The sequence below is a fragment of the Faecalibacterium sp. An77 genome (assembly GCF_002161315.1).
Classification (GTDB): Bacteria; Bacillota; Clostridia; order Oscillospirales; family Ruminococcaceae; genus Faecalibacterium.
The window spans coordinates 1-92,354 of sequence record NZ_NFHK01000006.1; the positions used below are offsets into that span (position 1 = coordinate 1).

Below are 92,354 nucleotides of genomic sequence, written 5' to 3' on the forward strand. Positions count from 1 at the left end.
TCCAGACAAAGACTGGCCTGGCTCCGCTCTCGCTTCGCCAGGCCAGTCTTTGATTCGTTTACTTCTACCCCTTGCAGGCCTCTTTTTTGTACTGTCCGCACAATATGGGGCGGTTCAATCCGGGAAGATCGGGGGCGCTTTTCGTTTGCTGTGGTTTTATTTGTGGTACTTCATGCCGGCGTTGATGGTGCAGGCCCGGTAGAGCTGTTCGGTCACCACCAGGCGGGCCAGCTGATGGGGCAGGGTGATCCGCCCCAGGCTGATGCGGGCTGAGGCGGCCCGCTTGACCTCATCGGAGAGGCCGTGGGAGGAGCCAATCACAAAGGCCACATCCCCGGCGCCGCTGCCGGCCTTCCGGGCCAGCAGGTCCGCCAGGTCCTCGCTGGAAACAATCTTCCCTTCCACGCAGAGAGCCACCAGGCTCTCCCCCTTGCGCAGGCTGGACAGGATGGCCTTGCCCTCCTTTTCCAGGGCCCGGGCCACCAGGGCGGGGGAAGCGTTCTTTTCCTCGATTTTCTCCTCCGGCAGCTCGATGATCCGGAAGTTGGCAAAGGCGGACAGCCGCTTGGCGTATTCCGCCACGCCCTCGGCGCAGTATTTGGCGTTCAGCTTGCCCAGACAGATCAGGTCAATGTTCTGCATTGGTTCTTCCTTTCCGGCCGGCCTTACAGCAGGCTGGTCTGTTCTGCAATGTCCTCGCCCCGCAGCAGAGCGCCCGCCGCCGGCAGGGTGCGGACCCGGTACCGGTGGGGGTCGGCCAGGTCCAGCCCGGCCGCCGGGCGCACCGAGGTGATGGACTGGTTCCGCTTGAGGGTCACCACCGCCACGCCCTGGCTGTCACGGGTGGCCTTTTCGGGGATCTGGGCCGAGCCCACCAGAAGCAGCCGGCCCGCACTGGTGCGGATGGCGATTTCGGCCTCCTCCGGCAGGAACAGCATGGTGGACAGGGGGTCCTTGTCGCTGTAAGCCCGCAGCAGCTTGCGGCGGTTCTGTTTGGTGGCGTAGGCCGACAGGGGAATCTTGGCGCACTTGCCGCTGGCAAAGAAGAACAGCATCCAGCCGCTGTAATCCCCCGTCAGCACCATCGAGACGATGTTCTCCCCTTCGTCCATGCCCAGGCGGGTGGGCAGATAAATGCCCATCTGGCCCACCTTCCCGTCCTCAAACTCGGCCAGACGGGTCTTGTAGACCTGATGCTGGTCGGTGAAGAACAGAGCCTCCAGATTGTTCCGGGCCTCGGCCTGGACCACAATCTCGTCCCCTTCCTTGAGCTTGTGGGCGCCGGCCGTCCGCAGGCTCTGGGGCGGGATCTTCTTGAGATAGCCCTCCCGTGTGAAAAAGACGGTGACCGGATAGTCGGGCACTGCCTCCTCTGCGGCGGCGGATTCTTCCTCGGGCAGGTCGTAGAGGATCTCACTGCGGCGGGGCTGGCCGTACTTTTTGGCCACGGCGGTGAGCTCCTGAATGATGATTTTCCGGATGCGGGCGGGCTTGGCCAGGATGTCGTTCAGGTCGTCGATCTCCTTTTTCAGGGCGTCGATCTCGCCGGTCCGCTTGAGGATATATTCCCGGTTCAGGTGGCGCAGCTTGATTTCAGCCACATAGTCGGCCTGCTGCTCGTCGATGCCGAAACCGATCATCAGGTTGGGGACCACTTCGTCCTCTTCCTCGGTCTCCCGGATGATGCGGATGGCCTTGTCGATGTCCAGCAGGATGGCCGCCAGGCCTTCCAGCAGGTGGAGGCGTTTTTCCTTGCCGTGGAGATCATAGTAGGTGCGGCGACGGACGCACTCGGTGCGGAAGGCCGTCCACTCCTGCAGAATCTCCCGGACGCCCATCACCCGGGGCTGGCCCGACACCAGAATATTGAAGTTGCAGCTGAAGCTGTCCTCCAGGGGGGTCAGTTTGAACAGCCGGGTCATCAGCTTGGCGGGGTCCACACCCCGCTTCAGGTCCAGGGTCAGCTTGAGGCCGTTCAGGTCGGTCTCGTCCCGCATGTCGCTGAGTTCTTTCAGCTTGCCGGCCTTGACCAGCTCGGCGATTTTATCCATGATGGCCTCCACCGTGGTGGTGGGAGGGATCTGGGTGATCTCGATCATGTTCTGGCCGGGAACCGCCTGCCAGCGGGCCCGGACCCGGACGCTGCCCCGGCCGGTCTCAAAGATTTCCCGCATCTGGGCGGCGTCGTAGAGAATCTGGCCGCCCCCCACAAAATCGGGGGCCGGCATGGTGGTCCCGATGTCGTGCTGGGGGTCCTTGATGAGGGCGATGGTGGTGGTGCACAGCTCAGCCAGGTTGAAGGAACAGATGTTGCAGGCCATGCCCACCGCGATGCCCAGGGTGTTGTTGGCCAGGATGGTGGGGAAGGTCACCGGCAGAAGGGTGGGCTCGGTGGTGGTGCCGTCGTAGTTGGGGACAAAGTCCACCGTCTCCTTGTCGATGTCCCGGAACAGCTCCTCGCACACCGGCTCCAGCCGGGCCTCGGTGTAACGGGCGGCGGCGTAGGACATATCCCGGCTGTAGGCCTTGCCGAAGTTGCCCTTGCTGTCCACATAGGGCACCAGCAGGCTCTCGTTGCCCCGGCCCATGCGGACCATGGTGTCGTAAATGGCGGCGTCGCCGTGGGGGTTCAGGTGCATGGTGGCGCCCACGATGTTGGCGGACTTGGTCCGCACCCCCTTCAGCAGGTTCATGTCGTACATGGTGTACAGCAGCTTGCGGTGGGCGGGCTTGAAGCCGTCGATCTCGGGCAGGGCCCGGCTGACGATGACGCTCATCGCGTAGGGCATATAGTTGGTTTCCAGGGTGCGGGTGATGGGGTCCTCCAGGACGCTGCCCGCGTTCAGGATTTCCACCCCTTCTCCCAGCTGGGGCCGCACCGGTTTGGTTTGCTTTTTGGTTGCTTTTTTCGCCATAGTTTTATCGTTTCATCTCCCGGTTGTGCGCGGTCTGTCAGGACAGATCCAGTTCGTCCAGATACTCCGCCCCGTGGGCGGCAATGTGGTCCTTGCGGCCGGCCAGGTTGTCGCCCAGCAGGATATCGAACACCTGGGCCGTCTGGGCCGCGTCGGTGGGCATCACCTTGATCAGGCGGCGGCTCTCCGGGTTCATGGTGGTCAGCCACATCATCTCGGGGTCGTTTTCACCCAGACCTTTGGAGCGCTGGATGGTGTACTTTTTGTCCCCGATCTTCTTCAGGAAGGCGGCCTTTTCCGCCTCGGTGTAGGCAAAGCAGGTCTGATCCTTGGTATTGATTTCATACAGCGGGGACTCGGCAATATAGACATAGCCCTTTTCAATCAGGGTGGGGGTCAGGCGGTAGAGCATGGTCAGCACCAGGGTGCGGATCTGATAGCCGTCCACGTCGGCATCGGTACAGATGACGATTTTATTAAACCGCAGATTGTCCAGGTTGAAGGTGGCCAGCTCTTTATTGTACTTGCCGCCCAGCTCGATGCCGCAGCCCATCACCTTGATGAGGTCCACAATGATGTCCGACTTGAAAATCCGGGCATAATCGGCCTTCAGGCAGTTGAGGATTTTGCCGCGGATGGGCATGATGGCCTGAAACTCACTGTCCCGGCTGGTTTTGACGGCGCCCATGGCCGAATCGCCCTCCACGATATACAGTTCCCGGCGGGCGGGGTCTTTGGTGCGGCAGTCCACAAACTTCTGGACCCGGTTGGCCAGGTCGATCTGGGTGGCCAGGGTCTTTTTGATGCTCTGGCGGGTCTTTTCGGCGTGTTCCCGGCTCTGCTTGTTCACCAGGACCTGCTGACAGATCTTCTGGGCCTCCTCCGGCTTTTCCAGGAAGTACACTTCCAGATAGTGCTTGAGGAAGTCGGTCATGGCCTGGGAGATAAACTTGTTGGTGATGGCCTTTTTGGTCTGGTTCTCATAGCTGGTGCGGGTGGAGAAGCTGGAGGACACATACACCAGGCAGTCCTGGATGTCCTGGAAGCTAACGCTGCTCTCCCCCTTCTTGTACATCCCCTTTTCCTTCAGATACTTGTTGATCTGGTAGACAAAGGCGGTGCGGACGGCATGCTCGGGGCTGCCGCCGTGTTCCAGCCAGGAAGAGTTGTGGTAAAACTCCAGCATCTGCACCTTATTGGAGAAGCAGAAGGCCGCGCTCATCCGTACCTTATAATCGGGCTGGTCCTCCCGGTCCCGACCGGTGGCCTCCGACTCGCAGGTGAACACCGGAGTCAGGGACTCCTCCCCCGCCACCTCCTGGACATAGTCGGCGATGCCGTTCTGGTAGCAGTAGCTCTCCTGCCAGGGCTTGCCGGTGGCGGGGTCCTTCTCCTTTTCATCGGTAAAGGTGAGGGTCAGGCCGGCGTTGACCACCGCCTGACGGCGCAGCACATCCTTAAAGTAGCTGGCCGGCACGTCGATGTCGGTGAAGACCTCCTCGTCCGGCTTCCAGTGGATGACGCTGCCGGTGCGGCGGCCCTTATAAGGTTCTTTCTGCAGGCCGCCCACGTTTTCGCCCTTGGCGAAATCCAGATGATAGTGGAGGCCGTCCCGGTAGATGTCGGCGGTCATCCAGGCCGAGGCGTACTGGGTGGCGCACAGGCCCAGGCCGTTGAGGCCCAGGCTGAACTCGTAGTTGTCGTCCCCTTCGCCGTACTTGCCGCCGGCGTACATCTCACAGAACAGCAGCTCCCAGTTGTAGCGGTTCTCGCCGCTGTTCCAGTCCACCGGGATGCCCCGGGCGAAGTCCTCCACCCGGATGCTGCCATCCTTGCAGCGGGTGACGTTGATCACCTTGCCGTAGCCGTCCCGGGCCTCGTCGATGGAGTTGGAAATGATCTCAAAGATGGAGTGGGCGCAGCCCTCCACCCCGTCGGAGCCGAAAATAACCGCCGGACGCTTGCGGACCCGGTCGGCCCCTTTTAAAGAAGTAATGCTTTCATTGCCGTATTCCTGTTTTTTTGCCATGTTGTTCCTCCGGCAAATTTGCTGATGGATTCTTTTCAAATGTTCATTTAACCATATTCACCGGCCAAAAGTCAAATATACGCCCCTCTCAGAGCAAAAGAAGCAGCGGCGGAACGTCCTTTTTCAACTTTTTTGAAAAAATTTGCATTTTCCTCTTTACAAATTTGGATTTTGCGGTATAATAATCAACGTCCGGTGCGCCTCTGTAGCTCAGTTGGTAGAGCAGGGGACTGAAAATCCCCGTGTCATTGGTTCGATTCCGATCGGAGGCACCATATGCGGCCGTAGCTCATCTGGTAGAGCGCCACCTTGCCAAGGTGGAGGTAGCGAGTTCGAGCCTCGTCGGCCGCTCCATGGGAGTGACAAGTTTCACTCCTTTCTTTTGGCCCGGTAGCTCAGTTGGTTAGAGCACCAGCCTGTCACGCTGGGGGTCGTCGGTTCGAGCCCGATCCGGGTCGCCAACAAATCCTACTCCAATAACATGGAGCGCCCTTCGCCGGGCGGACGCAGGGAAAAATGCGTCGAATATGCGGCCGTAGCTCATCTGGTAGAGCGCCACCTTGCCAAGGTGGAGGTAGCGAGTTCGAGCCTCGTCGGCCGCTCCATAACGGAGCAGATTTTCTGCTCTCTATGGTGGCGTGGCCAAGTGGTAAGGCAAAGGTCTGCAAAACCTTCATTCACCAGTTCAAATCTGGTCGCCACCTCCAGAAACCGCTGTTTCCTTTGGGAGACAGCGGTTTTTTTGTATCCCCTGCCCGGGCTGTGGGCTGGAAGGCAGGTTCCAGCTTTGGTTCCTTGCGCCGGCCCCGGTTCGGTGCTACAATAAGCATATTCCATGAAAGGAGGCCCTGCCCATGTGCCCGGCGTCTTTGCCCGAAAACCGCACCACCCTGACCCCTGACACCCCGGTGCAGTACCTCAAGGGGGTGGGCCCCAAGCTGGCCCAGCGCTTTGAAAAGCTGGGCATCCGCACCCTGGCCGACCTGCTGGAGCATTATCCCCGCCGGTATCTGGACTTTACCCATCCCTATCCCCCCTCCGAGGCCCCGGTCGGAGTGGAGTGCGTGGTCCGGGCCGAGCTGCTGTCCAAGCAGGGCGGCCGGTACGTCACCGGGGGCCGCCGGGTGGAGAAAGCCACCGCCGGGGACGATGTGGCCACTTTGGAGCTGACCTGGTTCAACAATCCCTACACCATCCAGAAGCTGGAGGTGGGCCAGGAGTATTTCTTTGAGGGAGAGGTCACCGGCGGGCTGCTGCGCCGCCAGATGGTGAACCCGCAGGTGCGCACCGCCGCCCAGGTGCAGGCCGCGCCCCTGGCGGCCATCTATCCCCAGACCGAAGGCCTCACCAGCAGCGCCATCAGCCGCTGTGTGGCCCAGCTTCTCCCCCATGCCGAACTGCTGGGGGACCCGCTCCCCCCTGCCCTGCTCCAAAAATACCGGATGCCCGGCAAGGCCCAGGCGGTGCGGGACATCCATGCGCCCTCCTCGCCGGAGGCCGCCCAGGAGGCCCGCCGCCGTCTGATCTTTGAGGAGCTGCTGGTGCTCCAGCTGGGGATGGGCCAGATGAAAAACCGCGGCTCCGCCTCCACCGGCGCCCCCATGCGCCGGATTGACCCCGCCCCCTTCTGGGCCAGCCTTCCCTTCTCCCCCACCGGCGCCCAGCGCCGGGCGGTGGACGAGATTCTGGAGGACATGGCCGGGACCGAGTCCATGAACCGTCTGCTTCAGGGCGACGTGGGCAGCGGCAAAACCCTGGTGGCCGCGGCGGCCCTCTGGGCAGCCATCGGCGCAGGGTATCAGGGGGCACTGCTGGCCCCCACCGAACTGCTGGCCGAGCAGCACGCCGAAAACCTGAACCGGATGCTGGCCAAATTCGGCATCCGGGTGGCTCTCCTGACCGGCGGCCTGAAAGCCGCCGCCCGCCGCACCACCCTGGCGGCCATCCGTTCCGGGGAGGCGGATCTGGTGGTGGGCACCCACGCCATCCTGTCGGAAGGGGTGGAGTTTGCCCGGCTGGGTCTGGCAGTCATCGACGAGCAGCACCGCTTTGGCGTCCGCCAGCGGGGCGCCCTGGCCGAAAAGGGCTGCGCGCCCCACCTGCTGGTGATGAGCGCCACCCCCATCCCCCGGACGCTGGGCCTGCTGATTTACGGCGACCTGGACATCTCCATTCTGGACGAGCTGCCCCCCGGCCGCCGCCCGGTGAAAACCCGGGTGATGACGGGCGCCCGCCGGAAGGATCTCTACGGCTTTCTGGACCGGGAAATCGGCGCGGGGCGTCAGGTCTATATTGTATGCCCCGCCATCGAGGAGGGCCCCGACGCCAGCCTCACTCCCGTCAAAACCTATTACGAGCAGACCGCCAAGGCCCTGCTGCCCAACCGCCGGGTGGGCCTGATGCACGGCAAGCTGAAACCCAAGGAGAAAGCCGCCGTCATGGAGGATTTCCGCACCGGGCAGCTGGACGCTTTGGTGTCCACCACCGTCATCGAGGTGGGGGTGGACGTGCCCAATGCCACCGTAATGGTCATCGAGAACGCCGAGCGGTACGGCCTGAGCGCCCTGCATCAGCTGCGGGGCCGGGTGGGCCGGGGCGCCGCCGAGAGCTGGTGCTTTCTGGTGAGCGACAACGAGGCCGAGAGTGTCCGCAGCCGGCTGAAATTCCTCTGCTCCACCACCGACGGCTTTGCGGTGGCCCAGTACGACCTGGAAACCCGGGGCCCCGGCGACTTCTTCGGCAGCCGCCAGCACGGCCTGCCGGCCCTTCAGATCGCCGATCTGGCCAACGACACCGCCACCCTTCACGCCGCCCAGAGCGAGGCCGCTGCCCTGCTGGACAAAGACCCTCTGCTCACCGCGCCGGAACACGCCCTGCTGGCCCAGCAGGTCAACCGGATGTTTGAACGCACCGGACCCATGAACTAACATATCGGGAGGTTTGCAACGCCATGATATTCACCCTTCCTGTCCACACCCGGGTGGAGGACTTCGATCAGCGGGGCCTGCTGGCCCCGCCTGCCCTCCTGTCCATCTTCGAAAACACCGCCTCCCGCCACGCCGAACTGGTGGGGTATTCCGTCATGAAAGAGAGCCTCTGCTGCGGGATGGCCTGGGTGGTCACCAACTGGCGGATTCAGGTGCTGCGGGCTCCCTCCTATGAGGAGAACTTCTCGGCCAGCACCTGGCTGCGGAACGGTCCCCGCCAGGCCACCCGTGAAATGCTGCTGAAAAGCGAATCGGGGGAGCTGCTGGCCCGGGGCCAGGCCAAGCTGTGCATGGTGGACCGCAGCACCAGCACCCCCCAGCTGCCTTCCCCTGAGCGGATGGCCGCCTACCAGCCCGAGGACGCCGCTGCCTTCCCCGACCGGCTGCCCCGGCTGCGGCCTCCCACATCCTACACCGACGAACAGCCGGTTCTGCTGCGCCGCAGCGACATGGACTACAACGACCACCTGCACAACACCGCCTATCTGAATCTGGCTCTGGACGCCGCGCCCCAGGAGATCCTCTCTCAGGGAGTGCGCTCCATCCGCATCTCCTACCGCAGCCCTCTGCGGCGGGGTGACCCTCTGGTGCTCAAGAGCACCCGTCAGGACGGTGGCTGGCTGGTCTCCTTTGTGCGGGAGAACGAGGTCTGCGCGGTGGTGGCCCTCAACGAACAGCTGAAACCCCTGTAACCATACATAAAACAAAAGGCCCGGGCCCTGCGGCACACCGCAAGGTCCGGGTCTTTTTGTATACCATCAGGCAAAAACCGTGTCGGTTTTGCCTTTTGTCATGATTTTATAGGGATGGATCAGAAATCAATTTCCTCCAGCCGCAGCAGGGCCAGAATATAAATCTTGACCGACTGGAGCAGAGCGTCCACCGGGGCCGACTCGTTGGCGCCGTGCATGGGGCCGCCGAAGGAGGGCAGCACCAGGTCGTGGGACTCGGGGCCAAAGCTGACGGCATAGGGGAAGTGACGGGCATAGGTGCCGCCGCCCATGGTGAAGGGCTTCTCGTTCTTGCCGGTGACCTGGTTGTAGGTGTCGATGCAGGCCAGGATGGCGGGGGTGTCTGCCTCAATATAGAAGGGATCGGCAGCGTCCACATCCTCCAGGGCGGCGCCGTCGCCGATGGCATTGCGGATGGCCTGGGCGATGACCTCGCCGTTGGTAGAGGTGGGATAGCGGCTGTCCATGGTCTGGACCATCCGGCCGTCCTCCATATAGATCCGGCCGCCGATGATGGTCAGGGGGCCGAAGGGACCGTCCGAAGTGGCGATGCCCAGGCCCTCGCCGGCGGTGGAGCTGTGCAGCTTGTGGAGGGCCTCCAGATACTTCCGCTCCTCCTCGGTGCACAGGTCATTGGCCAGCAGGTAGTCCACCACCAGGCCGATGGCGTTGACGGTGCCTTCGGGGCTGGCTGCGTGGCCCGACTTGCCCCAACCGCGGACCCGGACCCCGCCGTTCTCGGGCTCCAGGGTGATGTTGGGGGCGTTCTTCAGGCCCACGATGTCGGCGTCCACCAGGGCGCTGGCGCGGTCCGGCACAGCGTTGTTGGCCACGCCGCCGGTGAAGGAAAGAATCTTGCCCTTGCACACCGGGCTGACCAGCTTGCCGTGGAAGTGGCCCTTCTCGCCGTTGCAGACCGGGAACTCAGCGTCCGGGGTGAAGCAGAAGGCCGGGGCCTTGTTGTGGGCCAGATAATACTCCACGTCCTTCATGCCGGTCTCCTCGTTGGTGCCGGCCAGGGCGCGGATGGGGTAGCGCAGCTGCACACCCATCTCCTTGAGGAACTTGAGGGCGTAGAGGGTCACCACCATGGGGCCCTTGTCGTCCATGACGCCGCGGCCCAGAATCCAGCCGTCCTGACGGCGCATGGTGAAGGGATCGGCCTCCCAGCCTTCTCCGGCGGGCACCACGTCCACATGGCAGATGGTGGCCAGGTACTTGTCCGGGTCGGCGCCGGGCAGCTCGGCATAGCCGATGTAGCCCTCACAGTTGTGGGTGGCAAGGCCCATCTTGCCGGCCAGCTCCAGAGCCTTGTCCAGAGCGGCCCGGGCCCCCTCGCCGAAGGGTGCGCCCTCCGCCGGGGCGGTCTCGACGCTGTTGATGGCCACCAGAGCGGCGATGTCGTCGAGCAGCTGCTCGCGGTTGGCCGCAATGAAGGCGTCAATCTTTTGATTCAGTTCCTGATCCATAGATATCCATTCCTTTCTATTCTAAAGCCGCCCGCCGGGGCGGGAGCTTTGAGAAACAACAACGGGTTTACACCGCAAAGAAGACGCTGAACACGCCCAGCAGTCCGGCGCTGGCCAGGCCGATGATGATGCCGGCCATCAGGACGCCGCCCATGCAGGCGATCAGCACATCCTTGAACTTCATGTCCAGGATGGACCCCGCCAGGGTGCCGGTCCATGCGCCGGTGCCCGGCAGGGGCACGCCCACAAAGATCAGCAGGGCAATCACCAGGCCGCGGCCGGCCTTGGCCTCCAGAGCGCGGCCGGCCTTTTCGCCCTTGACCACAAAGAACTTGCAGATGCCGCCGATCAGGGGCTTGTTGTAGCCCCAGATCAGGAACTTGCGGGCGAACAGATAGATGAAGGGCACCGGCAGCATGTTGCCCACCACCGCCACCAGATAGGTGGGCAGGGTGTCCAGACCCAGGCCAAAGCCGATGGGGATGGCGCCGCGCAGCTCAATGACGGGAACCATGGAGACAAAAAACACAAACAGATACTTTTCCAGCATGGGGCCTCCTTTGATCAGTTGGTAGCTTTGGGAGCGGGATTGAGCTTCTTCCACTCAATCACAAAGAACAGGATGGTGCAGGTGGACGCCGAGATGAAGTCGCTGACCGGCTCTGCCACGTACAGGCCCAGCAGCTGGCTGATGCCCAGCAGGCCAAAGACCCGGGGAATCACCAGGGACAGAGGCAGCAGCAGGATCACCTTGCGCAGCAGGGCGATGAACATACTCAGCTTGGCCTCGCCCAGACCCAGGAAGGTCTGCTGGCAGGCGTTCTGGGCGCCCATGAAGAAGTGGCCCAGCATATAAATCCGCAGCGGTGCGGAGCCTATGGCCACAATGGCCGCGTCGCTGGAGAACAGGCCCAGGAACATCTGGGGTGCAATCTCCACCGCCGCCACCACCAGGGTGGTGACGCTCATGGACACCGTCAGCATGACCTGGAAGGTCTTGCGGACGCGTTCCAGCTTCTGCGCGCCGAAGTTATAGCCGATGAGGGGCTGTGCGCCCTGGCAGAAGCCCTGAACCGGCAGGTTGGCGATCTGGGACACCGAGAACAGGATGCTCATGATGGCCACGGCACTGTCGCCGCCGTAGGTGGCGGCGCCGGTGTTGAAGGACAGCTGAATCAGGCACTCGGTGGCGGTCATCAGGAAGGGCGAGACGCCCAGCGACAGCACCAGCACCAGAATGGCCTTGTCGGGGATGAGGTTTTCCTTGCGGATGCGCAGGACGCTGCGCTTGCCCAGGAAGAAGCAAAGCACCCAGATCATGCTCAGGGCCTGGCTCAGGATGGTGGCCACCGCAGCGCCCACCACGCCCATGTTGAACCCGTAGATAAAGATGGGGTCCAGGATGATGTTGCTGATGGCGCCGATGCAGGTGGTGGCCATGCTGGTCTTGGCAAAGCCCTGGTTGGTGATGAAGGGGGTCATGCCCAGGGTGAACTGGACAAAGATGGTGCCCAGCAGGTAAATCCGCAGATAGGCCATGGCGTAGGGCAGGGTGTTTTCGCTGGCGCCGAAAGCCAGCAGCACCGGCTCGCCGTAGATGGTGAACACCACGCTCAGGACCACCGACAGCACCACCAGAATGGTGATGCAGTTGCCCAGGATCTTCTCGGCGGTCTTGTAGTCGCCGCGGCCCATGGCCACCGAGGCCCGGGGCGCGCCGCCCATGCCCACCAGGTTGGAGAAGGCGGTGATCAGGACGATGATGGGATAGGTCACGCCCAGGCCGGCCAGCGCCAGGCTGCCGGTGCCGGGGATGTGGCCCACGTAAATCCGGTCCACAATGTTGTACAGCATGTTGACCAGCTGGGCCAGGGCCGTGGGCAGGGCCAGGCTGAAAATCAGGGGCAGCAGGGGCGCTGTGCCCAGGCGTTGGTCGGCGGTCCCGACGGACGCGGTCTCAGACCGTTTTTCTTCCATAATACCTATATGCTCCTTTCGGTTCAAAGATCAATGACCAATTCCACCGGGCAGTGGTCCGAGCCCATGATCTCGTTATGAATTTCAGCGGCCTGCACCTTGTCGGCGATCCGCCGGGAAACCAGGAAATAGTCGATCCGCCAGCCGGCGTTCCGCTCCCGGGCGCGGAAACGGTAGCTCCACCAGCTGTACTTCACCTCGTCGGGGTGCAGCAGCCGGAAGCTGTCGGCAAAGCCGGCCTCCAGCAGCTGGGTCATGGCGTTCCGCTCCTCGTCGGTGAAGCCGGCGCTGCGGCGGTTGGAGGCGGGGTTCTTGATGTCGATCTCCTGATGGGCCACGTTCAGGTCGCCGCAGAGGATCACCGGCTTTTTGGCGTCCAGATCCAGCAGGTAGCGGCGGAACATGGCCTCCCACTCCATCCGGTAGTCCAGGCGCTTGAGCCCGTCCTGACTGTTGGGGGTGTAGCAGTTCACCAGGTAAAAACCGGGGTATTCCAGGGTGACGACGCGGCCCTCCTGGTCGTGCTCCTCCATCCCCACCCCCATGGTCACCGCCAGAGGCTGGGTGCGGCAGTAGCAGGCTGTGCCCGAATATCCCTTGCGCTGGGCCGAGCAGAAATACTCCTGATAGCCCTCGGGGTGGAAATCAGCCTGACCCGGCTGCATTTTGGTCTCCTGCAGGCAAAAGACGTCTGCGTCCAGGGCGGCAAAGCTCTCGGCAAAGCCATGGGACAGGCAGGCCCGCAGGCCGTTGACATTCCAGCTGACTAGCTTCATACAGTGTTCCCTTCTTTTGCTTTAAAGCATGGGGCATGGCCGCCGCCCGCACCGAGCCGGCGTCACGCCAGGTATTTGGTTTTCCAAACGCCGCTGCGGAACCGCCCCACAAAGCAGGCCGAACGGCAAATCCAGTCGATGACCATGGCAATCCAGACGCCCACGGCGCCGTAGCCCATCTGGACCCCCAGCAGATAGCTGAAGCCCAGACGCCAGACCGCCATGCTCAGCACCGAGACGGTCATGGTGAACCGCACATCGTTGGCCGCCCGCAGGGCGTTGGGCAGGACAAAGGCCACCGGCCACAGCAGCAGGCCGCAGCCGCAGTGAATCCGCACCAGCAGGATGGCCAGCTCCATGGCCTCCCCCGACAGGGCATAGATGCCCACCAGCGGTTTGACAAACAGCAGGATGGCCCCGTTGAACAGGCCCATGGTCAGATAGGTCCATTTGAGCAGGCGGCGGGCATAGGCGGCCGCCTGTTCGTTGTCCTGGGCGCCCACGCACCGGCCCACCACCGTAATCATAGCCAGACTGATGGCCTGGCCGGGGATGCAGCCCATGCCGTCCAGGTTGTTGGCCACCGCGTTGGCGGCGATCTGAACGGTGCCGAACAGGGAGATCATGCTCACCACCACAATCCGGCCCGCCTGAAACAGGCTGTTCTCAAAGGCGGACGGGATGCCGATGCCCAGAATCCGCCGGGCCAGGCCTCCGTCCACCCGAAGGGTCATCCGGGCCTGGACGGTGTTGGACTTGCGGCCGCAGGCGGCCAGAATCAGGGCGGCGGCCAGAGCGCGGCTGATGACGGTGGGCCAGGCCACGCCCTCTACGTACATATTCAATCCGAAGATGCAGACGGCGTTGCCCACAATGTTGATGACGTTCATCAGCAGGCTGATCTGCATGGAAATCTTGGAGTTGCCCATACTGCGGAAGATGGCCGCTCCCGCATTGTACAGCGCCAGAAAGGGATAGCTCAGGGCCGTCACCTGCAGATAGCGGACACCGGCGTCCAGCACGTCCGCCTCGATGCTGCCGTAAAACAGCCGCAGCATGGGCCGGGCCAGCGCCCAGCTGAACAGGCCCAGTCCCAACCCCAGCAGCAGGCTCAGCAGAACCAGCTGGCCGGCGCTGTCGTCGGTCTCCTTTTTGCGGCCGGCGCCCAGATACTGGCTCACCACCACCGCGCCGCCGGTGGCCAGGGCCGCCAGCAGGTTGATAATCAGGTTGTTGATCATGTCCACCAGGCTGACGCCCGAGATGGCCGCCTCGCCGCAGCGGGATACCATCATGGTGTCCGCCATGCCCACCGTGGTGGCCAGCAGCTGCTCGATCAGCAGCGGCACAATCAGCCGCAGCAGGTCATTGGTGGTAAAAATCGGGCCCCCTGGCCCGTTCTTCAAAATTTTGGGTGTATATACCTCTGACTCTTGTTCCATTCGCTTTTCTTTCGTCCCGACCCGCCCGTCCGGGCGGGCAAATTTTCCCACAGATCATAGAAACGTACTTGATTATCATAACATAGCCCCGCCGGAATGTAAAGCCCGCTCCCCGGCCCTGCCGGCGGGCTGTCCGTCCCGGAACGACAGACGCCCCTGCGCAAGTTCGGCATTTGTTGCAGCAAAGCTCCCCTATATTTGTGCGCTTTCACGAAAATACGTTTTTACGCTGTTTCAAAGGCTTTTTTGTTCAAAAAAGTCTTGCATTTCCGCGTGAAAAGTGGTATGTTGTATCCCAACGGAGCGCCTTGGATACAAGAATGGTATCCCCACTGCTTCCCAGGCCCTTTGGCCCCTGCGCTCCGTCCTGAATGTTGCTATTTTCTTCATTTACCTTCTTATCATTTACCCTGCCTGCCCGCGAGGGCAAAGCGGCGGCCCAACCTGCACGGGCCGCCGTTTTTCTTTTGCCGGGCGGCGGATTCTGGGCATCTTGCACGAAAAGACGGTCGTTCCATTGGGAAAGATGTTCTTCCAGCGCCTTGCACCCCGGCTGCAAAGCGTGTATAATACAGACAGTGCAGGCCATCCGCCTGCCGCCGTCCGCCCCGGCAGGGCGGATGCCGGCCGCCCGGCCGGAAGGGGCCATCCCGGCCCCCTGATTGCCAAAAGATCAACAGAGTAAGGCTGTGCGCGTTAAGTGCCGCATCAACGGGGAGTTGTGCTGCGGACGAAGGCGAAGTTTTCCCGCGGTGCACAGCCTGCATCCCGCTGCTGCATGGACCTGGGCGCGGGCCGCGGTATGCCCGTGGCCCGGTGTGAACGCTGCCGGATTTCACGGCCCTCCTTTGTGCGGTTTTGTCGCATGGGGAGGGCCGTTTCTTTGTCCTCCTCTGGCTGGATTCAGAAAAGGAGGCATTGCCATGAATCCGAATCGTCCCAAATCCCTTCGCAGTCTGACCTTCTGTGCCCTGCTCATCGCCATGAGCATCGTGTTCAGCCGGGTGTTCAGCATTTCCACCGGTTTTCTGCGGTTCAACCTGGGCAGCCTGCCGGTGGTGCTGGCGGCGGTCCTGTTTGGACCGGCAGCCGGCTTCGCCGTGGGCGCCATCGCCGACATCATCGGCGGCGTCCTGGCCGGCTACGCCATCAATCCCCTGATCACCCTGGGGGCCGGCGCCGTGGGCCTGTTTGCCGGTCTGGGCTGGCGCTACCTGCCCGCCCGCCGGGACGGCGTCCGACTGGCCGGCGGCATCCTGCTGGGCCATGTCATCGGTTCCATGATTTTGAATTCGCTGGCCCTGTGGCTGTTCTATGGCTATCCCTGGAGCGTGCTGGCCGCCCGCATCCCCAACGCCCTGATCCTGTCGGTGGCGGAATGGTTCCTGATGCGGGCCCTGCTGGCCAATCACAGCCTGATGGCCGCAGCCCGGGGCAGCCTGAACGGGAGGCGTTCGGAATGACTTACGAACAGGCATTGGATTATATTCATGCCATCCACTGGCAGGGCCACAAGCCCGGTCTGGAGCGAACTCAGACCCTGCTGGAAGCCCTGGGCCGGCCCCAGGACAAGCTGCGGTTTGTCCACATAGCGGGCACCAACGGCAAGGGCAGCACCGCCGCCATGCTGGACAGCTGTCTGCGGCAGGCCGGCTACAAGACGGGACTGTTTACTTCCCCTTTCATCAATCGTTTCAATGAGCGCATCCAGATCGACGGCCAGCCCATCCCGGACCAGGACCTGGTCCGGCTGGTGGAGCGGGTGCAGCCGGTGGCCCAGGCCATGACCGACCTGCCCACCGAGTTTGAGCTCATCACCGCCCTGGGAATGCTCTATTTTGCCCAGCAGCACTGTGACATCGTGGTGTTGGAGGTAGGCCTGGGAGGCGCGCTGGATTCCACCAACGTCATCGCCGCCCCTGAATGCGCCGTCATCACCGCCCTGGGGATGGACCACGTCAAAGAGCTGGGCCCCACCCTGGCGGACATTGCCGCCGCCAAGGCCGGCATCATCAAGCCCGGTTGTCCGGTGGTCAGCTACGGCGGAGAGCCCGAGGCCGACAAGGTCATTGCCGACGTCGCCCAGGCCCGGCACGCTCCTCTGTCGGTGGTGGATTTCGGCCGTCTGCACCGGACCAGTTCCAGCCTGGACGGCCTGGTCTTTGATTTCGACGGGATGGAAGGGCTGACCCTTCCCCTGCTGGCCAGCTATCAGCCCCGCAACGCCGCCGTGGCCATCACGGCCCTGCGGGTTCTCCGGAACCGGGGCTGGAACATTCCGGACGAGGCCATCCGCCGGGGTCTGGCCCAGGTGAGCTGGCCGGGCCGGTTTGAGCTGCTTCGCCGGGACCCGCCCTTCCTGCTGGACGGCAGCCACAACGCCCACGGCATGCGGGCCACGGTGGCCAGCCTGCGGGAGCGGTTCCCGGGCGAGAAGTTTGTTTTCCTCATCAGCATCATGGCGGACAAGGATTCCGACGACATGCTCAAGCTGCTTCTGCCTCTGGCCAAGTGTTTTGTGACCGTCACAGCCCCCAGTCCCCGGGCCATTCCGGCGGCTAACCTGGCGGCCAAGATCACGGCCCTGGGCGGCGTAGCGGAGGCGGCGGACACCATTCCGGCCGGTGTGCACCGGGCCGACGCCCTGGCCGACGGCGGGCCCGTCGCCGCCCTCGGCACCCTCTACTTCTCCGGTCCCGTCCGCCTTACTTTTTCAGAGAAAAAGTAAGCAAAGGCAGCCATAGCGACCGCGTCCTGTGGACGAAACAGGGAGCTATGGCTGGCGCAGCGCTCCGATTTTTGCAAGCGACCACCGCGGCGCGCCGCAAAAATCGGCTAAGCGCAAGAGGTTTCAATGTGTACCATACAGTTTGCGGGTCTCCGAAGGTTCCGCGGAGCCGTTTCGCTCCGGCTCGTTCGCTGCGTCTGTGCCTGCGGCACGGTACGATGCAAACTGCTATGAAATACCATTTTCCGCAGGTCAATGCATTCTATCTAAGAGTTAATTTCCTTTAGGTCTATACCAATCGTAAATATTCATACCACACAAAATCCTCGCTCCTTCTCCGGGGCGGGGATTTTTTCTTGCCGTTTTATTCCTCTCTCCTTGCCGTTCACAGCACTGGCACGCCGCACCGGTTCTTCCGAAAAAGAGGCTTTTCCTTATATAAAAGAGCGGATTTTACATGGCTGGGCTGGGGTTCTGTCTTTGGTTGAGACAAGGTGTTTTTCCTGCCCACCGGGTACGGCGTTTCCACCGGGAACAGGCACACCGGCCATATTTCACGGCAGGGATACAGCCCCAAGCCAGGGCGTCAGGGTGCCGGTTCAGGCGCCTTCACCGCTGCACTGGATTAAAGCCAAAAAGTGAGTATTCATGCCGACTTGCACCGGCTGAAAGGATTTCACTTTTACTTTTTTGTGCCCGGCTTTTCTTTTGCATTCGGTTGTGGTATCCTAATGGCAGGATAAAGCCCCCCACGGGGCCACAAGGAAGGAGAATGAACGCTCATGAAATTCAGTGAAATGCCTTATGCACGCCCCGATATTGACGCCATTCTGGCGCGGTGCGCCCAGTTTGCCGCCGACGCAGCCGCGGCCGACTCCGACGAGGCTCTGGTGAAACTCTACTACGACCAGAGTGCCGCCATGGCCGACTACACCACCGCCGCCAACCTGGCCAACATCCACTATACCTGCGACACCCGCGATCCCTATTGGCAGGCTGAGCAGGACTTCTTCGACGCCAACGGCCCTGCCGTTTCCAACGCCGTCACCGAGATCTACCGCGCCATCCTGGCCAATCCCCATCTGGACGCCCTCACCGCTGCCTACGGCTCCACCTGCGTGCCCGGCATGCGCAATGCAGTCCTGTCGGTGGACAGCCGGGTCACCGCCCTTCAGCAGGAGGCCAACACCATCTCCAGCCTGTACCAGCGTCTGTACGGCGGCGCTCTGGTGGAACTGGACGGCCAGCAGCTCACCATCCCCCAGCTGGGCCCCTACAAGCAGAGCCTGGACCCCGCCGTCCGCCGCGCTGCCTTTGAGGCCGAGGCCAGCTACTTTGACGCCCACCGCGGCGAGTTCGACGAGCTGTACGAGCGCACCGTCCACAACCTGAACCAGCAGGCCGCCATCCTGGGCTACAAGGACTACAGTGAGCTGTCCTATGCCCGGATGAACCGCATCGGCTACGGCCCCGAGGAAATCCGCATCTTCCGGGACCAGGTGGCCCGGGACGTGGTGCCTCTGCTGGCCGAAGTGGTGGCCCGCCGCGCCCGGCGCGCCGGCATCGAGCACCCCACCTTTGCCGACCTGAACGTAGCTTTCCCCGACGGCAACCCCGTCCCGGTCAAGGGCTATCAGGTGCGCATGGACGCTGCCCGCACCATGTACCACGAGCTCAGCAGCGAGACGGCCGAGTTCATCGACTTCATGCAGGACAACGAGCTGTTTGACGTCCTCAGCCGTCCCGGCAAGGCCAACGGCGGCTATATGACCATCCTGCCCACCTACAAGGCCCCCTTTATCTTTGCCAACTGGAACGACACCGCCGCCGACGTGGACGTCCTGACCCATGAGGCCGGCCACGCCTTCGAGGGCTATCTGGCCGCCCTGGACGAGGCCATGCCCGAGGACCTGAAGTGCCCCAGCATGGAGAGCGCCGAGATCCACTCCATGGCCATGGAGTTCCTCACCGCCCCCTGGCATCATCTGCTGTTCGGCGCAGATACCCCCAAGTACGCCCTCACCCACACCGAGGAGAGCCTGATTTTCCTGGCCTACGGTTGTGAAGTGGATGAGTTCCAGCATATCATGTACCAGCACCCCAACCTGACCCCCGACCAGCGCAACGACGTCTGGCTCAAGCTGGAGAAGAAGTACCGTCCCTGGATCGACTTTGACGGTCTGCCCTTCTACGGCCGGGGCGCAGGCTGGCAGCGTCAGCTCCACATCTACGAGTGCCCCTTCTATTATATTGACTACTGCCTGTCCACCATGGCGGCTCTCCAGTTCTTCCTGCTGAACGAGGCCGACCACGCCGACGCATGGCAGCGGTATCTCCGGCTCTGCCGCCGCGGCGGCACCGCCAGCTACACCGAGCTGTGCGAGACCGCCGGCCTCCGCACCCCCTTTGAGGAGGGCAGCGTCAAGGCCATCGCCCAGCCGGTGGCAAACTGGATTGCGGAGCACCAGATCTAATCCCTCAGGAGGAATCATTACCCTATGACCCAAGGCATCCAGCGTTTTTTCAAGGAATTCCGGGCTTTCGCCATGCGCGGCAACGTGCTGGACATGGCTGTGGGCATCGTGGTTGGCGCCGCCTTCAAGAGCATTGTGGATTCCCTGGTCAACGACATCATTTCCCCTGTCATCGGCCTGTTTTTCAACATGGACTTCTCCCATGTGGTGATTCAGGTGGGGCAGGTATCCATCGGCATCGGGTCTTTTCTCAATGCCGTCATCAATTTCCTGATTGTCGCCCTGTCCCTGTTTGTGGTGATCAAAGCGGCCAACAAGGCCGCCTCCTTCCGCAAGAAAAAGGAGACCCCCGCCGCTCCCACCACCCGCATCTGCCCCTATTGCCAGAGCGAGATCTCCATCAAGGCCACCCGCTGCCCCCACTGCACCTCGATGATTGATCCCCCTGCCCCGTAACACTTTTTGATTTTTTAAACCGAAAAGCCCCCGCCTGCACCGTGTCGCGCGGTGTTGGGCGGGGGCTTTAGCATGTATGCCTGGTGTATGTTAAGAAGAAGATTAAGGAAGAAGGAGTCTCGTGTTTTGTTTTGGGAGAGCCGGGACGCGGTTTACTTCACGTCGGTCAGCTCAGCCAGCTTGTGGAAGATCTCGGTGTTGTCGAAAGCACCGGTGAACTTGTCGGAGCCTGCGCCCACAGCGTAGATGTTGACGGGGGCGCCGGTGTGGCTCCAGGTGGTGTGGTCCATGCCGGACTTGTGGTTCAGCACATGGCACAGCTCGACCGAGAAGGGCTGATAGGTGCCGTACAGCTCGTAATCGCGCTGGGTCATGTCGCCCTGGCCGGCGGCGCCGACGGTCATGCTGCGCTCGTAAGCAGTGCGCAGGCCCTCGAGCTCGTAGTCGGTGAGGATCAGGTTCTCGTACTCGGGGTTGGCGGCGTCGGCATCATTCGCGGTGATGAGGCCGAACGCCTTCTTGGCCTCGGCCATGGCAGCCTCGAAGGAAGCGCCCTGGGCGCGCAGGGTGTCGATGATGCTGTCGAACTTGACAAAGGACATGGTCTGCTTGGTCAGGTTGGTCAGATAGGTGTCGTAGTTGGTGGTGGTGAAGCCGATGGTCATGCCGCCGGTCTCGTGGTCGGCGGTGACCAGGATCAGGGTGTCGTTGGGGTGCTGGTTGTAGAAGTCGACGGCCACCTGGACGGCGTTGCTCATCTCCAGCACATCGTGGATGGAGGCGGCGGTGTCGTTGGCGTGGCAGGCCCAGTCGATCTTGCCCGACTCGGCCATCATGAAGAAGCCGTTGGGGTTATCCAGCACTTCGATGCCCTTGCGGACGTAGTCGGACAGCTGCCACTCGCCGGCGGCGGCGTCGATGGAGTAGTTCATGGCGGCGGCGTCGGCGCGCTGCTCAGCGATGACCAGGGCCTTGTCGCCGGCCTTCAGGGCAGCGGCGCCGGCCTGGGTGGTCACCAGCTTGTAGCCCTTGGCGATGGCCATGTCGTAGTTGGAGACGGCGCCGCCGCGGGGATCCTGGAAGTCGCCGCCGGCAAAGTACTCAAAGCCGCTGTTGGCCAGCTCCTCGCCGATCTCGTAGTAGTTCTTGCGGCTGGCCTGATGGGCGTAGAAGGCGGCGGGGGTGGCGTGGTCGATGTTGACGGTGCTCAGGATGCCGACCTTGTAGCCCTTCTGGCTGTGCAGCTTCTCGGCGATGGTCTCGAAGGGGACGTCACGGGTCCAGGGGGTCATGTTGATGACGCCGGACTCGGTCTTCTCGCCCGAAGCGATGGAGGTGGCGGTGGAAGCAGAGTCGGGGCAGAAGGAGGTGGAGTCATAGGTGGTGACGCTGCCGACGAAGGGGAACTTCATGAAGCTCAGCTCGGCGGGGATCACAGCGCCGTTGTTCTCGACGGTGCCCTTGTAGAAGGAGGCGGACTGGATCTGGGCCACGCCCATGCCGTCGCCGATGAACAGGAAGATGTACTTGGGGGTCTTGCCGCCGAACATACCGTCAAACAGGCCGTTCTCCTGGGCGGCAGCCTTGGGCTCGGCGGCCGAGGCGACGGCGGCATTGGCAGCCACCAGGCTGGCCACCGAGGCGGCAGCGCCGGCCTTCAGGAAGCTGCGGCGGGAAAATTTCACGTTCTTCATACCAATTTCCTTTCTCTCGTACCCAATATGCGGCGGGCCTCGCAGCCCTGCCCCGGCCCATCTGTTCGGGCCCTCATGTCTTGTTCCCCGGGTGATCCCGGGTCCTCTTTGGGACGGCTTTATTGTATCCTAAGCCGCTTTTTGGTGAAACCATGTCTGCGCAAAACTTTGGTAAAAAGTAACAGCCTGTTTTGCCGTCCAATGTAAAAAGGCGGTTTTCTGTGTAAAATTCACATACATACGCGGGGAGGCTCTTTGCATCCAGCCCAAAAAGATTGCTTTATTCGTATGAATTCTAAGCAAAGCGACAAAATCCAGCCCGTTATCCCTCAAAACATTGAAATGTTCATAATGGGGTGTTATTCTGTATGATATCGAACGATATACCCCGACGGGTCCGTTCGAGACGCCAGACAACCTTTTTGGATTTATAAATATGGGTATACAATGAAAGAGATCATGAAACGTTTAAGTCTCGGCCTGGACATTGGCTCCACCACCGTCAAGGCCGTCCTCACCGACCGGCAGACCGGGCAGATTCTGTTCCGCCGCTACCAGCGCCACCACGCCGAGCAGCGGCGCACCCTCTGCGAGCTGCTGAGCGCCGTGTGTGAAAAGTTTGCCGGGCTGCCCATGCGGATTGCGGTGTGCGGCTCGGGCGGCCGGCCCCTGGCCGACCAGATGGGCGCCTGCTACGTCCAGGAAGTGGTGGCCAACGGTGCCGCCGTCCGCGCCCTCTACCCTGCCGCCCGCACCGCCGTGGAGCTGGGCGGTCAGGACGCCAAAGTCATCTTTTTCCGCCAGGAGGAGGACGGCACCCTGACCACCTCCGACATGCGGATGAACGGCAGCTGCGCCGGCGGCACCGGCGCTTTTATCGATGAGATCGCCGCCCTGCTGCGGGTTCCCTCCGAGCAGTTCGACGCCCTGGCCGCCCAGGGCAAGCAGGTCTACAGCATTTCGGGCCGGTGCGGCGTCTTTGCCAAGACCGACATTCAGACCCTGCTGAACCAGGGCGCCAGCCGGGCCGACATTGCCCTGTCCGCCTTCCACGCCATCGCCAAGCAGACCATCGGCGGCCTGGCCCAGGGCCTGGAAATGACCCCGCCGGTCATCTTTGAGGGCGGCCCCCTGACCTACAACCCCACCCTGATCCGGGTGTTTGCCGAGCGTCTGGGCCTGACCCCGGAACAGGTCATCCGCCCCGACAACGCCGACACCATTGTGGCCCTGGGCGCCGCCCTGGCCATGGATGAGCTGTATCCCCTGCCCACCGGCCGGGCCGCTCCCATGCCCCCCGAGACCGCGCTGGAACGGCTGTCCGCCGCCCCCGAGGTCACCGAACAGCACACCGCCCAGCGGTATTTTGCTTCCGACGCCGAGCGGGACGCCTGGAAGGCCAGCCACACCCTGCCCCAGCTGGCAGAGCCGGAAACCCAGCCCGGGGACACCCTGCGGGTGTACATCGGCGTGGACGCCGGCAGCACCACCAGCAAGCTGGTTCTGATGGACGAGAACGAGCAGGTGCTGGACCGCTTCTACGCCAGCAACCGGGGCGATCCCATCGAGGTGATCCGCCGCGGCCTGCAGGAGATGTACAAAAAGTATACTGCCAAGGGCGTAAAACTCGATGTTTTGGGTCTGGGCACCACCGGCTACGGCGAAGTGATGCTGAGCAAGGCCTTCGGCGGGGATTATCACACGGTGGAGACGGTGGCCCACGCCTCGGCGGCCTGCCACTATCTGCCGGACGTGACCTTCCTGCTGGACATCGGCGGCCAGGACATGAAAGCCATCTGGATCAAGGACGGCGTGGTCACCAATATGCTGCTGAACGAGGCCTGTTCCTCGGGCTGCGGCTCCTTCCTGGCGGAATTTGCCGCCGGGCTGGGGATTCCGGTGGAGGACATCGCCGACGCGGCCTTCCGGGCCGAGAACCCGGCCGAGCTGGGCAGCCGCTGCACCGTCTTTATGAACAGCAGCATCATCACTGAACAGAAAAACGGCCGCACCCCCGACGACATCATGGCGGGCCTGTGCCGTTCCATTATTAAGAATGTCTTTACCAAGGTGGTCCGCATCCCCAACACCGATGTGCTGGGCAGCCGGATTGTGGTGCAGGGCGGCACCTTCAAAAACGACGCCGTCCTGCGGGCGCTGGAACAGTATCTGGGCTGCACCGTCACCCGCGCCCCCTACCCCGGCGAGATGGGCGCCATCGGCGCGGCCCTCCTGACCAAGCGCCAGGCCGAGGCCAACGGCAACCCCGCCAGCCATTTCATCGGCTTTGAGGCCCTGGACACCTTTACATACACCCAGAGCCAGAATGAGCCCTGCCCCTTCTGTCAGAACCACTGCACCCGCACCGTCATCCGGTTCCCCAGCGGGGAAAGCTTTGTCACCGGCAACCGGTGCGAGCGGGGCGAGATTCTGGGCGATCCCAGAGACAGCGCCGTCCAGGCCCGGGTCCGCCAGACCAATCAGAACATCCAGAGCATTCCCAACCTGTTCGCCCTGCGGGAAAAACTCCTGTTCGCCGACTACGACGCTCCCGCCCTGGCCCCCGACCGCGGGGTGACCATCGGCATTCCCCGGGTGCTCTCCTTCTGGGAGACCATGCCCTTCTGGAATGCCTTCTGGCGCAGTCTGGGCTTCAAGATTCAGCTGTCGGGCAAGAGCACCCGTCCCCTCTACGAGGAGGGCCTGTCGGCGGTGACCTCCGACACCGTCTGTTTCCCGGCCAAGCTGGTTCACGGCCATCTGCGGGACCTGGCCAAGCGGAAGGTGGACCGGATTTTCATGCCCTCCATCACCACCGTCCAGCCCGAGGGCACCGCTTCCACCAGCGAGTCCATGTGCGCGGTGGTGAAGGGCTATCCCATCGTCATCCGCAATTCGGACGATCCCCAGAAGCGCTGGGGCATCCCCTTTGACGCCCCCCTGTTCCACTGGCACCGCCGGGCCGACCGGGACCGCCAGCTGGCCGACTACATGGCCGCCGCCTTCGGCATCGACAAAGAGCTGACCCGCCGGGCCATTGCCCTGGGCGACGCCGCCCAGACCAGCTTTTCGGACCAGCTCAAGGCCGCCGGCCAGGCGGTACTGGACCGCTGCCACGCCGAGAACCGCTATGCGGTGGTTCTGGCCAGCCGTCCCTACCAGAACGACGAACTGGTCAACCACGCTCTGCCCGATCTGTTCGTCAGTCTGGGGATTCCGGTGCTGACCAACGACGCCCTGCCCGACGTGAACAAGGTGGACCTGTCCCGCAGCCGTCTGGACATCGTCAACAACTACCACGCCCGGATGCTGGCCTCCGCCGTTCTGGCCGCCCGGGATGACTGTCTGGAGTACGTCCAGATCGTCAGCTTTGGCTGCGGCCACGACGCCTATCTGTCGGACGAAATCACCCGCATGATGCACGAGATCTCGGGCAAGAGCCCTTTGATCCTCAAGCTGGACGAGAGCGACGCCCAGGGTTCCTTGCGGATCCGGGTTCGGTCCTTTGTGGAGACGGCGGCCCTGCGCCGGGCCCAGGGCGCCCGGGCCGAGGTGCATCCCCTGCCCGATCCCTATCCCGTCAAGTTCACCAAGGCCGACATCCAGGAGCGGGTGGTCCTGGTGCCCAACACCTCCCACGCCTTCTGCCGGGTGATGTCGGCGGCCTTTGCCGCCCAGCACGTCCGGGCCGTTCCGCTGGAAGTGGGCCGGGAGGAGGCCATCCGTCTGGGCAAGCAGTATGTGCACAACGACATCTGTTTCCCCGCCCAGATTGTCATCGGCGAAATCCTGGCGGCCCTCCGCAGCGGCAAGTACGATCTGGACCACACTGGCGTGGCCATGGCCAAGTACATTGGCGACTGCCGTCTGACCCACTACAGCGCCCTGCTGCGGAAAGCCCTGGACGACGCCGGTTTCGCCCAGATTCCCATCCTGACCAACGACGACAAGGACAGCCACAACATGCACCCCGGCTTCAAGATGAATCTGGCCTCCTCCTTCAATCTGGTGTTCTCCCTGCCCATGATCGACGTCATGGAGGAGCTGCTGCGGAAAATCCGCCCCTATGAGAAGGTGCCCGGCGCAGCTGAACAGGCCTTTGAGGCCGGCATGGACGACATTGTGGACGGCATGACCCGCCACGGCATTCCCGGCCTGAAAAAGGGTTTTGAGAAGGCCATCGACCGGATGAAGGCGGTGGAGTACGACCGCTCCAACCCCCGCCCCACCGTCCTGATCGTGGGCGAGTACCTGCTGAACTTCCACCCCGGCGCCAACCACGACATCGAGAAATATCTGGAAACCAACGGCTTCGAGATCATCGAGGCCCGGATGACCGACGTCATCCGCAAGACCTACTTCTATATGGACGCCCAGATCAAGGAGTACCACATCTCCAAGCCTCTGGGTGAAAAGATCTGGTACCGCACCGCCGACGAGGTGTTCAACGCGGCCCACGCCATGACCGATTCCATCGCCAAGCGGCATCCCCTGTACCACCGGGCCGCCCGGATGCAGGACATTGTCCGGGCCAGCGACCCCATCATCCACCACACCTTTGACGCCGGCGAGGGCGTTTTGATCCCCGCCGAAATCCTCCACCACGCCAAGGAGGGCTGCCGCAGCTTCATCATCCTGCAGCCCTTCGGCTGCCTGCCCAACCATGTGGTGGGCCGCGGCGTGGCCAAGCGGCTGAAGGAAATCTATCCCGACGCCCAGATCCTGCCCCTGGACTACGACCCCGACGTCAGTTTCGCCAACCTGGAGAACCGTCTCCAGATGCTGATTATGACCGAAAAGGCCCGCCGTCCGGCATCGGCTCCCGCACAAGAGTCCGCCGGACAGACCCCGCCGGCGCCCCCGGCCGCCGCCTCCGGCGCCCAGCCCAGAAAGCGGGCTGCCAACGCCCGCCGCGGCAGCCGCACCGCCGCCGTTGTCCCGGTACAATCCTGATTTTTCACCCCCAAGCCCCTGCCCGCCCGGCAGGGGCTTTTGTTGCATACGGACCCTCCGCCAGGCCCAAAACCTCCGCTTTGGCGCTTTTATTCCTGTTATTCCCGTTTGTTTAGCGGGTTTTTGCGGTATTGTGAAAACAGGCATAAAAAGTCCATATATATCAAACAAAGTCACATATTCGTATAACAACGGAAATCAAATAAAATTTTGTTTTCGGGGCGGTTTTCAGGCCGGCTCCGGCGGCCCGTCTGGGATACATAATCCGCACTTTTTGTACATATGATGCGTTGAAATGCAGTTTTGTGCCACATGCCGCAAAATCCACAGACCAATTTGCTTTTTGTTGTCAAAATCTCCTAAAACTTTTTCTTCAAGCTTGTTTGTTTTTACTATTGCACATAGTTTCACGGCGAGGGTATAATAGGAGACAGAGAGGACATGCCCCTTAGCGTGTGGGGGGCCTGCCCGCACCCGATTTTGTTTTTTGATGAAGGAGAATGCTATTATGAAAATGATTTCTCGCCGTGACTTTCTGAAGGCATCTGCCGTTGTCGGCACGACTGCTGCCCTGACTGCCTGCGGCGGCGGCGATTCCAGCTCTGCTGCTTCGACCGCATCTTCTGCTGCTTCCACTGCTACTTCCGCAGCTTCTGCTGCTGCCGGCAGCGCCAACATCGGCGTCTGCATCTATCAGTTTGCTGATAACTTCATGACCCTGTACCGCGCCGACCTGGAGGAGTACCTCACCGAGCTGGGCTATGGCGTCACCATCATGGACGGCAAGAACGACCAGAACACCCAGACCGAGCAGATCAACACCTTCCTGCAGCAGGGTGTGGACGTCCTGATCATCAACCCGGTCCAGACCACTTCGGCCCAGACCATCGTGGACACCATTTCTCCCTCCGGCATCCCCATCGTCTTCATCAACCGTGAGCCCGACAAGGCTGTTCTGGACAGCTATCCCGACAAGTGCTGCTACGTCGGCGCTGACGCACGTCAGTCCGGTACTTACCAGGGCGAGCTGATCCTGGCCACCGACACCGAGGGCGACATCAACGGCGACGGCGTCATCACTTACATCATGTGCAAGGGCGACCCCGAGAACATTGACGCCCAGTACCGCACCGAGTACTCCATCAAGGCTCTGGAAGACGCCGGCAAGACCGTCAACTGCCTGTATGAGTACCTGGACAACTGGGACCAGACTCTGGCTCAGCAGGACGTGGCCAACGCTCTGGCACAGTTCGGCGATCAGATCGAGGTTGTCTTCTGCAACAACGACGCCATGGCTCTGGGCGCTCTGCAGTCCATCGAGCAGGCTGGCCGCACCGTGGGCACCGACATCTACCTGGTGGGTGTTGACGCTCTGGCTGAGGCTGTCCAGGCTGTTGTCGATGGCCGCATGACCGGCACCGTTCTGAACGATGACGTGGGCCAGGCCACCGCTGCCACCGAAGCCACCAAGATGTACGTCGAGGGCGAGGCTGTGGAGCAGTACTACTGGGTCGACTACGTCAAGGTTACTCCGGAGAACGCTGCAGATTACCTCTGATCCTCCGGCTGCCTGAGCGGAACGAATTGTAAGGAATGAGAGGTGCGTGCGCGGGAGCGGCTTCTTCTCCCCGTACGCACCTTTTCTTGCGGGAATCAAGTGAACAAAAGGAGGCTCTACGGAATGGCAGAGTACCGTCTGGTAATGAAAGACGTCGTCAAGGTCTTCCCCGGCGTCAAAGCTCTGGATCATGCCCGGCTTGAGCTGCGCCCCGGCACGGTTATGGCCCTGATGGGCGAGAACGGCGCCGGCAAATCCACCCTGATGAAATGCATGTTCGGCATTTACAAGATGGACGAGGGCGAGATCGAGTACGATGGACAGAAGGTAACCATCCCCACCCCGCTGGACGCGCTGGAAAAAGGCATCGCCATGGTGCACCAGGAGCTCCAGCCCATCCCGGCCCGGACCGTCGCCGAGAACATCTGGCTGGGCCGCTACCCCACCAAGCGTTTTGGCCCCATCGTCACGGTGGACCACGCCAAAATGTACAAGGACACCAAAGAACTGCTGAATCACCTGAAACTGGATATCAACCCCTACGCCAAGCTGGGCTCCCTGAGCATCGCTCAGATGCAGATGGTGGAAATCGCCAAGGCCGTCTCGGCCAACTGCAAAGTCCTGATTCTGGACGAGCCCACCTCCTCCCTGACCGCCAACGAAGTCGAGTCCCTGTTCCGCATCATGCGCGAGCTGAAGGAGCAGGGCGTCGCCCTGGTCTACATCAGCCACAAGATGGACGAGATCAAGGTCATCGCCGACGAAGTCACCATCATGCGCGACGGTCAGTACATCGGCAAGTGGGACGTGGCCAGCATCACCAAGGAAGAGATCATCGCCAAGATGGTGGGCCGCGAACTGTCCAACCAGTATCCCCCGCTGGAGAACCACCCCTCCGACGAGATCATGCTCAAGGTGGAGGACTTCACCTCCATTCACCCCCGCAGCTTCCGCCACTGCAACTTTGAGCTGCGCAAGGGCGAGATCCTGGGCGTGGCCGGCCTGGTGGGCGCACAGCGCACCGAGCTGATGGAAGGCATCTTCGGCCTGCGCGCCCACACCACCGGCAGAGTGTGGATCAAGGGCCAGGAGGTCCAGATCAAGCAGCCCCGGGACGCCATCTCCAAGAGCCTGGCCCTGCTGACCGAGGACCGCCGGGCCACCGGCATCATGGGCGTGCTGAGCGTCGCCGACAACATCTCCATCGCCTCCCTCGACGACCTGCGCAAGGGCCCCATCATGCTGGACAACAAGAAGATCCTGGATCTGGTCCAGTCCAACAAAGAGAAAATGGCCATCAAGGTGCCCAGCCCCCGGACCCAGATCAAGAGCCTGTCGGGCGGCAACCAGCAGAAGGTTCTGATCGCCCGCTGGCTGGCCAACAACCCCGACATTCTGATCCTGGACGAGCCCACCCGCGGCATTGACGTCGGCGCCAAGTACGAGATCTACTGCATCATCGCCGAGCTCGCCAAGCAGGGCAAGAGCATCATCATGATCTCCTCCGAAATGAGCGAGATCATCGGTATGTCCAACCGGGTCATGGTCATGTGTGACGGCCGCATCACCGGCTTCATCGACGGCAAGGACGCCACTCAGGAAAACATCATGGCGCTCGCCACCCAGTTTGAGACCGCACCCGACAAGGCCGCGGCCAACCAGTAAATAAGGAGGCAGTCTAATCGTGGAAGCTACCAAGAAATCAACCGGCCGTCTGATTAAGACCTGGCTGGGCAACAATGCCATCATCGTCCTGATGGTCCTCGTTTCTCTCATCGTTGGCATCATCCACCCCAACTTCTTCGGCGCCGCCAACATCATCAACCTGCTGAAGAACGTGTCCATCCGCTACATCATCGCGCTGGGCATTTCGGGCTGTCTGATCACCACCGGCAACGACCTGTCGGCTGGCCGTCTGGCCGGCTTCGCAGCCTGCCTGGCCTGCATCTTCGCCCAGACTTCCGGCGCCGCCGGCAAGTTCTATCCCAACCTGCCCACCCTGCCCACCCCCGTGGTCTTCATCCTGGTGGTTGCCATCTGCGCCGTCGTGGGTCTGTGCAACGGCCTGGTGGTCTCCTACCTGCGGGTTCAGCCCTTCATCGCTACCCTGGGCATGCAGCAGGTGGTCTACGGTATCTGCCTGGTCTACACCGGCGGTACCCCCATCGGCTCTCTGAACAGCGACTTCACCTCTCTGGCATCCAACACCATCATCGGCATCCCCGTCCTGATCTGGATCGCTGTCATCGTGGCTGCCTGCTTCTGGTTCCTTTACAACAAGACCCGTCACGGCAAGTACATGTATGCCATCGGCGGCAACGAGGCCGCTGCTGAGGTGGCCGGCGTCAACGTCGCTGCCACCAAGATCCGCATCTACATCCTGGCCTCCTGCATGTTCGGTCTGGCCGGCTGCCTGCTGGCTGCCAAGTCCGGCGGCGCATCCGTCAACACCGCTATGAGCTATGAGCTGGACGCCATCGCTGCCTGTACCATCGGCGGTGTTTCCACCACCGGCGGCGTCGGCACCGTCCCCGGCATCCTGGTGGGCGTTCTGGTCTTTGAGCTGATGAAGGTCGCTCTGCAGTTCATGAACGTCAACTCTTCCTACACCTACATTGTCCAGGGCCTGGTCATCATCCTGGCTGTCGCCATCGATATCCGCAAGTACCTGGCCAAGAAGTAAGCACCTTTCCCAAGGGACCTTTTGATGATACAGGGGGCTGTCGGAACACCCGGCAGCCCCCTGCTGTATTTTCACTTGCATTTCCGGCCGTCTGCGCTTATACTACGGATAGCAAAAGGAAGGAGGAAACTTCCATGCCCGATCATTCCAATGACCCGTCCCTGTCCGACCGCGAGGCCCAGCTGGCGGCCCGGGAGGCCGCCCTTGCCGCCCGGGAGGCGGAGCTGGAAGCCCGGGAAGCCGAAGCTGCCCGGGCCGCCCAGAGCGGCCCCGCCGAAAAGCAGGGCCTGCTGAACAACGGCGATCCCGGGTTCAAGAACTCCAAGGAAAAGATCTACGATCACTTCCCCCTCAGCGTCCACCAGATGGATATTCTCATCGCCGTCCTGGTGGCCCTCATCGCCATCTTTGTCTTTTTGGGGGTCAACCACATCAGCTTTTTCGGACTGTTCTGACGGGCCTGTTCACCCGGAGAAAAACGGAGCCGCACCCCTTGCCGGGTGCGGCTCCGTTTTGTTGTTTCAGGTTTTGGCGTGCGGCAGGTTATCAGACCAGGCCCTGAATCAGGATCACCAGAATCAGCACCGGCAGCACGAACTGGAGGTACCGCTTCAGCAGGATCGAGTCAGGCAGCTTGATGCCCTCGCCGCTGTTGGCCTCGGCGCGGTACTTGTCGTAGCCCCAGCCCCACTTGGACACGCAGAACAGCAGGTAGACCAGAGAGCCCAGAGGCAGCAGCAGGTTGGAAACCAGGAAGTCCTCGATATCGAGGATCTGGCCGCCTGCAGGAGCATTGGGCAGAGGCAGGGAGAAGTACCAGACATTGTAGCCCAGCACGCAGGGCATGCTGGCAATCAGGATGAAGATGCAGCAGATGATGGTGGTTTTCTTCCGGCTCCAGCCGAAGGTATCAATGCTGCTGGAGATAATGTTCTCAAAGACGGCCAGAACAGTGGTAAAGCTGGCAAACGTCATGAAGAGGAAGAAGAGCGCACCCCAGATCCGGCCGCCCACCATGTTGACGAACACCCGGGGCAGGGTCTGGAAGATCAGGGACGGGCCTGCATCCGGCTGCACGCCGAAGGCAAAGCAGGCCGGGAAAATAATCAGGCCGCTCATCAGGGCCACAAAGGTGTCCAGGGCGCAGATGCGGATGGCCTCGCCGGGCAGGGTATTGTTCCGGCTCATGTAGCTGCCGAAAATCTCCATGGCGGCAATGCCAAGGCTCAGGGTGAAGAAGGACTGGTTCATGGCCGCAGTAATCACATTGCCCAGACCCACCTCGGCAGCCCGCTCCAGGTCGGGCAGCAGATAGAACTTGAGGCCCTCCGAACCGCCTTCCAGCAGGATGCTGTTGACGGCCAGAATGACGATCAGGGTCAGCAGAGCCAGCATCATCCACTTCGAGATCCGTTCCAGACCCTTCTGCAAGCCGAAGGAGCAAACCAGGAAGCCCGCCAGAACGATGATGACCATAAAGATGCTCATTTCCACGGGGTCGCCCAGCATCGAGCTGAACACATCGTTGATCGCATCATTGGGAACCCCGACAAAAGCGCCTGTTGCGAATTTATAGAAGTAATCCAGCATCCAACCGGACACGGTGGTGTAGTACATCATCAGCAGGCAGCAGCCAATGATGCAGAACCAGCCGTGAATGTGCCACTTGCTCTTTTTGGGCTCGAGGGCCTTGTAGGCCAGCACAGCGCTCTTGCGGCTGGCACGGCCCACCGCCAGCTCCATGGTTAGGACGGGCACGCCCATAATCACCAGGAACAGCAGGTAGAACAGCACGAACACGCCGCCGCCGTTGGCGCCGGCCATCCACGGAAACTTCCAGACGTTTCCTATTCCGATCGCACAGCCCGCACTGACCAGGATGAATCCCAGCCGCGAGCCGAATGTTTCACGTTTCATGTTTTTCCTCCTCTTTATCACGCAGAAATACCTATGCCGACAGGCGGCATGTTCCTATTGTATCCGCCCACCGGCCCAGATGCAAGCCTTGTTCTCAATTTTTTTGAAGCTATCTACAAATTTTTTTAATAGTAAAATCAGGGAACCATCGGTTCCTCTGATAAAGCTCCCCTGCCCTGCCTGCATGACCGTCCCCCGGACGGGGCAACCTAGGATGTATCTGAAAACATCTCCCATTTTGCTCCAAAGCGCAGCTACCCCTTTGGGGCGAAGGGTTCAGCATGTTTGCATTCTCAGATACACCCCAGCAGAAAAAGGAGGGCTGTTTCAACCTATGGAGAAGAAAAAGAAAAAGCACGCCGCCGAAGCTCCGGCGGACGAGGCACCTGCACCCGGCAGCGGCGAGGACACCGAACGCCGGGCCTTTGAGCAAAGTCAGATTCAGGAGATGGGCACCGTCAACCTGACCAAAGGTCCCCACGCCATCCACTGCCTGACCGTGATCGGGCAGATCGAGGGCCATGTGGAGGCCCCCCAGGGCCAGAAAACCACCAAATACGAACACGTCATCCCCCAGCTGGTGGCCGTCCAGGAGGACCCTGCCATTGAGGGCCTTTTGGTTTTGCTCAACACGGTGGGCGGGGACGTGGAGGCCGGGCTGGCCCTGGCCGAGCTGATCGCCAGCCTGTCCAAGCCCACCGCCACCCTGGTGCTGGGGGGCGGGCATTCCATCGGCATTCCCCTGGCGGTGAGCGCCCAGCGCAGTTTCATCGTTCCCACCGCCACCATGACCGTCCACCCGGTCCGCCACTCCGGGATGATTCTGGGGGTGCCCCAGACCATGCGCTGGTTTGAGCAGATGCAGGAGCGGATCACCGGCTTTGTCACCCGCCACAGCCGGATGACCGCCGACCGCTTCAACGAGCTGATGCTCCACACCGGGGAACTGGTGCTGGACATGGGCACCGTGCTGGACGGCCGCCGCGCCGTGGAGGAGGGGCTCATCGACGAGCTGGGCGGTCTGTCCGACGCCATGCGCTGGCTCTACCGTCAGATCGAATCCTGACCGGGTTTTGGCCTCTGCCGCAGCGCAGAGGCTTTTTCTCTGCTTTCTTTTGGGAAGCAATTTGTCTTCTTTGGGTTAAAACCCATTGATTTTGTCTGTATAAGACAGAGGAATCCCACCAAAATTTAAAATTTCGTCAAAAACATTGACAAGGGTTTGACATTCTCAGCAAATGTCGTATACTTATAGAGAGAAATGTTTCCTTTTTCCTGCCAAGTTATCCAAAATTTCAGGTAAATGCAAGAGGAGGTCCTGCCATGAATCCGTCCGTCAAGGCTTCGGTACCGGTCATCCGGCGCCTGCCCAAATATTACCGCTATCTCCGAGCCCTGAAGGATGCCAACATCACCAGCATCTCTTCCCGAGAGCTGGCCGCCCAGATGGGCACCACCGCCTCCCAGGTCCGTCAGGACTTCAACTGCATCGGCGACGTCAACGGCCGCCAGGGCATCGGCTACTCGGTGGACAACCTGCTGGCCATTCTGGAAGGACTTCTGTTCGGCAACGGCGAGCGTCTGCCCGCCATCCTGTTTGGCTGTGGCCGTCTGGGCACCGCCGTCAGCAGCTTCATTGCCAACAACAACAACGGTTTCAGCCTGATTGCCGCCTTTGACGTCAAGCCCGAACTGATGGGCCAGACCATCAGCGGCATCCCCATCCGCCACCTGGACGATCTGGACGCCTTCTGCGCCGAGCATCATCCCCAGGTCGCAGTCCTCTGCCTGCCCCGCAGCGGCGCCGAGGAAATCAGCGGCCGGCTGGTCCAGCTGGGCATCCGGGGTTACTGGAACTTCTCCCACTACGACCTGTCGGTTCCCTTCCCGGACGCGGTGGTGGAGAACGTCCACCTGGGCGACAGCCTCATGAGTTTGGGCTACCGTCTGCGCAACGGGGACTGACCGCCCTTACTTTTTAAAGTCTCAAGTCAAAAGCCTTCGATTTTCTGCATCCAAGATTCTGCCCTGTCCGCCTGCGGCGGGCGGGGCGGCTTTGTGCATACAACGATTCTATAAAAAGGAATTCTATGGCTAAGTTATATTTCCGCTACGGCGCCATGAACAGCGGCAAGAGCACCGCCCTGATGCAGGTGGCCCACAACTACGAAGAACAGGGGATGCGGGTGCTGATCCTCAAACCCCAGGTGGACTCCAAGGGCGGCAGCGACCTGGTCAGCCGACTGGGCGTTCGCCGGGCCGCCGACCTGCTGATCCGCCCCGGCGACGACGTGTTTGCTGCGGTGGAGGCCGACCGCGCCGCCCACGACGCGCCCCTGGCCTGCGTCCTGTGCGACGAGAGCCAGTTTTTCACCCCGGCCCAGGCGGAGCAGCTGTTTATGGTGACGGTGGACCTGGGGGTCCCCGTCATCTGCTACGGCCTGCGGAGTGATTTCTCCCTCAAGGGCTTCCCCGGCTCCACCCGTTTGATGGAGCTGGCCCACACCATCGAGGAGATGAAAACCATCTGCTCCTGCGGCCGCAAGGCCATCTGCAACGCCCGCAAGGTGGGCGGAAAGTTCGTCTTTGAGGGCGAACAGGTGGCCATCGACATGGAAAACGACGTCCAGTACGTCAGCATGTGCCCTCAGTGCTACTTCCGGGAGCGGCGGGCCTTTTATGCCGCCCGGCGGTGAAATCTTTCCCTTTGCGCCGTTCCAAAGCGAATTTTATTTGTCATCTTTTTCACAAGAATGGTTCTCTTTTCCGACCCCTTCTTTTCTGCCGTCCGGGCTGCCCCGGCGGCAAAGCGGAAGGGGCCCATCCTTTTCCAGGGCTGCCGGGAGGGCGAAAACCCGCTTTCCCGCACAAATTTTGCCCCCGGTTTACACTGCGCCGCAGCACGTTCCTGCGGCGTTTTATTTTGCTTTTTTCAACTGAAATACCAGTTGTATCCCGGGAAAGTCGCTAATATATCAGTATTTTCAAAAGTTCAGACCCCTTATTTCTGTCAAATTTGTACAAAGCCGTGTTGTGTACAAGTTGCACAACTTTTTGTGGCAAGTTTGGATATTTCGGCAAAGGGTCACAAACAGCCTTCCACAGCACAGCAAGATATGCGCGTTTTTGGCCGTAAATCCACAATTTGCGTCTTTCTTTTCGCGCAGTTTTTTGCTATCATAATTGTATACAAGGGGGTCCGGTAAAGCCCCTCTAGGAGTTTTGTGTTTTTCAATTTAGGAGGAGAAAAAATGAGCAACGCAATTTCTCGTCGTGACTTCCTGAAGGTCACGGGCGCTGTTGGCGCAGCCGGCCTGCTGGCAGCCTGCGGCGGCAACGGTTCTTCGACTGCCGCTTCCACCGCCACTTCTGTGGCCGCTCCCGCTGAGGGCGACGTCTCCCTGACCATCAGCTGGTGGGGCGGCGACACCCGTCACACCGCTTATCAGGAAGCCATCGCCGCTTTCTCGGAGGAGCACACCAACATCACCGTCAGCCCCACCTTCGCTGCATGGTCCGGCTGGGAGGACACCATGTCCACCAAGTTCGCCGGCGGCGTGGCTGAGGATGTCTGCCAGGTCAACTGGAACTGGCTGTACAACTACTCCAGCAACGGCCAGACCTTCATTGATCTGAACACCGTTTCCGATTACATCGACCTGACCCAGTGGGATGAGGCCCCCCTGAACGCCTGCGTCGTCGCTGGCATGCAGCAGGCTGTCCCCGTCTCCATGACCGGCCGTATCTTCTTCTGGAACATGACCACCTTCAACAAGGCTGGCATCACCGAAGTTCCCAAGACTCTGGACGACCTGTACGCTGCAGGCGAAGCTTTCCAGACCAAGCTGGGCGAGGATTACTACCCCCTGCACCTGGGCGGCTACGACCGTATGATCCTGACCGTCTTCTATCTGGAGTCCATCTACGGCAAGGATTGGGCTGATCCCTCCACCTCCACCCTGAACTACACCGCCGACGAGATCGCCGAGGGCCTGGACTTCATCAAGAGCCTGGTGGACAAGCACGTCATCATGCCCCTGCCCACCTACTACGGCAACAACGGTTCCACCGCTGCCAACCAGTCCAACGAGTGGATCACCGGCAAGCTGGCCGGCATCTTCGAGTGGGATTCCGCTGCTTCCAAGTACCGTGACGCTCTGGACACCGACAACCGCGACGGCTTCACCGTGGGCGAGGAGATCCAGTTCGGCGACTACAAGGGCGGCTTCACCAAGGTTTCCATGGGCCTGGCCATCACCAAGACCTGCCAGCACCCCGCCGAGGCTGCCATGCTGATCAACTTCCTGCTGAACGAAGAGGCTGGCGCTTCCATCATGGGTTCCGAGTGCGGCATTCCCGCTTCCAAGTCCGGCCTGGCTGCTGCTGAGGCTGCCGGCGCTGTGGACACCCTGGTCGAGGAGGCCAACAGCAAGGTTCTGGCCTTCTGCTCCTTCCAGCTGGATCCCCTGTTCGAGCACAACAACCTGAAGGCTGACGGCACTGGCATCTACCAGGAAGTCTTCGACACCATCGACTACGACGGTGCTTCGGGCGCAGACGTTGTGGACATCCTGCTGGACGGCATGGAGAGCGTCGGCTACACCATCAACGCCTAAAATTTACGCACAAAGGCTCCTTTTCTAAAAAAGCAGCCCTGCTGTGACAATGCCAAGCGGGGGTACCTGTTTCCCTCATCCGAAGCGGGTATCCCCTTTTTCAGGCCAAGGTCCAAGCTTTTTGCCTGATAGTTTTTCGGTTTGTTGGCATTTTTGCGGCAGGTTGCTGCATGATAACGTAAAATCCTGCCAAAAAGGAGGAATCCCTTGATGAAAGCCAACAATGCGCCTGCGGTCGGGCGCACACCCTTTCAGAAATGGTGCGACAAATACCAGGGCCTGTTCTATCTGATTCCGTGGATCATCGGCTTCGTGGTATTCAAGGCCATTCCCTTCGGTCAGTCGCTGTTCTACAGCTTCACCGACATGAACTTCTTCTCGGGCATCAGCCAGTACGGCGTGATGAACTACGTGGATGCCTTCACCAACACCCGTATCACCAAGGCCCTGATCACCACCTTCCAGTACTCCTTCATCACGGTGCCCCTGAAGCTGATCTTCGCCCTGTTCATCGCTTACATCCTGAACTTCAACATCAAGTTCGTCAACGCCTTCCGTACCGCCTACTACATCCCCTCGATTCTGGGCGGCTCGGTGGCCATCGCCGTGCTGTGGCGCGCCGTCTTCCGTGACGACGGTCTGATCAACACCCTGATCAAGATGGTCACCTTCGGCGCTTTCGACGGCCCGTCCTGGCTGTCTGACCCCAGCTATGCCCTGTGGGTTATCTGCCTGCTGCGTATCTGGCAGTTCGGTTCGGCCATGGTGCTGTTCCTGGCCGCCCTGAAGGGCGTGCCCGCTGACCTGTACGAAGCCGCCACCATCGACGGCGCAGGCAAGTGGCGCCAGTTCTTCTCCATCACCGTCCCCATGATTACCCCCATCATCTTCTACAACCTGGTCACCCAGATCTGCCAGGCTTTCCAGGAGTTCAACGGACCCTACATCATCACGGGCGGCGGCCCCCGCAATTCCACTACCCTGATCTCCCTGCTGGTTTACCAGTACGCCTTCAAACAGAACGAAATGGGCATGGCCTCCGCTCTGGCCTGGATCATGTTCCTCATCGTCTGCGTGCTGACCATCATCGCCTTCACCAGCCAGAAGAAGTGGGTCTACTACTCGGACGAAAGGTAAGGTGAATGAGTATGGGAATGAAAGCTGCACATCGCATCGCTACCTTCTTCAAGTACTTCGTCCTGATTCTGGTGGGTCTGATTATGATCTATCCCCTGCTGTGGATGGTCAGCGCCACCTTCAAGGACAACAGTGAGATCTTTGCGGGCATCAGCCTGTGGGTCAAGAACCCCACGCTGGATGGTTACCGCAACGCTCTGAACGACTTCGGCGGCTCCATCAACATCCTGCAGGCCATGGTCAACACCTACAGCTACGTCCTGCCCAAGGTCATCTGCACGGTGGTCTCCTCCTGCATCGCCGCCTACGGCTTTGGCCGTTTCGACTTCCCCGGCCGGAAACTGATGTTCAGCGTCATGCTGGCCACCCTGTTCCTGCCCCAGGTGGTTCTGAACGTGCCCCAGTTCCTGCTGTACAACAGCTTCGGCTGGATCAACAGCCCCTTCTATCTGGCAATCTGGGTCCACACCGCTTTCGCGACTGAGACCTACTTTGTCTACCAGCTGATTCAGTTCATGCGCAACGTTCCCCGTGACCTGGACGAGGCTGCCGCCATCGACGGCTGCTCCTCCTTCCAGACCCTGTACCGGGTTATCGTCCCCATGCTGCTGCCCGCGCTGGTTTCCTGCGCGCTGTTCCAGTTCATGTGGAGCTGCAACGACTTCATGGGCCCGCTGCTCTACGTTTCCACCCCCGCCAAGTACCCCATGTCCCTCTTCGTCAAGCTGTCGATGGACGGTGATACCGGCTTCCAGTGGAACCGTATCCTGGCTCTGTCCCTGATCTCCATCCTGCCGCAGCTGATCGTCTTCTTCTGTGCACAGGACCAGTTCGTCGAGGGCATTTCCGCCGGCGCAGTCAAGGGCTAATCCCCCCGCGCCCGGTCACCTGACGACCCACTGAACAAAATCCCCTGTGCCGTGGTCATGGCACAGGGGACTTTTTGTTGGAACCCAAACGTTTTCACTTTTCGCCGCCCCGGTGCACCTTGCGGTACTGCACCGGACTGACCCCCACCTGTTCCCGGAACACCCGCCGGAAATGGGCGGTGGTGGAGAAGCCGGTCTGTTCGGCCACATGGTTGATCCGCAGGTCGGTATTCTCCAGCAGGCGGCGGGCCTCCTCGATGCGGCGCACGTTGATGAAGTCCACGATGGACTGGCCCGTCACCCGGCGGAACAGCCGGCTCAGGTAGTAGGGCGACAGGTAAAACTGTGCCGCCACCCCGCTGAGGTTGAGTTTCTGGCTGTAGTTGGCGTTGAGGTAGGCGCAGATCTTCTCGATGGTCTCGTTGCGCTGCTGGGACGCGCTGCCGCTCTCGTCGGCGGCCTCTTTGCCCACATAGTGGAGCAAAAGGGCCAGGTACAGCCGCCCGGGACAGTCCGGCTCCTGCCAGGCGCCGGCGGCCAGCTCCAGCAGGGTGCGCATCCGGCCCGACCACACCGGGTCTCCCAGCAGGACCACCGGCGCTTTGCTGTTGTCCAGCAGCTGGGCCTTTTGCACCTCACTCATCATCTCCAGGGGAAACCGGCAGACCAGCAGTTCCGCAGGCCAGCCCCCCGCCGGCTCAAAGTCATAGTCCCGGCGGCCCAGCAGCAGGACGCTGTCCGGCCCGGCGCCCACGCCGTTGCCCGGGATCTGGTTCCAGTACAGCATTCCGCTGCCGCTCAGCACCATGACCAGACAGCCCTCGTTGCTGCTGGCGCTGGCCAGCCGGGCTGTCTGGGTGACCTGAATGGTCCGGACTTCCAGTTTGCCGTCCTGGCTGTTCTTTTTGCCGCCCGGGTCGTTTTTCATCTTGGGTTCCCCTTTCCTGTGTTGTTTTTTCTCATCATAACACACTTTGCCCACACGAAACAATAGTACAAGGATGATTTTCTATGAAACTGACATTGATTCGTTCCATGACCCGCAGCGCCGTCTTTGAGCTGGAGAACGGCCTGTGCTTCCGTCCGGCCGAGCCCTTCGCCGTTCTGCTGGACGGTCAGGAGGTCTACGATGCCTGCAACACCAACGTGTTCTCGGTCTACTCCCTTCTGCCCGGCCATCATTACACCCTCACCGTCCGGGCCAGCGGCGAGGAACTGACCCTGGACTTTGACACCCGGGCCGAGACCTTCTTTGTGGATGCGTCCCGGTACGGCCTGGCGGGCGACGGCGTCACCGACGACACCGCCAAACTGCAGGCCGCCCTGTCCACCTGCCCGGCCGGGGGCACCGTCTATCTGCCGGCGGGCCGCTACCGCTGCGCCAGCCTGTTCCTCAAGAGCCACACCACCCTCTATCTGGAAAAGGGCGCTGTGATTCTGGGCGACAACGACCGCACCCACTACCCCATTCTGCCGGGTGTCCTGCCCAGTGAGAACGAGGTGGACGAATACTATCTGACCGGCTGGGAGGGCAACCCCCTGGACAGCATGGCCAGCCTCATCAACGTCACCCAGGCGGAGGACGTCACCATCACCGGCCAGGGTGAGCTGGACGCCGACGCCCAGAACGGCGACTGGTGGCAGGACGCCAAAAAGAAAAAGATTGCCTGGCGTCCCCGGGTGGTCTCCATCACCGACAGCAAGTATGTGGTGCTCCACGGCGTGACGGTGAAGAACAGCTACTCCTGGACCATCCATCCCATGTTCTCCACCGGTCTGGACCTGCTGGACTTCAAGATCCGCAACCCCTATGACGCCCCCAACACCGACGGCATCGACCCCGAGAGCTGCGTCAACACCCGGATCATCGGCGTGGACATCCATGTGGGCGACGACTGCATCGCCATGAAGGCCAGCAAGGTCTTTCTGGGAATGAAGCTCCAGAAGAGCTGCAAGCAGACCGTCATCCGCAACTGCCTGCTGGACAAGGGCCACGGCGGCATTGTCATCGGCAGCGAGATGTCGGGCGGCGTCAAGGACATGGTGGTGACCCAGTGCCTGATGGACCACACCGACCGGGGCCTGCGGGTCAAGACCCGCCGGGGCCGCGGCAAAACCGCCGTCATCGACGGGCTGGTGTTCCGCAACGTGGAGATGAAGGGCGTCAAGGCTCCCTTTGTCATCAATATGTTCTACTTCTGTGACCCCGACGGCCACAGCGATTACGTCCAGTGCCGCCAGGCCATGAAGGTGGACGACTACACCCCGCGGCTGGGCAGCCTGACCATGGAGAACATTGTGGCCACCGACGCCCAGTACGCCGGCTGCTACTTTGACGGCCTGCCCGAAATGCCCATCGGGGAAGTCATCATGAAGGACGTGAAGATCACCTTTGATCCCAACGCCGAAGCCGGCCAGGCCGCCATGGCGGACAACCGGCCCCTGGTCAAGAAACTGGCCATTTACGCCGAGAACGTGGAGAAGATCGAGCTGCACAACGTCCAGATCGAAGGATACGAGGGCGAGCGGCTCCAGTTTGCCAATGTAGGCAGCTTTGAGGAGGACTGACAACCATGACGCACCAGGAAATTCTGACCATGCTGGGGGAGTACGTTGACTATCTCATCGCCAACTCCAGCGCCGAGGCCCCCATGTGGAACATTGAAAAGGTCCGCAGCGGCCAGCCCAACAAGTGGAACTACATCGACGGCTGCATGATTACCGCCTGCCTGAGCCTGTACAACACCACCGGGGACAAAAAGTATCTGGACTTCTCCAAGGAGTTCATCGACTGGTTCGTCCAGCCCGACGGCTCCATCCTCACCTATGACCCCAAGGAGTACAACCTGGACAACGTGAATCAGGGCAAAAACCTGTTCATCCTCTACGACATCTTCGGCGAGGAGAAGTACCGCAAGGCCATCGACGTCATCGACAGCCAGCTGCAGACCCAGCCCCGCACCAAGGAGGGGAACTTCTGGCACAAGAACATCTACCCCTGGCAGGTGTGGCTGGACGGCGCCTACATGGCCCAGCCCTTCTACATGGAGTATGAGACCCGCTTCAACAAGATGAGCGGCTGCATCGACAGCTACCATCAGTTCATGAACATTCAGAAGTACATGCGGGACCCCAAGACCGGCCTGTACTACCATGGCTACGACGAGAGCCGCCAGATGTACTGGGCCAACCCGGTGACCGGCTGCAGCCCCAACTTCTGGCTGCGGGCCATGGGCTGGTTCATGGTGGCCATGGTGGATGTGCTGGAGCGGATGGATGAGCAGCTCTACAACGAGTACCGCGGCATCCAGGCCATGCTCAAGCAGACCATCGAGGACATCCACAAGTACCAGGACGAGGAGACCGGCATGTTCTGGCAGGTGATCGACCACGGCGGCGAGGAGGGCAACTATCTGGAAACCAGCGGCACCGCCCTGTTTGCCTATGCGGTCCTCAAGGGCGTCCGGCTGGGCCTGCTGCCCAAGCGGATGACCGCCTGGGCCGAGAAAGCCTTCTACGGCACCTGCGACAAGTACCTGTCCAAGAACCCGGACGGCAGCCTCCAGCTGGACGGCATCTGCCTGGTGGCCGGTCTGGGCGGCGCCCAGCACCGGGACGGCAGCCTGGCCTACTATTACAGTGAGCCGGTGGTCTGCAACGACGCCAAGGGCGTGGGCCCCCTGATCCTGGCCTACACCGAAATGATCGCCGAAAAGAACTAACCTATCCCATCTCCTAAAACAAAACACAAAACAAGGCCCCCGGCCCCGATGGTTTTCCGTCGGGGCCGGGGGTCTGCTCTATCTCATTGCAAGGGGTTGTTTCAAGCTTGTGCGCTCAGGAGACCGCTTCCGCCATCGCCTCGTCGGGGTAACGGGTGTTTTCCCCTGCCGGGACCGCCTGGTCCGAGGGCTGCACGGTGCTGTCCGATGCAGAAACGCGGTCCGCCAGGGCGGCGCTGGCGGCAGAGTCTGTGCTGTTCTCCTGGTCCAGATTCTGGTCGTCGGTGGCCGGGTAGGCCTCCGCGGCCCAGACCTCGGTCCGCTGGGCCATCTGGTCGGTGGACCAGGCCATCTTGGCGGGGGTGTCCAGGTTCAGTTCCAGACTGGACTGACGGTCGGGGCTCACCCACTCGATGTTCACCCGGTCGGGCAGCACGCCCTGGGCCCGGACGGCCTCCATCACACGGGCACAGTCGGCGGCAAAGGCCTCGGTGCCCTCATAGGGTCCATAGAGGTCGATATCCAGCCAGAACCGCACCCCGGCGCCGTCGATCTCCTCCAGAGTCCGGGGCGCATCCACCCCGAAACGGGTTTCCAGATAGGCGTCCACCCCGTTCAGCTCCACCTGATCCTCCAGAGCCTGGTAGAGGCTGCTCTCGTATGCCTCCCCCAGATCGTCCAGCTGGATGCGCTTGGTGGGGTTGGCCGTCTGCCAGAACAGGGGCAGCAGGGTCAGACAGAAGGCGCCGCCCATCAGCACCAGGCAGCCCAGCACCGCCAGGAAGTCGTATTTCCACCGGCCGGGATGGGAGGCGCACCACAGCACCTCGGCGCCCAGGGCGATAAGGGCCACCGGCGCGCCGATTTTGACCACCAGCAGCCAGTTGAACACCGGCAGGAAGTAATAGCACAAAAAGCAGATGCCCACAGCAATCAGGCACAGACCCAGGGTGACGCTGCCCACCCGGCGGATGCTGCGGCCGTCCTGGGGCCCAGGGGCGGAAGCTCTGGGCGGGGTATTGGGAGCCGGCCCGGCGGTGCCGGGGGCAGCCTCAGTTTTCTTCTCCGTCATGGCTTTCCTCCTCCTTGACGCCGTACTCGCAGAACTCCTCCAGCTGATCGAAGGGGTCGGCCTGAGACGGCTTGTTCCGGGGACCGCGCACCAGCCAGATGCCCAGGGCAATCACGGCCAGGCAGATCACCACGGTGGGGACCTCGTTCATAATGTTGTAGATCACACGGATGATCCAGCTGCTGTTGGTGTTCCAGTACAGTTCCCGCAGAAAGTCCATCACCAGCTCATCGTAGAGGGTGTAGACGCCCACCGCCACCAGGCACCAGCCGAACAGCTTGTGCCGGCGATGCAGCAGCTGATCCAGGGTCACATCGTGGCCCAGGTGGATCAGATAGTCGTCCTCGGGGGGCATATTGGCGCTGAGCATGGCCCGGAGATTGAAGGTGTCGAAAAAGCTGTACATCCACGCCACGCAGCAGATGCACATGGCCGCCGCCACCAGCGGCTGAAACAGCGAACCGATCATCACGGCCACGCAGCAAATCCCGATCAGGGACAGGCCCCGTTTCATGTAACCCTGGTACATCTGCCCTGCGCCCGGGACAAAGGCAAAGCAGAAGGTAAAGAAACCGTTCTTTTTCATCGTTATCTCTCCCATCAGTTGGTAGTGTTCGCCTCATCGGCGGCGCCGGTCAGAGCATCCCAAAGGCTGCTGACCGCTTCATGGGCTCTGCGAGCCACAGAGGTTTTATCTTCCGGCCGGGGCGGCTCGGTGTAATTGCTCTTGGGGGGCAGCTTGGACGCCGCCGGGGGATCAATCTGCTCCGGCACATAGGCTTCCAGCGAGGAAGCGTTCCGGGCCAGAATCAGCCCCAGGCTGCCGCCCCGCCAGAGGGTCAGCGCCAGCACCGCCGCCACGCCGGCCACTGCCATGCGGCCATAGACGTTTTGCATCAGGCGGATCAGGATGGTGCGGCCCACCGGCCGGGACAAATCCCGCGCCGGCTGCTCCAGCGCGCTGCCGGTCAGCAGCGCCGTATAGCGGTCCAGGCACCGGTCGCAAAAGGACAGGTGTTCGGCGGCTTCCAGCCGTCCCAGTTCATCCAGCGTCCCGTCCAGCAGGGCCTGCAGCCCCTCGTCGGTCAGACATCCATCATCTCGAAACAGTTCCATCCTCGGTCCTCCTTTCCTGTTCGATCTCTTGCCGCAGGATTTTCTTCGCCCGCCAAAGCTGGGCGCTCAGCGTTGCTTCCGGCCGGCGGCAGATCTTGGCCGCCTCGGCCGGGGTATATCCCTCCAGCAAACAAAGCCGGCAGGGGGTTTTATAGGGTTCCCGCAGATTCAAAATCTTTCGCTCCAGTTCGTCCATGCCTACGCCGGCCAGGGCTTTCGCCTCGGGGCCCTGGTCGGGCGGCGCGCCCGCCAGTGCCATCACTTCGTCGCCGGGGGTGCTCATCTTCCGCACCCAGCCGCTGCGCAGGTGGTCTTTCGCTTTGTTTGCAGCGATACGGGCCAGCCATTGTTTTTCGTAGCCTGCCGGGCACCGGTCTATGGCGCGCCAGGCGGCGAGGAAGGTGTCCTGTGCCAGGTCCTGGGCTGTATCTGCATCCTGGACCAGCTGGAAGCACACGGTATACACAAGCCCCTGATAGGTCTTTACCATGGATGTAAATTCCTGTGCTGTCATATCACTTCTTCCCCGCCTCCTTTCCTTTGGATCTGATGAACGGCCCGTTCTGTCTACTAATACGAGGGATGCCTCTGGTTTTTTTCAGATATCTCAAAAAATTTTTGCAGGCCCCCGGCCCGGCCGGGGCGTTCCGGCCGGCGACGCCCTCCATTTTAAATGATCTTTCGTGTTTTTCCAATGGGATGCGTTCTAAAAATCTGGAAAACATTTCTTTTTCCCGCTACAGAAAAACCCCGAGGGCGGGACGCCTTCGGGGCTTTGGTGTTGATATGTATGCTTATTCCTGATAGGGCAGCGCGGGGCCGATGTCGGCGGTGCCGATGACCTTGACACCTTCCCGCTCCATGACGGCGCGGATGGCGTCGGTCAGGCCGGCGCGCCCCAGCTTATCCTGGATGCAGCAGATCAGCTGCCCGTGAAGGCTGGCGATCTCAAAGCCCACCGACGCGCCGTCGGGGGGAACCCAGACTTCAAAATCCCGGATATAGTCGTTGAGGGCGGGGGGATAATCCCGGTCGGGGCCCAGCGGGTCTCCCAGATAGCTGATCCAGAAATCCGCCGGGAAGTTGCCCATGGTCTCGCCCATGCGGAACACCCGCTGCTTGATCCGCAGGGGCGCCTTGAGGGCGTCCACCCGGCAGACCCAGCCCATCATCTTGGCCATCTGGGTCAACTGGGCCTCAGGCTGGAGGCTGGCGCGCAGGTTGGCGTCGATGTCGGCGGCGATGTCCGCCAGCCGCACCTCCGGGCCGGCGTCCACACCGTGGCGGAAGGAGGCCACACAGTTATAGAAGGCCTCGGGCACACCCAGAGTGCGGCGGGTATCGGTGGAATAGCAGTACTCCACCTTTTCCCGCTCCACAAAGGGCTGGATGGAGAGGCTGAGCAGACCCAGCAGGGCGCTGACCGGCTTGACGCCGCAGTTCAGGGCGGCATCCACCAGGCTCTGCTTGTCCAGCCGGATCATGGTCCGGCGCAGCTGGCTCTCCTGAACCGGCACCGGCTCGATCTCGGGCATTCCCTCCTCCCCCAAGGTGGGGTCATAGGCCAGCAGGGCCTGCATATCGTAGGCCGGAGCCGAACCCAGAGGCGGGCATGCAAAGCCGGTCTGATAGCGCCGGTTGCAGTACTCCATCAGGATGCGGGTCAGGAACCGGGTCACCCCGTGGCCGTCCGCCACAAAGTGATACCAGTCAAAAAAGATGGTGTCCCCTTCATAGGAGACGTTGAACAGATAGCCGCCGGTCTCCTCGGGCATGGCCCGCAGCTCATTGCCGGGGCAGATGGTGAAGGGCTGGTCGTTTTCTTCCAGCCGGACCTCCCGTTTGTCCCGGACCAGCTTCATCTTGAAGTAGTCCGCCTGTTCCAGGGCGGCGTCCACCGCTTCCTGAAGCAGCACAGGGTCCACGGCATCCCGCAGGGCGTACTGATACCGGCAGTAGATGGTCTTGGGGCGGTAAAAGTACATGGCTCCCTGCAGGAGATACTGGGATACGCGGGTGATGGTTTCCGTCATAAATCAGCCCACCCGTGTGCTCAGATAGTCAATCAGGTCGTTGATGGTGACAAAGCTGCGCAGCTCCTTCTCGGGGATGCGGATGCCGAAGGTCTCCTCCAGGTCGGCCACGATGGTCAGAATCTCCATCGAGGAGAGGTCCAGGTCGTCCATCAGGACGCTGTCCTCGTTGACCTCATCGGGGCTGATCTCGGCCACATCCTCCAGGATACCCACAATCTGTGCCATAATTTCGGTACGGTTCATAGTGATAACTTCCTTTCCATGTTTTCCTTTGATTGATTCCAAACGGCAGGCCCTGATAGTATTTCATCCAGGCCTGGACAGTATGCATGTCAGGTGCGCTGCAGCTTTCCCACAGCGTTGCGGGGCAGGGGCCCCTCGCTGAACTCCACCGCCGTGATCCGCATATACAGCGGCAGGGTGCGGTTCAGCCGGGTGATGTACTCCCGGACTTCCTCCTGGGCCTCCGGCGGGCAGAAGACCAGGGCACAGATCTTTTTGCCCTTCTCCTTGACCACGCATTCCCGGATGGCCTCGCATCCCGCCAGCATGCCTTCCAGCTCCTCGGGGCTGACGTTTTCGCCGCTGTCCAGGATGATGAGATTTTTCTTGCGGCCGGTGAGGAACACATAGCCCCGCTCATCGATGCGGGCCAGGTCGCCGGTGTGGAGCCAGCCGTCGGCGTCCAGCACCTCGGCGGTGCCCTCGGGGTCCTTATAGTAGCCCATCATGACCGAGTCGCCCCGGATGCACAGTTCGCCGTCCTCCAGCTTGTACTCCCGCTTGGGGTCGCACAGGCCCACCGAATGGATATCGGCGGGGTCCTGGGAGTTGTTCCAGGTGCCGTCGCCCACCGTCTCGGTGAGGCCGTACATCTGGCAGATAAAGAAGCCCGCCTTCACCAGGTCGGACATGGTCTCGGCGTCCATGGAGGCAGCGCCGCAGGTCAGAGCCTTCAGGCTGCCCAGACGGTCCCGGCGGCCCCGCTTCACATCTCGATAGATGCTCTGCAGCAGGACCGGCACCACCGCCATCACCTCGCTGTCCATGGCGGCCAGGTCGCGGTAGAAGTGTTTCAGGTCGTTGCACAGGTTGACGGTGTTGCCCATGATGGCCCAGGAGATGGAACTGGTGAGGGCCGCCACGTGGAACATGGGCAGGACCGAGAAGGAGCGGAACTTGCTGGTGTCCCAGCCGGTCTGCTTCTGGATGTCCTCAAAGGGCAGGCAGAAGAAGTCCATGGGGGCAAAGAGGTTCCGGTGGCTGATCATGACGCCCTTGCTGCGGCCGGTGGTGCCCGAGGTGAACAGAATCACCGACAAAGCGTCCACATCCTCGCACTCGCTGCACCGCTCGCTCCACTGGGAGGTCTTGTAGCCGTCCATGGGCAGCAGCTTGTCGCCGTAGGCGGCGGTCAGAGCGGGTTCCCGCTCGGCAAACTCCCCGTCGTGCAGGATGTACACCGGCTCCACCAGGTCGATCTCATACTGGATCTCGTCCCAGTTTTTCTGGAGGTTCAGGGGCACCAGCACCCCGCCGGCCAGCAGAACCGAAAGAAGATTGACCAGATAGTCGTAGCCGTTGCGGGCCAGCAGGCAGACTTTCTGTCCCTTGATGTCGGGTTTGCGGTGGAGCAGCAGGCCCGCTGCCCGGCGGATATCCTGGGCATACTGCCCATAGCAGATGCTCACCACGCCGCCCTTCGCTTCGTCGTAATACTGGATGGCCGTTTTCTCGGCCTGGTCGTCCTCCATATGGTTGACCAGCTGATAGACTGTCGAGATCATTGTCTCTCCTCCTGTCTGTGTGCCCGCCGCCCGGCCCGGGCCTTGGGCAAGATTGTACTTATTATATAGAATCCTCCACCCCATTGCAACCGGAATCCGACATTCTCCGCAGCGGGTCTCGACTTGTAATACAGGTATACCGAAAGGATACCACGTTCCCGCCCTGGTGTCAATGGCGGCCCGGGCCATGGTTTTCTCCGTTCTCTCTATTTTTTGAAACATTTTTTATGTAAAATGGACAGCGGCCCCGCCCCGGCGCCCGGGTGTTCCGCCGGGGGCCCAAGGCAGGCCGCGCCTTGAGAAAGCCGCCTGCCGCCGTCCTTTTGACCCCGGCTGGAACCCCTTCCCTTTTGTAAATCTTTCCTTTCGCTTGGTCAGGACGAAATTTATGTTATAGTGGATTCCAGGCCGCCCGGCCACCCGGCTGCGAATCGCCTCAAAAAACCGATTCAAATTGACAGCCGGAAGAAAAAGCATTATACTAGATTTGAACAATCTTTGTCTGAAAATCCGGGTATGATGTGTAGAACCTGCCAATCCTTCCTTTTTTCGCCGGGCCTGCTGGAAGGAATTTTATTTCTGCGAGGAGGACCCCTTTGATGAAAGGAACCAAAACGCACACCGTCAACTCCCTCGGGATGTTTGACTTGTTCAAAGGCATAGGCATGGCAACCGTCATCTTTGTCCACACAGCGGAGGCGTATTCGCTGAATCTGGGCAGCGGGCTGTCGGTTTCCAGTTTTCTGCTCTTCATCTACCGCGAAGCCCTGATGTCGGCTTTCTACATCGCCAGCGGCTTCGGCTTCCGCAAGAGGTCGGTGGGCAAATGTGTCCAGCAGCAGCTGCGGGGCATCCTGCCGCCCTTTCTCTACACGGCGCTGGCCACAGCAGGCTTTCATTTGATCCTGCACCACTACTGTTTCGGCTCCTGGCCGGCGGCCATCTCGGAAAGCCAAAAGGTGCTGGCGGGCTTTTTGCTGGGCCTGCCCCACACCTCCACCTATTTCGGTTTCAGCATCTTCTCCTGCGGGCCCATGTGGTACCTGCTGACCATGGCGGTGGGCTGGATCATTCTGGATATCCTGTTCAACGCCTTCCCCGAGCGGTACATACCCTGCGCCGTGGCGGTCACCGCCATTCTGGGCTGGGGTACCTGTCTGGTATGGGAGCTGCCCTTCTGCCTGTCCCAGGGCATGGCTGTGGTCCCCTACCTGTACATCGGCCACATCGCAAAGAAGCGCCGCTGGTTTGACCAGCCCCGTCTGACCTGGCTGTTCCCCTCCGCCATGGTGTGCATGGTGATCTCGGCCGTGGGCGCCCTGGTGTCCGGCACCACCGACAACATGTCCATGGGTGAATGGACCCTGGGCCCGGTGGGCATCTTCATCAACGGCATCATCGGCCTGTGGATCGTCAACCTGTTTGTCCGTCTCAGCGCACGGAGCGAGAACTTCCTGACCCACTTCCTGGAAGCGGTGGGCCGCCGTTCTCTGAACATTTTCTGTCTCCACACGGTGGAGCTGACCGCGGTGCCCTGGTATCTGTACGCCGCCCAGTTTGCTTCCAGCCCCATTGTGGGCCTGCTGTCCCAGTACGCCATCCGGTGCAGTTTCATTGCCCTGAGCTGCGTGCTGCTGGAGCTGCGCAAGCGGATCGTCCCGCCCCGGACCAAAAAGGCCCGGATGGAGCGCAGCCGGGCCCGTTTCCAGCGCTATGTGGCCCGCCACTGAGGCCGGCCCTTGCAGCGCCAAATCCACCTGAAATCGAACATCCGTCGTTCCTGACTGTTTCTGCGGCAGGGCCTGCCCCTGGCCGCAGAATTTTTGCATGTCTCCAGACGGCCGGGCAGGGGTCCGGCTTTTCCTTCTGCGGCTTTTTATTCAGCAAAGTGATTCCCGGGCCGCCGGCCCGGACAGACTATGGATATGAGGTGAAGATTCATGCCCCCTGCAACCAAACAGACTCCGGAGGAGCAGATCGCTGAACTGAAAGAACAGCTCTCCCTCTCGGATCAAGGCGTGTCCAAGCTGGCACAGCGGTGCCTGGCGCTGGAGCAGCAGCTTGCCCAGCTGGAAAAGCACGAGTCCTACGACAACATGTCCCTGTTCCGCCTGACCCTTTACTACGACTGTGGCCTGGGCTTTTCGGAGCAAGACACCATTCCCGCGCCGGTGTCGGCCTACTCCGCCGCCAACCACACGGTATCGGCGGTCTTTGAGCTGCCGCGGGAGGCCAAGGCCATCCGTCTGGACCCCGGCGAGCTGCCCTGCTATGTGGTCGGAATGACGATTTCGGATGAGCGGATTCATGCCGCCCCCGTCACCGCCCTCTCCCTCGACGAGGAGAAAACCCTGTTTTTGAATGTGGACCCCCAGTTTTACGCGGAATGCCCGGAGCGTCTGCCTGCCGGAACCAAATTCTCGGTGTCCTACACCTACTACCCCCTTCAGCTGGGGGCCGACGACACCGTCTTTTTTGCCATGCGCCGGGGCATTGAGCAGGTCCAGGACCGGGCCACTGCAGCCGCAGCCGCGGCCGACGAGCAGCGGGCCCTGGCTGAGAATTTTGGCGAACAGCTGGCCGGCCAGGAGCGCCGGGCCGCCCATCTGGAAGAACAGCTGGCGGCTGCCATCGCGGAAAAAGAACACTTCCGGGTCAGCTATGAAGCAGTGCTGTCCAGCGCCTGCTGGAAACTGACCGCCCCGCTCCGTGCCTTTCTGGGCCGCAAAAAATAAAGGGACGTCCAACGAGGTACCTTATGTTTTCCAGTTACAGTCAATTCCAGCAGTTCCAGCTGGCAAACCAGCCCTACCAGGACACCCAGCGCACCTGGTTGGCGGTCTATGCGCCGGGGCGCTGTGCGGCGCTGACCTGCAGCATGGAGCTGCAGCTCCACCGGAAATTCCGGCTGATCCAGAGCCTGGACGCCCTGCCCCAGGGTCTGGACGGCGTGGTGCTGGCGGCCGAAGATGTGGAATGCCTGAGCACCACCCTGACCTATTTTGCAGCCGCCCTGCAGGACGGCGCTGACCTGGCCTTCTGTGATGCAGTGTTCGGCTTTGAAGGGGACACCCTGGTCTACCGCGCCGCCCACCAGCCCTCCGGCGCCAAGTGCGCCGTGGTCTCCCGGGATCTGCTGCTGCGCTGCCGGGCCCAGGCCCGGGACCCCGACGATCCCGCCGCTTTGCTGCGGCTGGCCTTCCGCCTGGCGGACAAGCCGGCCCACATTCCCCAGGCCCTGCTGCGCTACCGCCGGGAGCCCGACGCCTCCGACCTCTTTTCTGCCGAGGGCAAGCGGGCCCTGCTGCTGAGCCATGTGCTGGACATGACCGGCGCCCCCATCGTTCTGGTGAGCGCGGTGCCGGTTCTCCGCCAGATGGGCTATGAAGTGGTGGTGCTGGGCCCCGGAGACGGCGGTTCCCTGCCCCTGTTTGTGGAGGCGGGCGCCACCGTCATCACCCACCCCGACTGCGTCAGCTCCCCCATGCTGTGGGGGCTGGCCACCTCCGCCGACCTGGTGGTGGCCAACACCATTGTGGAAGTCAAGGCCATCCGCGCCCTAAACGGCGCGCCGGTGCCCATCCTCTGGTGGCTGCACGACGCCTTTGTGGGATACGGGTATCTGTCCCACCTGATTCCCCGGACCCTGTCCTCCAACATTCGGGTCTGCGCGGTGGGCAGCCATGCCACCGCCGCCATGCACGAACACCGCCCCGACTTTGAAATCGGCCAGCTGATCTACGGCCTGCCCGACTATGCACAGGACGACTTCGAGCACTACGACATCAGCTTTGCGGGCGGTCTGCCCCTGCTGGTCAGCGTGGGCGCCTTTGAGATCCGGAAAGGTCAGGACCTGCTGGTCCAGGCCATCCGGATGCTGCCCGACGAAACCCGGGCCAAAGCGGCCTTCCTCTTTGTGGGCAAAGGGGCCGACAAGCGGCTGCTGGCCGACGTCAAGCAGCTGGCGGCCGACTACCCTTCCAACGTCTTTTATGTCAACCGCCTCACCCGCGGGGAGATCAAGTCCCTGATGGATCAGTGCGCCTGCACCGTGTGCAGCTCCCGGGATGACCCCATGCCCACCTTTGTGACCGAGGGTTTGATCTTCGGCAAGCCGGGCATTGTCTCCGAACATACCGGCACCGCCGGCCTCATCACCGAGGGGGTGGACGGCTTCGTCTACCGCAACGACAGCCCCGCCGAGCTGGCCGAGGCCATGACCAAGATGATCGAGAACCCCGGCCTCCCGGCCCGGATGGCTCCCGCCTGCCGCGCCCTCTACCAGCGGTATTACTCCAAGGAGGCTTTTGCCAACACCCTGCGGCAGCAGGTGGAAACCCTTTTGGCCCAGAGTCATCCCGCCGATTTGTAATATTTCGTCTGAATATTACAAAAATCACCCACACACGTTTTTACAGCCCGGAAGAAGTTCACGCTTCTCTCCGGGCTGTATTTTTTCTTTCTTCGCGCCGGAGCGGTCTTTTTCCACAAAAATTCCATTCTGTTTATAAACTTTCCCGACCATGCGTGGTATACTTATCCTGTATTCATCCCGTCCGGATGTCCCATTTTGGAAAGGAGCCTGTCCTCTATGTCATCTCCTCATCCCGCCCAGCCCGACAGCAAACTCTCTCTTCGGCGGGGCCTGTTCTCGGTTTTGACCCTTGTGGCCCTGACCGGCCTGATGTTTTACATCTTCAAGGACCATCTGTCCGAGATCTCTGCCGCCCTCCACAGCCTGACCATCGGCCAGACTGCCCTTTTGCTTCTGCTGGGCCTCACCTATCCCCTCATGGAGGGAATCATCAACCAGCGGGTTCTTTCCAGCCGGGTGCCCGACTATCCTTTCCTCCGGGGGCTAGATTTGTCCTTTCTGGGGGCTTTCGGCAATGTGGTGACCTTCGGCGCGGGCACCATGCCCATGCAGGGCTATGACATCAGCCTGAACGGCCTGGACGTGGGCCCCGGCATCGGCCTGATGACGTTGGAATATGTCTTTCACAAGGGCGCCGTCCTGCTGTATGCGGCGGTGCTGCTGTTGTTCTATGGCCGCTGGCTGCTGGACGCCGATTCGGCCGGGCTGATGCGCTATCTGCTGCCCGCCTGTCTGGTGGTGGCCGTCATCATTCTGGCGCTGGTGCTGGTCTGCACCAGCCGCACCATCCAGAAACTGGCCTATCGCCTGCTGGGTCTGCTGCCCCGGACCGACAAGTGGCAGGCCCGGCGTCAGAGCTGGACCGCCCAGCTGGACGGCCTGTGCACCGAGAGCCGCCGTCTGCTCCAGAACCGGTTCCTCTGCCTGCAGGTCTTTGCTCTGCAGGTGTGCAAGCTGGCCCTGATGTACACCATCCCCTGGTTCAGCATCCGGTTCATGGGTCTGGCGCCCCTCACCTTCGGACAGGTCCAGACCCTGGCGGCCCTGATGATGCTGCTGTCCAACGCCCTGCCCAACCTGGGCGGCATGGGCTCCATTGAGACGGCCTTCTATCTGATTTTCACCGGCTTTCTGGGGGAAAGCGCCGCCATGTCCGCCCTGGTGGTCTACCGGGCCGCCACCTATTATCTCCCCTTTGTGGTGAGCTGTGTAGGATTTTTCTTCATCCAGCGGCGCTGGACCCGCGCCCGCCCCAAAAAATCCGGCTGAACCAAACAAAAAGGCGGGCCTCCGGCTGGTCAGACCGGACGACCCGCTTTTTTGTTTTGCCGTGTGGGGCGCGGCTGCGGTGCAAACCAAAAAACCGTCCGCTGCCCCCAGATATAAAGAGAGAATGGAATGGAGGAGTTCTCGTATCAGCAGGAATCCTCGCGCTGTTCCTGCTGAGGCTTCATCGGTTAGTGTTTTCTAACCTCTGTGCCAAAAGGATACCATACCTGTGGGTATCTGTCAATACCCCAGAACAAATTTTCCAAAATTTCTGTCTGGATGTTCCGCACAATCCTTGCCGCGCCGCTCCCCCGGCTTTGTGCAAAGCACCAACTTTTGTGACCGGGCGACAAATCCTAGTGGTTTCCTCTTGATTTTTCGACGTTTCATGCTATGATAAATAAGGCAGGGACAAACCCACCAACCACAAGATGGTGTGGTCGACCCGTGCCGGGCGGCGCATATGTCGTCAGAAGGGGCTGCCCGTTGGTCAGTGCCCTTTCTATTATTCCGATAAGTTAGTTTATTCTAACTTTCATCTACCCAAATCCTAGAGGAGGCAACCAATGAAGGATTATATGCAGTGGGAAGGCTTTGAGGGCCGCATCTGGAAGGAAGAGGTCAACGTCCGGGACTTTATCCAGAAGAACTACACCCCCTATCACGGGGATGAGAGCTTCCTGGCCGGCCCCACCGAGGCCACCAATCAGCTCTGGGGCGCTCTGCAGAAGCTGCAGAAAGAGGAGCGCGCCAAGGGCGGCGTTCTGGACATGGAGACTGAAGTGGTCAGCAGCCTGACCTCCTACGGCCCCGGCTACATTGACGAGAGCCTGAAGGATCTGGAGCAGATCGTGGGCCTGCAGACCGACAAGCCCCTGAAGCGTGCTTTCATGCCCTACGGCGGCATCAAGATGGCGGAGCAGGCCTGCACCACCTACGGCTACCAGCCCAGCGCCGAGCTGCACAAGATCTTCACCGAGTACGCCCGCACCCACAACCAGGCGGTCTTTGACGCCTACACCCCCGAGATGAAGAAGGCCCGTCACAGCCACATCATCACCGGCCTGCCCGACACCTACGGCCGCGGCCGCATCGTGGGCGACTACCGCCGTGTGGCCCTGTACGGCATTGATTACCTGATCGAGTCCAAGCAGAACGACCTGGCCAACTGCGGCGACGGCACCATGACCGACGATGTCATCCGCCTGCGCGAGGAGCTGGCCCGCCAGATCAGCGCCCTCAAGGGGATGAAGAAGATGGCCGAGATCTACGGCTACGACATCTCCCAGCCCGCCAAGAACGCCAAGGAGGCCTGCCAGTGGCTCTACTTCGGCTACCTGGCCGCCATCAAGACCCAGAACGGCGCTGCCATGAGCGTGGGCCGCATCTCCACCTTCCTGGACATCTACATCCAGCGGGATCTGGACAACGGCACCCTCACCGAGACCCAGGCCCAGGAGCTGATTGACCACATGGTCATGAAGTTCCGCATGGTCAAGTTTGCCCGCATCCCCAGCTACAACCAGCTGTTCTCGGGCGACCCCGTCTGGGCCACCCTGGAGGTGGGCGGCATCGGCATGGACGGCCGCAGCATGGTCACCAAGACCTGCTACCGCTTCCTCCACACCCTGGAGAACATGGGCCCCGCCCCCGAGCCCAACCTGACCGTTCTCTACTCCTCGGCCCTGCCCGAGAACTTCAAGAAGTACGCCGCTAAGGTGTCCATCGACACCAGCTCGGTTCAGTACGAGAACGACGACGTCATGAAGCCGGTCTGGGGCGATGACTATTCCATCTGCTGCTGCGTCTCGGCCACCCAGACCGGCAAGGAAATGCAGTTCTTCGGCGCCCGCGCCAACCTGGCCAAGTGCCTGCTGTATGCCATCAACGGCGGCGTGGACGAGAAGAACGGCGAGCAGGTGGGCCCCGAATACGCCCCCGTCACCGGCGAGTACCTGAACTACGACGAGGTCCTGCCCAAGTTTGTCCGGATGCTGGACTGGCTGGCCGGCCTGTACGTCAACGTGCTGAACCTGATTCAGTACATGCACGACAAGTACTACTATGAGGAAGCCGAGATGGCCCTCATCGACACCGACGTCCGCCGCACCTTTGCCACCGGCATTGCAGGCTTCTCCCACGTCATTGACTCTCTGAGCGCCATCAAGTACGCCAAGGTCAAGACCGTCCGGGACGAGAAGGGCCTGGTGGTGGACTTTGTCACCGAGGGTGACTTCCCCAAGTATGGCAACGACGACGACCGCGCCGACGAGATCGGCGTCTGGCTGCTGCGCACCTTCCTGGAGATGATCAAGAAGCGCCACACCTACCGCAATTCCGAGGCTACCACCTCCATCCTGACCATCACCTCCAACGTGGTCTACGGCAAGTACACCGGCGCCCTGCCCGATGGGCGGAAGGCTTACACTCCCTTCGCCCCCGGCGCCAACCCCAGCTATGGCGCAGAGCAGAACGGCCTGCTGGCCTCTCTGAACTCGGTGGCCAAGCTGCCCTACCACTGGGCACTGGACGGCATTTCCAACACCCAGACCATCAACCCCGACGCCCTGGGCCACAGCGAGGGCGAGCGTGTGGAGAACCTGGTCCAGGTCATGGACGGCTACTTCGACCAGGGTGCACACCACCTGAACGTCAACGTCTTCGGCAAGGAGAAGCTGCTGGACGCCATGGAGCATCCTGAGAAGGAAGAGTACGCCAACTTCACCATCCGCGTCTCGGGCTACGCGGTCAAGTTCATCGACCTGACCCGCGAGCAGCAGCTGGATGTCATCAGCCGCACCTGCCATGCCCGGATGTAATACACAGGGGCTGGTCCACTCCCTGGAGAGCTTCGGCTCGGTGGACGGGCCGGGGGTCCGGTTTGTGGTCTTTCTCCAGGGCTGCAACCTCCGCTGCCGCTACTGCCACAATCCCGAGACTTGGGCCTGCGGCTGCGGCCAGCCCTGGACCGCCGGCGACCTGTTCCAGCATGTCTGGCGCTACCGGAACTACTGGGGCAAAAAGGGCGGCATCACCGTCAGCGGCGGAGAGCCGCTGCTCCAGATGGATTTTGTCACCGAGCTGTTCCGGCTGGCCCGGGCCAAAAAGGTACATACCGCCATCGACACCGCCGGCGAGCCCTTCCGGCCCGACGACCCCGCCTATCTGGCGGCCTTTGACGCCCTGATGGAGGTCACCAGCCTGGTGATCCTGGATCTGAAGGAGATCGACCCCGAAAAGCACCGCCGTCTGACCGGCAAGTCCAACGAGAACATTCTGGCCATGGCCCGGCATATTGCCGGCCTGGGGGTTCCCCTCTGGATCCGCCATGTGCTGGTTCCCGGCCTCACCGACGATGAGGAAGGTCTCCGCCAGACCGGCGCCTTCATCGCCAGCCTGCCCACCGTCCAGCGGGTGGAGGTTCTTCCCTACCACACCCTGGGCCTGTTCAAGTGGCAGAAGCTGGGCATCCCCTATTCCCTCGCCGACGCCCAGCTCCCCACCGACGAACAAGTTCGCCGCGCGGAGGAGCTGCTGATGGTGGACCGCTACCCCGGCTGATTTTCAACCATCCCGCCCGGAGCCTGTGCAAAACAGGTTCCGGGCTTTTTTGTGCTCTCCCGCCCCTTTTGCCTTGCCCCGGGGCTCCTTCCATGCTATGATAGGAACAGAACCAACCGGAAAGGAGTCCCCTGCCATGACAAACGAAAAAGTCTACGCCATGCCCTTCGCCAAAGTCTATCCCCTGCTGGTGAACAAGGCGGTCAAAAAAGGCCGCACCGCCGACGAGGTGGACCAGGTCACCAGCTGGCTCACCGGCTACACCCCGGCCCAGATCGCCCAGGCGGTGGAAACCGGAGTCACCTACGGGGACTTCTTCCGCCAGGCCCCCGCCCCCAACCCCAACCGGGAACTGGTCCAGGGTGTGGTCTGCGGGGTGCGGGTGGAGACCATCGAAGACCCTCTCATGCAGGAGATCCGCCGTCTGGACAAACTGGTGGACGAGCTGGCCAAGGGCCGCCCCATGGAGAAGATTCTCCGTCAGGGGTGAGAGGAGGGCTGGACCATGGATTGGGATACCCTGCACTTTTTTGAACTGCAAAAGGAAGCCCTGCCCCTCTACGAGGCCCTGGAGGCCCGCATCCTGGACGAAATCCCCGACGTCCGCATCAAGGTGCAGAAAAGCCAGATTTCCTTTTATAACCGCCATCTGTTCGGCTGCGTTTCCTTCCTGCAGGTAAAAAAGAAGAAAGAGATGCCGCCCTGTTATATTGTTGTAACCGTCGGCCTGGCCCGGAAACTGGAATCTCCCCGGGTGGCGGTGGCCACAGAGCCCTATCCCGGCCGGTGGACCCATCATATCGTGGTGTCGGCCCCCGACCAGATCGACGACCAGCTGATGGACTGGCTGAAAGAAGCCGCCGCCTTCTCGGCCCAGAAGTAAACAAAAGGAAAAGGCGCGCCGGAATGGCGCGCCTTTTGCGTTTCTGCCCGGCGTCAGCCGAACAGTTTTTTCTTGTTGTGCATGTGGACCGACAAAACCAGTCCCACACAGATATACAGCATGGTCACCGAGCTGCCGCCGGCGGAGTAGAAGGGCAGGGTCACGCCGATGACCGGCAGCACCCGCAGGTTCATCCCCACATTGACGGCGATCTGGGCCAGGAAGGCCCCGCCCACGCCGGCACAGATGAAACTGCCCAGCATATCCTCGCTGCGGGCTCCGATGGCAAAGGTGCGGATCACCAGGGCGATCAGCACCCCCAGCACCACCAGACACCCCACAAAGCCCAGGGCGTTGCCCACCCAGCTGAAAATAAAGTCGTTGTGGGCGTTGGGGACGCTGTAATAGTCCCCGCTGAACAATCCGTTTCCGAACACCCCGCCGGAGCCCAGAGCCACCTCGCCCCGGTCCTGCTGGTAGACGATGTTCTTCCAGACATCCTCGCTGGGGGCCCAGTTGGTCTCGTTTTCGGGGTCGATGACCGCCAGAATCCGGTACCACTGATAGCTCTTGCCGATGCTGTCGCTGAGGAACATGAAGGCCGCCGAAATGGCCGCCGTCGCCCCCGCCAGGGCCGCCACAATGTATTTCCAGCTCAGTCCGGCGGAAAACATCATGCAGCAGCCGATGATGCCGTAGATGATGGCGGTGCCGTCGTCGCCCTGAATGTGAATCAGGAGAATCGGCGCCGCCAGATGGACCAGAAGCTTTGCCAGCTCCTTGGGCTCATTGATCCGGCTGCGGACGTTGTTCAGGTGCATGGCAAAGGTCAGAATGAAGCTGATCTTGGCCAGCTCGGTGGGCTGGAAGGTAAAACCCGCCAGCTTATACCAGGAATAGTTGTCGGTGTCGCCTGCATTGTATCCAATGGTCAGAGGACCCAGACTCAGATTGTGGATGAACAGGGTGGGCAGCACCAGGCCCCAGGTGAACACCACATGAAAGGGCCACACCTTCACCAGGCTCCGGTAATCCACCGTAGACAAAATCAGGGCAATGACAATGCCCAGCCCGGCCGACGCGGCCTGAACCATGGCCCGGCGAAAATCGCCGATGCCGGTGATCTGGCCTGTGATCTCATCCACCGCAAACCCGCCGCCCTGTTCCGCCGCCCAGGAGGCCAGCATCAGCACCGCCATGGCGCTGCTGAACAGGCAGAAAAACCAAAAGACCTTGTCGGTCCGCTTGGCATAAAGTCGAACGCTTTCCAGCAAAAAAGCACCACCTCTCACAGCAAATCCAACGATTTCAGGCGGCGCTCCTCCGGTCCTGCGGCGTTCCTGCCCGCCAGGGCGCACTGCGCCGCGCGGCCCTGCGCAGCGGCACAGGGCGAAAAAAGTTGATTCTTTATCAGTATACCGCATTTTTCGCTCCCATTCAAGCCGGGCCCCCAGCCAAACTGTGACAGCTTTGCAAAAACAACCCAAAAGCAAAGTTCGATTCTTGACAAAGACTCTGGATGAATCTACAATGGAACCAAGATATTTGGAAATGATTCCTGAATATCCCGAAGGGCCGGATTGACCGGCCCGCCTGATTTGGGAGGACAGAACATGAATTTGAATCGTTCGCACCTCGGACAGCGTGTTTTGTGCGCCGTGTGTGCTCTTACCTTGCTGGTCACCGTGGCCAGCCCGGCCGCCTTTGCGGCCGACCAAGCGGCTGCTTCCGGCACCGCTGAAACCCTGACCCAGGCCGACGCCGCCCAGATGGCGGAGGCGGACGCCGCCGTGGAAGCCCTGGTCCAAAGCGATGCCTACGCCGAAATGGAGCTGGACCAGCGCCAGGAGGCCGCCCAGACCCAGCTGGACGCTCTGGCGGAGGAAGGCCTGATCCAGGCCGACTCCATCTATTACGATGAAGAAAACGGGATGTACTCCTTCACCTACGACTGCGGTGTTCTGGGCGGCATCCTGCTGACCGACTGGGAGGAAGAGGACGAAACCCTGGTCCAGCTGCCGCTGGATATGCCCGAGGAGCTGGCCGTCAGCCCTCTGGACGAGCAGAACGACACCCTTCCTCTGGGCAACGCCATCATTTACTATGCGTTTGACAACACCGTCAATTCCAGCCGCTACCCCAACTACACTGTGATGCAGGAAAACTGGACCAAGTGGGGCCTGAGCACCACCCTAGACACCGAGGTCACCGTCAACGACCTCAGGCACATGGACGACTACGACCTGTGCATCCTCAGCACCCACGGCGCCTACTACACCTACAATTCCGGCTGGCTGTTCCCGCGCCTGTCCACTGCCCCCGTCCTGATCCTGCGGGAGGAGTCCTCTTTCTGGAACGACCTGCGGTATGGCTTTGACCTGCTGACCCATCGGGTCATCAAGGTGAACGGCGTCTACTGCATCACCCCCTCCTTCTTCTCCTCCACCTACCGGGGCGGCCAGCTGAACGGCACCATGGTGTTCTCCGAGGCCTGTGAGTTCTTCGGCGGCAGCAACCAGGTGGATCTGGCCATGTCCAAGGCGCTGCTGGAGGGCGGCGCCAGCGCGGTGGTGGGCTTTGTGAACAACGTCTACACCATCTATTCCCGCAACATCCTCTGGGGCACCGTCAACCAGCTGATTATGGGCAAGAACATTCTGCAGGCTGTGGACTCCGCCGCTGCCACCTACGGCCCCGACGACGTCTATTGGTACCTGTCCCAGGGCGGCACCTCGCCCCACCGCTATGCGGCCTTTGTCCTGGTCCACGGCAACGACCAGGCCACCCTCTACACGCTGGATGAGGGCAGCGCAGCCGCCTAACCCCCCGCCATCCGGGCGGGACGGCCCTTCCGCCGCCCAGCACCGGATTGCACTTTTTGCCGATTTATACTATACTGGATGCAGCGGCTGTGCCTGGCCGCTGCATCTTTGTTTTTGAGGTGACAACATGGCTGAATTCATCACCCGCTCCCCCGAGGAGACCGCCGCGCTGGGCCGCCGCCTGGCCGGTGTCCTCCCCGACGGGGCGATCATCGCCTTTACCGGCGGGCTGGGCGCAGGCAAAACCGCCTTCTGCCGCGGCCTGGCCGAAGGCCTGGGCTGCACCGACCCGGTCAGCAGCCCCACCTTTGCGATTGTCAACTATTACCGGGGCCCCCGCCCCATGGCCCATTTCGACCTCTACCGCATCCACACCGAAAACGACCTGGCCGCCGCCGGCTTCTACGATTATCTGGACCAGGGCGCCATTGTGGCGGCGGAGTGGAGCGAAAACCTGGCCCCTCTGCTGGACCAGGAAAATCCCGTCCGGGTGGACATCCAGCCGCTGGACCCCACCACCCGCCGGATCACCATTGAGGGGGTGCAGCTATGAATATCCTTGCCGTAGACACCGCGGGCAAGACCGCCAGCGTCTCCCTGATGAAGGACGGCCGCCTGCTGTACGAAGCCTTTCTGGACGGCGGCCTGACCCACAGCGAGACCCTGCTGCCCATGATCGACACCTGTCTGAAAACCTGCGGGATGAGCTGCGCCGACATTGACCTGTACGGCGTCAACGCCGGACCGGGCAGCTTTACCGGCCTGCGGATCGGCCTGGCCGCCGTCAAGGGCCTGGCCCTGCCCCGCCAGACCCCCTGCGCCCCGGTCTCCACCCTGGAAGCCCTGGCCGCCTGCCATGCCGGCGTGGGAACGGTTCTCTGTGCCCTGGACGCCCGGCGCGGGCAGGTCTATTGCGCCGCCTTTGACCTGGAAACCCACGCCCGCCTGATGGAGGACGACGCCCGGGCCGCCGCCAGCCTTGAGGATTTTGTAAAAAGCTGCAAAAAGCCCCTATTTTTTGTTGGTGACGGGGCCCATCTGTGTTATAATATTTACAGTGAGGCGGAAGGCGTCCTGCCTGTTCCCCCTGCCCTGCGGGGCGGGCACGGAGCAGGGGTGGCCCTGACCGCCCAGCGGATGGCCGAGGCCGGCCTTACCGTCCCGCCGGCGGCCCTGCTGCCCGACTATCATCGGCTCAGCCAGGCCGAGCGGGAACGCGCCGAACGCCTGGCCGCTGCCCAAACTGAACAAGAGTGAGTGAGGTATTTTTCATGGCAAAACCCATCGCGCTCGCTGCCGATCACGGCGGCTTTGAGCTGAAAGAAGCGGTCCGCGCCCATCTGGACGAGGCCGGCATCCCCTACATTGATTTCGGCACCCACAGCACCGACAGCGTGGACTATCCCGATATGGCCGTCCCCGCCTGCGACGCCGTGGTCTCGGGCCAGTGCGACAAGGCGCTGCTGTTCTGCGGCACCGGCGTGGGCATCAGCATGGCCGCCAACAAGGTCAAGGGCATCCGTGCCTGCTGCTGCTCGGACAGCTTCAGCTGCGAGTATACCCGCCGCCACAACGACGCCAACGCCCTGTGCATGGGCGGCCGTGTGGTGGGCCCCGGCCTGGCCTGCCAGCTGGTGGATCTGTTCCTGTCCACCCCCTTTGAGGGCGGCCGGCACAACCGCCGCATCGAAAAGCTGATGGCGCTGGAGCAGCGCTGAGCGGACCCAACATCCTCTGTACCAAACCTTTTAAAGGAGAGTGTATTTATGAACCCGATGATCGTTGAGCATCCCCTGCTGCAGCACAAGATCAGCCTGCTGCGCAACAAGCAGACCGGCACCAAGGAATTCCGCGACCTGGTGGGCGAAATCGCCACCCTGCTGTGCTATGAGGCCACCCGCGACCTGCCGCTGGAAGAAGTCCAGATCGAGACCCCCATCACCATGGCCAAGACCAAGGTCCTGGCAGGCCGCAAGCTGGCTCTGGTCCCCATCCTGCGGGCCGGCATGGGCATGCTGGACGGCATGCTGACCCTGATCCCCGCCGCCAAGGTGGGCTTCATCGGCCTGTACCGCAATGAGGAGACCCTCCAGCCTGTGGAATACTTCTGCAAGCTGCCCACCGATATCAGCGAGCGCGACGTCCTGGTTCTGGACCCCATGCTGGCCACCGGCGGCAGCGCTGTGGACGCTATCACCATGATTAAGAAGCGCGGCGCCAAGCACATCAAGTTCATCGGCCTGATCGGCGCTCCCGAAGGCGTGGAGGCTCTGCGCACCGCTCACCCCGACGTCCAGATCTACCTGGGCGCCCTGGATGAGTACCTGGATCAGAAGGGCTATATCGTCCCCGGCCTGGGCGACGCCGGCGACCGTATCTACGGCACCAAGTAAACCCCTTCCCCCAAAGACCACAAAACCCCGCTCTGCAGTTGTGCAGAACGGGGTTTTTCTTTTTGCTTTTGTGCCGATCCAGGCGCCCTTTTCTCCGCCAGCAGCCAGACTTCTCATTGAAGCAGGCCGCAGGCCGGGAACCTTGTAAAGCGGCTGGAACCTGATTGTCAGCAGGGCCCGGTGAGGATTACAGTAGTTGTCGGTACCAGGTGAGACCTCTTGCACTTAGCCAAATTTTCTGCGCCGGACACAATCCGCTTAAAAATTCAGACCTATGCTCGGCCAGAGTATACCGTACCCTGTAAGAAGGATAAACCGGGCTATGAGGGAGTTTGCATTGTACCGGGCCGCAGGCCCAAACGCCGGGAGCGAGCCGAAGCGTAAAGGCCCCGTGGAGCCTTCGGAGACCCGGAAACTGCATGGTACACAGTGAAAAGTCTTTTGCTTACTTTTCTTCTAGAAAAGTAAGTCAGCGGCCACGGCCACCGCCGCCGCCATGGCTGGAACCGCCGCCCATGCCGCCGAAGCCGCCGCCTCCAAAACCACCGCCGCCGAATCCTCCCCCGAATCCGCCGCCATAGGGCGGACGGGGCCCGCGGGGTCCGCGAGGACCACGGGGCGGAGGAGGCGGGGGCATGTGATGATGGTAGTGGTGGTAATAGCGGGGCCCGCGGAACGCGCTGCCCAGACCAAAACCAAAGCAGAAGGGGAACATGCTGTTCAGCAGGGGTCCAAAGACCAGAATCACCATGACCACCAGCAGGGCCAGGGCGATGACGATGGCGCCCACGTTGACGAAACCGCCCGACTGGGGCACGGCTTCCCCGCTGTTCAGATCCACGCCGTAGATGTCGGCGATGGTGTTGGCGACGGCAGAGGCACAGGTCTCGATGGCCGCATCGTAGTCTTTGGCCACGAAATCATATTCCATGGTCTGGGCCAGGGTGCTGGCCTGACGGTCCAGGGTGCTGTTGCGGAACCCGTCGCCGTAGGTCACATAGTAGTCGCCGTCGGCATAGAGGGGCGACTCCATCACCAGCAGGATCAAAACGCCGTTGTTTTCGCTCTTGTCGCCGATGCCCCAGGTGTTGAAGGCCTCCAGCGCATATTCCTCGGTGGAGGCGCTGCCGGTGTACTGGACGGTCAGGACGCCGATCTGTGCGCCATCGCAGTTGGCCTCCAGCTTGCCGTTCAGCTCGTTCATATAGGCGGTGGTGGACTCCGACAGGACGCCGGCGTCATCCACCACGCACTGATCAGCCGGCAGGCTGGGCAGGGTGACGGCGGCCGAAGCCGGAACCGCCACCACCGCCACGGCCACCGCAAGGGCGGCTGTGCCGGCGGCAATCTTTTTCCAAAGATGGATCATCCAAACACCTCCAGTTCTTTCACACCGAACAGCCCCTTGAGCAGGCTTGCCGGGAAACCGTCGGTGTCGTTTTGGTACGCGGTGATTGCTTCGTTGTAGTGCAGGCTGCCCAGGACGGTGCCGGCGCTGTTGAAGCGGCCGTATTGGGTCTGGACGGCGCCCATGTTCAGGGGATCATCCGCCAGGGCCTGCATTTCGCCATACAGCAGGTTGATGGCCGAGTCCAGCGCCTCGTCGGCGTCGTACATCTCCCCCATCCCTGCGGTTCCCTGGGCCACCCGTTCCTGACAGTCCTCAAAGGCATCCAGAGCCTGCTGAGCCGCCGTCACAGCGGCGCTGTCGGCTCCCAGGCCCGGGGTGTTGAGGGCGGTGGTGATGACATTGGCTGCGGTATAGGCCCGCTCGTTCAGCTCATCGCTGAGGGTGTAGCCGTTGTCGGCGGCCACGCCGACGGTATACCAGCTCCTGGCCTCGTTGTAGCGGCTGCGCAGCTTGAAGCCGCCCACGCCGACGGCAGACCCCGCCACAATCACCAACGCCAGCAGCAGAGCCGCCGCCCGGGTGCGCAGAACACCCGGCAGGGCCTTTTCCAGGCCGGCCAGCTTTTTCTGAAAGGGCGTCAGGCTGCGGGACGGCGCGTCCTGTTCCACTGTGCGGTAGCTGGACGCGTCAAAGCCTCCGGACGCCGCCTTTTTCGGTTCAAAATCTGCGTTTGCCATATCAGCTGCGGATCTCCATCATCTTCTGTTTCAGCTCGTCCTCGATGCGGGTCAGCTCCTGCTCGGCGGCCTGACGCTTGCTGCGGCCCTCGGTCTGGATCTTGTTCAGTTCGTCCAGGGTCTCGATCAGGCTCTTGTTGGTCTGCTGCAGGGTCTCGATATCCACCACGCCCCGCTGGCTCTCTTTGGCCGTCTCGATGGTGCCCAGCTTGAGGGCCTCGGCATTCTTCTTGAGCAGGTCGTTGGTCATATTGGTGACAGCCCGCTCAGCCTCCATGGCCTGCTGGCTGTGGGCCAGACCCAGAGCCAGCACCATCTGGTTCTTCCACAGGGGAATGGTGTTCACGATGGTGGACTGAATCTTCTCGGCCATCATGGTATTGTTGTTCTGCAGCAGGCGAATCTGGGGGCCCATCTGCAGGCTGATGTTCCGGGTCAGCTCCAGGTCATAGAGCTTTTTCTCAAACCGCTCACACTGGTCGGCCAGGTCACGGGCCGACTGGGCGTCTTCGGGCAGGCCGCTGCGCTTGGCCTTGTCCATGGCTGCCTGCAGTTCACCGGTCCGCACATCCGCCAGCTTCTTTTTGCCGGCCAGGATATACATGGACAGTTCCTTGAAGTAGGCCATGTTCAGCTCATACATCTTATCCAGCATGGCGATGTCCTTGAGCAGCTGAACCTGATGGTTTTCCAGCATGGACTGAATGCTCTCCACGTTGGTCTCCACCTTGTTGTACTTGGTTTTCATCTGTTCCAGCTGGTTCTGCTTTTTCTTGAAGAAGCCGAAAATCCCCTTTTCCTCCTCGGCGGCGTCAAAGCTCTTGAGTTCACTGATGAGGTCGGTGATCATGCCGCCCACTTCGCCCAGGTCCTTGGTGGAAACCTTGGCCAGGGCCGCCTCGGAGAAGTCGCCGATCTTTTTCTGGCTGGCGGCGCCATACTGGAGGACCTGCTGGCTGTTGGTGATGTCGATTTTCGCCGCGAAGTCATCCACCATCTTCTGTTCCTCAGGGGACAGGCGGACTTCCTTCTGTTCCGGTTCCGGCTTTTTTTCTTCCTCCGGCGCGGGGGCGCTCAGGTCCCCGGTGGGGTCCAGGGTCAGGCTGGGGGCGGCGGGCATGTCGAAGTCAAAGTTCAGAGAGTTGTTGTCAGCCATAGCAAGATTCATCCTTTCTCAAAATCATACCGCAATCGTATGGTTCTCAGCTGTTGCAGCGGACATACATTCGATGTTTATGGACCCACGGGGCAAACACAGGCGGGGGCTTTGTGCACGGTCCGCTCCCCCAGCGGGGGAGCTGTCGCCGCAGGCGACAGAGGGGGGACTCCTCTAAACCATGCGGTACCTCCGCATCCCCTTTTTCAGAGCACGCCGCCCATGGTACCGGCCCCCGACCGGGGGCAGCGGCACAGCCGCGGGGGATACCGCTGAGGGCGGGTTGGCGGGTTTTACAATCCCTGGTTTTTCATCAGCGTCTCCAGGACTGCCAGGTCGGCCGACAGGTCCATGCTCTCGGAGGCATACAGGGCGTCCAGCTGATGCTCAAACGCCGTGGCAATGACCCCCACGTTCCGCTCCACTTCGGTGCGGACCGACGCTGCGTTTTCACCCCGCACCCCCTGCCGGGCCATGGCGGCATACTGTTCCAGCACATGGACCGCGTCGGGCAGATAGTAGTTGGCAAAGCGGCGGATCTGCTTCGCCTTGGCGGGGTTCGATTCCACCACCTCGATGATGGAGCGGCCGGCCCGTTCCATCCGGTCCATGGCCGCCGACATCTGGGGATCGGGCAGAGCGTCGTTCAGGGCGTGGAGGGTATCCAGCTTTTGCTGGATGTCGGTGAGCATCTGGTCCACGTCTCCGCTGCCGGTGTGGAAGGGCACTTCCCGCTCGATCACCTGCGGCGGGCAGACCCGGCTGGCTGCGGCAAAAGCCGCCGCAGCCCCCACCAGCATCACCGCCAGCGCCCAGAGTTTATACACCGGCAGGACAATGCACAGCACAAGCCCTGCTGCCGCTGCCGCATAAAAGGGCAGGACGCTGGGCTTTTCGGTGCGGATGATTTTACTCATGGTCGTATCTCCTTCGGGCTAAAAAACGCTGTTCATACCCTAATAATAAAGCCTTTTAACAAAAACGCAAGGGTTTGGGTCAAGAATTTACAGCTTGGAAATGATTTTATCTTTCTTTTTTCACCGCAGGTAGGGCCCCAGCGCCTTGCCCCAGGCCTCCCGCAGACGGTCCATCTGCCAGGCGGCATTGGCGGGGCTGGTGCTGGGCAGCCGGACGGCCGGAATCCCGCTGACCGGCTGCATGTATTGGGTGTAGAGTTTATGAGCGGCGGCGCCGTTGCAGAACACCGCCTCGATGGGGGCTTTGGCCAGAAGGGCGGTGATGTCCTCCGGCACGGCGTCCCGGATGGAGGCATCCGACGCCCCCTCGATGGTGCAGCTGGCCAGCACGTCCCAAAGGGCCAGGTTATGCCGCAGAATCAGCCCCCGCTTGGCCTCGATGTCCTCCCGGGCCGGGACGGCCTCACCGGTGAGACTGGCCAGCAGCGGCCAGAACCGGTTGTTGGGGTGGCCATAGTAAAAGCCCATAGCCCAGCTCTTGGGGCTGGGCCAGCTGCCCAGGATCAGGGCCCTGCTATGGGGGCCGTAAACCGGAGGAAAGCTCATCCCTTGAACGCGCCTCCCCAGGCCGAGCCCAGGTCCCGGCCGGAGGGCTCTGCCCGGGGCCCGTCGAACCACAGCTCCTCGATGAGGTCGGCCAGGCCGTCCTCCCGCACGTCGCCGATGATCCGGTCGGCGGCTGCCTTGGCGTCGGGGCTGCCGTTGTCCATGCAGCAGCCCAGGCCGGCGGCCCGCAGCATCCCGATATCATTGGCCGAGTCGCCGGCGGCCACCGTCTCCTCCAGGGTGATGCCCATAGCCTCGCACAGACCTGCCAGGCCGGTGCCCTTGTCCACCCCTTCCCGGACGATGTCGTAGCAGCACCAGCCCATTTCATCCCGGCCGCCTACCCGCATGAAATGCAGGTTCAGGTGGCCGTACTTCTTCTGGAAGGCCTCCACGGCCTCCTCGGGAGCCACCATAAAGGCAGCGTGGGGCATATCGATCAGGTGGCGGTCCTGGTCCTCGCCGTCCACACAGGCAAGGCCGGGGCTTCCCATCCGCTCATACCGGCTGCGCAGGCCCTCATAGCCGCAGTAGGCATAATAGGCATCCCGGAAGTTGAACTGCAGCAGATAGTCGTAGTCCTCGCAGAAGTCCACCAGGGCATACATTTCCTCGGGGATGAGGGGCCGCTCGTAGACCGAAGCGCCATTGCGGTCCACCACATAGGCGCCGTTGCAGGTGATGGCATAGTCAAAGCGGATGGCCCCCAGCTGGCCGGGGGTCTTGATGGCGGGCCAGGCCCGGCCGGTGCTCAGAACGAATTTTCCGCCGGCAGCCTGCATCTTCTGGACGGCGGCCTCCACCGCAGGGCGGGGCCGCTTTTCCCCAAAGGGAACCAGGGTGTTGTCGTAATCGCTGGATAACAGTTTGTACTTCATGTCTTCCTCCCTTATTGGGCTTCCTCACCCGTTGCGGCAGCCGGTCAGGTCGCAGATGACCTCGCCGGCCAGAATCAGCCCCGCCGCCGACGGCACAAAGGCCAGGGAACCCGGGGCCCGCTTTTTGGGCGCGCCGGGCCGGGCGGTGGGCTCTGCGGTGGTTTCCGGCTCCATTTCCTCCATCCGCGGGGCAAGGGCCGGCTCTTTGGAATAGACTACTTTGAGGTGTTTGACTCCCCGTTTGCGGCATTCATTCCGCATCACCCGGGCCAGCGGGCAGACCGAGGTGTCGTAGATGTCCGCCACCTCAAAGCGGGAGGGGTCCAGCTTGTTGCCCGCCCCCATGGAGCAGATGATGGGGACGCCGGCGGCCTGGGCCTGCATCACCAGGGCCAGCTTGCCGGTCACCGTGTCGATGGCGTCCACCACATAGCTGTACTGGGTGAAATCGAACTGATCCGCCGTCTCGGGGGTGTAAAAGGTCTTGTAGGTGCGCACCTGGATATCGGGGTCAATGTCCCGGATGCGGGCCGCCGCGGCGTCCACCTTATACTGACCCAGGGTGGAGCGGGTGGCAATGATCTGTCGGTTCAGGTTGCTCAGGCAGACCTTGTCGTCGTCGATCAGGTCCAGAGCTCCCACGCCGCTGCGGGCCAGGGCTTCCACCACATAGCCGCCCACGCCGCCCACGCCAAAGACGGCCACACGGGCTCGGCGAAGCTGATCCAATCCCGCCTGACCCAGCAGCAGCCGGGTGCGGGAGTACTGTTCTCTTGTCGTATCTGTCATAAACTATGGTTCTCCTTGAGCCAGCCCAGCAGGGCGGCGCGATGATTGGGTATGGTTTCTTCGATCACCTGGTCCAGGGCCTCGGCCAGCAGGCGGCCCACCATGGGCCCCGGCTTCACCCCCAGGTCCAGCAGATCCCGGCCGGTGACGGCCAGCTGACTCACCCGGCAGCAGGCCCCTTCTTCCAGCAGGGTCTCGGCGGCCCGGGCGGTCTCTCCAAAGGCCGCCTGCCCGGTCTGGGCCTGCCGCAGTGCCAGCAATCGCCGGACAGTGTCCGGCTCCAGCCGGGCCAGCAGACGCCGGGCCTGAAGCCGGGGGCTGTCCCCGCTGAGGGTCAAACCGCTCTCCTGCACCAGGGTGCAGACTTCCTTTGCCTGCGCTCCGGAACACCGCAGCCGGGCCACCGCGTCGCAGGCTGTCCCGGCTCCTGCCGGGGCCAGCAGAGCCGCCAGCCGGGCCAGCGGGTCAGGCATCAGGGCATCCACCACCCGGAGGCTTTCGGCGTACCGCTCCGGCTGCCGGGCGCAGTCCAGCCCGGGCAGAATCTGTTCCAGAATTTCGGGCGGCATCCACCGGGCGGGTTTGGGGGCCGAGAGCAGTTTGTACAGCTCCTGTCCTATGCGCTCGGCCGAGACGCAGTCCAGCCGGGTCCGCTCCTGCAGGGCGGCCCGGGCGGTGGCCGGGTCCAGGTCCAGAGCCTCTTTGGCCCCAAACCGGTATAGCCGTAGAATTCGCAGACCGTCCTCCTCAAACCGGCGGGCCGGGTCCCCCACCGCCCGCACCACATGGCGGACCAGCAGGTCCTCCCGGCCGCCGAAGGGGTCCACCAGACCCTCGGCGTCGTTGTAGGCCATGGCGTTGATGGTGAAATCCCGCCGGGCCAGGTCCTCCCGCACATCCGCCACAAAGTTCACCCGGTCGGGGTGGCGGCCATCCGAATAGCCCTCCTCCACCCGGAAAGTGGTGACCTCATAAAAGCCGCCGCCCTGTTTGACGGTGACGGTGCCGTGCTGCAGGCCGGTAGGGATGCACTGTTCCTCCCCAAAGAGTTCCAGCACCTGCTGCGGCCTGGCGCTGGTGCAGATGTCCCAGTCATGGGGCGTCCGCCCCGCCAGACTGTCCCGGACGCAGCCCCCCACCAGATAGCCCTGATACCCCGCCCTGTGCAGTGCTGCCAGAACGGCAGCCGCACCGGGGTCCATTGCAATGGTCATTTCACGCCTCCTCAAAGTGCAGGTTGACGGCCTTGCCGTCAAAGCCGCATTCCGCCGCCGGGCAGATAGCCCGCGCCAGGGGCAGGAATTCCTCCGGCTCCTTGATGCGGGGGGAGTAATGGGCCAGCCACAGCCGCCGGGCCCCGGCCCGGGCCGCCAGGCCCGCGCTCTGGGAAAAGGTGCTGTGACCATACTTGGCGGCCTCGCCGGCCTGTTCTTCCTCGGCGTAGGTGGCGTCGCAGACCAGCAGGTCCGCATCCCGGGCCGCCGCTTCCAGCGCGGGACAGGGCGCGGTATCCCCCGAGAACACCACCCGGATTCCCCGCCGGGCGGGGCCACAAACTTCCTGGGGCTGGACGGTGCGGCCCAGAGCCTCCACCGCCTCCCCTTTCTGCAGCCGCTTCCATTCCTGCATGGGAACCCCCAGGGCCCGGGCCTTTTCGGGGTCAAACCGGCCGGCCCGGGGCAGATAAAAGGCATAGCCCTGGCTGGGCACCCGGTGCCGGGTGGGAATGGCGGACAATTCCGCCCCGCCCTCAAACCAGAGGGGCTGTTCGCCCGCGTCGGCCAGCACCACCGGATAGGGCAGCGGCCCCGCCAGCACCCGCATCACGCTCCAGAAGGATTCCAGGCCCTTGGGCCCCGTCAGAAGCAGGGGCGCGGTGCGGCCCTGGCATCCGATGGTCTGCATCAGGCCCGGCAGACCGAACACATGATCTCCATGGTAATGGGTCAGACAAATGGCCTCCAGTTTGGAAAGGCTCACCCCGGCTTTCACGGCGGCGGCCTGGGTGCCCTCGCCGCAGTCCAGCAGCAGACTGTGGCCGCCCCAGGACAAAAGGGCCGCGGTCAGGGCCCGGTCGGGCAGCGGCATGGTGGCCGCGGTGCCCAGCAAGGTGACTGTAACCATATCCTGCCTCCTCTCTGCTCGAAAATACGCTTGTCAGCCCTGGGCGGGCTGTTCCCAATTTTTACAGACGTCCACCCAGGCCGTATATCCCGAGTGCTTTTCCAGCTCGGGGATGGTCAGCTCAATGGCGGAATTGCTGCTGCCGCAGGCGGGGAACACCGTCTCAAACCGTTTGAGGGAGGCGTCCAGATACACCGTCACCCCCGGGTTCACCGCAAAGGGGCAGACTCCGCCCACCGCGTGGCCGATGAGCCGGGCGGCCTCGTCGGCGGTCAGCATTTTGGCCTTGGTGCCAAACTGCTGTTTGTACTTGTGGTTGTCGATCTTGGCGTCTCCCGCGGCCACAATCAGCACCGGCCCCTCGTTCACCATAAAGGACAGGGTCTTGGCGATCCGGCCCGGCTCACAGCCCACCGCCTGGGCGGCCAGTTCCACCGTGGCGCTGGACACCGGAAACTCCAGCACCCGGTCCTCCATGCCGCAGGTTTTAAAATAGGCTTTGACTTTTTCAATGGACATTTTTCTTCCCCCTCCATCGGTTTGCGCGCCCCGCGGGCGTATCTCTTATACTATAACACACACCGTCCCAAAACGCCATATTGACGCCCCTTTGCAGGGGGGCTTGACTTTTTTATTAGATCCGTTATAATGAGGGCGTTCCCGCCCGGAGAACAAAAACAGAATACCGTCTCATCGGAGGATCGTGTATCGCAATACACCAAAGAGATGCTGTATCTCTGATCGGATAAGATGTCGAGTGCGCTCGGTTGTTGTTACGTTGTTGCAATGGCCGGGCGCCTTTTTTGGTTTATGGAAAACCGCCGCCCCGGACCGGCGCACCGGGGTTTGTCCTCCGCTTTTCTCTCGCCATGACAGAAAGGAGATGTTTCATCTTTATGGAATCCACCGCACTTTTTGCCAAGACACCCCCTGTAAAGCTGTTCTTTATTGCCTCCATTCCCGGGGCCGTCAGCATGCTGGCCTCCTCGCTGTACCAGTTTCTGGACGGCATCTTTGTGGGGAACTTTCTCAACTCCACCGCCTTTGCGGCCCTCAATCTGGCCCTGCCCTTTGTCATCATCAACTTTTCCCTGGCCGACCTGATCGGCGTGGGATCTTCGGTGCCCATTTCCATCGCCCTGGGCCGGGAAAACCGCCGTGAGGCCAACAACATTTTCACCTGTGCCTGCATCCTGATTGTGGCCACCGGCGCCCTGATGGGGGCCATCATGTTCGCGGCGGCGCCCTTCCTCATCGGCATGATGGGCGCCAAGGGCGATTTCGCCGTCCAGGCGGTCCAGTATCTGCGGACCTATGCCCTCTGTTCCCCCTTCACCACCATCCTGTTCGCGGTGGACAACTACCTGCGGATCTCGGGCTACATCCGGGGCAGCATGTACCTGAACATCCTGATGTCGGTCCTCTGCGTCGCCTTCGACGTGCTGTTTCTGGGCGTGTTCGGATGGGGCATCTGGGCGGCGGCCTTCGCCGCCTCGCTGGGCATGTTCCTGTGCGTCCTGCTGGCTTTCATCCCCTTTGTCCGGGGCAAAGCCCTGCTCCACTTCTGCCGGCCCCGGTTTGAGGCCCGGCAGCTGCGCCAAATCTTTGTCTGCGGCTGCCCCAGCTTTTTGAACAACATCGCCGGCCGCATCACCTCCATCCTGATGAACCTGTTCCTGGTGCGGCTGGGCGGCGAGCTGGCCGTCTCGGTCTACGGCGTCCTGATGTATGTGGACGGCTTCATCCAGCCCCTCATGTACGGCATGTGCGATTCTCTCCAGCCGGCGGTGGGCTACAACTGGGGCGCCCGGAAATTCTCCCGGGTGCGGGCCATCGAAAAATGCTGCTTCATCGCGGCGGCGGTCATCTCGCTGGTGTCGGTGGTGGTCATCGGCCTGGCCCCGGCCTGGATTACCCGGCTGTTCATCGCCGGCGCCGCCGGGGATGCCCTGGCCATGTCGGTGGGCGCGCTGCAGCTGTTCAGCCTGACCTATCTGACCCGCTGGCTCTCCTTTGCCACCCAGAGCTATATGCTGGCCATCGAAAAGCCTCTGGCCGCCTCCATTATCTCGGTGTCCACCGCCCTGCTGTTCCCGGTGGCGCTTTTGCTGGTGCTGTGGCCTCTGGGTCTGCAGGGTCTGTGGATCAACTTCCCCGCCACCTCGGCTCTGGCGGCTGTCCTTGCGGCGGTGATCCTCCGCCGCAAGTGGCCGGAGCTCCACCAGCCCGACGCAGCCTGACCCGGGTCATGCCGCGGCCATATGCCCGGTTATTCCCACAAGGCATTTGTGCTTTTCCTTCTCTTGTGCTATAGTAGGATATGGAATCCTCCGTCCGGCTGCTGCGGCATCCGGCGGCACAAAACACAGGTATAAGGAGAACCATCACGTGAACAAACAGCTGAAAACTCTGACTTTGTCCGCCATGTTCCTTGCTCTGGGCCTGGTACTGCCCTTCTTCACCGGGCAGATCCCCCAGATTGGCAGCATGCTGCTGCCCATGCACCTTCCCGTGTTCCTCTGCGGTCTGATCTGCGGCTGGCAGTACGGCGCAGCCGTGGGTTTCATTGTGCCCCTGCTGCGGTCGGTCCTGTTCGGGATGCCGCCCCTGTTCCCCACCGCCACCTCCATGGCCTTTGAGCTGATGACCTACGGCCTGGTGGTGGGCCTGCTGTACAGCCGGTCCCGCTGGCAGTGCATCCGGGCTTTGTACCGCTGCCTGCTGCTGGCCATGCTGGCCGGCCGCGCCGTCTGGGGCGTGGTGCAGGCGGTGCTGCTGGGCCTGACCGGCAGCGCCCTGACCCTGCAGGTCTTTATGGCCAGCGCCTTCCTCAACGCCATCCCCGGCATCATCATCCAGCTGATCCTGATTCCGGCGGTGATGGTGGCCCTCAACCGCACCGGGCTGGTGCCTTTCCGTCAGGCCAAAAAGCCCGCCGGCGAAACCCGCTGATCCCACAAACCAAAAACTGGAGCCTTCCAAAAGGCTCCGGTTTTTTCATATCCGCCGATCCTGCTCAATCTTCTCCCGCAGGCGGGACAGAAACAGTTCCGCCGCCGGTGAAAACACCTGATACTTTTTCCACACAATATCCAGGCCCGACTCCAGCCTTGGCCACAGGGGCCGGAAACACAGTTTGCTGCTCTCCGAGGTGTTGGCCAGGCCGTCCAGGGTGATGGCGTACCCCACCCCTGCCTCCACCAGCAGGGCCGCATTGTACACCAGGTTGTAGTTGACTGCAATGTCCAGCTTGCCGAAGTCCTCCCCAAACCAGTCCGCAAAGGCGTTTTCTCCCGGGTGAGGGGTGATGACCTGGCGGGAGCAGATCAGAGGCAGCTCCATCAGGTCGGCCTTTTCGATGTACTCCTTCTGGGCCAGGGGGCTGTCCCGGCGCATCAGCACCCCCCAGACGTCCTTGGCCGGCAGGCTGAGGGTGTCGTATTTGGCGATGTCCGCCGGCTGGATCAGGATGCCGAAATCCAGCAGGCCCTTGTCCAGCCGGTCGGTCACATCCTGGGCGTTGCCGCTGTGCAGGTGATACCGGATGCCGGGGCACTCCGCCCGCAGCTGCCGGATCAGGTCCGCAATGGGGCACAGGCCCCGGGTCTCGCCGCTGCCGATGTAGATATCTCCGCTGATGGTGTCCTCCAGGGCGATGAACTCGGCCTCGGTCTTGTCCACCATGGCCACAATCTCCTCGGCCCGCTTGCGCAGCAGCACCCCCTCGGGGGTCAGGTCCACCCGGTGGCTTTTGCGGATCAGAAGCTGACGGCCCAGCTCCTGCTCCAGGTCCTGCATCTGCCGGGACAGGGTGGGCTGGGTCAGGTGCAGAAAATTGGCGGCCCGGGTGATGCTGCCCTCCCGGGCTACCGCCAGAAAATAGCGCAGTGTCCGTATCTCCATCCCTATGCGGCAGGGCGCGGCCTTCCGGGCCCCTGCCGTCCTCCTTTCCGCTTTTTGCCTTTTCAGTATACACCCTTTTTGGTATGCCTGCCAAGCATTTCTCCCAATAAAAACGAAGTATTTGCTATTTGACCGGCGCTGTCCTACAATACAACCAGAAACAAACCCCAGCGGGCCAAGGAGGTGTGCCGGATGGAAACCCTTTCAGAAGAGCAGGTGTTCCGCCTGCGGCGGAACCTGTCGGACGCCGGATGCGACGACGACCTCATCGCCCGCTTTCTGGAGCTGGAGCAGGCCCACCGCCGCTGCGAACAATACCGCATGCTGGCCCGCCAAAAAGCAGCTCTGCTCCAGACGCTCCACTGTGTGGAATATAAGATTGACTGTCTCGATCACCTGCTCTACCTGATGCACAAGCAGGACGCAGATCCCAAAGGAGGTTTTTGGCTATGACCCAAGAAGCACTGCACCTGACCCAGGAATGGGACAAGACCTTTGCCCCCAGCAGCCAGGTCACCCACCGCAAAGTGACCTTCCACAACCGGTACGGCATCACCCTGGCGGCTGACCTCTATCAGCCGGCGGACGCCGCCGGGCCCCTGCCCGCCCTTACGGTCTGCGGCCCCTTCGGCGCCGTCAAGGAACAGGCCTCGGGCCTGTACGCCCAGACCATGGCCGAAAAGGGCTTTCTGACCCTGGCCTTTGACCCCTCCTTCACCGGCGAGAGCGGAGGCCAGCCCCGGTACATGGCCTCCCCCAACATCAACACCGAGGACTTCCAGGCCGCGGTGGATTTCCTGTCGGTGCAGGACAACGTGAACCCCGACAAAATCGGCATCATCGGCATCTGCGGCTGGGGCGGTCTGGCCCTGAACACTGCCGCCCTGGACACTCGGGTCCGGGCCACCGTCACCTCCACCATGTACGACATGAGCCGGATCAACGCCAAGGGCTACTTTGACGCCGAGGACAGCGAAGAAGCCCGCCACGCCAAGCGGGTTGCCCTGAACGCCCAGCGCACCGCCGACTACCGCAGCGGCAGCTATGTGCTGGGAGGCGGCGTGGTGGACCCCCTGCCGGAGGACGCCCCCTTCTTTGTGAAGGACTACTACGACTACTACAAGACGCCCCGGGGCTATCATCCCCGGTCCCTCAACTCCAACGGCGGCTGGAACGTCACCGGCTGCATTTCCTTCCTCAACCAGCCCATCCTGACCTACACCAATGAAATCCGCAGCGCCGTGCTGGTGATCCACGGCGAAAAGGCCCACTCCTGCTACATGAGCCGGGACGCCTTTGCGGCCATGATGGAGGGCAATCCCTGCCCCGAAAACAAAGAGCTGCTCATCATCCCCGGGGCGGTCCACACCGATCTCTACGACCGGACCGACGTCATCCCCTTCGACACCATGGCAGCGTTTTTCCACAAGTACCTGGGTTAAAGTTGAAAAGAGCGGACCTTTGCGGGTCCGCTCTTTTTGATTGTCAGTCTTCCGGATCGGATTGGGATTTGGAGAAGACGTTGCGGCGGCAGATCTGCCAGCTGACCACCGAGGCCACCACTTCGGTAACCCAGAAGGCGTGCCAGACGCCCACCGCGCCCCAGATGCGGCTGAGCACAAAGGCCACCGGGATGATGCACAAAGCGTACCGCAGCAGGGAGATCAGCAGCGAGGGACCGCCCATGCCCAGGCCCTCCAGGGCGCCGCAGGAAATAACCGACACCGCCGAAATGATAAAGCCCAGGCTGATGATCCGCAGGGCGGTGCTGCCCACCGCGATGGTCTCGGCGTTGGTGGAGAACAGGCCGATGAGCCAGTCCGGCACCACCCAGCACAGGACAGTGCCCACCGCCATGATCCCCACCGAGAGGGTCAGGCCGGTCATAAAGATTTTGCGGACCCGCTCATGCTCCCGGGCGCCGTAGTTGTAGCCGATGATGGGCCGCATGCCCTGGACAATGCCGCTGGCCGGCAGGTACAGGAAGGTCTGGAGCTTGTAGTAGACGCCCAGCACCAGCACATAGACCTCGGAGTACGCCGTCAGGATGATGTTCAGGCAGGAGATCAGCAGGGAGGGCAGGGCCAGATTCAGAGTGGCCGGCACGCCCACGGCGTACATCTTCCGGGTGATGGCCCAGTCGATCATATCCCGGCCAAAACGGATGCGGACGGGGATACGGCCGGTGAAATAGCAGACCAGATAGATGCCCAGGCTGAACAGCTGGCCCACGCCGGTGGCGATGGCTGCGCCTTCCACGCCCATGGCCGGGAAGGGGCCCCAGCCAAAGATCAGCACCGGGTCCAGCAGGATATTGGTGACGCAGCCCGACAGCATGCAGACCATGGTCATCATCATCTTGCCGGTGGCCTGGCAGATTTTTTCCAGCGACATGGCCGCGGCGACCACGGCGGAGAAGGCAAAGGCGATCCGGGAATAGCGCACGCCCAGGTCAATCACCACCCCGTCGGTGGTGAACATCCCCAGAAAGGCCGGCATGACGGGGATGCAGATGGCCGTCAGCACCAGGCCGTGGAGGACGTTCCATACAATGCTCTGGGAGGCGGCCGCCGTGGCTTTGCGGCTTTCCTGGGCCCCCAGATGATAGGAGATGACGGCGTTGGCGCCCACCGAAAAGCCGATGGTCACCGCATTGATCAGGTTCTGCAGCGGGAACACCAGAGACAGGGCCGTCATGGCGCTCTCGCTGATCTGGGCCACATAGTAGCTGTCCACGATGTTGTACAGCGACGACACCAGCATCGACAGCACCATCGGCAGAGACATGGACAGCACCAGCGGCAGAACCGGTTTTGTTTTCATAAAGCTTTGCTGCATGTAATTAAGGCTCCTTGCGTTGTGTAGTGAATTTCATGCCCTTTTGGCAACCAAAGGGCCCCATTAAAAAAAGCTATATTCTCCCCTGTTTGTCTCAGAAACAGGAAAAAATATAGCTTTCGCAGTGCATATTGTAATACAGACCCGCCCGGTTGTCAAGCGCCAAATTCTGAAAAAATCGCGGCGGCGGGCCGCTTTCCTTCCGGGCCGGGCCGTGTTATAATAAAACAGCCAGCCAATCCCGGCTCCCGGACTGGCTTTTGGCCCGCCGGGCCGCATAGACTGGTACAAAGCAAACCAAGCGAGGTGTACATCCATGAAAGTTCTTATGATCAACGGCAGCCCCCGGGTGGGCGGCAATACGTCCATCGCCCTCAAGGAGATGGAGGCTGTCTTCGCCCAGGAGGGCATCGAGACCGAAACCATCCAGATTGGCAACCAGGCCATCCGCGGTTGCATCGCCTGCAACACCTGTGCCCAGAAGGGCCAGTGTGTCTTTGACGACGCCGTCAACGCCGTGGCCCCCAAGTTCGAGGCCTGCGACGGCCTGGTCATCGCGTCCCCGGTGTATTACGCCTCGGCCAACGGCACCCTGATCTCCTTCCTGGACCGGCTGTTCTACAGCACCCACTTCAGCAAGGCCATGAAGGTGGGCGCCAGCGTGGTGGTGGCCCGCCGCGGCGGCCTGTCTGCCACCTTTGACGAGCTGAACAAATACTTCACCATCGCCGGCATGCCGGTGGCCTCCAGCCAGTACTGGAACAGCGTCCACGGCCGCGCCCCCGGCGAGGCCGCCCAGGATGCCGAGGGCCTGCAGACCATGCGGGTTCTGGCCCGGAACATGTCCTTCCTGATCAAGAGCATCGCCCTGGGCAAAGAGACCTACGGCCTGCCCGAGACCGAGGCCCCGCAGCGCACCAGTTTCATCCGGTAATTTTCCCCGTCCGCGCCCGCCTTCCCCGCCGGAAGGCGGGCCTTTTTGCGCCTTGACAAAGGGGCTTTCTCTATGCTATCGTGTCATCGAACCATATCACAAGGAGACAATGTCATGCGCTACAATGCAGCCCCCATGGAGGGCCTCACCGACCGGGTCTGGCGCCAGACCCATCAGCACATCTTCGGCGGGGCGGACCGGTATTACGCCCCCTTTATCTCCCCGCCCGAAAACCGCATCCCGGTGAAAAAGAAGATGGACGAGCTTCTGCCCGAGGCCAACCCCGGCGTGCCGGTGATCCCCCAACTTCTGGGCAAGGACGGCAGCTGCGCCGCCTGGATGATCGGCGTTCTGCGCCAGATGGGCTACACCGAGGTCAACCTAAATTTCGGCTGTCCCTCCGGCACCGTCACCGCCAAGGGAAAGGGCGCCGGCATGCTGCGGGACCTGGAGGCTCTGGACCGGTTCCTGGACACGGTCTTTGAGGAGGCGGGCGGGCCCATCTCGGTCAAAACCCGGATCGGAGTGGACAAGCCGGAGGAATTCCAGGCCATTCTGGAGGTCTACAACCGCTATCCCCTGGCCGAGCTCATCATCCATCCCCGGGTGATGCGCCAGCTGTACCGGGGCCAGGCGGACCGGGACACCTTTGCCGCCGCCCTGCCCGCCTGCCATTTTCCCGTCTGCTACAACGGGGACATCACCACGCCCCAGGACTTCGCCGCCCTGGAGGCCGCCTGGCCCGGTCTTTCGGGCTTGATGGCGGGCCGGGGCCTCATTGCCGACCCGGCCCTGTTCCGCCGGGCCCGGGGCGGGGCCCCCGCCTCCAAAGAGGAGCTGCGGGCCTATCTGGATGGGCTGTACACCGGCTACACCGCCGCCTTTGGCAGCGCTCCCGCCGCCATCAGCCGGATGAAAGCCTTCTGGCACGAGTGCATCGGCCTGTTTGAGGGGACCGAAAAGCTGGAAAAGCAGCTGAAAAAGCTGCGGGAGCCCTGGGAATATGAGGTGACGGTGAACCAGATTTTCACCCTGCCCCTGCGCCGGTAACGAAAAACCCGCCGCCCCTCACGGGGGCAGCGGGCCGGATCAGATGTGGATGGAATCAGACATCCAGATAGTTGCGCAGCAGCGCCTGCAGCAGGTCATCGCGGTCAACCTTGCGAATCAGGGAGCGCGCGCCGTTGTGGGTCGTGATGTAGGTGGGGTCTTCCGACAGGATGTAGCCCACCAGCTGATTGACCGGGTTATAGCCCTTCTCTTTCAGCGCAGCATACACTTGCTGCAATATCTCACGGATCTGCTCGTCCTTTTCATCGTGGATCGAAAAAATAGCAGTAGGTTCACTCATAACAATCCACTCCCTTCTGCTTTGTGGATACAAAGCGGTCTGCGGCCACGGGCTGCCGCACAAATGCTTCTTTTATTCTACACGAATCAGGCCCAAACTTCAAGTATGGATACAAATATTTACAAAACAGCTACATCTAAAGTAGTATTTGAGCCTCTGTTTTGAGCACGGTGCGAGGGCTTTTTCCCTGCATCGCGGGCCCCAAGTGGGGCATCGTCCCATTTTCAGGTCATTTTCCCGCCCAGAGCGGGTCCGGCCGGCGGCCGGGAAAGGAGGAGCTGTATGATCTTCGGCATCGGGTGCGATCTGTGCGCTGTGGCCCGGATGGAAAAAAGCCTCACCGGCCCCCACGGGGCCGCCTTTGCGCGGCGGGTGCTGGGCCCCGAGGAGCGGGCCGCCCTGGGCCTTTCGGAGGAGGGAGAGGGCACCCTCTCGGCCCACCGCATCGCCAGCGCAGCGGCCGACTTCGCCGCCAAGGAGGCCTTCCTCAAGGCGGCGGGCACCGGTCTGGCGGGGCCCTTCTCCCTGGCCGAGATCCAGGCTGTGCGGCTCCCCTCCGGGGCGCCGGCCTACCGGTTTTCGGGCCGGACCGCCGAGTGGGTGGCTCAGCACCAGCTCACCGCCCATCTCACCCTCAGCCACGACGGCGGCATGGCCATGGCGGTCTGCCTGCTGGAAGAAAACGGAACTCCCTGCATAAGATAAACCAGCGGCGGCCTGCATAGGCCCGGGGCCTTTGGGGCATACTTCTGGTGTCACCCAAAGGGCTGCGGGCCGCTGGCACGCCAACACATAGAGCGGCCAGATACCGCGCCCCCCAATCTGTAAGGAGGGAGTTCCATGGAGGTACACAGAGGAGAAGTTTTTTACGCCGACCTGTCGCCTGTGGTCGGCTCGGAGCAGGGCGGCGTCCGCCCGGTGCTGATCGTCCAGAACGAAATCGGCAACCGGCACAGCCCCACCGTGATCGCGGCGGCCATTACATCCCGGCTGGATAAGACCCGCCTGCCCACCCACATCAACATCCGGGCGGCCGACACCGGCCTGGCCAAGGACAGCGTGGTGCTGCTGGAGCAGATCCGCACATTGGATAAGCACCGGCTGCGCCAGCGCGCCGGCCAGATCACCCCCGAGGACCAGAAACGGGTCAACCAGGCCCTGGACGTCAGCCTGGGGCTGAACGGCTATTGAGCTTCATGGCGGCCTGACCCGCCACACTGAAAATCCCCGCCTGGCATTGCGCCACGGCGGGGATTTTTTGGGTGATACACCACAAGGAAATGAAAAACCCCGGAACGTATGTTCCGGGGTCTGGTGGACGGTACAGGACTCGAACCTGTGACCTCCTGCACGTCAAGCAGATGCTCTACCAGCTGAGCTAACCGTCCAAAGTGTCTTGCGACTCAAGTATAATACCACACTTTGGCGGAAAATGCAAGAGGTTTTTTCAATTTTTCTTCAAATCAGACGCCGGCGCGGTCCGGGTTCCAGAGAATGCTCTCCTCCGAGGTCTCCACGGTGCCATAGTGGGTCTCATAGGGCAGGGTCTTGTTGTAGCGGAAACCGCACTTTTCGATGACCCGCGCCGAGCGGGTGTTGCGGTCAAAGTGGCCCGCAATCAGGAAATCCAGCTTTTCCACCTCAAACAGGTACCGGATCACCGCCTTGACCGCCTCGGGCATCAGTCCCTGGCCCCAGCAGTCTTTGGCCAGCACATAGCCGATCTCCCGGCCCCGGGGGCCGGCCAGCTCGGGATAATTTTCCTCGTCGTAGCACTCAATGCCCAGGGAACCCACCACCCTGCCCTGATATTCCAGGGCAAAGGTCTTGTGCTGGCTGATGAACAGGTCCAGAATTTTTTGGGTCTCCTCCCGGCTCTGGTGGGGCAGCCATCCGGCCATCTGGCCCACCCCATCCACCCGGGCATAGGCGTAAAAATCCTCCAGGTCCTCCGGACGCCAGGGGCGCAGGGTCAGCCGCGGGGTATGGAGCACCACATCCCGGATATCAATGGGCGCGTTCATGGACTTTTCAGCCCTCCTGCACCATCATCCGGGCAGCCTTGTAGATATCGCCGCAGCCCAGGGTGATGACCAGGTCGCCCTCCCGGGCGTTTTCCTTGACCCACTGGGCGGCCGCATCCAGGCTGTCTACCACCACGGCCCCGGGGATCTTGGCGGCCAGCTTGGCGCTGTTGATGGAGGGGTCGTTGGGCTCACGGCTGCCCAGAATCGGGGTCAGAACGGTGACGTCGGCCAGCTTCAGCACGTCTACAAAATCATTCAGCAGCATTTTGGTGCGGCTGTATGTAAACGGCTGATGAACGGCGATCAGGCGCTTGTAGCCCAGTTCCTTGGCGGTGGTGAGGGTAGCCCGCATTTCGGTGGGGTGATGGGCATAGTCGTCCACCACCACGGCGCCGTTGCACTCGCCGTACACCTCAAAGCGGCGGCATGCGCCCTTGAAGGAGGCCAGGGCATCGGCGCACTGCTCCACGGTCAGGCCCATGGACAGGCAGACGGCGCACATGGCCAGAGCGTTGTAGATGTTGTGGTAGCCGGGCACCGCCAGCTTGATGTGGCCGGTGGCATGGTCCCAGGACTTCAGGTCGAACTCATAGAAGCCCGGGCGGTACTCGGTGATGTTGATGGCCTGATAGTCGCCGCTGTTCTTGATGCCGAAGGTGCGGACACGGCGCTGGATGGTGTACATGACATCCATGGTGTTCTTGTCGTCGGCGTTGGCGAAAATCATAAACTGGGTCATGAGGGAGAAGCGCTTGAAGGCAAACTTCAGCTCGCCCATGCTGCCGTAATAGTCCAGATGGTCGTTGTCAATGTTCAGCACCACCGACAGGTAGGGGGTCAGCTTGAGGAAGGTCTCGGCGTACTCGCAGGCCTCCACCACAATGTCGTCGCCTTTGCCGGCCTTGCCGTAGCCGCCGATCAGGGGCAGCTTGCCGCCGATGACGGCGCTGGGGTCCCGGCCTGCCAGTTCCAGGGCGGTGGTGATCATGGCGGTGGTGGTGGTCTTGCCGTGGGTGCCCGAGACACAGATGCTGTTCTTGTACAGGCGGCTCACATAGCCCAGCAGGACGCTGCGCTCCACCGTGGGGATGCCGTAGCTCTCGGCGGCGGCCAGCTCCACATTGTCCTTGGGGATGGCGGCCGAATACACCACCAGATCGGCGCCGACGATGTTGTCGGCGTCGTGGTGCAGGGTCACCTTGATGCCCATTTCCCGCTCGGAGCGGATGATGCTGCCGTCCAGCACGTCGCTGCCCGAAATTTCATACCCCTTAGCTGCCAGAATCTGGATCAGCGGATACATGCCGCTGCCGCCGCAGCCGATGAAATGAATCTTTTTGACATGATCCAGCAGGCGCTGGTCATAATTGCTGAACATGTTCATAAAACGCGTTACCTCCCTATATCCGCGGCCCGTCCGGCCGGAAGAAGTCCTGGACCGGGCCCGATGGCTCCCGCAGGACACAATGGTGCATTGTTACTGATTATTATAGTATTTTTAGCGGACGAAATAAACAGTTCCCCTTCATTTTTGAGAAAAAGCCGGAAATCACTTCTCTTTTTTGTAGGATACTACAAGAGCAGACCGCCGGCCCGATCGGCTGCAGGGGCTGTTCAGCGGCCCTTCCGGGCCATAATTTCGTCCAGAATGGCCCCGGCCACCGCGTCCTTGCTCATCAGGGGCAGCTGCCGCACGCCGCCGTCCGGTGTCAGGAAAGTGACCAGGTTGGTGTCCACCCCAAAGCCCGCTCCCGGGTCCTTGAGGTTGTTGGCCACGATCATGTCCAGATTTTTCCGCTGGAGCTTTTCGGCCGAGTGAGCCACCATGTCCCGGGTTTCCATCGAGAAGCCGCAGAGGAACTGATGGGTTTTGCGGGGGCCGATGGTGCCCAGAATGTCGGCGGTGCGCACCAGAGGGATGCTCATATCCCCGTCCGACTTTTTGACCTTGTCGGCGGCCACGGTGGCGGGCCGGTAATCGGCCACCGCCGCCGCCATCACCAGAATATCGGTCTGTTCAAAGCGGCTGGTGACGGCCTCGTACATATCCTGCGCCGAGGTGATGGCCACATCTTCCGTGAAGCGCACCGGCTCCAGGGAGGTGGGGCCATGGATCAGGGTGACGCTGGCGCCCCGCATGGCGGCAGCCCGGGCCACCGCATAGCCCATTTTGCCGGTGGAGTGGTTGGTCAGGAAACGGACCGGATCAATGGCCTCCTGGGTGGGGCCGGCGGTGACGGTCACCCGCAGGCCTGCCAGGTCCTTGGGGGTGAGGGCCTGCTCCACATAGTCCAGCAGGACGGCGTCGGCGGGCAGACGGCCCTTGCCCACGTCATGGCAGGCCAGGACCCCGCTCTCGGACGGAATGATGGTGAATCCGTACCGCTCCAGGGTGCGGATGTTGTCCTGGGTGATGGGATTTTCCAGCATGCCGGTGTTCATGGCCGGAGAGACCAGTTTGGGGCAGCCGGCCGCCAGGACGGTGGTGGTCAGCATATCGTCGGCGATGCCGTGGGCCATCTTGGCGATGACGTTGGCGGTGGCGGGGGCCACCAGAATCACGTCCGCCTTTTTGGCCAGCGAAATATGAGTGACGTCAAATTGAAAGTCGCGGTCAAAGGTATCCACGATACACTTGTGGCCGGTCAGAGTCTCAAAGGTCAGGGGTGTAATGAACTGGGTGGCGTTGCGGGTCATGATGACCTCCACATCGGCCCCCCGCTTTTTCAGCGCGCTGGCCACATTGGCCATCTTATAGGCGGCGATGCCGCCGGTGATCCCCAACAGGACACACTTGCCTTGCAGATCCATAAGGAATGCCCTCCCTGTTTCAGTGATTGCTGTGCTATAGACAGTATAAACCAATCCGGCCAGGATGACAAGCGCAGGCTGCCCGTCCTGCTCCCAAACGCAAAAAAGCGCCCCCGCGGCCTGTCAAATCGCGGGAGCACTTTTCGGGGGGTAAACGGACGGCCCTTGATGGCGCGCAGGCCGTCCCGGGAATCGCCTGGTTAGATGGTTTCTGCCGCAGCGGCCTTGAGCCGGGCCAGGTCTGCGGCGTCGGGATGGCTGGCAGTCTGGTCAAAGTTGGCCAGCATCATGGCCCGCCGGGGGCTGTCCTCCATCTGCAGGTAGCGGTCGCGGACCGCCTGGGGCATTTTGCCCTGACACATATAGGTGCCCAGGACCTGGACGCCGGGGGCAAGGTTTTCCTTCACCCGGGCCAGAATCTGGTCGAAATAGGCCGGAGAACCGCCAAAGCCGGCGGTGCCGAACAGGAACACCTTCTGACCGGTCAGCCCCTGCAGGAACTCCTTCAGCGGCTGGTCACAGGTGCCCTTGTCGGTCCAGAACCCCGCATACACCACGTCGGCGGCCAGGGCCTCCGGGGCGGGCACACCAAAGTAAACACATTCTTCCGGGGGCAGAGCGTCCCGGATGGCCTGGGCCAGCAAGGCGGTATTTCCGGTCCGGCTGCTGTAAACGATTGCGTAGCTCATTTGGTTTCCTTCCTTTCATAGATGCAGTGGACGCCGCGGTGGGCCATCATCCCGCCCAGGCACTCTTTATTGCAGCGGACGCAGCGGTGAATGTCACCGGCGCGGCCCTCCTGTACCTTTCTGGGCCATTCGGGGTCGGCGATCAGCTGGCGGCTCATGGCCGCACAGTCGATCCGGCCGGACTGCAGCTGTTCTTCCACAAAGTCGGGGTCACCCAGGCCGCCTACCCCGCAGATGGGCAGCTGGCTCAGGGCCCGCACCTGGTCGCAGAACTTCAAGAAGCAGCCCTCATCCCCAAAGACCGGGTGATTCCGGGGCGGGATGGTGTCGCTCAGTTCCCCGTGGTTGGCCAGGGTCACATGGAAGCTGGTGACTCCCGCCTGTTCCAGCAGGGACACAAAGACGGGAAGCTCTTCCTCCAGCACGCCGGCGTTGCCGTAGTGGGGGTTCTCCTGCCGCACCGCCAGCTTGTAGTCGATGGGCAGCTGGGGCAGACGGCGGCGGATGGCGGACACCGCCTCCACCGCAAAGCGGGCCCGGTTTTCGGGGCTGCCGCCGTAGGCGTCGGTGCGGTGGTTGAACACCGAGGAGCTGAAGCTGCCGCACATCCGGTCCCCGTGGACCTGGACCATATCAAAGCCGGCCTCCACCGCCTTTTCGGCGGCGGTGCCGAAGGCCTCGGTGATCCTGTGAATCTTCTCCACCGGCAGGCCGGTGATGTAGGGCCCCACCTGCTGGTTCAGAAGGGGGCGCAGCTCCTCCATCGAGATTTTCTTGGTCAGCACGCCGGGGATGTACTTGAGCATCCCTTTCAGGTTGGAGTCGGACTGATGCAGCTGGGCGCAGATCCGGCAGCCTTCGCTGTGGACGGCGTCCACCATGGCCTTGTAATAGGCAAAGCCCTTTTTGGAATACAGGGACGGCCCGAATTTGCCGGGCAGCACCGGCACATCCCCAATGATAATCATGGCGCAGCCGCCGGCGGCCAGGCGGCGCAGATAGGCCACCTGTTCCTCCATGGGCAGGCCCATGCTGGTGGGGGCAAAAATAATCCGGTTCTTTAAAACAAGCCCGCCGTAATTCAGAGGGCTGGTGATGGTTTCATACATAGCAGGATCTTCTTTCTGAAGTGGATTGCAAGGGTCTTTTCTCTTGACCTGGTCAAGTATAGCAGCACAGCTTGACAAAGTCAAGTATTCAATCGTGAAAATTTTGAGGCAGCCTTCTCTCCCCCGCGGTCTATGGAAATTTGCCTTGGGTTGTGGTATTCTGGGGCAGTGCAGGGATATTTCCTGCCGCCAGGCTCCCGGGCCGCTTGATGTGCGCCCGGTTCCCCGCTGCTTTTTTGAGGGTCAGCCTGCCCGCGGGCCGGGCGTTCCCCTCTTATATTTATAACGAACGCGCCATCCGGAAAGGGGGCATCGCCATGCGCGGCGGCATCATCTCCCAAAAAATTGCATAAACCCATGTAAATCATCACAGAAACACTTGCGATATTTACATGGGAGGACCCGAACATGAAAGAAAACAAATACGACAACGACGTCTTTTTCCAGAAATACAGCCAGATGCTGCGGTCCCAGAAAGGCCTGCAGGGGGCCGGCGAATGGTCCGAGCTCCAGAAGATGCTTCCGGCTTTTGCGGGGCAGCGGGTTCTGGACCTGGGGTGCGGTTACGGCTGGCATTGCAAATACGCCGCTGACCATCAGGCCGCCTCGGTGCTGGGGACAGACATTTCCGAGAAAATGCTTCAAAAGGCCCGGGAAATCAACTCCGCCCCGCAGATCCAGTACCAGCGCATCGCCATGGAGGATCTGGACTTTCCCGACGGGAGCTTCGACGTAGTTTTGAGCTCCCTGACCTTCCACTATGTACAGGATTTTGGGGCCCTGGCGGCCCGGATTGCCCGATGGGTCCGGCCCGGCGGCCATTTTGTCTTTTCGGTGGAACACCCGGTGTTCACCGCCTACGGCACCCAGGACTGGTACTACGACCAAAACGGAAAGATCCTTCATTTTCCGGTGGACAACTATTACTATGAAGGCCGCCGGGAGGCGGTTTTCCTGGGGGAAAAGGTCATCAAGTACCACCGGACCCTGACCACCTACCTGAACACCCTGTTGATCAACGGCTTTGAGCTGCAGCATGTTGTGGAGCCCCAGCCCCCCGCGGAAATGCTGCATCTGGAGGGCATGAAAGACGAAATGCGGCGGCCCATGATGCTGCTGGTGGCCGCCGTCCGGAAATAAGCCCCGTTTTTCCATCCGCCTGAATCCAAAGGCAGTCAAAAAGCAGTCCGATTCGGCGCAAAGGCAAAAAAGAAAGCACACAGCCCGGACGCTTCGTCCTTGCTGTGTGCTTTTTGGTGGTGCACCTCCAGGGACTCGAACCCTGGGCCCACTGATTAAGAGTCAGTTGCTCTACCAACTGAGCTAGAGGTGCATAATGCCGGCATCTACCTATTTTCACAGGCCGTTTCCAGCCAACTATCTTCGGCACAAGTGAGCTTAACTTCTGTGTTCGGAATGGGAACAGGTGGGACCTCACCGTCATCGACACCGGCTATGTTTACTAGATTGTTATAGCACATTTATTTGGATTTGTCCAGACCCCTTTGGACAAAAATTCCCACTTTTTTAAACAAAAAATCCCAAAAGAGCCTTTCAGGATTCTCTGCCGTCCGGGCGCAGGATCGGCCCTTGAATCAAAAAGTGGAATTGCACCGCGGTTTTGAGTGTGGTATACTGAATTCAGTGTGCATTTTAACCGCGGGCAAGTCCGGCCGGGCCTGCCCGCATGGAATTTTTAGAGGAAAGTGGGACGCAGATGAACATAGGATTTGACAACAACAAGTACCTTGCCATGCAGTCGGCGCATATCCGGGACCGGATCGCCCAGTTCGACAACAAGCTGTATATGGAATTCGGCGGCAAATTGTTCGACGATTACCATGCTTCCCGCGTGCTGCCCGGTTTCCAGCCCGACTCCAAGCTCCAGATGCTGCTGCAGCTGAAGGATCAGGCCGAGATCATCGTGGTCATCAGCGCAGAGGACATCATCAACAACAAGATCCGCGGCGACTACGGCATCACCTACGACATGGACGTGCTGCGCCTGATCGACGCCTTCCAGGGCGTGGGGCTGTTTGTGGGCAGCGTCTGCGTGACCATGTACACCCCCGAGCCGGAGGTGGAAGCCTTTGAGAAAAAGCTCAACAGCCTGGGCATCCGCACCTTCCGCCACTACAAGATCGCAGGTTATCCCGGCGATGTGGCGCGGATCGTCAGCGACGAGGGCTACGGCAAAAACGACTACATCGAGACCGAGCGGCCCCTGGTGGTGGTCACCGCCCCCGGCCCCGGCAGCGGAAAAATGGCGGTCTGCCTGTCCCAGCTGTACCATGAATACAAGCGCGGCGTAAAGGCCGGCTACGCCAAGTTTGAGACCTTCCCCATCTGGAACCTGCCCCTGAAGCACCCGGTGAACCTGGCCTATGAGGCCGCCACCGCCGACCTGAACGACGTCAACATGATCGACCCCTTCCACCTGGAAGCCTACGGGGAGACGGCGGTCAACTACAACCGCGACATCGAGATCTTCCCGGTGCTGAACGCCATGTTCGACCTGATCGCCGGCAAGAGCCCCTACCGCTCCCCCACCGACATGGGCGTCAACATGGCCGGCAACTGCATCATTGACGACGAAGTCTGCCGCGAGGCCTCTCTGAAGGAGATTCTGCGCCGCTACATGAAGTGCCTGTGCGACCAGAAAGTGGGCGGCACCGCCAAGGACGACCGCTTCAAGCTGGAGCTGCTGGTCAACCAGGCAGGTCTGACGGTGGGCAGCCGGGCCGTGGAAAAGATGGCCCACGCCCGCTCCGAAAAGACCGGCGGCCTGCCCGCCGCCGCCATCGAACTGCCGGACGGCTCCATCGTCACCGGCAAGACCGGTCCCCTGCTGGGCGCCGCTTCCTCGGCCCTGCTCAACGCCCTGAAAAAGCTGGCGGGCATCGATCAGGAAATCGAGCTGGTGTCGGCCCGGGCCATTGAGCCGATCCAGAAGCTGAAGACCACCTATTTCGGCAGCAAGAATCCCCGCCTCCACACCGACGAGATTCTGATCGCCCTGTCCAGCTCCATCCTGGAGAACAAATACGCCGAGGCCGCTCTGAACCAGCTGCCCAACCTCAAGGGCTGCGACATGCACTCGACGGTCATCCTCTCCCGCGTGGACAGCGAGACCCTCAACCGTCTGGGCATGTATGTCACCTGCGACCCCATCTACGAGGAAGAGGACCGCAAGTACCACAAGATCTGATCTCAGTAAAAGTTTTGCCGGCTTTTCCGCCGGGCTTCCTATAAAATGAAAACCGCCGAGCACAAAGGGCGCCTGTGAACTGCACCCCATTTGTTAGACAGTATGGTATACTGGATAACAAGTGGGGTGTTTTATTATGCCAAAAGGAATACCGAACAAGCGCTACACGCCGGAATTTAAGCAACTGGTAGTAGAGACAATGCGAAAGGAACACATAAGTGTTCGCGAAGCGATGCGAAGGTTTGAGATCAACAACCATGGCATCATTGAACGGTGGGAGCGAATCTATCTTGAAGAAGGGCCGGAAGGATTGGCGATCGAACGGCGAGGGCGAAAAAATAGCAGCCGGTCTGCCGAGTTGTCTAAGACGGTTGAAGAAGACCTGATCGCCGAGAACCAGCGGCTGCGCGCGGAGAACGAATACCTAAAAAATTTGCAAGCCTTGGTTTTGGAAGAAGAGCGACGCCGGCACAGAAAAC

80 protein-coding genes, 7 tRNA genes, 1 rRNA gene and 1 riboswitch are annotated in these 92,354 nt (G+C 61.6%); of the genes, 48 read left to right on the forward strand and 40 right to left on the reverse strand.

Features of this window, described 5'->3' with window-relative positions:
• Positions 1-156: 156 nt before the first annotated feature.
• From B5G28_RS03670 to B5G28_RS03680, 3 genes are read right to left on the reverse strand one after another with little or no spacing between them, the layout of a single operon-like run.
• A complete protein-coding gene (locus tag B5G28_RS03670; RefSeq protein WP_087246374.1) occupies positions 157-642 on the reverse strand; it encodes a 23S rRNA (pseudouridine(1915)-N(3))-methyltransferase RlmH in 486 nt (161 codons plus the stop codon).
• A gap of 23 nt (positions 643-665) precedes the next feature.
• On the reverse strand, positions 666-2,915 hold the full coding sequence (locus tag B5G28_RS03675; protein WP_087246375.1) for a DNA gyrase subunit A: 2,250 nt from the start codon (positions 2,913-2,915) through the stop codon (positions 666-668).
• Between the two features lie 37 nt (positions 2,916-2,952).
• Positions 2,953-4,944: a toprim domain-containing protein gene (locus B5G28_RS03680; protein WP_087246376.1), complete on the reverse strand. Its 1,992-nt coding sequence runs from the start codon at positions 4,942-4,944 to the stop codon at positions 2,953-2,955.
• A gap of 199 nt (positions 4,945-5,143) precedes the next feature.
• On the opposite strand from B5G28_RS03680, the gene B5G28_RS03685 reads away from it, so the two are divergent.
• The 7 genes from B5G28_RS03685 to B5G28_RS03715 all read left to right on the forward strand — a co-directional run bounded on the left by B5G28_RS03685 (position 5,144) and on the right by B5G28_RS03715 (position 8,623).
• Positions 5,144-5,219: transfer RNA gene (locus tag B5G28_RS03685), tRNA-Phe, on the forward strand.
• Between the two features lie 3 nt (positions 5,220-5,222).
• Positions 5,223-5,298: transfer RNA gene (locus tag B5G28_RS03690), tRNA-Gly, on the forward strand.
• A 30-nt stretch (positions 5,299-5,328) separates the two neighbouring features.
• A tRNA-Asp gene (locus tag B5G28_RS03695) sits at positions 5,329-5,405 on the forward strand.
• A 68-nt stretch (positions 5,406-5,473) separates the two neighbouring features.
• Positions 5,474-5,549: transfer RNA gene (locus B5G28_RS03700), tRNA-Gly, on the forward strand.
• A gap of 27 nt (positions 5,550-5,576) precedes the next feature.
• Positions 5,577-5,651 (forward strand) — tRNA-Cys (locus tag B5G28_RS03705).
• 147 nt (positions 5,652-5,798) lie between these two features.
• A complete protein-coding gene (gene recG, locus B5G28_RS03710; RefSeq protein WP_204228806.1) occupies positions 5,799-7,871 on the forward strand; it encodes an ATP-dependent DNA helicase RecG in 2,073 nt (690 codons plus the stop codon).
• Between the two features lie 23 nt (positions 7,872-7,894).
• Positions 7,895-8,623, forward strand: a complete 729-nt coding sequence (locus tag B5G28_RS03715) for an acyl-ACP thioesterase domain-containing protein (protein ID WP_087246377.1) — start codon at positions 7,895-7,897, stop codon at positions 8,621-8,623.
• A 119-nt stretch (positions 8,624-8,742) separates the two neighbouring features.
• On the opposite strand, the gene B5G28_RS03720 is transcribed toward B5G28_RS03715, so the two are convergent.
• The 5 genes from B5G28_RS03720 to B5G28_RS03740 all read right to left on the reverse strand — a co-directional run bounded on the left by B5G28_RS03720 (position 8,743) and on the right by B5G28_RS03740 (position 14,326).
• Positions 8,743-10,131, reverse strand: coding sequence for a Sapep family Mn(2+)-dependent dipeptidase (locus B5G28_RS03720; protein WP_087246378.1), 1,389 nt, complete (start codon positions 10,129-10,131; stop codon positions 8,743-8,745).
• A 67-nt stretch (positions 10,132-10,198) separates the two neighbouring features.
• Positions 10,199-10,681, reverse strand: a complete 483-nt coding sequence (locus tag B5G28_RS03725) for a small multi-drug export protein (protein ID WP_087246379.1) — start codon at positions 10,679-10,681, stop codon at positions 10,199-10,201.
• A gap of 14 nt (positions 10,682-10,695) precedes the next feature.
• Positions 10,696-12,108: an MATE family efflux transporter gene (locus tag B5G28_RS03730; protein ID WP_087246380.1), complete on the reverse strand. Its 1,413-nt coding sequence runs from the start codon at positions 12,106-12,108 to the stop codon at positions 10,696-10,698.
• A 23-nt stretch (positions 12,109-12,131) separates the two neighbouring features.
• Entirely contained in the window at positions 12,132-12,884 is a 753-nt protein-coding gene (locus tag B5G28_RS03735) for an exodeoxyribonuclease III (RefSeq protein WP_087246381.1), read from the reverse strand.
• A gap of 62 nt (positions 12,885-12,946) precedes the next feature.
• Positions 12,947-14,326, reverse strand: coding sequence for an MATE family efflux transporter (locus tag B5G28_RS03740; protein ID WP_087246382.1), 1,380 nt, complete (start codon positions 14,324-14,326; stop codon positions 12,947-12,949).
• A gap of 675 nt (positions 14,327-15,001) precedes the next feature.
• Positions 15,002-15,102, forward strand: a riboswitch (THF riboswitch).
• A gap of 147 nt (positions 15,103-15,249) precedes the next feature.
• On the opposite strand from B5G28_RS03740, the gene B5G28_RS03745 reads away from it, so the two are divergent.
• The 4 genes from B5G28_RS03745 (at position 15,250) to mscL (ending at position 19,984) form a co-directional block, all read left to right on the forward strand.
• Positions 15,250-15,789 carry a folate family ECF transporter S component gene (locus B5G28_RS03745; RefSeq protein WP_087246383.1) on the forward strand — a complete coding sequence of 180 codons (540 nt, stop codon included), beginning with the start codon at positions 15,250-15,252 and terminating at the stop codon, positions 15,787-15,789.
• Complete coding sequence (locus B5G28_RS03750; RefSeq protein WP_087246384.1) at positions 15,786-17,054, forward strand: folylpolyglutamate synthase/dihydrofolate synthase family protein; 1,269 nt, start codon at positions 15,786-15,788, stop codon at positions 17,052-17,054. The genes B5G28_RS03745 and B5G28_RS03750 overlap by 4 nt, the downstream gene beginning before the upstream one ends.
• A 782-nt stretch (positions 17,055-17,836) precedes the next feature.
• Complete coding sequence (locus B5G28_RS03755; protein WP_087246385.1) at positions 17,837-19,528, forward strand: M3 family oligoendopeptidase; 1,692 nt, start codon at positions 17,837-17,839, stop codon at positions 19,526-19,528.
• A 24-nt stretch (positions 19,529-19,552) separates the two neighbouring features.
• The gene (mscL, locus tag B5G28_RS03760) at positions 19,553-19,984 is read left to right on the forward strand and encodes a large conductance mechanosensitive channel protein MscL (RefSeq protein ID WP_087246386.1); all 432 of its coding nucleotides are present in this window, start codon (positions 19,553-19,555) and stop codon (positions 19,982-19,984) included.
• A gap of 152 nt (positions 19,985-20,136) precedes the next feature.
• On the opposite strand, the gene B5G28_RS03765 is transcribed toward mscL, so the two are convergent.
• Entirely contained in the window at positions 20,137-21,678 is a 1,542-nt protein-coding gene (locus tag B5G28_RS03765; RefSeq protein WP_087246387.1) for an alkaline phosphatase, read from the reverse strand.
• A gap of 459 nt (positions 21,679-22,137) precedes the next feature.
• Here B5G28_RS03765 and B5G28_RS03770 point away from each other — a divergent pair, with 459 nt between their 5' ends.
• From B5G28_RS03770 to B5G28_RS03790, 5 genes are all read left to right on the forward strand, one after another.
• Positions 22,138-26,631, forward strand: a complete 4,494-nt coding sequence (locus B5G28_RS03770; protein ID WP_242967450.1) for an acyl-CoA dehydratase activase — start codon at positions 22,138-22,140, stop codon at positions 26,629-26,631.
• A 508-nt stretch (positions 26,632-27,139) separates the two neighbouring features.
• Positions 27,140-28,189 carry a substrate-binding domain-containing protein gene (locus tag B5G28_RS03775; RefSeq protein ID WP_087246389.1) on the forward strand — a complete coding sequence of 350 codons (1,050 nt, stop codon included), beginning with the start codon at positions 27,140-27,142 and terminating at the stop codon, positions 28,187-28,189.
• 123 nt (positions 28,190-28,312) lie between these two features.
• A complete protein-coding gene (locus B5G28_RS03780; protein ID WP_087246390.1) occupies positions 28,313-29,854 on the forward strand; it encodes a sugar ABC transporter ATP-binding protein in 1,542 nt (513 codons plus the stop codon).
• A 19-nt stretch (positions 29,855-29,873) separates the two neighbouring features.
• Complete coding sequence (locus B5G28_RS03785; RefSeq protein WP_087246391.1) at positions 29,874-30,872, forward strand: beta-methylgalactoside transporter; 999 nt, start codon at positions 29,874-29,876, stop codon at positions 30,870-30,872.
• Between the two features lie 134 nt (positions 30,873-31,006).
• Positions 31,007-31,327, forward strand: coding sequence for a hypothetical protein (locus B5G28_RS03790; protein WP_087246392.1), 321 nt, complete (start codon positions 31,007-31,009; stop codon positions 31,325-31,327).
• A gap of 91 nt (positions 31,328-31,418) precedes the next feature.
• Here B5G28_RS03790 and B5G28_RS03795 read toward each other — a convergent pair whose 3' ends face one another.
• Positions 31,419-32,789, reverse strand: coding sequence for a sodium-dependent transporter (locus B5G28_RS03795; RefSeq protein WP_087246393.1), 1,371 nt, complete (start codon positions 32,787-32,789; stop codon positions 31,419-31,421).
• A 448-nt stretch (positions 32,790-33,237) separates the two neighbouring features.
• Between B5G28_RS03795 and B5G28_RS03800 the strand changes: the two genes are divergently transcribed.
• From B5G28_RS03800 to B5G28_RS03825, 6 genes are all read left to right on the forward strand, one after another.
• Positions 33,238-33,855: an ATP-dependent Clp protease proteolytic subunit gene (locus tag B5G28_RS03800; RefSeq protein WP_242962161.1), complete on the forward strand. Its 618-nt coding sequence runs from the start codon at positions 33,238-33,240 to the stop codon at positions 33,853-33,855.
• A 257-nt stretch (positions 33,856-34,112) separates the two neighbouring features.
• On the forward strand, positions 34,113-34,754 hold the full coding sequence (locus B5G28_RS03805) for a redox-sensing transcriptional repressor Rex (protein ID WP_087246395.1): 642 nt from the start codon (positions 34,113-34,115) through the stop codon (positions 34,752-34,754).
• Positions 34,755-34,879: 125 nt separating this feature from the next.
• On the forward strand, positions 34,880-35,485 hold the full coding sequence (locus B5G28_RS03810; RefSeq protein WP_087246396.1) for a thymidine kinase: 606 nt from the start codon (positions 34,880-34,882) through the stop codon (positions 35,483-35,485).
• A 555-nt stretch (positions 35,486-36,040) separates the two neighbouring features.
• A complete protein-coding gene (locus tag B5G28_RS03815) occupies positions 36,041-37,405 on the forward strand; it encodes an extracellular solute-binding protein (protein ID WP_087246397.1) in 1,365 nt (454 codons plus the stop codon).
• A 210-nt stretch (positions 37,406-37,615) separates the two neighbouring features.
• Positions 37,616-38,542 carry a sugar ABC transporter permease gene (locus B5G28_RS03820; protein WP_087246398.1) on the forward strand — a complete coding sequence of 309 codons (927 nt, stop codon included), beginning with the start codon at positions 37,616-37,618 and terminating at the stop codon, positions 38,540-38,542.
• Positions 38,543-38,553: 11 nt separating this feature from the next.
• Positions 38,554-39,411, forward strand: coding sequence for a carbohydrate ABC transporter permease (locus B5G28_RS03825; protein WP_087246447.1), 858 nt, complete (start codon positions 38,554-38,556; stop codon positions 39,409-39,411).
• A gap of 94 nt (positions 39,412-39,505) precedes the next feature.
• Here the strand turns inward: B5G28_RS03825 and B5G28_RS03830 are convergent, their stop codons facing one another.
• Positions 39,506-40,339 (reverse strand): AraC family transcriptional regulator, encoded by an 834-nt coding sequence (locus B5G28_RS03830; protein WP_242967451.1) that lies wholly within the window; start codon positions 40,337-40,339, stop codon positions 39,506-39,508.
• Positions 40,340-40,422: 83 nt separating this feature from the next.
• On the opposite strand from B5G28_RS03830, the gene B5G28_RS03835 reads away from it, so the two are divergent.
• Both B5G28_RS03835 and B5G28_RS03840 read left to right on the forward strand, forming a co-directional pair.
• A complete protein-coding gene (locus tag B5G28_RS03835) occupies positions 40,423-41,979 on the forward strand; it encodes a glycoside hydrolase family 28 protein (protein ID WP_087246399.1) in 1,557 nt (518 codons plus the stop codon).
• A gap of 5 nt (positions 41,980-41,984) precedes the next feature.
• A complete protein-coding gene (locus B5G28_RS03840; protein ID WP_087246400.1) occupies positions 41,985-43,133 on the forward strand; it encodes a glycoside hydrolase family 88 protein in 1,149 nt (382 codons plus the stop codon).
• A gap of 115 nt (positions 43,134-43,248) precedes the next feature.
• Here B5G28_RS03840 and B5G28_RS03845 read toward each other — a convergent pair whose 3' ends face one another.
• From B5G28_RS03845 to B5G28_RS03880, 7 genes are all read right to left on the reverse strand, one after another.
• Positions 43,249-44,205: a hypothetical protein gene (locus B5G28_RS03845; protein WP_087246401.1), complete on the reverse strand. Its 957-nt coding sequence runs from the start codon at positions 44,203-44,205 to the stop codon at positions 43,249-43,251.
• Complete coding sequence (locus B5G28_RS03850) at positions 44,186-44,791, reverse strand: hypothetical protein (RefSeq protein WP_087246402.1); 606 nt, start codon at positions 44,789-44,791, stop codon at positions 44,186-44,188. Before B5G28_RS03850 ends, B5G28_RS03845 begins: the two co-directional genes overlap by 20 nt.
• Positions 44,792-44,805: 14 nt before the next feature.
• Positions 44,806-45,321, reverse strand: coding sequence for a hypothetical protein (locus tag B5G28_RS03855; RefSeq protein WP_087246403.1), 516 nt, complete (start codon positions 45,319-45,321; stop codon positions 44,806-44,808).
• Positions 45,302-45,835 (reverse strand): RNA polymerase sigma factor, encoded by a 534-nt coding sequence (locus tag B5G28_RS03860; protein WP_242967452.1) that lies wholly within the window; start codon positions 45,833-45,835, stop codon positions 45,302-45,304. Before B5G28_RS03860 ends, B5G28_RS03855 begins: the two co-directional genes overlap by 20 nt.
• 280 nt (positions 45,836-46,115) lie before the next feature.
• A complete protein-coding gene (locus tag B5G28_RS03870) occupies positions 46,116-47,354 on the reverse strand; it encodes a hypothetical protein (protein ID WP_242967453.1) in 1,239 nt (412 codons plus the stop codon).
• 3 nt (positions 47,355-47,357) lie between these two features.
• Entirely contained in the window at positions 47,358-47,600 is a 243-nt protein-coding gene (locus B5G28_RS03875; RefSeq protein ID WP_087246405.1) for an acyl carrier protein, read from the reverse strand.
• 89 nt (positions 47,601-47,689) lie between these two features.
• Positions 47,690-49,144 carry a class I adenylate-forming enzyme family protein gene (locus B5G28_RS03880; protein WP_242967454.1) on the reverse strand — a complete coding sequence of 485 codons (1,455 nt, stop codon included), beginning with the start codon at positions 49,142-49,144 and terminating at the stop codon, positions 47,690-47,692.
• 599 nt (positions 49,145-49,743) lie between these two features.
• On the opposite strand from B5G28_RS03880, the gene B5G28_RS03885 reads away from it, so the two are divergent.
• The 8 genes from B5G28_RS03885 (at position 49,744) to B5G28_RS03920 (ending at position 59,232) form a co-directional block, all read left to right on the forward strand.
• Complete coding sequence (locus B5G28_RS03885) at positions 49,744-50,874, forward strand: acyltransferase family protein (RefSeq protein WP_204228808.1); 1,131 nt, start codon at positions 49,744-49,746, stop codon at positions 50,872-50,874.
• A 210-nt stretch (positions 50,875-51,084) separates the two neighbouring features.
• Complete coding sequence (locus B5G28_RS03890; protein WP_087246406.1) at positions 51,085-51,879, forward strand: hypothetical protein; 795 nt, start codon at positions 51,085-51,087, stop codon at positions 51,877-51,879.
• Positions 51,880-51,902: 23 nt separating this feature from the next.
• Positions 51,903-53,516, forward strand: a complete 1,614-nt coding sequence (locus B5G28_RS03895) for a glycosyltransferase family 4 protein (RefSeq protein WP_087246407.1) — start codon at positions 51,903-51,905, stop codon at positions 53,514-53,516.
• Positions 53,517-53,735: 219 nt separating this feature from the next.
• Positions 53,736-54,788, forward strand: coding sequence for a lysylphosphatidylglycerol synthase domain-containing protein (locus tag B5G28_RS03900; protein ID WP_087246408.1), 1,053 nt, complete (start codon positions 53,736-53,738; stop codon positions 54,786-54,788).
• A 566-nt stretch (positions 54,789-55,354) separates the two neighbouring features.
• Entirely contained in the window at positions 55,355-57,607 is a 2,253-nt protein-coding gene (gene pflB, locus B5G28_RS03905; protein ID WP_087246409.1) for a formate C-acetyltransferase, read from the forward strand.
• Positions 57,594-58,349 carry a pyruvate formate-lyase-activating protein gene (gene pflA / locus B5G28_RS03910; protein WP_087246410.1) on the forward strand — a complete coding sequence of 252 codons (756 nt, stop codon included), beginning with the start codon at positions 57,594-57,596 and terminating at the stop codon, positions 58,347-58,349. Before pflB ends, pflA begins: the two co-directional genes overlap by 14 nt.
• 136 nt (positions 58,350-58,485) lie before the next feature.
• Complete coding sequence (locus B5G28_RS03915) at positions 58,486-58,839, forward strand: DUF2200 domain-containing protein (RefSeq protein ID WP_087246411.1); 354 nt, start codon at positions 58,486-58,488, stop codon at positions 58,837-58,839.
• Positions 58,840-58,854: 15 nt separating this feature from the next.
• Positions 58,855-59,232, forward strand: a complete 378-nt coding sequence (locus tag B5G28_RS03920; protein ID WP_087246412.1) for a DUF5655 domain-containing protein — start codon at positions 58,855-58,857, stop codon at positions 59,230-59,232.
• Between the two features lie 53 nt (positions 59,233-59,285).
• Here B5G28_RS03920 and B5G28_RS03925 read toward each other — a convergent pair whose 3' ends face one another.
• Positions 59,286-60,506 carry an FtsW/RodA/SpoVE family cell cycle protein gene (locus B5G28_RS03925; protein ID WP_242967455.1) on the reverse strand — a complete coding sequence of 407 codons (1,221 nt, stop codon included), beginning with the start codon at positions 60,504-60,506 and terminating at the stop codon, positions 59,286-59,288.
• Positions 60,507-60,845: 339 nt separating this feature from the next.
• Here B5G28_RS03925 and B5G28_RS03930 point away from each other — a divergent pair, with 339 nt between their 5' ends.
• The 5 genes from B5G28_RS03930 (at position 60,846) to upp (ending at position 64,447) form a co-directional block, all read left to right on the forward strand.
• On the forward strand, positions 60,846-62,054 hold the full coding sequence (locus tag B5G28_RS03930; protein ID WP_144265469.1) for a hypothetical protein: 1,209 nt from the start codon (positions 60,846-60,848) through the stop codon (positions 62,052-62,054).
• Between the two features lie 127 nt (positions 62,055-62,181).
• The gene (gene tsaE, locus B5G28_RS03935) at positions 62,182-62,607 is read left to right on the forward strand and encodes a tRNA (adenosine(37)-N6)-threonylcarbamoyltransferase complex ATPase subunit type 1 TsaE (protein ID WP_087246414.1); all 426 of its coding nucleotides are present in this window, start codon (positions 62,182-62,184) and stop codon (positions 62,605-62,607) included.
• Complete coding sequence (gene tsaB, locus B5G28_RS03940) at positions 62,604-63,311, forward strand: tRNA (adenosine(37)-N6)-threonylcarbamoyltransferase complex dimerization subunit type 1 TsaB (protein WP_087246415.1); 708 nt, start codon at positions 62,604-62,606, stop codon at positions 63,309-63,311. Before tsaE ends, tsaB begins: the two co-directional genes overlap by 4 nt.
• A 14-nt stretch (positions 63,312-63,325) precedes the next feature.
• On the forward strand, positions 63,326-63,772 hold the full coding sequence (rpiB, locus tag B5G28_RS03945) for a ribose 5-phosphate isomerase B (protein ID WP_087246416.1): 447 nt from the start codon (positions 63,326-63,328) through the stop codon (positions 63,770-63,772).
• A gap of 48 nt (positions 63,773-63,820) precedes the next feature.
• The gene (gene upp, locus B5G28_RS03950; protein WP_087246417.1) at positions 63,821-64,447 is read left to right on the forward strand and encodes a uracil phosphoribosyltransferase; all 627 of its coding nucleotides are present in this window, start codon (positions 63,821-63,823) and stop codon (positions 64,445-64,447) included.
• A gap of 469 nt (positions 64,448-64,916) precedes the next feature.
• On the opposite strand, the gene B5G28_RS14640 is transcribed toward upp, so the two are convergent.
• From B5G28_RS14640 to B5G28_RS04000, 10 genes are all read right to left on the reverse strand, one after another.
• Complete coding sequence (locus B5G28_RS14640) at positions 64,917-65,816, reverse strand: TPM domain-containing protein (RefSeq protein ID WP_087246418.1); 900 nt, start codon at positions 65,814-65,816, stop codon at positions 64,917-64,919.
• A complete protein-coding gene (locus tag B5G28_RS03960; protein ID WP_087246419.1) occupies positions 65,813-66,535 on the reverse strand; it encodes a hypothetical protein in 723 nt (240 codons plus the stop codon). Before B5G28_RS03960 ends, B5G28_RS14640 begins: the two co-directional genes overlap by 4 nt.
• 1 nt (position 66,536) lies before the next feature.
• Positions 66,537-67,691 (reverse strand): toxic anion resistance protein, encoded by a 1,155-nt coding sequence (locus B5G28_RS03965; RefSeq protein ID WP_087246420.1) that lies wholly within the window; start codon positions 67,689-67,691, stop codon positions 66,537-66,539.
• Between the two features lie 293 nt (positions 67,692-67,984).
• Positions 67,985-68,608 carry a 5-bromo-4-chloroindolyl phosphate hydrolysis family protein gene (locus tag B5G28_RS03970; protein WP_087246421.1) on the reverse strand — a complete coding sequence of 208 codons (624 nt, stop codon included), beginning with the start codon at positions 68,606-68,608 and terminating at the stop codon, positions 67,985-67,987.
• A 120-nt stretch (positions 68,609-68,728) separates the two neighbouring features.
• Positions 68,729-69,214 (reverse strand): DNA-deoxyinosine glycosylase, encoded by a 486-nt coding sequence (locus tag B5G28_RS03975; protein ID WP_087246422.1) that lies wholly within the window; start codon positions 69,212-69,214, stop codon positions 68,729-68,731.
• Positions 69,211-70,092 carry an HAD family hydrolase gene (locus B5G28_RS03980; RefSeq protein ID WP_087246423.1) on the reverse strand — a complete coding sequence of 294 codons (882 nt, stop codon included), beginning with the start codon at positions 70,090-70,092 and terminating at the stop codon, positions 69,211-69,213. Before B5G28_RS03980 ends, B5G28_RS03975 begins: the two co-directional genes overlap by 4 nt.
• A gap of 24 nt (positions 70,093-70,116) precedes the next feature.
• Positions 70,117-70,881 carry a tRNA threonylcarbamoyladenosine dehydratase gene (locus tag B5G28_RS03985; RefSeq protein ID WP_087246424.1) on the reverse strand — a complete coding sequence of 255 codons (765 nt, stop codon included), beginning with the start codon at positions 70,879-70,881 and terminating at the stop codon, positions 70,117-70,119.
• Positions 70,878-72,095 (reverse strand): tRNA nucleotidyltransferase, encoded by a 1,218-nt coding sequence (locus tag B5G28_RS03990; protein ID WP_087246425.1) that lies wholly within the window; start codon positions 72,093-72,095, stop codon positions 70,878-70,880. The genes B5G28_RS03985 and B5G28_RS03990 overlap by 4 nt, the downstream gene beginning before the upstream one ends.
• A 1-nt stretch (position 72,096) precedes the next feature.
• A complete protein-coding gene (locus B5G28_RS03995) occupies positions 72,097-73,005 on the reverse strand; it encodes a ribonuclease Z (protein WP_087246426.1) in 909 nt (302 codons plus the stop codon).
• Positions 73,006-73,038: 33 nt separating this feature from the next.
• Entirely contained in the window at positions 73,039-73,524 is a 486-nt protein-coding gene (locus B5G28_RS04000) for a YbaK/EbsC family protein (protein WP_087246427.1), read from the reverse strand.
• 377 nt (positions 73,525-73,901) lie between these two features.
• On the opposite strand from B5G28_RS04000, the gene B5G28_RS04005 reads away from it, so the two are divergent.
• Together B5G28_RS04005 and B5G28_RS04010 are read left to right on the forward strand one after the other, a co-directional pair.
• Positions 73,902-75,245 carry an MATE family efflux transporter gene (locus B5G28_RS04005; RefSeq protein WP_087246428.1) on the forward strand — a complete coding sequence of 448 codons (1,344 nt, stop codon included), beginning with the start codon at positions 73,902-73,904 and terminating at the stop codon, positions 75,243-75,245.
• A 148-nt stretch (positions 75,246-75,393) separates the two neighbouring features.
• The gene (locus tag B5G28_RS04010; RefSeq protein WP_087246429.1) at positions 75,394-75,957 is read left to right on the forward strand and encodes an ECF transporter S component; all 564 of its coding nucleotides are present in this window, start codon (positions 75,394-75,396) and stop codon (positions 75,955-75,957) included.
• A 45-nt stretch (positions 75,958-76,002) separates the two neighbouring features.
• On the opposite strand, the gene B5G28_RS04015 is transcribed toward B5G28_RS04010, so the two are convergent.
• Positions 76,003-76,908, reverse strand: a complete 906-nt coding sequence (locus tag B5G28_RS04015) for a LysR family transcriptional regulator (RefSeq protein ID WP_087246430.1) — start codon at positions 76,906-76,908, stop codon at positions 76,003-76,005.
• Between the two features lie 192 nt (positions 76,909-77,100).
• On the opposite strand from B5G28_RS04015, the gene B5G28_RS04020 reads away from it, so the two are divergent.
• On the forward strand, positions 77,101-77,361 hold the full coding sequence (locus B5G28_RS04020; RefSeq protein WP_087246431.1) for a hypothetical protein: 261 nt from the start codon (positions 77,101-77,103) through the stop codon (positions 77,359-77,361).
• Positions 77,358-78,350 (forward strand): alpha/beta hydrolase, encoded by a 993-nt coding sequence (locus B5G28_RS04025; RefSeq protein WP_087246432.1) that lies wholly within the window; start codon positions 77,358-77,360, stop codon positions 78,348-78,350. The genes B5G28_RS04020 and B5G28_RS04025 overlap by 4 nt, the downstream gene beginning before the upstream one ends.
• A gap of 43 nt (positions 78,351-78,393) precedes the next feature.
• On the opposite strand, the gene B5G28_RS04030 is transcribed toward B5G28_RS04025, so the two are convergent.
• Complete coding sequence (locus tag B5G28_RS04030; RefSeq protein ID WP_087246433.1) at positions 78,394-79,746, reverse strand: MATE family efflux transporter; 1,353 nt, start codon at positions 79,744-79,746, stop codon at positions 78,394-78,396.
• Between the two features lie 316 nt (positions 79,747-80,062).
• Between B5G28_RS04030 and B5G28_RS04035 the strand changes: the two genes are divergently transcribed.
• On the forward strand, positions 80,063-80,680 hold the full coding sequence (locus tag B5G28_RS04035) for a flavodoxin family protein (RefSeq protein ID WP_087246434.1): 618 nt from the start codon (positions 80,063-80,065) through the stop codon (positions 80,678-80,680).
• Positions 80,681-80,794: 114 nt separating this feature from the next.
• Positions 80,795-81,730 (forward strand): tRNA-dihydrouridine synthase family protein, encoded by a 936-nt coding sequence (locus B5G28_RS04040; RefSeq protein ID WP_087246435.1) that lies wholly within the window; start codon positions 80,795-80,797, stop codon positions 81,728-81,730.
• Positions 81,731-81,785: 55 nt separating this feature from the next.
• Here B5G28_RS04040 and B5G28_RS04045 read toward each other — a convergent pair whose 3' ends face one another.
• Positions 81,786-82,031, reverse strand: coding sequence for an IreB family regulatory phosphoprotein (locus B5G28_RS04045; protein ID WP_087246436.1), 246 nt, complete (start codon positions 82,029-82,031; stop codon positions 81,786-81,788).
• A gap of 282 nt (positions 82,032-82,313) precedes the next feature.
• On the opposite strand from B5G28_RS04045, the gene B5G28_RS04050 reads away from it, so the two are divergent.
• Together B5G28_RS04050 and B5G28_RS04055 are read left to right on the forward strand one after the other, a co-directional pair.
• Positions 82,314-82,736, forward strand: a complete 423-nt coding sequence (locus B5G28_RS04050; protein ID WP_087246437.1) for a holo-ACP synthase — start codon at positions 82,314-82,316, stop codon at positions 82,734-82,736.
• A 135-nt stretch (positions 82,737-82,871) separates the two neighbouring features.
• Complete coding sequence (locus B5G28_RS04055) at positions 82,872-83,222, forward strand: type II toxin-antitoxin system PemK/MazF family toxin (protein ID WP_087246438.1); 351 nt, start codon at positions 82,872-82,874, stop codon at positions 83,220-83,222.
• A 121-nt stretch (positions 83,223-83,343) separates the two neighbouring features.
• On the opposite strand, the gene B5G28_RS04060 is transcribed toward B5G28_RS04055, so the two are convergent.
• The 6 genes from B5G28_RS04060 to bilR all read right to left on the reverse strand — a co-directional run bounded on the left by B5G28_RS04060 (position 83,344) and on the right by bilR (position 88,667).
• Positions 83,344-83,419: transfer RNA gene (locus B5G28_RS04060), tRNA-Val, on the reverse strand.
• 75 nt (positions 83,420-83,494) lie between these two features.
• On the reverse strand, positions 83,495-84,055 hold the full coding sequence (locus tag B5G28_RS04065) for a GNAT family N-acetyltransferase (RefSeq protein WP_087246439.1): 561 nt from the start codon (positions 84,053-84,055) through the stop codon (positions 83,495-83,497).
• Between the two features lie 7 nt (positions 84,056-84,062).
• Positions 84,063-85,442, reverse strand: coding sequence for a UDP-N-acetylmuramate--L-alanine ligase (murC, locus tag B5G28_RS04070; protein ID WP_087246440.1), 1,380 nt, complete (start codon positions 85,440-85,442; stop codon positions 84,063-84,065).
• 230 nt (positions 85,443-85,672) lie between these two features.
• Positions 85,673-86,869: a bifunctional phosphopantothenoylcysteine decarboxylase/phosphopantothenate--cysteine ligase CoaBC gene (gene coaBC, locus B5G28_RS04075; protein ID WP_087246441.1), complete on the reverse strand. Its 1,197-nt coding sequence runs from the start codon at positions 86,867-86,869 to the stop codon at positions 85,673-85,675.
• Between the two features lie 200 nt (positions 86,870-87,069).
• Positions 87,070-87,558, reverse strand: coding sequence for a flavodoxin family protein BilS (bilS, locus tag B5G28_RS04080; RefSeq protein WP_087246442.1), 489 nt, complete (start codon positions 87,556-87,558; stop codon positions 87,070-87,072).
• Positions 87,555-88,667 carry a bilirubin reductase gene (gene bilR / locus B5G28_RS04085; RefSeq protein WP_087246443.1) on the reverse strand — a complete coding sequence of 371 codons (1,113 nt, stop codon included), beginning with the start codon at positions 88,665-88,667 and terminating at the stop codon, positions 87,555-87,557. The genes bilS and bilR overlap by 4 nt, the downstream gene beginning before the upstream one ends.
• A gap of 408 nt (positions 88,668-89,075) precedes the next feature.
• Here bilR and B5G28_RS04090 point away from each other — a divergent pair, with 408 nt between their 5' ends.
• Positions 89,076-89,807 carry a class I SAM-dependent methyltransferase gene (locus B5G28_RS04090; RefSeq protein WP_087246444.1) on the forward strand — a complete coding sequence of 244 codons (732 nt, stop codon included), beginning with the start codon at positions 89,076-89,078 and terminating at the stop codon, positions 89,805-89,807.
• A 117-nt stretch (positions 89,808-89,924) separates the two neighbouring features.
• Here the strand turns inward: B5G28_RS04090 and B5G28_RS04095 are convergent.
• A tRNA-Lys gene (locus B5G28_RS04095) sits at positions 89,925-90,000 on the reverse strand.
• Positions 90,001-90,004: 4 nt separating this feature from the next.
• Positions 90,005-90,121 (reverse strand): 5S ribosomal RNA (gene rrf, locus B5G28_RS04100).
• Positions 90,122-90,384: 263 nt separating this feature from the next.
• Between rrf and B5G28_RS04105 the strand changes: the two genes are divergently transcribed.
• On the forward strand, positions 90,385-91,875 hold the full coding sequence (locus B5G28_RS04105; RefSeq protein WP_087246445.1) for a DUF1846 domain-containing protein: 1,491 nt from the start codon (positions 90,385-90,387) through the stop codon (positions 91,873-91,875).
• Positions 91,876-92,011: 136 nt separating this feature from the next.
• Positions 92,012-92,354 (forward strand): helix-turn-helix domain-containing protein (locus B5G28_RS04110; RefSeq protein WP_087246453.1); only part of this gene is annotated, 343 nt, incomplete at its 3' end.

Coding starts and splice junctions, on each gene's coding strand:
- B5G28_RS03670 (WP_087246374.1), bottom strand. CDS start 642: ATGCAGAACATTGACCTGATCTGTCTGGGCAAGCTGAACGCCAAATAC.
- B5G28_RS03675 (WP_087246375.1), bottom strand. CDS start 2,915: ATGGCGAAAAAAGCAACCAAAAAGCAAACCAAACCGGTGCGGCCCCAG.
- B5G28_RS03680 (WP_087246376.1), bottom strand. CDS start 4,944: ATGGCAAAAAAACAGGAATACGGCAATGAAAGCATTACTTCTTTAAAA.
- recG (WP_204228806.1), top strand. CDS start 5,799: ATGTGCCCGGCGTCTTTGCCCGAAAACCGCACCACCCTGACCCCTGAC.
- B5G28_RS03715 (WP_087246377.1), top strand. CDS start 7,895: ATGATATTCACCCTTCCTGTCCACACCCGGGTGGAGGACTTCGATCAG.
- B5G28_RS03720 (WP_087246378.1), bottom strand. CDS start 10,131: ATGGATCAGGAACTGAATCAAAAGATTGACGCCTTCATTGCGGCCAAC.
- B5G28_RS03725 (WP_087246379.1), bottom strand. CDS start 10,681: ATGCTGGAAAAGTATCTGTTTGTGTTTTTTGTCTCCATGGTTCCCGTC.
- B5G28_RS03730 (WP_087246380.1), bottom strand. CDS start 12,108: ATGGAAGAAAAACGGTCTGAGACCGCGTCCGTCGGGACCGCCGACCAA.
- B5G28_RS03735 (WP_087246381.1), bottom strand. CDS start 12,884: ATGAAGCTAGTCAGCTGGAATGTCAACGGCCTGCGGGCCTGCCTGTCC.
- B5G28_RS03740 (WP_087246382.1), bottom strand. CDS start 14,326: ATGGAACAAGAGTCAGAGGTATATACACCCAAAATTTTGAAGAACGGG.
- B5G28_RS03745 (WP_087246383.1), top strand. CDS start 15,250: ATGAATCCGAATCGTCCCAAATCCCTTCGCAGTCTGACCTTCTGTGCC.
- B5G28_RS03750 (WP_087246384.1), top strand. CDS start 15,786: ATGACTTACGAACAGGCATTGGATTATATTCATGCCATCCACTGGCAG.
- B5G28_RS03755 (WP_087246385.1), top strand. CDS start 17,837: ATGAAATTCAGTGAAATGCCTTATGCACGCCCCGATATTGACGCCATT.
- mscL (WP_087246386.1), top strand. CDS start 19,553: ATGACCCAAGGCATCCAGCGTTTTTTCAAGGAATTCCGGGCTTTCGCC.
- B5G28_RS03765 (WP_087246387.1), bottom strand. CDS start 21,678: ATGAAGAACGTGAAATTTTCCCGCCGCAGCTTCCTGAAGGCCGGCGCT.
- B5G28_RS03770 (WP_242967450.1), top strand. CDS start 22,138: ATGAAACGTTTAAGTCTCGGCCTGGACATTGGCTCCACCACCGTCAAG.
- B5G28_RS03775 (WP_087246389.1), top strand. CDS start 27,140: ATGAAAATGATTTCTCGCCGTGACTTTCTGAAGGCATCTGCCGTTGTC.
- B5G28_RS03780 (WP_087246390.1), top strand. CDS start 28,313: ATGGCAGAGTACCGTCTGGTAATGAAAGACGTCGTCAAGGTCTTCCCC.
- B5G28_RS03790 (WP_087246392.1), top strand. CDS start 31,007: ATGCCCGATCATTCCAATGACCCGTCCCTGTCCGACCGCGAGGCCCAG.
- B5G28_RS03795 (WP_087246393.1), bottom strand. CDS start 32,789: ATGAAACGTGAAACATTCGGCTCGCGGCTGGGATTCATCCTGGTCAGT.
- B5G28_RS03800 (WP_242962161.1), top strand. CDS start 33,238: ATGGGCACCGTCAACCTGACCAAAGGTCCCCACGCCATCCACTGCCTG.
- B5G28_RS03805 (WP_087246395.1), top strand. CDS start 34,113: ATGAATCCGTCCGTCAAGGCTTCGGTACCGGTCATCCGGCGCCTGCCC.
- B5G28_RS03810 (WP_087246396.1), top strand. CDS start 34,880: ATGGCTAAGTTATATTTCCGCTACGGCGCCATGAACAGCGGCAAGAGC.
- B5G28_RS03815 (WP_087246397.1), top strand. CDS start 36,041: ATGAGCAACGCAATTTCTCGTCGTGACTTCCTGAAGGTCACGGGCGCT.
- B5G28_RS03820 (WP_087246398.1), top strand. CDS start 37,616: ATGAAAGCCAACAATGCGCCTGCGGTCGGGCGCACACCCTTTCAGAAA.
- B5G28_RS03825 (WP_087246447.1), top strand. CDS start 38,554: ATGGGAATGAAAGCTGCACATCGCATCGCTACCTTCTTCAAGTACTTC.
- B5G28_RS03830 (WP_242967451.1), bottom strand. CDS start 40,339: ATGAAAAACGACCCGGGCGGCAAAAAGAACAGCCAGGACGGCAAACTG.
- B5G28_RS03835 (WP_087246399.1), top strand. CDS start 40,423: ATGAAACTGACATTGATTCGTTCCATGACCCGCAGCGCCGTCTTTGAG.
- B5G28_RS03840 (WP_087246400.1), top strand. CDS start 41,985: ATGACGCACCAGGAAATTCTGACCATGCTGGGGGAGTACGTTGACTAT.
- B5G28_RS03845 (WP_087246401.1), bottom strand. CDS start 44,205: ATGACGGAGAAGAAAACTGAGGCTGCCCCCGGCACCGCCGGGCCGGCT.
- B5G28_RS03850 (WP_087246402.1), bottom strand. CDS start 44,791: ATGAAAAAGAACGGTTTCTTTACCTTCTGCTTTGCCTTTGTCCCGGGC.
- B5G28_RS03855 (WP_087246403.1), bottom strand. CDS start 45,321: ATGGAACTGTTTCGAGATGATGGATGTCTGACCGACGAGGGGCTGCAG.
- B5G28_RS03860 (WP_242967452.1), bottom strand. CDS start 45,835: ATGACAGCACAGGAATTTACATCCATGGTAAAGACCTATCAGGGGCTT.
- B5G28_RS03870 (WP_242967453.1), bottom strand. CDS start 47,354: ATGACGGAAACCATCACCCGCGTATCCCAGTATCTCCTGCAGGGAGCC.
- B5G28_RS03875 (WP_087246405.1), bottom strand. CDS start 47,600: ATGAACCGTACCGAAATTATGGCACAGATTGTGGGTATCCTGGAGGAT.
- B5G28_RS03880 (WP_242967454.1), bottom strand. CDS start 49,144: ATGATCTCGACAGTCTATCAGCTGGTCAACCATATGGAGGACGACCAG.
- B5G28_RS03885 (WP_204228808.1), top strand. CDS start 49,744: ATGAAAGGAACCAAAACGCACACCGTCAACTCCCTCGGGATGTTTGAC.
- B5G28_RS03890 (WP_087246406.1), top strand. CDS start 51,085: ATGCCCCCTGCAACCAAACAGACTCCGGAGGAGCAGATCGCTGAACTG.
- B5G28_RS03895 (WP_087246407.1), top strand. CDS start 51,903: ATGTTTTCCAGTTACAGTCAATTCCAGCAGTTCCAGCTGGCAAACCAG.
- B5G28_RS03900 (WP_087246408.1), top strand. CDS start 53,736: ATGTCATCTCCTCATCCCGCCCAGCCCGACAGCAAACTCTCTCTTCGG.
- pflB (WP_087246409.1), top strand. CDS start 55,355: ATGAAGGATTATATGCAGTGGGAAGGCTTTGAGGGCCGCATCTGGAAG.
- pflA (WP_087246410.1), top strand. CDS start 57,594: ATGCCCGGATGTAATACACAGGGGCTGGTCCACTCCCTGGAGAGCTTC.
- B5G28_RS03915 (WP_087246411.1), top strand. CDS start 58,486: ATGACAAACGAAAAAGTCTACGCCATGCCCTTCGCCAAAGTCTATCCC.
- B5G28_RS03920 (WP_087246412.1), top strand. CDS start 58,855: ATGGATTGGGATACCCTGCACTTTTTTGAACTGCAAAAGGAAGCCCTG.
- B5G28_RS03930 (WP_144265469.1), top strand. CDS start 60,846: ATGAATTTGAATCGTTCGCACCTCGGACAGCGTGTTTTGTGCGCCGTG.
- tsaE (WP_087246414.1), top strand. CDS start 62,182: ATGGCTGAATTCATCACCCGCTCCCCCGAGGAGACCGCCGCGCTGGGC.
- tsaB (WP_087246415.1), top strand. CDS start 62,604: ATGAATATCCTTGCCGTAGACACCGCGGGCAAGACCGCCAGCGTCTCC.
- rpiB (WP_087246416.1), top strand. CDS start 63,326: ATGGCAAAACCCATCGCGCTCGCTGCCGATCACGGCGGCTTTGAGCTG.
- upp (WP_087246417.1), top strand. CDS start 63,821: ATGAACCCGATGATCGTTGAGCATCCCCTGCTGCAGCACAAGATCAGC.
- B5G28_RS14640 (WP_087246418.1), bottom strand. CDS start 65,816: ATGATCCATCTTTGGAAAAAGATTGCCGCCGGCACAGCCGCCCTTGCG.
- B5G28_RS03960 (WP_087246419.1), bottom strand. CDS start 66,535: ATGGCAAACGCAGATTTTGAACCGAAAAAGGCGGCGTCCGGAGGCTTT.
- B5G28_RS03965 (WP_087246420.1), bottom strand. CDS start 67,691: ATGGCTGACAACAACTCTCTGAACTTTGACTTCGACATGCCCGCCGCC.
- B5G28_RS03970 (WP_087246421.1), bottom strand. CDS start 68,608: ATGAGTAAAATCATCCGCACCGAAAAGCCCAGCGTCCTGCCCTTTTAT.
- B5G28_RS03975 (WP_087246422.1), bottom strand. CDS start 69,214: ATGAGCTTTCCTCCGGTTTACGGCCCCCATAGCAGGGCCCTGATCCTG.
- B5G28_RS03980 (WP_087246423.1), bottom strand. CDS start 70,092: ATGAAGTACAAACTGTTATCCAGCGATTACGACAACACCCTGGTTCCC.
- B5G28_RS03985 (WP_087246424.1), bottom strand. CDS start 70,881: ATGACAGATACGACAAGAGAACAGTACTCCCGCACCCGGCTGCTGCTG.
- B5G28_RS03990 (WP_087246425.1), bottom strand. CDS start 72,095: ATGACCATTGCAATGGACCCCGGTGCGGCTGCCGTTCTGGCAGCACTG.
- B5G28_RS03995 (WP_087246426.1), bottom strand. CDS start 73,005: ATGGTTACAGTCACCTTGCTGGGCACCGCGGCCACCATGCCGCTGCCC.
- B5G28_RS04000 (WP_087246427.1), bottom strand. CDS start 73,524: ATGTCCATTGAAAAAGTCAAAGCCTATTTTAAAACCTGCGGCATGGAG.
- B5G28_RS04005 (WP_087246428.1), top strand. CDS start 73,902: ATGGAATCCACCGCACTTTTTGCCAAGACACCCCCTGTAAAGCTGTTC.
- B5G28_RS04015 (WP_087246430.1), bottom strand. CDS start 76,908: ATGGAGATACGGACACTGCGCTATTTTCTGGCGGTAGCCCGGGAGGGC.
- B5G28_RS04020 (WP_087246431.1), top strand. CDS start 77,101: ATGGAAACCCTTTCAGAAGAGCAGGTGTTCCGCCTGCGGCGGAACCTG.
- B5G28_RS04025 (WP_087246432.1), top strand. CDS start 77,358: ATGACCCAAGAAGCACTGCACCTGACCCAGGAATGGGACAAGACCTTT.
- B5G28_RS04030 (WP_087246433.1), bottom strand. CDS start 79,746: ATGCAGCAAAGCTTTATGAAAACAAAACCGGTTCTGCCGCTGGTGCTG.
- B5G28_RS04035 (WP_087246434.1), top strand. CDS start 80,063: ATGAAAGTTCTTATGATCAACGGCAGCCCCCGGGTGGGCGGCAATACG.
- B5G28_RS04040 (WP_087246435.1), top strand. CDS start 80,795: ATGCGCTACAATGCAGCCCCCATGGAGGGCCTCACCGACCGGGTCTGG.
- B5G28_RS04045 (WP_087246436.1), bottom strand. CDS start 82,031: ATGAGTGAACCTACTGCTATTTTTTCGATCCACGATGAAAAGGACGAG.
- B5G28_RS04050 (WP_087246437.1), top strand. CDS start 82,314: ATGATCTTCGGCATCGGGTGCGATCTGTGCGCTGTGGCCCGGATGGAA.
- B5G28_RS04055 (WP_087246438.1), top strand. CDS start 82,872: ATGGAGGTACACAGAGGAGAAGTTTTTTACGCCGACCTGTCGCCTGTG.
- B5G28_RS04065 (WP_087246439.1), bottom strand. CDS start 84,055: ATGAACGCGCCCATTGATATCCGGGATGTGGTGCTCCATACCCCGCGG.
- murC (WP_087246440.1), bottom strand. CDS start 85,442: ATGAACATGTTCAGCAATTATGACCAGCGCCTGCTGGATCATGTCAAA.
- coaBC (WP_087246441.1), bottom strand. CDS start 86,869: ATGGATCTGCAAGGCAAGTGTGTCCTGTTGGGGATCACCGGCGGCATC.
- bilS (WP_087246442.1), bottom strand. CDS start 87,558: ATGAGCTACGCAATCGTTTACAGCAGCCGGACCGGAAATACCGCCTTG.
- bilR (WP_087246443.1), bottom strand. CDS start 88,667: ATGTATGAAACCATCACCAGCCCTCTGAATTACGGCGGGCTTGTTTTA.
- B5G28_RS04090 (WP_087246444.1), top strand. CDS start 89,076: ATGAAAGAAAACAAATACGACAACGACGTCTTTTTCCAGAAATACAGC.
- B5G28_RS04105 (WP_087246445.1), top strand. CDS start 90,385: ATGAACATAGGATTTGACAACAACAAGTACCTTGCCATGCAGTCGGCG.